This is a genomic window from Rhizobium altiplani, assembly GCF_001542405.1.
Taxonomy (GTDB): Bacteria; Pseudomonadota; Alphaproteobacteria; order Rhizobiales; family Rhizobiaceae; genus Rhizobium; species Rhizobium altiplani.
Genome location: NZ_LNCD01000138.1, coordinates 115,344 through 230,686, shown reverse-complemented (window position 1 = coordinate 230,686; position 115,343 = coordinate 115,344). Strand labels below are relative to the sequence as shown.

General features: G+C 58.8%; 103 protein-coding genes, 1 pseudogene and 1 riboswitch (2 of these 105 cut by a window edge). Of the genes and pseudogenes, 61 read left to right on the top strand and 43 right to left on the bottom strand.

Going from position 1 to position 115,343, the window contains the following annotated elements; genetic code table 11:
• Positions 1 to 573, bottom strand: the 5' end (the start) of a protein-coding gene (locus AS026_RS34370) for a mandelate racemase/muconate lactonizing enzyme family protein (RefSeq protein WP_062375231.1). Its footprint begins 642 nt before the window's first position; the window shows 573 of its 1,215 coding nt (coding positions 1-573); the start codon lies at positions 571 to 573; its stop codon lies off the left edge, out of view.
• A 471-nt stretch (positions 574 to 1,044) separates the two neighbouring features.
• Here AS026_RS34370 and AS026_RS34365 point away from each other — a divergent pair, with 471 nt between their 5' ends.
• From AS026_RS34365 to AS026_RS34330, 8 genes are all read left to right on the top strand, one after another.
• Positions 1,045 to 1,758, top strand: a complete 714-nt coding sequence (locus tag AS026_RS34365) for a ribonuclease activity regulator RraA (RefSeq protein ID WP_205634504.1) — start codon at positions 1,045 to 1,047, stop codon at positions 1,756 to 1,758.
• The gene (locus AS026_RS34360) at positions 1,755 to 2,474 is read left to right on the top strand and encodes a FadR/GntR family transcriptional regulator (RefSeq protein ID WP_062375229.1); all 720 of its coding nucleotides are present in this window, start codon (positions 1,755 to 1,757) and stop codon (positions 2,472 to 2,474) included. The genes AS026_RS34365 and AS026_RS34360 overlap by 4 nt, the downstream gene beginning before the upstream one ends.
• 118 nt (positions 2,475 to 2,592) lie before the next feature.
• Positions 2,593 to 3,546 carry a dihydrodipicolinate synthase family protein gene (locus AS026_RS34355; protein WP_062375227.1) on the top strand — a complete coding sequence of 318 codons (954 nt, stop codon included), beginning with the start codon at positions 2,593 to 2,595 and terminating at the stop codon, positions 3,544 to 3,546.
• 60 nt (positions 3,547 to 3,606) lie between these two features.
• Complete coding sequence (locus AS026_RS34350; protein WP_062375225.1) at positions 3,607 to 5,193, top strand: ABC transporter substrate-binding protein; 1,587 nt, start codon at positions 3,607 to 3,609, stop codon at positions 5,191 to 5,193.
• 6 nt (positions 5,194 to 5,199) lie between these two features.
• Positions 5,200 to 6,297: an ABC transporter permease gene (locus AS026_RS34345; protein WP_062375223.1), complete on the top strand. Its 1,098-nt coding sequence runs from the start codon at positions 5,200 to 5,202 to the stop codon at positions 6,295 to 6,297.
• Between the two features lie 5 nt (positions 6,298 to 6,302).
• Complete coding sequence (locus tag AS026_RS34340) at positions 6,303 to 7,238, top strand: ABC transporter permease (RefSeq protein WP_062375355.1); 936 nt, start codon at positions 6,303 to 6,305, stop codon at positions 7,236 to 7,238.
• Positions 7,235 to 8,092 (top strand): ABC transporter ATP-binding protein, encoded by an 858-nt coding sequence (locus AS026_RS34335; protein WP_062375221.1) that lies wholly within the window; start codon positions 7,235 to 7,237, stop codon positions 8,090 to 8,092. The genes AS026_RS34340 and AS026_RS34335 overlap by 4 nt, the downstream gene beginning before the upstream one ends.
• Positions 8,089 to 8,847, top strand: a complete 759-nt coding sequence (locus AS026_RS34330) for an ABC transporter ATP-binding protein (protein WP_062375219.1) — start codon at positions 8,089 to 8,091, stop codon at positions 8,845 to 8,847. Before AS026_RS34335 ends, AS026_RS34330 begins: the two co-directional genes overlap by 4 nt.
• Before the next feature lie 108 nt (positions 8,848 to 8,955).
• On the opposite strand, the gene AS026_RS34325 is transcribed toward AS026_RS34330, so the two are convergent.
• Positions 8,956 to 9,675 carry a GntR family transcriptional regulator gene (locus AS026_RS34325; protein WP_062375217.1) on the bottom strand — a complete coding sequence of 240 codons (720 nt, stop codon included), beginning with the start codon at positions 9,673 to 9,675 and terminating at the stop codon, positions 8,956 to 8,958.
• Between the two features lie 200 nt (positions 9,676 to 9,875).
• Here AS026_RS34325 and AS026_RS34320 point away from each other — a divergent pair, with 200 nt between their 5' ends.
• The 11 genes from AS026_RS34320 to AS026_RS34270 all read left to right on the top strand — a co-directional run bounded on the left by AS026_RS34320 (position 9,876) and on the right by AS026_RS34270 (position 20,732).
• Positions 9,876 to 10,709, top strand: a complete 834-nt coding sequence (locus AS026_RS34320) for a substrate-binding periplasmic protein (RefSeq protein ID WP_062375352.1) — start codon at positions 9,876 to 9,878, stop codon at positions 10,707 to 10,709.
• A gap of 62 nt (positions 10,710 to 10,771) precedes the next feature.
• The gene (locus AS026_RS34315) at positions 10,772 to 11,554 is read left to right on the top strand and encodes an amino acid ABC transporter ATP-binding protein (protein ID WP_062375214.1); all 783 of its coding nucleotides are present in this window, start codon (positions 10,772 to 10,774) and stop codon (positions 11,552 to 11,554) included.
• Positions 11,555 to 11,563: 9 nt separating this feature from the next.
• Complete coding sequence (locus AS026_RS34310; protein WP_062375212.1) at positions 11,564 to 12,226, top strand: amino acid ABC transporter permease; 663 nt, start codon at positions 11,564 to 11,566, stop codon at positions 12,224 to 12,226.
• Positions 12,227 to 12,236: 10 nt separating this feature from the next.
• A complete protein-coding gene (locus AS026_RS34305; protein WP_062375211.1) occupies positions 12,237 to 12,902 on the top strand; it encodes an amino acid ABC transporter permease in 666 nt (221 codons plus the stop codon).
• A gap of 26 nt (positions 12,903 to 12,928) precedes the next feature.
• Entirely contained in the window at positions 12,929 to 13,807 is an 879-nt protein-coding gene (gene dapA, locus AS026_RS34300) for a 4-hydroxy-tetrahydrodipicolinate synthase (protein WP_062375210.1), read from the top strand.
• Between the two features lie 59 nt (positions 13,808 to 13,866).
• Positions 13,867 to 15,105 carry an NAD(P)/FAD-dependent oxidoreductase gene (locus AS026_RS34295; protein ID WP_062375209.1) on the top strand — a complete coding sequence of 413 codons (1,239 nt, stop codon included), beginning with the start codon at positions 13,867 to 13,869 and terminating at the stop codon, positions 15,103 to 15,105.
• Between the two features lie 34 nt (positions 15,106 to 15,139).
• A complete protein-coding gene (locus AS026_RS34290; protein ID WP_062375208.1) occupies positions 15,140 to 16,615 on the top strand; it encodes an aldehyde dehydrogenase family protein in 1,476 nt (491 codons plus the stop codon).
• Positions 16,612 to 17,661, top strand: coding sequence for a proline racemase family protein (locus tag AS026_RS34285; protein ID WP_062375207.1), 1,050 nt, complete (start codon positions 16,612 to 16,614; stop codon positions 17,659 to 17,661). The genes AS026_RS34290 and AS026_RS34285 overlap by 4 nt, the downstream gene beginning before the upstream one ends.
• Before the next feature lie 9 nt (positions 17,662 to 17,670).
• On the top strand, positions 17,671 to 18,426 hold the full coding sequence (locus tag AS026_RS34280) for an SDR family NAD(P)-dependent oxidoreductase (RefSeq protein ID WP_062375206.1): 756 nt from the start codon (positions 17,671 to 17,673) through the stop codon (positions 18,424 to 18,426).
• 12 nt (positions 18,427 to 18,438) lie between these two features.
• Positions 18,439 to 19,194, top strand: a complete 756-nt coding sequence (locus tag AS026_RS34275) for an SDR family NAD(P)-dependent oxidoreductase (protein WP_062375204.1) — start codon at positions 18,439 to 18,441, stop codon at positions 19,192 to 19,194.
• 413 nt (positions 19,195 to 19,607) lie between these two features.
• Positions 19,608 to 20,732 carry an AraC family transcriptional regulator gene (locus AS026_RS34270; RefSeq protein ID WP_245307722.1) on the top strand — a complete coding sequence of 375 codons (1,125 nt, stop codon included), beginning with the start codon at positions 19,608 to 19,610 and terminating at the stop codon, positions 20,730 to 20,732.
• 215 nt (positions 20,733 to 20,947) lie between these two features.
• Here the strand turns inward: AS026_RS34270 and AS026_RS34265 are convergent, their stop codons facing one another.
• A complete protein-coding gene (locus AS026_RS34265; RefSeq protein ID WP_062375201.1) occupies positions 20,948 to 21,136 on the bottom strand; it encodes a hypothetical protein in 189 nt (62 codons plus the stop codon).
• A 771-nt stretch (positions 21,137 to 21,907) separates the two neighbouring features.
• Here AS026_RS34265 and AS026_RS34260 point away from each other — a divergent pair.
• Complete coding sequence (locus AS026_RS34260) at positions 21,908 to 22,228, top strand: ATPase inhibitor subunit zeta (protein ID WP_245307720.1); 321 nt, start codon at positions 21,908 to 21,910, stop codon at positions 22,226 to 22,228.
• A 269-nt stretch (positions 22,229 to 22,497) separates the two neighbouring features.
• Positions 22,498 to 22,857 carry a VOC family protein gene (locus AS026_RS34255; RefSeq protein ID WP_062375199.1) on the top strand — a complete coding sequence of 120 codons (360 nt, stop codon included), beginning with the start codon at positions 22,498 to 22,500 and terminating at the stop codon, positions 22,855 to 22,857.
• 56 nt (positions 22,858 to 22,913) lie between these two features.
• On the opposite strand, the gene eutB is transcribed toward AS026_RS34255, so the two are convergent.
• Together eutB and adhP are read right to left on the bottom strand one after the other, a co-directional pair.
• Positions 22,914 to 25,268: an ethanolamine ammonia-lyase subunit EutB gene (gene eutB, locus AS026_RS34250; protein WP_062375196.1), complete on the bottom strand. Its 2,355-nt coding sequence runs from the start codon at positions 25,266 to 25,268 to the stop codon at positions 22,914 to 22,916.
• A gap of 208 nt (positions 25,269 to 25,476) precedes the next feature.
• Entirely contained in the window at positions 25,477 to 26,502 is a 1,026-nt protein-coding gene (gene adhP, locus AS026_RS34245; RefSeq protein WP_062375193.1) for an alcohol dehydrogenase AdhP, read from the bottom strand.
• Positions 26,503 to 26,820: 318 nt separating this feature from the next.
• Between adhP and AS026_RS34240 the strand changes: the two genes are divergently transcribed.
• The 8 genes and pseudogenes from AS026_RS34240 to AS026_RS34205 all read left to right on the top strand — a co-directional run bounded on the left by AS026_RS34240 (position 26,821) and on the right by AS026_RS34205 (position 32,551).
• Complete coding sequence (locus AS026_RS34240; RefSeq protein WP_062375191.1) at positions 26,821 to 27,030, top strand: cold-shock protein; 210 nt, start codon at positions 26,821 to 26,823, stop codon at positions 27,028 to 27,030.
• Positions 27,031 to 27,487: 457 nt separating this feature from the next.
• Complete coding sequence (locus tag AS026_RS34235) at positions 27,488 to 27,937, top strand: BA14K family protein (RefSeq protein ID WP_062375189.1); 450 nt, start codon at positions 27,488 to 27,490, stop codon at positions 27,935 to 27,937.
• A 12-nt stretch (positions 27,938 to 27,949) separates the two neighbouring features.
• A pseudogene (ligD, locus tag AS026_RS34230) lies at positions 27,950 to 28,298 on the top strand (non-homologous end-joining DNA ligase LigD); the annotation flags it as partial.
• A gap of 30 nt (positions 28,299 to 28,328) precedes the next feature.
• On the top strand, positions 28,329 to 29,246 hold the full coding sequence (locus AS026_RS34225) for a hypothetical protein (RefSeq protein ID WP_062375184.1): 918 nt from the start codon (positions 28,329 to 28,331) through the stop codon (positions 29,244 to 29,246).
• Positions 29,218 to 29,754, top strand: coding sequence for a DUF4334 domain-containing protein (locus AS026_RS34220; RefSeq protein WP_062375182.1), 537 nt, complete (start codon positions 29,218 to 29,220; stop codon positions 29,752 to 29,754). The genes AS026_RS34225 and AS026_RS34220 overlap by 29 nt, the downstream gene beginning before the upstream one ends.
• Before the next feature lie 633 nt (positions 29,755 to 30,387).
• On the top strand, positions 30,388 to 30,660 hold the full coding sequence (locus AS026_RS34215; protein WP_062375180.1) for a BON domain-containing protein: 273 nt from the start codon (positions 30,388 to 30,390) through the stop codon (positions 30,658 to 30,660).
• A 549-nt stretch (positions 30,661 to 31,209) separates the two neighbouring features.
• Positions 31,210 to 31,560, top strand: coding sequence for a hypothetical protein (locus AS026_RS34210; protein ID WP_062375177.1), 351 nt, complete (start codon positions 31,210 to 31,212; stop codon positions 31,558 to 31,560).
• Between the two features lie 724 nt (positions 31,561 to 32,284).
• Positions 32,285 to 32,551 carry a GNAT family N-acetyltransferase gene (locus AS026_RS34205; protein WP_062375175.1) on the top strand — a complete coding sequence of 89 codons (267 nt, stop codon included), beginning with the start codon at positions 32,285 to 32,287 and terminating at the stop codon, positions 32,549 to 32,551.
• A gap of 485 nt (positions 32,552 to 33,036) precedes the next feature.
• On the opposite strand, the gene yghU is transcribed toward AS026_RS34205, so the two are convergent.
• A complete protein-coding gene (gene yghU / locus AS026_RS34195) occupies positions 33,037 to 33,927 on the bottom strand; it encodes a glutathione-dependent disulfide-bond oxidoreductase (protein WP_062375170.1) in 891 nt (296 codons plus the stop codon).
• 1,998 nt (positions 33,928 to 35,925) lie between these two features.
• Here yghU and AS026_RS43840 point away from each other — a divergent pair.
• Positions 35,926 to 36,972: a glycosyltransferase gene (locus tag AS026_RS43840; RefSeq protein WP_245307718.1), complete on the top strand. Its 1,047-nt coding sequence runs from the start codon at positions 35,926 to 35,928 to the stop codon at positions 36,970 to 36,972.
• A 518-nt stretch (positions 36,973 to 37,490) separates the two neighbouring features.
• Here AS026_RS43840 and AS026_RS34185 read toward each other — a convergent pair.
• On the bottom strand, positions 37,491 to 39,578 hold the full coding sequence (locus tag AS026_RS34185; RefSeq protein WP_245307717.1) for a caspase family protein: 2,088 nt from the start codon (positions 39,576 to 39,578) through the stop codon (positions 37,491 to 37,493).
• 433 nt (positions 39,579 to 40,011) lie between these two features.
• On the opposite strand from AS026_RS34185, the gene AS026_RS34180 reads away from it, so the two are divergent.
• From AS026_RS34180 to AS026_RS34170, 3 genes are read left to right on the top strand one after another with little or no spacing between them, the layout of a single operon-like run.
• A complete protein-coding gene (locus AS026_RS34180) occupies positions 40,012 to 42,318 on the top strand; it encodes a type VI secretion system Vgr family protein (protein ID WP_062375166.1) in 2,307 nt (768 codons plus the stop codon).
• Positions 42,319 to 42,329: 11 nt separating this feature from the next.
• Positions 42,330 to 42,755 carry a DUF6484 domain-containing protein gene (locus AS026_RS34175; RefSeq protein WP_062375164.1) on the top strand — a complete coding sequence of 142 codons (426 nt, stop codon included), beginning with the start codon at positions 42,330 to 42,332 and terminating at the stop codon, positions 42,753 to 42,755.
• The gene (locus AS026_RS34170; protein WP_062375162.1) at positions 42,755 to 43,102 is read left to right on the top strand and encodes a hypothetical protein; all 348 of its coding nucleotides are present in this window, start codon (positions 42,755 to 42,757) and stop codon (positions 43,100 to 43,102) included. Before AS026_RS34175 ends, AS026_RS34170 begins: the two co-directional genes overlap by 1 nt.
• Positions 43,103 to 43,129: 27 nt before the next feature.
• Here AS026_RS34170 and AS026_RS34165 read toward each other — a convergent pair whose 3' ends face one another.
• The 18 genes from AS026_RS34165 to AS026_RS34080 all read right to left on the bottom strand — a co-directional run bounded on the left by AS026_RS34165 (position 43,130) and on the right by AS026_RS34080 (position 65,122).
• Positions 43,130 to 44,062, bottom strand: coding sequence for a hypothetical protein (locus AS026_RS34165; protein ID WP_025659196.1), 933 nt, complete (start codon positions 44,060 to 44,062; stop codon positions 43,130 to 43,132).
• Positions 44,062 to 45,018, bottom strand: a complete 957-nt coding sequence (locus AS026_RS34160) for a DUF4150 domain-containing protein (RefSeq protein WP_062375159.1) — start codon at positions 45,016 to 45,018, stop codon at positions 44,062 to 44,064. Before AS026_RS34160 ends, AS026_RS34165 begins: the two co-directional genes overlap by 1 nt.
• Entirely contained in the window at positions 45,019 to 46,041 is a 1,023-nt protein-coding gene (locus AS026_RS34155; protein ID WP_062375157.1) for a 3-oxoacyl-ACP synthase, read from the bottom strand.
• On the bottom strand, positions 46,038 to 47,138 hold the full coding sequence (locus AS026_RS34150; protein WP_062375154.1) for a DUF2169 family type VI secretion system accessory protein: 1,101 nt from the start codon (positions 47,136 to 47,138) through the stop codon (positions 46,038 to 46,040). Before AS026_RS34150 ends, AS026_RS34155 begins: the two co-directional genes overlap by 4 nt.
• Entirely contained in the window at positions 47,138 to 47,683 is a 546-nt protein-coding gene (gene tagF / locus AS026_RS34145) for a type VI secretion system-associated protein TagF (RefSeq protein ID WP_062375151.1), read from the bottom strand. The genes AS026_RS34150 and tagF overlap by 1 nt, the downstream gene beginning before the upstream one ends.
• On the bottom strand, positions 47,665 to 51,192 hold the full coding sequence (gene tssM, locus AS026_RS34140; protein ID WP_062375149.1) for a type VI secretion system membrane subunit TssM: 3,528 nt from the start codon (positions 51,190 to 51,192) through the stop codon (positions 47,665 to 47,667). Before tssM ends, tagF begins: the two co-directional genes overlap by 19 nt.
• Position 51,193: 1 nt before the next feature.
• Positions 51,194 to 52,516: a type IVB secretion system protein IcmH/DotU gene (icmH, locus tag AS026_RS34135; RefSeq protein ID WP_062375147.1), complete on the bottom strand. Its 1,323-nt coding sequence runs from the start codon at positions 52,514 to 52,516 to the stop codon at positions 51,194 to 51,196.
• Between the two features lie 4 nt (positions 52,517 to 52,520).
• Positions 52,521 to 53,855, bottom strand: coding sequence for a type VI secretion system baseplate subunit TssK (gene tssK / locus AS026_RS34130; protein WP_062375144.1), 1,335 nt, complete (start codon positions 53,853 to 53,855; stop codon positions 52,521 to 52,523).
• A 16-nt stretch (positions 53,856 to 53,871) separates the two neighbouring features.
• Complete coding sequence (tssJ, locus tag AS026_RS34125; RefSeq protein ID WP_062375141.1) at positions 53,872 to 54,333, bottom strand: type VI secretion system lipoprotein TssJ; 462 nt, start codon at positions 54,331 to 54,333, stop codon at positions 53,872 to 53,874.
• Positions 54,333 to 55,595, bottom strand: coding sequence for a type VI secretion system-associated FHA domain protein TagH (gene tagH, locus AS026_RS34120; RefSeq protein ID WP_062375341.1), 1,263 nt, complete (start codon positions 55,593 to 55,595; stop codon positions 54,333 to 54,335). Before tagH ends, tssJ begins: the two co-directional genes overlap by 1 nt.
• Positions 55,592 to 56,656, bottom strand: coding sequence for a type VI secretion system baseplate subunit TssG (gene tssG / locus AS026_RS34115; protein WP_062375339.1), 1,065 nt, complete (start codon positions 56,654 to 56,656; stop codon positions 55,592 to 55,594). The genes tagH and tssG overlap by 4 nt, the downstream gene beginning before the upstream one ends.
• Positions 56,620 to 58,494 carry a type VI secretion system baseplate subunit TssF gene (gene tssF / locus AS026_RS34110; protein WP_062375139.1) on the bottom strand — a complete coding sequence of 625 codons (1,875 nt, stop codon included), beginning with the start codon at positions 58,492 to 58,494 and terminating at the stop codon, positions 56,620 to 56,622. Before tssF ends, tssG begins: the two co-directional genes overlap by 37 nt.
• A gap of 2 nt (positions 58,495 to 58,496) precedes the next feature.
• Complete coding sequence (gene tssE / locus AS026_RS34105; protein ID WP_062375137.1) at positions 58,497 to 59,258, bottom strand: type VI secretion system baseplate subunit TssE; 762 nt, start codon at positions 59,256 to 59,258, stop codon at positions 58,497 to 58,499.
• A complete protein-coding gene (locus AS026_RS34100) occupies positions 59,245 to 59,694 on the bottom strand; it encodes an Hcp family type VI secretion system effector (RefSeq protein WP_062375135.1) in 450 nt (149 codons plus the stop codon). Before AS026_RS34100 ends, tssE begins: the two co-directional genes overlap by 14 nt.
• A 28-nt stretch (positions 59,695 to 59,722) precedes the next feature.
• Complete coding sequence (tssC, locus tag AS026_RS34095) at positions 59,723 to 61,231, bottom strand: type VI secretion system contractile sheath large subunit (protein ID WP_062375133.1); 1,509 nt, start codon at positions 61,229 to 61,231, stop codon at positions 59,723 to 59,725.
• Between the two features lie 3 nt (positions 61,232 to 61,234).
• Complete coding sequence (gene tssB / locus AS026_RS34090; protein WP_018856378.1) at positions 61,235 to 61,771, bottom strand: type VI secretion system contractile sheath small subunit; 537 nt, start codon at positions 61,769 to 61,771, stop codon at positions 61,235 to 61,237.
• A complete protein-coding gene (locus AS026_RS34085; RefSeq protein WP_062375131.1) occupies positions 61,768 to 62,931 on the bottom strand; it encodes a type VI secretion system protein TssA in 1,164 nt (387 codons plus the stop codon). The genes tssB and AS026_RS34085 overlap by 4 nt, the downstream gene beginning before the upstream one ends.
• Positions 62,932 to 63,025: 94 nt before the next feature.
• Positions 63,026 to 65,122 (bottom strand): serine/threonine protein kinase, encoded by a 2,097-nt coding sequence (locus tag AS026_RS34080; RefSeq protein WP_062375129.1) that lies wholly within the window; start codon positions 65,120 to 65,122, stop codon positions 63,026 to 63,028.
• A 164-nt stretch (positions 65,123 to 65,286) separates the two neighbouring features.
• Here AS026_RS34080 and tssH point away from each other — a divergent pair, with 164 nt between their 5' ends.
• Entirely contained in the window at positions 65,287 to 68,013 is a 2,727-nt protein-coding gene (gene tssH / locus AS026_RS34075; protein ID WP_062375128.1) for a type VI secretion system ATPase TssH, read from the top strand.
• A gap of 41 nt (positions 68,014 to 68,054) precedes the next feature.
• Here tssH and AS026_RS34070 read toward each other — a convergent pair whose 3' ends face one another.
• Positions 68,055 to 68,813, bottom strand: coding sequence for an OmpA family protein (locus AS026_RS34070; protein ID WP_062375125.1), 759 nt, complete (start codon positions 68,811 to 68,813; stop codon positions 68,055 to 68,057).
• Between the two features lie 116 nt (positions 68,814 to 68,929).
• Here AS026_RS34070 and AS026_RS34065 point away from each other — a divergent pair, with 116 nt between their 5' ends.
• The 3 genes from AS026_RS34065 to AS026_RS34055 are packed head-to-tail and all read left to right on the top strand — an operon-like array spanning position 68,930 to position 73,124.
• Positions 68,930 to 69,688, top strand: a complete 759-nt coding sequence (locus tag AS026_RS34065; protein ID WP_025659179.1) for a PP2C family protein-serine/threonine phosphatase — start codon at positions 68,930 to 68,932, stop codon at positions 69,686 to 69,688.
• 35 nt (positions 69,689 to 69,723) lie between these two features.
• On the top strand, positions 69,724 to 70,593 hold the full coding sequence (locus tag AS026_RS34060) for a M15 family metallopeptidase (RefSeq protein WP_062375123.1): 870 nt from the start codon (positions 69,724 to 69,726) through the stop codon (positions 70,591 to 70,593).
• Between the two features lie 44 nt (positions 70,594 to 70,637).
• On the top strand, positions 70,638 to 73,124 hold the full coding sequence (locus tag AS026_RS34055; protein ID WP_062375336.1) for an ImcF-related family protein: 2,487 nt from the start codon (positions 70,638 to 70,640) through the stop codon (positions 73,122 to 73,124).
• A gap of 336 nt (positions 73,125 to 73,460) precedes the next feature.
• Here the strand turns inward: AS026_RS34055 and AS026_RS34050 are convergent, their stop codons facing one another.
• Positions 73,461 to 73,808 carry a DUF952 domain-containing protein gene (locus AS026_RS34050; protein ID WP_062375120.1) on the bottom strand — a complete coding sequence of 116 codons (348 nt, stop codon included), beginning with the start codon at positions 73,806 to 73,808 and terminating at the stop codon, positions 73,461 to 73,463.
• A 163-nt stretch (positions 73,809 to 73,971) separates the two neighbouring features.
• Between AS026_RS34050 and AS026_RS34045 the strand changes: the two genes are divergently transcribed.
• The 4 genes from AS026_RS34045 to AS026_RS34030 are packed head-to-tail and all read left to right on the top strand — an operon-like array spanning position 73,972 to position 76,954.
• Positions 73,972 to 74,331 carry a nuclear transport factor 2 family protein gene (locus AS026_RS34045; RefSeq protein WP_062375118.1) on the top strand — a complete coding sequence of 120 codons (360 nt, stop codon included), beginning with the start codon at positions 73,972 to 73,974 and terminating at the stop codon, positions 74,329 to 74,331.
• A gap of 48 nt (positions 74,332 to 74,379) precedes the next feature.
• Complete coding sequence (locus AS026_RS34040; protein WP_062375116.1) at positions 74,380 to 75,258, top strand: NmrA family NAD(P)-binding protein; 879 nt, start codon at positions 74,380 to 74,382, stop codon at positions 75,256 to 75,258.
• On the top strand, positions 75,255 to 76,184 hold the full coding sequence (locus AS026_RS34035; RefSeq protein WP_062375114.1) for an NAD(P)-dependent alcohol dehydrogenase: 930 nt from the start codon (positions 75,255 to 75,257) through the stop codon (positions 76,182 to 76,184). Before AS026_RS34040 ends, AS026_RS34035 begins: the two co-directional genes overlap by 4 nt.
• Before the next feature lie 47 nt (positions 76,185 to 76,231).
• Entirely contained in the window at positions 76,232 to 76,954 is a 723-nt protein-coding gene (locus AS026_RS34030) for a helix-turn-helix transcriptional regulator (RefSeq protein ID WP_062375111.1), read from the top strand.
• A gap of 497 nt (positions 76,955 to 77,451) precedes the next feature.
• Here AS026_RS34030 and AS026_RS34025 read toward each other — a convergent pair whose 3' ends face one another.
• Both AS026_RS34025 and AS026_RS34020 read right to left on the bottom strand, forming a co-directional pair.
• Positions 77,452 to 78,744, bottom strand: a complete 1,293-nt coding sequence (locus tag AS026_RS34025) for a peptidoglycan L,D-endopeptidase MepK (RefSeq protein ID WP_062375109.1) — start codon at positions 78,742 to 78,744, stop codon at positions 77,452 to 77,454.
• Between the two features lie 167 nt (positions 78,745 to 78,911).
• Complete coding sequence (locus AS026_RS34020) at positions 78,912 to 79,880, bottom strand: 3'-5' exonuclease (protein ID WP_062375107.1); 969 nt, start codon at positions 79,878 to 79,880, stop codon at positions 78,912 to 78,914.
• Between the two features lie 323 nt (positions 79,881 to 80,203).
• Between AS026_RS34020 and traI the strand changes: the two genes are divergently transcribed.
• A complete protein-coding gene (gene traI, locus AS026_RS34015) occupies positions 80,204 to 80,827 on the top strand; it encodes an acyl-homoserine-lactone synthase (RefSeq protein WP_062375104.1) in 624 nt (207 codons plus the stop codon).
• A 121-nt stretch (positions 80,828 to 80,948) separates the two neighbouring features.
• Here the strand turns inward: traI and AS026_RS34010 are convergent, their stop codons facing one another.
• Together AS026_RS34010 and AS026_RS34005 are read right to left on the bottom strand one after the other, a co-directional pair.
• Positions 80,949 to 81,665 carry an autoinducer binding domain-containing protein gene (locus tag AS026_RS34010; RefSeq protein ID WP_062375102.1) on the bottom strand — a complete coding sequence of 239 codons (717 nt, stop codon included), beginning with the start codon at positions 81,663 to 81,665 and terminating at the stop codon, positions 80,949 to 80,951.
• 219 nt (positions 81,666 to 81,884) lie between these two features.
• Positions 81,885 to 82,517, bottom strand: a complete 633-nt coding sequence (locus AS026_RS34005; RefSeq protein WP_062375100.1) for a response regulator transcription factor — start codon at positions 82,515 to 82,517, stop codon at positions 81,885 to 81,887.
• A gap of 791 nt (positions 82,518 to 83,308) precedes the next feature.
• On the opposite strand from AS026_RS34005, the gene AS026_RS34000 reads away from it, so the two are divergent.
• Together AS026_RS34000 and AS026_RS33995 are read left to right on the top strand one after the other, a co-directional pair.
• A complete protein-coding gene (locus AS026_RS34000) occupies positions 83,309 to 84,013 on the top strand; it encodes a winged helix-turn-helix transcriptional regulator (RefSeq protein ID WP_062375098.1) in 705 nt (234 codons plus the stop codon).
• Positions 83,995 to 85,368: an amidohydrolase family protein gene (locus AS026_RS33995; RefSeq protein ID WP_062375095.1), complete on the top strand. Its 1,374-nt coding sequence runs from the start codon at positions 83,995 to 83,997 to the stop codon at positions 85,366 to 85,368. The genes AS026_RS34000 and AS026_RS33995 overlap by 19 nt, the downstream gene beginning before the upstream one ends.
• A gap of 67 nt (positions 85,369 to 85,435) precedes the next feature.
• On the opposite strand, the gene AS026_RS33990 is transcribed toward AS026_RS33995, so the two are convergent.
• The 9 genes from AS026_RS33990 to AS026_RS33950 form a co-directional block, all read right to left on the bottom strand.
• Entirely contained in the window at positions 85,436 to 86,785 is a 1,350-nt protein-coding gene (locus AS026_RS33990) for an MmgE/PrpD family protein (protein ID WP_062375093.1), read from the bottom strand.
• A gap of 18 nt (positions 86,786 to 86,803) precedes the next feature.
• Positions 86,804 to 87,886 (bottom strand): ornithine cyclodeaminase, encoded by a 1,083-nt coding sequence (locus AS026_RS33985; RefSeq protein ID WP_062375091.1) that lies wholly within the window; start codon positions 87,884 to 87,886, stop codon positions 86,804 to 86,806.
• A 110-nt stretch (positions 87,887 to 87,996) separates the two neighbouring features.
• Positions 87,997 to 88,851, bottom strand: coding sequence for a carbon-nitrogen hydrolase family protein (locus AS026_RS33980; protein ID WP_082728659.1), 855 nt, complete (start codon positions 88,849 to 88,851; stop codon positions 87,997 to 87,999).
• Complete coding sequence (locus AS026_RS33975) at positions 88,848 to 89,501, bottom strand: RraA family protein (RefSeq protein WP_062375089.1); 654 nt, start codon at positions 89,499 to 89,501, stop codon at positions 88,848 to 88,850. The genes AS026_RS33980 and AS026_RS33975 overlap by 4 nt, the downstream gene beginning before the upstream one ends.
• A gap of 22 nt (positions 89,502 to 89,523) precedes the next feature.
• On the bottom strand, positions 89,524 to 90,390 hold the full coding sequence (locus AS026_RS33970) for a TauD/TfdA dioxygenase family protein (protein ID WP_062375086.1): 867 nt from the start codon (positions 90,388 to 90,390) through the stop codon (positions 89,524 to 89,526).
• 115 nt (positions 90,391 to 90,505) lie between these two features.
• Positions 90,506 to 91,585: an ABC transporter ATP-binding protein gene (locus AS026_RS33965; RefSeq protein WP_062375084.1), complete on the bottom strand. Its 1,080-nt coding sequence runs from the start codon at positions 91,583 to 91,585 to the stop codon at positions 90,506 to 90,508.
• Positions 91,582 to 92,385 (bottom strand): ABC transporter permease, encoded by an 804-nt coding sequence (locus AS026_RS33960; protein ID WP_062375082.1) that lies wholly within the window; start codon positions 92,383 to 92,385, stop codon positions 91,582 to 91,584. Before AS026_RS33960 ends, AS026_RS33965 begins: the two co-directional genes overlap by 4 nt.
• Positions 92,382 to 93,260 (bottom strand): ABC transporter permease, encoded by an 879-nt coding sequence (locus AS026_RS33955; protein WP_062375331.1) that lies wholly within the window; start codon positions 93,258 to 93,260, stop codon positions 92,382 to 92,384. The genes AS026_RS33960 and AS026_RS33955 overlap by 4 nt, the downstream gene beginning before the upstream one ends.
• A gap of 29 nt (positions 93,261 to 93,289) precedes the next feature.
• Complete coding sequence (locus AS026_RS33950; RefSeq protein WP_062375080.1) at positions 93,290 to 94,336, bottom strand: ABC transporter substrate-binding protein; 1,047 nt, start codon at positions 94,334 to 94,336, stop codon at positions 93,290 to 93,292.
• A 395-nt stretch (positions 94,337 to 94,731) separates the two neighbouring features.
• Between AS026_RS33950 and trbB the strand changes: the two genes are divergently transcribed.
• From trbB to trbI, 10 genes are read left to right on the top strand one after another with little or no spacing between them, the layout of a single operon-like run.
• Positions 94,732 to 95,715 carry a P-type conjugative transfer ATPase TrbB gene (trbB, locus tag AS026_RS33945; protein WP_062375077.1) on the top strand — a complete coding sequence of 328 codons (984 nt, stop codon included), beginning with the start codon at positions 94,732 to 94,734 and terminating at the stop codon, positions 95,713 to 95,715.
• A complete protein-coding gene (locus tag AS026_RS33940) occupies positions 95,705 to 96,088 on the top strand; it encodes a TrbC/VirB2 family protein (protein WP_062375075.1) in 384 nt (127 codons plus the stop codon). The genes trbB and AS026_RS33940 overlap by 11 nt, the downstream gene beginning before the upstream one ends.
• Positions 96,081 to 96,380, top strand: coding sequence for a conjugal transfer protein TrbD (locus AS026_RS33935; protein ID WP_018856407.1), 300 nt, complete (start codon positions 96,081 to 96,083; stop codon positions 96,378 to 96,380). The genes AS026_RS33940 and AS026_RS33935 overlap by 8 nt, the downstream gene beginning before the upstream one ends.
• Before the next feature lie 10 nt (positions 96,381 to 96,390).
• Positions 96,391 to 98,844, top strand: a complete 2,454-nt coding sequence (locus AS026_RS33930) for a conjugal transfer protein TrbE (RefSeq protein ID WP_062375073.1) — start codon at positions 96,391 to 96,393, stop codon at positions 98,842 to 98,844.
• A complete protein-coding gene (gene trbJ / locus AS026_RS33925) occupies positions 98,816 to 99,619 on the top strand; it encodes a P-type conjugative transfer protein TrbJ (protein ID WP_062375071.1) in 804 nt (267 codons plus the stop codon). Before AS026_RS33930 ends, trbJ begins: the two co-directional genes overlap by 29 nt.
• 4 nt (positions 99,620 to 99,623) lie before the next feature.
• Positions 99,624 to 100,805: a P-type conjugative transfer protein TrbL gene (gene trbL / locus AS026_RS33920; protein ID WP_062375069.1), complete on the top strand. Its 1,182-nt coding sequence runs from the start codon at positions 99,624 to 99,626 to the stop codon at positions 100,803 to 100,805.
• Positions 100,806 to 100,824: 19 nt separating this feature from the next.
• On the top strand, positions 100,825 to 101,487 hold the full coding sequence (locus AS026_RS33915; protein WP_062375066.1) for a conjugal transfer protein TrbF: 663 nt from the start codon (positions 100,825 to 100,827) through the stop codon (positions 101,485 to 101,487).
• An 18-nt stretch (positions 101,488 to 101,505) separates the two neighbouring features.
• Positions 101,506 to 102,318 (top strand): P-type conjugative transfer protein TrbG, encoded by an 813-nt coding sequence (trbG, locus tag AS026_RS33910; RefSeq protein WP_062375065.1) that lies wholly within the window; start codon positions 101,506 to 101,508, stop codon positions 102,316 to 102,318.
• A 3-nt stretch (positions 102,319 to 102,321) separates the two neighbouring features.
• The gene (gene trbH / locus AS026_RS33905) at positions 102,322 to 102,765 is read left to right on the top strand and encodes a conjugal transfer protein TrbH (RefSeq protein ID WP_062375063.1); all 444 of its coding nucleotides are present in this window, start codon (positions 102,322 to 102,324) and stop codon (positions 102,763 to 102,765) included.
• Positions 102,766 to 102,776: 11 nt separating this feature from the next.
• Positions 102,777 to 104,078, top strand: coding sequence for an IncP-type conjugal transfer protein TrbI (gene trbI, locus AS026_RS33900; protein ID WP_062375061.1), 1,302 nt, complete (start codon positions 102,777 to 102,779; stop codon positions 104,076 to 104,078).
• Between the two features lie 406 nt (positions 104,079 to 104,484).
• On the opposite strand, the gene AS026_RS33895 is transcribed toward trbI, so the two are convergent.
• Complete coding sequence (locus tag AS026_RS33895; RefSeq protein WP_062375058.1) at positions 104,485 to 105,156, bottom strand: DUF938 domain-containing protein; 672 nt, start codon at positions 105,154 to 105,156, stop codon at positions 104,485 to 104,487.
• A gap of 426 nt (positions 105,157 to 105,582) precedes the next feature.
• On the opposite strand from AS026_RS33895, the gene AS026_RS33890 reads away from it, so the two are divergent.
• From AS026_RS33890 to AS026_RS33875, 4 genes are read left to right on the top strand one after another with little or no spacing between them, the layout of a single operon-like run.
• Positions 105,583 to 106,650 carry an ABC transporter substrate-binding protein gene (locus AS026_RS33890; protein WP_062375056.1) on the top strand — a complete coding sequence of 356 codons (1,068 nt, stop codon included), beginning with the start codon at positions 105,583 to 105,585 and terminating at the stop codon, positions 106,648 to 106,650.
• Complete coding sequence (locus tag AS026_RS33885; protein ID WP_082728657.1) at positions 106,631 to 107,713, top strand: FecCD family ABC transporter permease; 1,083 nt, start codon at positions 106,631 to 106,633, stop codon at positions 107,711 to 107,713. The genes AS026_RS33890 and AS026_RS33885 overlap by 20 nt, the downstream gene beginning before the upstream one ends.
• On the top strand, positions 107,706 to 108,464 hold the full coding sequence (locus tag AS026_RS33880) for an ABC transporter ATP-binding protein (RefSeq protein WP_062375053.1): 759 nt from the start codon (positions 107,706 to 107,708) through the stop codon (positions 108,462 to 108,464). The genes AS026_RS33885 and AS026_RS33880 overlap by 8 nt, the downstream gene beginning before the upstream one ends.
• Positions 108,457 to 109,755 (top strand): hypothetical protein, encoded by a 1,299-nt coding sequence (locus AS026_RS33875; RefSeq protein WP_062375051.1) that lies wholly within the window; start codon positions 108,457 to 108,459, stop codon positions 109,753 to 109,755. The genes AS026_RS33880 and AS026_RS33875 overlap by 8 nt, the downstream gene beginning before the upstream one ends.
• A 163-nt stretch (positions 109,756 to 109,918) precedes the next feature.
• Here the strand turns inward: AS026_RS33875 and crcB are convergent, their stop codons facing one another.
• A complete protein-coding gene (crcB, locus tag AS026_RS33870) occupies positions 109,919 to 110,293 on the bottom strand; it encodes a fluoride efflux transporter CrcB (RefSeq protein ID WP_082728656.1) in 375 nt (124 codons plus the stop codon).
• A gap of 30 nt (positions 110,294 to 110,323) precedes the next feature.
• Positions 110,324 to 110,384, bottom strand: a riboswitch (Fluoride riboswitch).
• A 214-nt stretch (positions 110,385 to 110,598) separates the two neighbouring features.
• Positions 110,599 to 110,931, bottom strand: coding sequence for a sunset domain-containing protein (locus AS026_RS33865; protein ID WP_062375049.1), 333 nt, complete (start codon positions 110,929 to 110,931; stop codon positions 110,599 to 110,601).
• A gap of 458 nt (positions 110,932 to 111,389) precedes the next feature.
• Between AS026_RS33865 and AS026_RS33860 the strand changes: the two genes are divergently transcribed.
• The 3 genes in view from AS026_RS33860 to AS026_RS33850 are tightly spaced (at most 18 nt apart) and all read left to right on the top strand, a layout consistent with a single transcriptional unit that may run on beyond the window.
• Positions 111,390 to 113,156 carry a peptide ABC transporter substrate-binding protein gene (locus tag AS026_RS33860; RefSeq protein ID WP_245307714.1) on the top strand — a complete coding sequence of 589 codons (1,767 nt, stop codon included), beginning with the start codon at positions 111,390 to 111,392 and terminating at the stop codon, positions 113,154 to 113,156.
• Positions 113,157 to 113,173: 17 nt separating this feature from the next.
• Complete coding sequence (locus AS026_RS33855) at positions 113,174 to 114,901, top strand: peptide ABC transporter substrate-binding protein (RefSeq protein ID WP_245307712.1); 1,728 nt, start codon at positions 113,174 to 113,176, stop codon at positions 114,899 to 114,901.
• An 18-nt stretch (positions 114,902 to 114,919) separates the two neighbouring features.
• Positions 114,920 to 115,343, top strand: the start of a protein-coding gene (locus AS026_RS33850) for an adenylate/guanylate cyclase domain-containing protein (protein ID WP_062375041.1). 2,273 nt of this gene lie beyond the right edge of the window; the window shows 424 of its 2,697 coding nt (coding positions 1-424); its start codon is at positions 114,920 to 114,922; the stop codon falls past the right edge of the window.

Below are 115,343 nucleotides of genomic sequence, written 5' to 3'. Positions count from 1 at the left end.
AAGATCGATTGCAATGTCGATCTCGTTGCCGACTGCTTCGCGCAATGCGGCGACCTTGCGCACCGGGTCAGCAACCCCGCCGCATTTGATCGCCTTTATCCCGCGTTCCTTGACGGCAAGTGCCCGCTCGGGCGTGTTTGCATGGGAGTAGATCGGAATCCGGTCACGAACCTTGCCTCCAAGCAGCATCCAGACTGGCACACCGAGCGACTTTCCCTTGATGTCCCACAGTGCCATGTCTATGCCGGTCATGGCGCCGGCGCCAACCGTTCCCAACATGCCGTGACCCATCATGGCGACATGCATCTTCTGCCATAGCCGCTCGATATGGGCCGGGTCCTCGCCGATGAGGAGCGGCGCAAGATCGTGGATCGCGGTCTCGATGACGCGCGGCCATCCGGAGCATTCGCCGATACCTGTTATGCCTTCGTCAGTGTCGATCTTCAAAAACAGCCAGTTTCTAGTACCTGGCAGCCTGGAGGCGCCATCGCCTGATCGTTCATCAGAAGCCCATTTGGACGGATCGGGCTGGCCTGCATGCATGAGAAAGGTTCTGATTCCGGTAATCTTCATTGTAAGAAACTCCAGTGCCGCAGATGTCTGTTGGATGCAGCGAAGATGCCGCAAGCGATCCCGCTGCCGCGGATCGAGGCGCGCTGTAAGGGGATTGATTGTCTGACGCCGAACAACGGCGGACTGCAGGCCTTGTCTCCTTCGTGACCTCGACGAGCATGCAGCGCTTCGCCGTCTGATCCCTCGGCATGTCCGTCAAGGTGGCAAACTCCGGCATGCTCCCCAGGGATCGCGCGCCCGACGATGTCGCGCAGACTGATTCCGCATCACTTCCTCCCACATTGCCCAAAAGGCGGACGGCAGGACGAGCTCCGGCCCCGCGTCAACGCGCTCTCCCTGGCGCTGCTGCTGACGATATGCATGCTTTCAAATAATTACAAGAGTTGACAGATAATTACAGGTTATGTAGCGATGGTGGCGAGCAAACGCCTGCTGTCACCTCAAAACGACCGCCCAGGAAGGCATGGGGATATGAATCTGTCAGATGCTGTGCGAACAAAATTGGGAGCAGTCTCGACGGCAACGCTGACGACGGTGTTGATGAAGCGCGGCTTGAGGAATGTCTTCATCCGCGGCATTCACAAGATCAATCCGCAAGCGCCTCGCCTGGTCGGGCCTGCCTTCACGCTACGCTACATTCCCGCGCGGGAAGACATCGATCATCTCGGCGTCTTTGGTGATTTGAATCACCCGCAGCGCCGCGCCATCGAAGAATGCCCGCAAGGCGCCGTGCTTGTTATCGATAGCCGCAAGGATCATTCGGCCGCTTCTGCCGGTGGAATCCTGATTACGCGTCTCTTCAAGCGCGGTGCGGCGGGCGTTGTTACCGATGGGGGTTTCCGCGACACGCCAGACATTGCCTCCCTGCCGTTTGCAGCCTATCACGCGGCACCCTCGGCGCCGACGAACCTGGTGCGCCACCATGCTCTCGATATCAATCAGCCTATTGGCTGCGGTGATGTGCCCGTCTATCCGGGCGATCTCATGGTTGGCGACAATGAAGGCGTGGTCGTCATCCCAGCAGCGATGGCCGAAGAGGTCGCCAACGAGGCTTTCGAGCAAACCGTTTTCGAGGACTTTGTCGAGGAACGGGTGCGCGCCGGGCAGGGGATATTTGGTCTCTATCCGCCCAATGAGGGCACCGCTGCGGCATTTGCGGTCTGGAGGAAAGAAAAGGGACGATGACGAAACTTTCCGCCGCCATGGAGCCGAGCAAGGGTGCAACCCGCTTCAGCGACATCATCTACGAGAAGATCGTCGGGATGATCGCAGACGGAAACTTTCCGGTGAACGAACGGTTGCCGCCGGAATCGAAGCTTGCCGCCATGTTCGGTGCTTCGAGGCCGGTCGTGCGCGAAGCACTTGAACGATTGAGGACCGATGGCCTTGTCGTCTCACGCAAGGGTTCCGGCTCCTATGTCCGACAGCGGCCGGACTCATCGATGCTGAAGATGGTGCCGGTCGGATCTCTCGCCGACGTTCAGCGCTTCTTCGAATTTCGCGCAGGTCTCGAAGCGGAGGCAGCCGAGCTTGCCGCCCGCAACTGGCAGCCGGAGGACAGGGAGCGGATCATGGCCGCACTGCAGGCAATCGAGGAATGCTTGCGCAATGGCGAGCTTGGGGCCGATGAGGATGAGGCGCTGCATGACGCGATCGCCGTTGCCACCGGAAACCAGTTCCACATCACGGTCCGCGAGTGGTTCAGGCCCCATTTTGCTGTCGGTCATTCCGTGACGCGAAGTCTTAGTCTCAAGCGCACGCCTGCGCAGATACGCAGCGTCCAGGATGAGCACGCGGTGATCGTCGCGGCGATCCTTGCGCGGAACGAAGCTGAGGCCCACGACGCGATGAAGCGCCACATCCTGAACGCACGCGCTCGAATGTTCCAGGGGGTCGATTGATGAGCCGACCGATCGCAGTGGTTGTTTCGAGGCCGGTACCGCCATTGCTCTCGATTTTGATGGGGAGCGCCTGGCGCCTATCCGCTTCGCGAATTGATCGACAGTTAGGGGAGAGAAGATGAGCATCGCAACCATGCGCCAGGCCCTGACGGGCGTGTCTGGCGTTCCCGTGACGGCCTATGACAAAAACGGTGAAGTCGAACCCCGTTCGACTGCAATTATTTATCGCCGGGTGGCGATGGCTGGCATCCACAACATCGTCGCGGCTGGAAACACTGGCGAGTTCTATGCCTTGACCGTGGAGGAGATCCGCAGTGTACACGAGGCTGCGGTCACAGGTGTCGATGGCAAGGCGCCGGTGACGGCCGCGATCGGCAGATCACTGCGCGAGGCAGTCCGAATGGCAAGGGACGCAGCTGCGATCGGCGCATCTGCCGTCATGGCGCATCAGCCCGTCGATCCCTTTGCGGCGCCATCGGCGCAAATCGACTATTTCTGCAAGCTGGCGGATGCTTCGCCCCTGCCAATGATTGCCTATGTACGAGCCGACGGTTTTAATGTCGAAGACATGGCCCGCCTTGCCCGCCATGAAAACATCGCCGGCATCAAGTTCGCAACACCGGATCTAATGCTGCTTTCGCGGGCGATTTCAGCCTCCGATCCCGCCGGCGCCCTCTTTGTCTGCGGCCTCGCTGAAAGCTGGGCTCTGTCGTTTACCGCCGCCGGCGCACGGGGCTTTACCTCCGGACTCGTCAACGTTGCGCCAAAGCTCTCGCTTGCGGTGCACGAAGCGCTTGCCAGCGGCGACTACGACGGGGCTCGCGCCATCCTCAACAAGCTCGAGCCGTTCGAACGCATGCGCACGAAATACCGCAACGGTGCGAATGTGACGGTCGTCAAGGAGGCGGTAACCCATTCCGGTCTGAACGTCGGCCCGGTTCGCGTGCCGGGATTGCCGATGCTGGACGAGAGCGATCGTGAAGAACTGTTTCGCCTGCTTCGTGCGTGGGAGGCTGCCGGCGACATCCAGCGGCATGGGGAAGCGCCGGTCGACACGAGGGCGGCGGGCTGAGTTCGACATTCATCTGTTAAGCCAGGGCGATTTGACGCCCCAAGATTGGGAGGTCTTGAAATGCTGAGGAACCTGTTGGCAACGGCCGCAATGGCCAGCGCATTGATTGTCGCGCAACCTTCACTTGCGGCATCCCCGCCGAACATGCTGGTGATCGGTACCAATCTGACCGGCATCAGAACGCTTGATCCGGCGCAGAACAATGCGCGGACAGTCTCCGAACTGATCTCCAACCTCTACGATAATCTCGTGCAGTTGTCGCCGGACGATCTGAAAACGTTGAAGCCGATGCTCGCGACGAAATGGAGCGTGTCGGACGACGCCAAGGTCATCAGCCTGACGTTGCGCGACGACGCTGTCTTCCAAAGTGGCAATCCTGTCACGGCAGAAGATGCTGCCTGGTCGATCCAACGCGTCATCAAGATGGGTCAGGTCGGTTCGACCGATATCGCGCTATGGGGCTTTACGCCTGACAACGTCGAGAAGCTTGTACGAGCCAAGGACGAGCGCACGCTCGAGATTGAACTTCCACGACCCGTCAATACGGATCTGGTACTCTATTCCCTTGCCGGATCGTCGATCGGCATCGTCGACAAGAAAACGGTACTGTCGCACGAGGCGAACGGCGACCTTGGGGGCGCTTGGCTGTCGGCCAACTCGGCGGGAAGCGGGCCGTTTGCGCTTGCCCAATGGCGTCCAAATGATGTTGCGATCTTCAACGCGCAGAAGGCCTATTGGGGTGGTGCCCCGGCCATGGCGCGAGTTGTTGCACGTCATATTCCCGAATCCGGCAATCTCAGACTGCAGCTTGAAGCAGGTGACGTCGATGTCGGGCAATATCTGGCAAGCGGCGATCTCGATGCCTTGTCCAACAACAAGGAGATGGTGATCGACAACGTTCCGGGCCTCGGCTTCTACTACATTGCCCTCAATCAGAAGGATCCGGATCTTCAAAAGCCCAAGGTTCGCGAGGCCTTCCAACATGCGTTCGACTGGAAGGCGATTTCCGGCAATATCATGCGCTACACGGGCTTCCCTTGGCAGTCGATGATCCCGCGCGGGATGATTGGCGCTCCCGATGAAGCGGCGTCCCGCTATGACTACGATCCCGCCAAAGCCAAGCAACTGCTTGCAGAGGCAGGGTATCCCAATGGATTGAAGAAGGTCCTCAATCCGTCCGGAGCGGCAACCTTGCCGTTTGCCGAGGCGCTGCAGGCGAGTGCGCGCGTCGCCGGACTTGACCTTGATCTCGTGCCTGGCGAATTCACGCCAGCGTTCAGGGAGCGGAAATACGAAGTCCTGCTCGGAAACTCGGGAGCCCGTCTTCCCGACCCCTTCGCTGTTGCCACCCAGTACGCCTACAATCCGGACAACAGCGATGAGGCACGTCTTGGAAGTTACTATCTATGGCGGGCCGGAATGAAGGTGGATGAACTTAACACGCTCGTCGATCAGTCGATGAAGGAACGTGATAGCGGCAAACGCACGGAAATCTTCAAGAAGATGGATAGCGTCTATTCCGGAATGGATGCCCCGCTCGTCATCTTCTTCCAGCGGACGGACCCTTATGTCATGCGTTCCGCAGTCAAGGGTTACCACGGCCACACGACCTGGTCGACGCGCTGGCACGACGTAACCAAGGAGTAAGGGGTCGTGGCGAATGCCGATCTAGTATCCAAGCGAAATTCCGACACCCCTTTTAGCGAAGAAGAAGTGGCCTATGTCGCGCCGCATCCACTCGCAATCATTCTGAGACGGCTGGCAGGGCGCGTGGTGGCGATCGTGACCACGCTGCTCGGCCTGCTCTTTCTTACCTTTTCGATGGGGCGGTTGCTTCCCGCCGACCCGGTGCTTGCCATCACCGGGCCGGAGGTCAGCAAGGAGGTCTATGATCGTGTCTACAACGAGCTGGGACTAGGGCAGCCGATCCTCGTGCAATTCCTGAGCTATGTCGGAAGGGTCGCGACAGGCGACCTTGGAACATCGGCAACGACCGGACAGCCGATCCTCACCGACCTATTGGCGATCTTCCCTGCGACAATCGAGCTTGCAGTCATCGCCATGATCGTCGGAGCGCTTGTCGGTGTACCACTCGGCATCACGGCTGCCGTCAGGCGCGGCACCGTCATTGATCACGTTGCACGGATCGTTGCGCTGGCCGGTCATTCCATTCCAATCTTCTGGACCGGCCTGATGGCGCTTTTCGTCTTTTATGCAAAGCTTCAGCTTGTCGGCGCATCGGGACGCGTCGACGTATTCTATGAGGGGCTCGTCACACCTATAACCGGCTTTCTGTTGATCGACTCTGCGCTCGAGAGGCAGTGGGACGTGTTCCAGAGTGCGCTTGGTCACATCATCCTTCCCGGCGCCATCCTTGGCTACTATTCCGTGGCCTATATCAGCCGCATGTCGCGCAGCTTCATGCTCGAGCAGCTCAGTCAGGAATACATCGTGACGGCCAGGGCAAAGGGGCTTGGGCGCCGCATGGTCGTCTGGCGCCACGCCTTCAGGAACATTCGCGTGCAGCTATTGACGATCATGGCGTTGACTTTCGGGGGGCTTCTGGAAGGCGCAGTGCTGATAGAGACCGTCTTCGGATGGCCGGGACTTGGCCAGTATCTGACGCGTGGGCTTCAGATGAATGACATGAACGTCGTGATGGGAGCAGTGCTGACGATCGGCGCCGTCTTCCTGACGATCAACATCCTTTCGGATGTGCTTTACCGCATCCTTGATCCGCGAACACGGTGACGCCGATGACGATGTCCACAGAACAAGCCGACCGCATCGACGGCAGCCGCTTTCACAAATGGCTGCGCGCGCCCGAACCCCAGGGCTGGTTTCAATCGAGCGCGCAGCAATTCCATCAGGGCTGGCTGAAGTTTCGCCTTCACCCGCTCGGCCTGGCAGGATTGGCAATCATTGTCCTTTTGATCCTTGTTGCGCTCGCCGCACCACTCCTGACGGCTTATGATCCGATCGTCCAGGACATGGCCGGACGCCTTTCGCCACCATCCGCGGAGCACTGGCTCGGGACCGACAATTTCGGCCGGGATGTCTTCGCCCGTATTGTCTACGGCGCCCGCACGACGCTCTATATCATTATTCTCGTCTCCGTCATCGTTGCTCCAATGGGACTTTTAATCGGTACCTGCTCGGGCTATTTCGGCGGAATTGTCGATGAAGTTCTGATGCGCATCACCGACATCTTCCTGTCGTTTCCGGGGTTGGTGCTGGCGCTCGGGTTTGCGGCAGCACTTGGTCCGGGCATTACCAATGCCATCATCGCGATCTCGCTCACGGCCTGGCCACCGATTGCACGCCTTGCGCGCGCAGAAACGCTCAGCCTGCGAAAGGCCGACTTCATCGCCGCCGTGCGGCTCCAGGGCGCAACGCCTGCAACGATCATCACCCGTCACATCCTGCCGATGTGCATTCCCTCCGTCATTGTGCGCGTCACACTGAATATGGCGGGCATCATCATTACGGCAGCCGGCCTCGGCTTTCTTGGCCTTGGCGCGCAGCCCCCCTGGCCCGAGTGGGGCGCGATGGCGGCGACCGGCCGCGAATTCATGCTCGACAGCCCATGGGTCATTGCAGCACCCGGCATTGCAATCGCCCTCGTCAGCCTTGCCTTCAACCTCGTCGGCGACGCGCTTCGCGACGTTCTTGATCCGAGGGGTTCGCAATGAGTACGTCACTTATCGATATTCGCAATCTCGAGATCGCCTTCGGGCACGGAACAGTGAGGGCCGTGCGCGGCGTCACCTTTTCACTCGGACAGGAAAAACTCGGCATCGTTGGTGAGTCCGGATCGGGAAAGTCCACGGTTGGTCGCGCGATAATGAAACTGTTGCCACCGACCGCAATCGTCAGTGCTCAGCAGATGACCTTTCAAGGCGTGGATCTGCTCAAGGCCGACGAGCGCGCGATGATGACGATCAGAGGACGGCGGATCGGGTTGATCTTGCAGGACCCGAAATATTCGTTGAACCCGGTCATGCGGGTGGGCGAGCAGATTGCCGAAACCTATCGCTTTCACTATCCCAAGGCCACTTCGAAACAGGCCTTCGAGCAGATGCTCGCGATGCTGGATGCGGTCAAGATCCGAGATGTTGAAAAGGTGGCTCGCCTCTATCCGCACGAAATATCGGGTGGCATGGGCCAGCGCGTGATGATCGCCATGATGCTGATTGCCGAGCCCGAGGTTCTAATCGCAGACGAACCAACCTCGGCGCTTGATGTCACGGTGCGGCTTGAAATTCTGGCATTGCTGGATGAGCTCGTTGCGCGCCGTAACCTCGGTCTGATTTTCATCAGCCACGATTTGAACCTCGTTCGAAACTTCTGCGACCGTGTCCTTATCATGTATGCCGGCAGGGTCGTCGAGGTCCTCAAGGCCCGCGAACTGGAATCTGCAAAACATCCCTATACACAGGGTCTGCTTGCATCGCTGCCCTCGATCGACAACCCGCCCACCCGCTTGCAGATCCTGAAGCGTGACCCGGCCTGGTTAAATGACAACGTGCTGGAGTTGCCGCGGTGATTGAAATCAGCAACCTCACAGTCCGCTTCGCCGCCACCCTGAGGCCGGTCGTCAAAAATCTCAGCCTTGCTGTCGGAAAGGGCGCTGCGTTTGGGCTCGTTGGCGAATCTGGCTGTGGAAAATCAACGGTTCTACGCGCCATGTCCGGCCTCAATCCACAATATGAGGGGCGGATCAGACTGGACGGCGAAACGCTGGACCGCCGGCGCGACCGGCCATTTTTCCGGCGGGTCCAGATGGTGTTTCAGGATCCTTACGGATCACTCCATCCCCGCAAGACGATCCGCTCACAGATCAAGGAGCCGCTCCGCAATCAGGGGCTTGCGAGCAATTCGATTGATGTCGATGCAGTTCTCCGCTCGGTCGGGCTGGACCCGTCACTCAGCTACAGATTCCCACATCAGCTCTCTGGTGGGCAACGCCAGCGTGTTGCGATCGCCCGCGCCTTGGTTCTTGATCCGGCCGTTCTGCTTCTCGACGAGCCGACCTCTGCGCTTGATGTCTCGGTCCAGGCGGAAATTCTCAATCTTCTGGACGATCTGCGGAAAGATCGCGGCCTGACCTATCTGCTCGTCAGCCATGACCTCGCCGTCGTCTCCCACATGTGCAGCAGGGTCGCAATCATGGAAGCTGGCGAAATCGTTGAACAAGTCGAGATCGAGCGCTTGCGGCAAGGTGCGGTCGAGCACCCCTATTCGCAGCGTCTGCTGCAAGCAAGCAGGCTCTATGGTAAACAGGTTCACGCCATGACGTAGGGCTGTGCTGACCAGTTCCTGGGGCTTGCGGACTGCGAACACGTGATGCCGGCGGGTGCGTCATATTATGACCCGGTCCCCTAGCCGCTATACTTGAGATCGTCGTGATCACTCAGCAGCTTTGAGCGGCCCCAGTGCCACGTCGGTCGTGTAGTTCTCGCGCATGAAGTTGATGAAATTCTGCTGGAACTGACGGGTATGCGCATGCGCAAGCTCATCGGCAAGTTCGACGTTGCGCTCACGGATCGCCTCTAGCATCTGCCCGTGCTCATCCGTCAGGAGGTATCCTTCGTGAGTTCGTTCCAGATACTCGAAGTGTAGATGGAGCATCCTCTGGCCCTGCGAAAGCAGCCTCTCGTAGAACGATGCCAGATACTGGTTTTTCCCCGCATGGGCGATTGCCATGTGGAATTCCTTGTTGGCTTCCGACATGGCCAGGTGGTTGCCGGTCTTGACCGCCGTCGCGAATGCTTTGTCGCGTTTGGCGATCACTTTGAGGTCCTGTTCGGTGCGGAGAGCCGCAGCGAGCCTGGTATTCATGCGCTGGGCGATATCGAGAGCCTCGACATATTTTGGGAAGGTGGCGACTTCGATCGGTGACACGATCGTGCTTCGGTTCGACAGCGTCACAACCAGTTCGTCGGATCCAAGCCGGATCAATGCCTCACGAACCGGGGCACGGGACATGTTAAAGCGTTCCGCGAGTGTCGTCTCGTCGAGCAACTGGCCGGGTGGCAGGGCAAGCGAGAGGATTTCGTTGCGGAGTGTTTCGTAGACGCTTCGCGAGCCAGTTCCACGGGTCCGTTTCACTTCAATTTCGTCAGACACTCAAGTCCCTTTCGCTTGCCGAGTGCGCATTGGGCCAGAAATTCGGCTTCACAGCAATCTTAAAATTTCCTCTTGACTTTGTCGACACCCTGTTGACAGATAATGGCCAGTCGACACGTAGCCGACAGACAAAAGCAATAGAAACGGCTTCAGCCGACGAGTGGAACAACGCGCTTCGCGCACAGCAAAGAGGAATGCCGATGCTCTCGAAGATCATAACGTCCGCACTGCGGGCGATGCCCGCGCTCGCCCTGATGGGAGGCTTTTCACTCACAACAGCTCACGCCCAGAATGCCGAAGGGTATTGGCAGGGCGTGCAAAAGGCAGGCGTGCTGAAGTGCGGCGCAGCCGTTGCTCCGCCCTACATCATGCGCGATCCGGCATCGGGCGAGTATTCCGGCTTTTACGCGGATCTATGCCGCGAGTTTGCTGATGCGCTGAAGGTCAAGCCTGAGTTCGTGGATACCACGTGGGACAATATTGTTGCCGGCCTCCAAGCAGGGAAATGGGATGTATCGCTTGCGTTGAACCGGACTCCGGCGCGTGCCATGGCCGTGCAGTTCTCAATCCCGGCGATGGAGTACCAGATCTCTCTCGCCTACAACAAGAACAACCCAAAGATCCCTCAGGGCGCAGCGTCGGTGGCTGACCTCGACAAGGCCGGCGTCACGATGGCGGTCATGTCCGGCACCGCTCAGGACAAGGCGATTTCTGCGGCCATCAAGACTGCGACAATCATGCGCCTTCCGGGCAACGATGAGACCCGTCTTGCGCTCACCTCAAAGCGCGCAGACGTCCTTGTTGATGCTTCTGACACGAACCTGCTTTTGACCCAGGCCAATCCGGATTGGGCGGTTGCCCTTAATCCGAAACCCGCGCTCGCCAAGCAGGGCGTGTCCTTTGGCCTGCCGCACGATCTGTCGGCCGCCGACGTCGAAGTCGTCAACATCTTCCTGGAAGAAAAGGTAGCCACCGGTCACGTTGACGAGCTGATCAAGAAAGCCGTCGATCAGGTGCTCAGGGGTTCGAACTGATCAAGTCGGGCGTCGGCCTGCCGCCGGCGCCTTTCTCGTTTTCAGACAAACCGAGATCGGCCATGACCATGTCTTTTAGCCTTCCCCTCGTGAAAATGCAGGCGTTGCACAAGAGCTACGGCAGCGGCGCAATCCAGGTGCTCAAGGGCATCGACATCGAAATGAAGCCCGGCGACCGTGTCGTCGTAATCGGTCCCAGCGGCGGTGGTAAAAGCACGCTCCTGCGCGTCATGATGGGGCTTGAACAGATTGACAGCGGCAGCGTCAGCTTTGATGGGAAGCCGTACATCTCTTCCGACGGTCGGGCGAGGAGGACGATCATCGACACGGAGGTCCGCCGTTCGATCGGCATGGTCTTCCAGCACTATACGCTGTTTCCCCACCTCAATGTCATCCAGAATCTTATTCTCGCTCCCTGCAAAGTCCGCGGCGAACCTAAAGCGAAAGCCACGTCCCGCGCCCAGGCTCTTCTTCAACGCTTTGGTCTTGGCGCGAAGGCAAAAGCTTATCCGGCCCAGTTGTCGGGCGGGCAAAAGCAACGCGTTGCGATTGCTCGTGCACTAATGCTCGATCCCAAATTGATGCTGTTTGACGAGGTGACGTCGGCGCTTGATCCGGAGCTGGTCAGCGAAGTCGAGCAGGTCATTATGCAGCTCGCCTCGCAGGACATGCCGATGATGATCGTCACGCATGACATGTGGTTTGCCAAGAATATTGCTTCGCGCGTTATCTTCTGCGCCGGTGGTGTTGTCGTCGAAGACGGCCCGCCCGAACAGGTCTTGGGATCTCCCAAGGAGGAACGCACGAAGGAGTTCATCGACCGCGTCTTCCATATCAAGCAATAGGGGATCGTTATGAACTACACGTTCGACTTCGAGGCGGTCTCGTTTGCTCCACTTTTGCGCGGCCTGGCCGTCTCGCTGGAATTAACTGCCGCAGCAAACGTGATTGGCATTATCGCCGGTTTCGGCCTCGCGCTCTTGCTGATGAGCCCAAACCGCGTTGTACGAATGCCGTTCATGCTGTTCATCGAGTTCTTTCGCTGCACGCCGGCGATCGTTCAGATCGTCTGGATCTTTTATTGCGTGCCGATGCTGTTCGATGTCTTTCTCGACCCGATCACCATGGGCATTATAGCGCTTGGGTTGAACCTGACTGCCTTCAATGCGGAAGCCTACAGGGCATCGATACAGGCGGTGCCAAGAGAGCAGCTGGACGCCGGGATCGCACTGGGTCTCAATCCCTGGCAGCGCATTCTGTACATCGTGTTTCCAACGGCTTTTCGTGCCTCCGTCCCAGTGCTGCTCACGAATGGTATCGTGATCTTCCAGCAGAGCGCGCTTGTTGCGATCGTCGCGATCGCGGACCTCATGTACGAAGGCAAATCGCTGGCGACTGAAACCTACCGTCCGATCGAGACCTTTACGGTCGTTGCGCTCATCTATTTCGCGGTGTCGTTCCCGGTAACCCAGATCGTGGGGTTGCTTGAGCGTCGCCGCCAATTGCTTGTGAGCTAGGAGACCTGTGATGTCGCTCGACTTTTCAATTCTTGCACGGTTCGAACATGCCCTCTTGCTCGGGCTCCTGACGACGCTGAAGCTCACTGCCGTCTGCATTCTGTTGGGATGCTCGCTTGGCTTCCTGGTCGGCTTGGCCAGAACCTCACGCGGTGCGGTACTTCGGGTGATTTCGGGCATCTATGTGGAATTCTTCCGTGGCACGCCTGTGCTGATCCAGCTCTTCTGGATCTTCTTCTGCCTGCCGCTGATCCTCGGCGTCGAACTCTCTAATTTCATGTCGGGCGTCATTGCGCTGACGCTCTATATGGGCGCCATCACCAGCGAGACATTTCGGGCGAGCTTGAAGTCCATCGGACCAGAGCAATCAGATGCATGCATTGCGCTCGGTCTGCCTCGCCGGATCCAGGTCATCAGCGTGATCTTGCCGCAGGCAGTTCTGCGCGCGATCCCGACACTTTTGTCCAACTGCGTCAGTCTCTTCAAGGAAAGCGCACTGGTTTCGGCCGTGGGAATGGCTGACCTGATGTTCGTCGGCCAGAACATATCCAACAACACAGCTCGTCCTGTTGAGGTCTTGACCGTCGTCGCTTTGATCTACTTCGCCATCGCGTTTCCGCTCACGCGCGCCGTTACGCTCATCGAGAGCCGCATCCTCAAGAAGCTCGCAATCTGAAGCAATCCGATACAGGAGAATGAACAATGAAACTTTCCGGCGTCATGCCTGCACTCATCACCCCGTTTGATGCGAATGGGAAGGTTGATTTCAAGGCTTACGAAAAACACCTTACAGCCATGCGGGCCGCCGGCGTCACCGGTTGGGTTCCGATGGGATCGACGGGGGAATACTCCGCTCTGTCCAACGATGAGCGCATTGAAGTCCTGAAGTTCGTGAGGGACTTCGCGAACGACGGTGAAATCCTGATTGCGGGTACAAACGCACCCGCAACACGCGAAGTCATTGCGAATACGCTCAAGGCCAAGGAGATCGGCTACGACACGGTACTGCTGGCCACACCGTTCTACACACGCCCGACCCAGGAAGAGCTTCTCTCCCATTTCAAGACGGTGCTGCGCGAAACCGACGTCAATCTCGTCCTCTACAGCTATCCCTACAAGGACGGCGTAGAGATCGGCTTCGATATTCTCGATGCGCTCGCCGATGATCCCCGTGTGCTAGGCATCAAGGAAAGCTCTGGCTCTCTGCAACGCGCCATCGACATCCATGCCCGCTACAATGGCCGCATCGATCTGGTGTCTGGCTCTGACGATATCGCGCTCGACTTCATGTTCTGGGGTGCCGATTCCTGGATTTGCGGCCCGGCGAACTGCATGGCAAAGGCCTGCGTCGATCTTGACCGCACCTTCCGCTCCGGTGATCTGAAGGCGGCACGCGAAAAGATGATCGTTCTCTACCGCGCGATGAACATCCTTGAGAGCGGCAAGTTCGTGCAGAAGATCAAGTATGGCTGCGAATTGCAGGGTCTACCGGTCGGCAAGTGCCGCGCTCCGCTTGGCGAATTGACGGCAGGCGAGAAGGCTGAATTCAACGCGGCAATGCAGCCAATTCTGAACTGGTAGTCAATCGGGCGGCCAGGCATGCATTGCCGAGGCCGCCGTCGCAACGTCGAGGAACTGACGTGGGTCAAACTGTTGTCGTCGGGGCCGGGATCATCGGCACAGCCATCGCATACCAGCTCCAGCGTCGCGGCGAGCCCGTCGTCCTTGTCGACCGGGTCGCGCCTGGCTTGGGGGCGTCATTCGGCAATATGGCAAGTATTGCGGTCACCGAGTTCATGCCGGCGTCGCGACCGGGCGTATGGGCGCAAATGCCCGGCTGGACGCTGGCTCCGGAAGGCCCTGTTCGCGTTCGCCCCTCCTACTTGCCAAGGCTCCTGCCGTGGTTCCTGCGGTTTATCGCAGCTAGCCGCCCGTCGAAGCTGCGCGAGCTCGAGGCGGCAGGATCGGTTTTGTGCCGTCGTGTCTATGAGGATCTCGACGCACTGTTGGCGCAGACGGGTCTGCAGCACATGCTCTCGTCGGAAGGTTGCCTCAGCGTCTACACGGACGAGGCCGAGTTCAGGGCCGATCACGAGCATATTGAAATCCTGGACCGTTTCGGTTTCCGCTATGAAATCCTGGAGGGAAACGCCATTCGCGATCTGGAGCCCGCCGTGACGACCAAGATCGGAAAGGCGGTGCTTTTCCCTGACAACCGGTCAATTGCCGACCCCTACAAGCTCGTGCTTGCGCTGGCCGACAGGTTCCAGCAACTGGGTGGCGCTCTCGAAACTGGGGAAGTGGTCGGCTTCGCTCAAGATCAAACCGGAGTGAGCGACGTCCGGCTAAAAGACGGTCGCGATCTCCAGTCAAAAAGGGTAGTTCTCGCAGCAGGCGCTTTCACCGGACGCCTCTCCGCGATGCTCGGCGAACCGATCCCGCTTGAGACCGAACGCGGGTATCACACGCAGATCATGGCTCCAGGCATCTCGATCCGCCATTCGCTGATCTGGCCGGCCCGCGCCTTCATGGTGACTCCGACTGCCGGCGGCATCCGTGTCGGAGGCACGGTCGAAATGGCAGGCCTCGACGCCGCTCCTGACTATCGCCGTGCGAAGGTCTTGGTGAAGCGTGCCAAGGAAGCCTTACCGGATCTCAAAGCTGAGCGAACATCGGAATGGATGGGTCATCGGCCCGCAATGCCCGACACCGTGCCGGTCATGGGTCGCTCGGCAAAACACGCCAACGTCTGGTACGCAACCGGGCATGGGCATCTCGGGCTGACTTACGGAGCGACAACTGCCCGTCTCATGACCGACCTTATTACGGGAGCGACGCCGCCCGTCGACATGAAACCCTATCGCGTCGACCGGTTTTGAACCGCCTGCTGCGCTAACAACAAGGGAAATTGCAATGCGAAACGAATTGTACATCGATGGCAAGTGGGTGAAACCGGCCAAGGGCGGCGCCTGCGAGGTAGTGAACCCGGCGACCGAAGAAGTAATCCAAACAATCGCTACTGCAACTGCTGAAGACGTCGACATCGCCGTTAAAGCCGCACGCCGCGCCTTCGACAAGGACGGATGGCCGAAGCTGTCAGGCGCACAGCGCGCCAGGTACCTGCGCGCGATTGCCGACGGCATTCGCGCCCGGCAATCTGACATCGCCCGGTTGGAGGTCCTCGACAACGGCAAGCCGTTCCCCGAGGCAGACTGGGATGTCGCCGACGCGGCGGGCTGCTTCGATTTCTATGCGGGCCTCGCCGAACAGCTCGACAACAACCCCGAGGAACTGATTGCTCTCCCCGACGAGCGGTTCACTTCCAAAGCCGTCAAGGAACCGATCGGCGTTGCGGGCGCAATTATCCCTTGGAACTACCCGCTGCTGATGGCTGCATGGAAAGTTGCTCCGGCGCTTGCCGCCGGCTGCACAGTGGTACTGAAGCCGGCGGAACTAACCTCGCTGACCGCTCTTGAGCTCGCCGCCGTGGCGCACGAAGCAGGACTTCCCGCGGGCGTCCTCAATATTCTCACGGGCTCCGGCTCGGTCGCTGGCCAGGCGATCATCGACCATGAGGGTGTCGACAAGCTTGCCTTCACGGGATCGGGCACCGTGGGCTCGAAGATCATGGCGGCCGCGGCGCGCGATATCAAGCGCGTTAGTCTCGAGCTTGGCGGCAAGTCGCCCCTCGTTGTCTTCGAAGACGCCGATATCGACGAAGCTGTCGAATGGATCATGTTTGGTATCTTCTGGAACCAGGGACAGGTTTGCTCGGCGACATCTCGCGTTCTCGTGCAAGACACGCTCTATGAACGGCTTCTTGCTCGTCTGGTCGAAGAGACAAAGAAGATCAGGATCGGCAACGGTCTGGACGAAGGTGTCCTCCTTGGACCGCTGGTCTCCAAGCGTCAACACGAGCAGGTCGTCGCCGCGATCGAGAGCGCGCGTAGGGCCGGCGCCACGATCGCATGCGGGGGTCGGCGCCCCGAGGGTTTCGACAAAGGCTATTACCTACAGCCGACTGTGCTGACCGATGTGCCACTCGACAGCGACGCCTGGGTTGAAGAGATCTTCGGCCCGGTTGTCTGCGTCAGGCCATTCAACACGGAAGAGGAGGCGATCGAACTCGCGAACGATAGCCGCTTCGGCCTGGCGGCGGCAGTCATGTCCAAGGATCACGTGCGCACCGAACGCGTGGCGTCGGCTTTCCGAGCCGGCATCGTCTGGATCAACTGCTCGCAGCCGACCTTCACCGAGGCGCCGTGGGGCGGTTACAAGGAATCCGGCATCGGGCGTGAGTTGGGGCGCTGGGGTCTGGAAAACTATTTGGAGACCAAGCAGATCACCACATACGTGACCGACAAACCCTGGGGCTGGTACATCAAGTGAAAACCGCGCCGTTCCATTTCGAGAAGTCCATCGAACTGCTGCTCGTTCACTGCCAGGGTGAGCTCGGACATGTCCTCGTCAGCGGTGCGCCTGAAATTCCAGGCGCGACCATGCTGGAGAAGATGAATTACGTCAACGCCGTCGACGACAGCCTTCGACGTTTCGTGACCTTTGAACCGCGTGCCAACGTCGCCATGTCGGTGAACCTTCTCGTTGCGCCCACCCGGCCCGATGCGGATGCGGGTTTCATCGTTCTACAAGCCGACCGCGCTCATCCGATGTCGGGTAGCAACTGCATCTGCGTCGTGACTGCACTTCTGGAGAGCCGACGCGTTCCAATGGTCGAGCCCGAGACGACGGTTCGGCTCGATACACCGGCCGGACTGATAGTTGCTCGGGCGCGCTGCGAAGACGGGCGCTGCCTTTCCGTAAGCCTGGACAACGTTGCGAGTTTTGCCGAGCTTCTCGACTATGAGATCGAGACCCCCGCCTGGGGTCGGATCAAGATTGATGTCGCATTCGGCGGTGTTTACTACGCATTGGTCGACGTCGGCGAAGTGGAGCTCACCATCGCGCCAGAGAATGCCCGCGAACTCGCCGAGGCCGGGATCGAGTTGAAGCGGGTTCTCGCCGAACAGGTCAAGGTTTCGCATCCGATGCTGCCAGGGGTCAATGAAATCGCCTACGTCATGTTCCGCGACTGTGAACCCGATGGAGCCGTGCGAACTTGCACGACGCTTCCGCCCGGCCGCGTCGACCGCTCTCCCTGCGGTACGGGCAGTTCGGCCAACCTTGCAACACTTTACGCGCGGGGATCCGTTTCGGTCGGCGACAGCAGAATATCGCGCTCGATTATCGGTGGCGAGTTTCTTGCCGAAGCAATCGGGGAGACGGAAATTGGCGGCCGCAGGGCGGTCTTGCCGCGCGTCACGGGGCGCGGCTATGTCTACGGGCGGACGGAACTGCGGGTCGCAGACGACGATCCTTTCAGAAGCGGATTTGCACTTTCGGACACGTGGGGGCCTCAAGCTGGCCTTCTTAAATGAGGTGAGGACATGACGAAGTCACTCGATGGAAAAGCGGTGCTCGTTACTGGCGCTTCGGGCGGTATTGGGGCGGCGGTTGTTCGACAGCTTGCCGCAGAAGGCGCCCAGCCGATTATTCATTACGGTCGGGACAGGTCGGGCGCGGACGCTTTGCTGGCCGATGTCGGAACCGGCTGGATTGTGCAGGCCGACCTCTCGACGACAGAGGGTCCGTTCAAACTCTGGGAGAAATCAGTCGCGGCAGCGGGGCGTATTCATGGGCTCGTCAACAATGCCGGCGTCCGCACGGAAATCTCCATCGACGCTTCGCCAGCAGATTGGAAGGCCGCGTGGCAACACGAGTTCCAGATCAATTTCTTTGCTGCCGCCGACCTCTGCAAGGAGGCGATCCGCCACTTCCAGGAGAGCGGTGGCGGACGTATCGTCAACATTACAAGCCGCGCCGGACAACGCGGCTATGCGGCCGATGCGATGCCCTATGGGGCAACCAAGGCAGCACTCGCCAACCTGACTAAATCCATCGCGCGCAGTTTCGCAGCCGATGGTGTGACGGCCGTCGCGATTGCGCCCGGCTGGGTGCGCACCGACATGGCACAGGACTTCATCAAGACCCACGGGAAGGCGGCAGCGGTTGCCGACATCCCGATCGGCGAGATGGCCACACCAGCCGAGGTGGCGGAGCTCGTGGCCTTTGTGCTCCGATCCAGTCAGGCATCGCTTAATGGGGCAACGATTGACGTCAACGGCGGAAGCTACATCAGATAGAAGGGAATCTCCATGAAGCGTTTTCAAAACAGGGTCGCGATCGTGACCGGCGCCGGCGGAGGGATCGGATCCGCGATCGCGCGTCGCCTGGCCGCCGAAGCTGCGCTTGTGGTCGTCACGGATGTCAACGAAGAGGCCGCGCTCCAAGTGGCCGAGGTAATTCAGGCAGAAGGCGGAGCGGCCACCGTCATTGGCGCCGATATTTCTCGAAAAGTTTCGTGCTTCGAACTCGTCGAGAAGGCGTTTGCCTTGAATGGTCGGATCGATGTGCTTGTAAACAACGCTGGTATCAATCGTCGCGGGAACCTGCTGTCGCTGTCTGATGAGGACTGGGATGTCAGCTTCACAGTCAACCTCGACTCGATGTTCCACCTCTGCCGGGCCGTCCTTCCCCATATGATTGCTGCCGGGGGTGGCGCCATCGTAAATACTGCCTCGCAATGGGGACTCTACCCCGCTCCGAACCACATTGCCTATAATACCACCAAGGCCGCGGTGGCTGCCTTCACGCAGAACCTCGCGCGTGACTATGCTCCGGACAAGGTTCGCGTGAATGCGGTATGCCCCGGCGAAATCCATACGCCAATGCTGGAAGCGGGCGTGAAGCGCTCAGGACGCACCATCGCGGATCTCGATAGGCTCGTTCCCTTCGGCCGCATCGGCAGGCCTGATGAGGTCGCGGCGCTGGTTGCCTTCCTGGCTTCGGAAGAAGCAGCTTTCATGTGCGGGTCGCTCGTTGAAATTACTGGTGCGCAGGCGGTCGCGTAATCGCACTTTGCCGTTTGTTTGCGGACGAGAATGGATGCGGGCAGGCGCTTCGTGGTCGATTGGGGGCTGCGCCGGAGCCGCCGCCACTCGGTCTGCGCGTCCCTCCCAGAACGCCTCACCGTGGACGCTGCGATAACGACACGAGCGGCGGCGACATCCCGACGGTGACCACACCCCCCACCTGGTCCGCCGGGAAAACTGATGGACTGCTAGATGAACCTATCAATCCAACCCACGAGAAGCGCACGAAACCGGTACCCCTCGACTGTGGGGCAGCGTTTCAATCGTGCGATCGACATTTAACCGTTGTCGGCGGTTATATTGCGTTGAGAAGCCCTCGGCTTGTGATGAGGTGACATTAATTTGCGGGCAGCTGCCACATTTCTCAGTGCGAGAAAAAGGAAAGCCCCCGGTTGAAGTTTGCGAACAAGAACAAACAATGGCAGTATTGCAGCTTCCGGGGGACACCGCTCATGGCCGGGCAACGCGAACCTGACATTCAAAACCTGATCAATGGACCAACTTCATGGGGACTGGCCACGCGCCTGGCAGTTCGGCATCTGGAACGTGCTGGAATTGAGGTTGCGCCTTTGCTGTCGCGGTCTGGCCTTACAAGCGCAGCGATCGCAGAGCGCCGGCGAATTCATGTCACCGCGCAAATGCAGTTCCTGCAGTTGGTCGCTCATGTTTCGAAGGATACTTGGATGGGTCTTGCCTTGGCCAAGGAATGCGACTTGCGTGAAATGGGGATGCTTTACTACGTGATGGCCTCGTCACGCGATCTGAGTGATGCTTTCACGCGTCTTGGAAGATATGTCCGCCTCGGAAATGAGGCACTTGTCGTGCGGCTTAAGGAAAAGCCGGCATGCTCTGTCGAAGTCTCCTACACGGGGGTGCAGAGGCATCGCGACCAGCATAACATGGAGTTGTTGTTATTTGCCCTTTTGCGCCTCTGCCGCAAACTCGTCGGACGGGATCTTTCGCCGCACAAGGTGAGATTTGTCCATCATAGAACTGGCGACCTGACTTATATCCGGCGAGTATTTGGATGTGAGGTCGAATTCGGAGCAGAGACGGATGAAATCATGTTCAACGCCGGAACGCTGGAGCTCCCGGTCGTTGGAAACGACCCATTTCTCAACGAACTGATACTGAAGATGTGCGACGAGGCGATGGCAAACCGGATGGCCAATACCAGCCGGTTCCGAACGATCGTGGAAAACAATATTGCGCCTCTGTTGCCGCATGCCGAGGCGACTACAAAAACCGTCGCAAAACGGCTTGGTTTGAGCGAGAGGACATTTGCTCGAAAATTGGCGGCCGAGGGCCTAAACTTTAGTGAGGTCCTGGATCAAATGCGCCGTGATCTTGCGATGCGTTACCTCGAAGACGATCTTCAGGCGTCCCAGATTGCCTGGTTGTTGGGGTTTCACCATCCGAGCTCCTTCAGTCACGCTTGCCGCCGTTGGACAGGTAAGAGTCCGCTTGAATTTCGGCGCGCTCCTGTCCAAGTCCCGACAGACGAAGCAACAGCATGATGCTCTTCTTTTTATACGCAAACTCGGACCGCACCTCTCGTTCCTTTCAGGCTCATTTATCCCGGTGCCATACGAGCGACATGCCAGTCGGCCCTTGTAATGTGCCGTTCGTCGCATGACGTCGCCATCTGATCTGCTTGCGCAAGGGCCCAGCTATTCCGTTGCTTTCGCGCAGATGGCGGACAGCGTGGAGGGCGGTTGCGTCGAGTTTTGCGTCAGCTGCCGGGCTCCTGTCGCATTGCTTCGGCGCGACGCATGAAGTCTTCGGCCGTGCCGACCGAAGGGAAGTCGGCGGCGAAGCTGCGAGCCACGAGCAGAGCCTGCTCGCGACCGCTGTTGTTCCACGAGACCCACACGAAGCGCGACAGGTGCTCGAATTCTTCCCGCAGCGTTCTCGCTGACATCAGTTCCTCCTCCTGAGGCGTTTGCAGGCGGGCGCGATGGGGAGACTTCCCGGTCTCCTCGGTGTGCGCAGCAGATTGGCCGCACCTTCGACCGTCAGCCGTTCTGCACGGGGGCACTTTTGCAAGTTGCGCTTTGATTGAACTGAAGGACCCATCCGGCCGCATTACGACCGGCAATGCAACCAGATCCCAGCCCTCCGGTCGCATTGCCGTGCATTGACACTCAATTACTTCGTCTCCGCGCAAAACCAGTACCGTTTTCGACCGGTCGAAATCTTGCTGCCCGAAGACAATTACTTGCGTTACGCTGCCACGGGTTCACAATGTGCGGATTACGCACTCCTGCTCAGGCAGAAGCGCGAATGGATCAGGTTTAGACAGTCATCCGCGCCGCCGACCCAAGGAGCGGCAGTTGTGGCTACGGGCCATCGGCATACGCTACGCGACGATGGTGATCGCGAGAGTGATCAAAAACTCTGGCATAGGATGAGGTTGGCCAGGCAAAAAGGCCACGCCTGAGCACAAGCGGGGCGAGGAGAGCGTTTGGACATTAAATGAAACGGCGAATAACGAAAGGAGCCGCCATTTCAACCCATCAAACAAGCAACGCTGCCCTTTGTTCCACGCCACTCCAGCCTTCAGCTGGCGCTGCGTCCGGATAGCGTTCGCCAAGCACGTAGCGTATCATTCAGTGGGCAGTTCCATTCGTCTTCTTTGTCGGGATCGCGGACAAGGATATGATGCAGGCAGACACGCAACGGAGGGTTTTCGATGGCTAGCCTTCGGATAGATGTGATGAGAATGGTGAGGCGCAACAAGCTGGTTGGCATGTGGGCGGCGGAAAAACTGGCGCTTGCCGAAGAAAATGCCAAAGCATACTCGGATGAGCTTGCCCGAGGGGCGGTTGACGTCAAGCGCAACGATATCCTTGCCATAATTCGAAGAGACTTTGACGCGGCTGGTGTGAATCAATCGAATGAGGATATTCTGGCAGTTATGAACGTCTGTTGGCTTGAGGCTGGAAATCAAACAGAGACGTCGGATGCCGGTGACGGTGCGCTTGTGCAGATTGCGCGCAACCTGGTGAAGTAAAATCTGGCTACACTCTGCGTGCCAGAGAGGCGGCGGATAGGCGGAGCTCCCGGCGGTCTAAGGCCTCGCGTGGGATGGTATTCTGTGACCGTCCTTTGTCTCGCGCACGTTCTGATCTGGTTCACCGGGGGAAATTGGTGAAGCGATCCACAAAATGGCCGTCCGGCGCGTCAATGTCCATTGCCGCCCATTGGGGCTGGCTTCGCGCTTTTCCCAAAAGGGCCTCCGGTGCTATTCGGATATCGGTCACAACAAGCTGGAGCCTACCTATGTCCGAGAAGCGAAGGGTCGTCGCCGTTATACCTTGCAACAATCTCGTTGCGAGCGAAGACTTTTACGGCCTGCTGGGCTTCCGTCGCGATCCGGATTCTGAGGACTACGGCGATTACGTGATATTGACGGACGACGGAGGCGCCGAAATCCACCTGACGAAAGCGGCCGAGGACTGGCTCGTTCCCGGCAAGAGCCCGTTCGGCATCTACTTCTACGCAGACAATGTCGAAGAACTGGCGGCCCGGCTAAAAGGCAGGCTTCTTTATCCACCAGTCAAGCAGCCATGGGGCATGTTCGAATTCGCAGTGTCCGATCCGGACGAACACCTGGTGCGCGTGGGCCGGAGGATCGATTGATCGGGTCTGGACCTGCGGTCCTGAAAACGGGGGAGAGGAACCCGCACACCGCCTTTCTATTCCCCGTAGCGACGACTACCGTTTACATTCCGCCCGACGATTTCCCTGATGATGGTCAGTGTTTCTCTGGCGGCTTCGTTGGGCGGCAGGGCCGTGTCCGCGACATTGCTGACAAGCCTGGTGATGTCGTGATCGATATCCTTTTCGGACCATCGTTTGCCCTTGGCGACAGTAATGTAGACCGAATAGGCGTGGTGCATCGTCCCTGGTCGTTCGCCGATGATGTGAAGAATGCCTCGGAAGCTGTTGGGATTTGCCCTTTCGAAAAGTAGCTCGCCGATCCTGTATCCGGCTCTCACCCTTCCGCTGGTAACAACAATGTTCTTGTTGCTCATTGTGACGCCGGATGTGGCCAGCAGCCGACGCATCTCCTCGAGATAGGGTGCAAGATGTCCATCATCCATGATTGCCTTTGCATTCAGTCCGTCGGAAATGACGATCTGACCTTGAGGGACATCCTCTCCCCAGGCATCTCTCAGTCTTTCGACGTCCCGCATTCCTTCCGCGTTCAACATCTCGCCGCTCATGGGATGGGCTATGTAGTCATTGCGATCCCTGGACTGTGTGTGCACTGAGACGGCATCGGGAATGCCGGCGATAAACTCGGGCGTGAATTCGGTCCAGAGGGACTGCTTCGCATCCTCGTACAAGCCTTTGACCTTGGTCGAAAGCGTCTGGTTGAGATCCCATCTGTTCCTTCCATGCCCTGTGGCAATGTCGACCCCTCGCTTCTCAATCTCCCGCATCTTCTGCCGGCCTTCCGCATAGACCTGCTCACGCGATCTTTTGTCGCCCTTGGCCAGGCGATATTGGAAGTACACCCAAAGGGGATTTCCATAATTCGCCGTGTAGCGATTGTCCTTGCCCACCACGCCGAGCCGCTTGTAAAAGTCCCAAATCGCATCATTGACCCTAAAGCCGAACTTTTCGCGCAAGCGCACGTGATCCTGAAACGATGTGGTGAGGTAACTCAACATCGGGTCGTTCTTCGTTGGCAGCGCGATCAGATAAGCGGGATTGGCCGGCATGATCTGATCCTGGCACCAATCCAGGTCATCAAGGCTCACTGTCATGTGCAATGTCGTACAAATGTCCAGACCGATGGTAAGGCCATGGAGCTTGCCCATGACCAAGTCTTCGAGACAGCATCTCACGAGTTGGTCGCGGCTCTTGAAAACCTCCGGCCCGATGAAACCGGCGACATCATTGACGTGAAGCCAGGCGCCCTTGGGCTGCACCTTGGCAAGCTCCAATCCGACAGCCCTGCTGAAGCCGTATTTTCGTGACTCGAGAACCATCATGTCGACGCCGTTCGCCGCCCCATTGGTGAATTCCGAGCCCTGTCCGGTTTCAAAGTAGAGGCCATATCGCTGCCCCTTCTTCGCCCGCGCATATTTCAGGATCTTGTCAATCGTGATGTCGAAGATCTTGTTACAATCGTCAGTTCCAGCAAGGCTCTGGAACATCGTCGAGACGGTTTTGGGGAAGCTGTCGCCTACCTCGGCCTGGACATCGATGTGCGAGAGGACGCACCATGGGATCACATCCTGCAGCTTGAAGGTGTCGACAACGTCCTTGAGTGCACGTTCGACAGTGGCGACGCTGTTGACCGTACTGTCAACAGGATTGGTGCCGATGACGATGTCGCCCGTGGCATACGAAAATGCGTCGAAGACCTGCCAGATTATGTCGTCGGGATGGTCTGTCGGCGAATTGGGCTGGATGCGTGCGCCCATGTATCCCTTCGCGCCAAGCTTGGTACCAGGCATTGCGTTAAAGATCTTTCGGCTGACGGAGACGAGCTCTTCATTGCTCATCAATTTCGGCACGCAGCCGATGGTGTCGCTGGTCAGGCCATTCATGACACCTCTAATCTCGTCCTCTGGCTTTGCGAGAAGAAATTCCTTCAATTCGCCCATGGTCCAGTCCTTGACCTTTTCGTACTGGACCTGGTCGGTGGTCTGCCAGATGAGTTGTTGCAGATCATCCTGAAATAATGGCCTCGCGTAGAGGTCTGCGAGCTTGGTATTCGTCAACAGAATGCGTGCATTTCGTCGCGTCGCATCGTTGTCGGCGCCAACGCCGATTGCTTGATCTCCTTCCTTGAACTCATTGGCAGCACCGATAACCTGCTGGTATAAGGTCGGTTCAAAACCGCCCTTCATTCTTGAGATGTAGGTAAAAATATCCTCGTCTTGTTTCACCTCCTTGATGGAGAATGCATCCGGCTGGGACGCGGACTTGGCGCCATTGCTGTAACTGGCGATCGTCGCGGCGGCGGTTCCCGCCACCAGCAGAAGATCTCTTCTGGATAGTCCGTCACGCGCATCAGACAACAAGCCCTTGTTCATGGCGATACCCTTCCGTGGGTCAAAGGTCATTGGCTCTGCTATGCCTCGAACCGGCTGTCGGAGTGAAAACTTCCCGCAGCGGCACGGTTCTGAGCTGCCTAAGGTCGTTTCGCAACTGAGCGGATCCGCCCGCAAGATTACCGATCGCAATGCCGCCTTGCGAACCCTGTTGTCCAAAATCGGAACCGCCGGTTGGCTGGTACAAGCGTTACAATCTCATGACGATGCGACCGTCGATCTTTCCCGCTTCCATACGGTGGAAAATGTCATTGATGCTCTCGAGACCCTCCCAGGAGAAATGAGGTGTGACTTTTCCTTCGGCCGCGAATTGCAGCGATTCCTCCAGATCCTGGCGCGTACCGACGATCGATCCCCGAACTGTTATGCGTTTCAGGACTGTTTCGAACACAGGCAGCGATATCATCCCCGGCGGCAGGCCGACGAGTGCCATCGTCCCACGCGATCGCAGGAATCCAAAGGCCTGCTCCATGGCGGCGGGGGAGACCGCCGTAACGAGAGCCCCATGTACACCTCCATCGGTCGCCTTCCGAACCTGCTCGATGGCGTCGCCAGCCTTGCCGTTGATCGTGATGTCGGCCCCGAGCTGCTTTGCCAAGGCCAGTTTCTCTTCGAAGATGTCGGCGGCGACGACATGCATACCCATCGCCTTGGCATACTGGACGGCCATGTGACCCAAGCCTCCCACGCCCGAAATGGCAACCCATTCGCCTGGGCGCACTTCTGTCTCTTTCAGTCCCTTGTAGACCGTGACGCCAGCGCAGAGAACCGGGGCGGCGGGGCCGAACTCCAATTGGTCAGGCAGTCTGCCGACGAACTCAGGATCAGCAAGCCCATACTCGGCGAAGGTGCCATTGACGGAGTATCCGGTGTTCGACTGCGAGGCGCAAAGTGTTTCCCAACCGGTTCGGCACTGCGGGCAGTACCCGCACGCGCTGTGAAGCCAGGGCACGCCAACACGGTCGCCCTCCTTCACTCTCGTGACACCGGCACCGATCGCCGAAACATAACCAACGCCCTCGTGGCCCGGTATGAATGGTGGGCTAGGCTTCACCGGCCAATCCCCATTGGCTGCATGGAGGTCGGTATGGCACACGCCAGTCGCCTCGTATTTGACGAGTATCTGCCCCGGATGCGGAGATGGCACTGGCACATCTTCGATCACCAGGGGTGTGCGGAACTGTCGAACGACAGCGGCCTTCATCATCTGACCCATGAGTTGCCTCCCAACTGGAAACGAGACGCCGATCGATCTGAAGGTGCGTCGTGGGCCAAGGATGCGCGGGATTGCCGAGAGACCCCGCCTGGTCCACAAATGCAAAACACAGTAAGTCACGTCCCGATATCGTCGCAAAGGTAAACCTCTTCCGATCGGTCGACAACAATGAAGCGGCGAGGGGGCCTTCGGCAGTCACAGGTCGGGAAATATCCTGGCAGAGAGTAGCCTCTGGACCAGCGGATGAGGCCCATATTTCCGCTTGCGTAGGCTGCACGTCGGCTCCATGTTGATCGTATTCTTGGTCGGGAGGTTATAATGGCAACGGGCACGGTGAAATTCTTCAACGAAGACAAGGGGTTCGGTTTTATCAGCCCCGAGGGCGGCGGCAACGATGTGTTTGTGCACATCTCGGCTCTTCAGGCGTCTGGGATCCAGACCATCCGCGAGGGGCAGAAAGTCTCATTCGACACGGAACCCGATAATAGAGGAAAAGGCCCGAAGGCCGTCAATATTGAACTGCGGTGACGGATCCTCAGTCATTGGCCCGTCTACTGTATGGTGACAAGGATATATCGTCGTCAATGCCGATGCCGGCATTCTGCAGATCGATGGGTTTGTTGCTCTGGGTTGCCCCGGCTGGAAGGTGAAGACGTAGCTGACCTGATGACGGTCACGACATGGTATCTCTGAGAGGTGCGGCTCAAACAGGGCGCAACTGGGCACCCAGCATCCTGTACGGGACGAAATCTCCCATGCCAGAGGGGGAGAAGCTTAGCTCTTTTTAGGCAACGCCTGCGCTTCTCTCGCGATCGCGGGCCTCTTTGGATTACAGGGCTCTGGCCATGCTGGAATTGGGCGATCATAGTCGCAGTGAGGTAGAAGGCAGCCCTTCCGGACCGTTCACCGCCCGCTGGAAATCAAGTGCGACATCGTCCTTTCCGCGGTATAATGGTGGACTGCAAAGTTGACGGAAGGGAAGCCGATGAAAAGGCTAGCATTCGTTGCCGTGTCGCTTGCGACGGCGTTGACGAGCGTCCCGCCGGCAATGGCATTCCCCACCATCGCCGCCCCGAAGATCGATTCCCCGCAGGCGCAGCCGGTGGACTATCATGGCGGCCACGGCGGTTACTACCACGGCGGATACTATCACCATCATGGTGACGGGGGGTGGGGCTGGGCGCTCGGCGGTCTCGCGGCAGGCGCAATAGTCGGAGGATTGCTGGCGCAGCCGAACTATTATGCACCTGACTACTACGACCCGGGTTACTACGGCCCGTCTTATTATGCGCCTCGTTATTATCGCAGAGCGTATTACGGTGGCGACGCGCATACGCGCTGGTGTTATGCGCGTTATCGATCCTACAGGAGTTATGACAACACGTTCCAGCCCTATTATGGCCCACGACAGGCGTGTGTCTCGCCCTACTACTGATGGCGCGCACGGCCCTTGGCGGAAGCGAAAGGATTTGCGCATGATGTCTGCCAGCTGATGGCGCGCGATACCCCCGACCTCCATCTTATCAAGATGACCAAAAGCCTTCGGAACGGCAAAATCTTTCTTGACTATCTACGAAACGATCGCATGGCGACGGCCGTGGCGCCTCTGTCGCCGCGGGCGCGACCAGGCGGTACCATCGCTGACCTGGGCACAAGCAAAAGTCCGATCTCGGTTCACTATTCGAACGGTGCCTGTGCTGCTTGCGAAAAGCTCAGCCCGGCAGGACTATTGTGATGGTGAGCGACCGTTTGAAGAGGCAATCAAGCGTCTCGGAAAAGCAAAACGGCCAGCATGAGTTGCCAGTTGTGTCTTAGGGCCACGGCACATGGACAAAGAAGCAAAAACCACGGCCACCCGGCCTTGGCGTGTCGGTGCAACGACTGATCTGCCGCACGACCGGATAACGGTGGAGCGGTTTCGAGAAGCGTTTCCTCGTGCGCGGTGGAGCGACAGCCTGAACGCCTGGTTCGTGCCCGGTCGTACTGCGGAAAGGCGTATCAGCCGATGGTTCGCCGAAGTGGAGGCTGAGGCAGATGCATTTGCTGACGAAAAGGGCAGGGACGCGTTTGCATTCGATCCGATCGAAAGCCGATATCTCGAAGCCGCGACGGCGACGTTCCAGATCCGGACGCCCTATTCACGAAGTGTCATCAAGGAGATCCGGGAGATCCCTTATGCACGCTGGGACGTTGATCGCCGCTTATGGACTGTTCCCTACCGGTCGTTCGAGGACCTCCGCAGTCGATGGCCGGCGATCGAAGCGGCTTCCGAGCGCAGTGAGCCCGAAGCGAGGCGCGCGCGGCGGGAGGCCATCAAGGGAACGGAAGAAGAGGGCTTGTCCAAGGCGAGGACACGGGAGCGCCGGCGGAAGCGATACCCTGTTCCCGCACATGATGGCCCGCCTTTCGCGCGCGCGATCGGGACGCATGTCGGAGTCGTCTGTTTCATCGGCACTGACGGCGTGTTGGCGGACCGGCCCACGGTCAGCGCGTTCTACTTTCCCGCAACTGAAAGCGTAGAATATGTCTGGGCGTCGTGGCGCGCAGGCACACTTGAAGAACTGGTCACGACATGGCCTGCACGAACACCACCCAACAAGAGTGAGCTCGATCGGGGCTGGTGGATGCCGACGCTGGAGGAGTTGCGACCTGCGCGACGCGACGCGAGATCCAGACGGCTGGCGAAAGAGCGTAAAAGCAAGGACAGGTCATCGAATGAAAGAACGGCAAACCGCCGCCTTTGAGCAATTCCGAAGCCTGCCGCCGGTCGAGCCGATCGAAATCGTCGGATTGTGGCAGGGACGCGGCATCCCCGCCGGGCACCCGCTCGACGGCGTGCTGGAAAATCTTGGCTGGTTCGGAAAGCGGTTTAGGGCGGACATGCGTGCAGACGCATTACTGTTTGGGACGCGAGAGCGGCGCCTGATTGCCATCGATCCAGCACGGATACCGGTTTGCCTGGCACTTCGTTTCCACAAGCTCGGGCGCACGGGAGCGGCGCGGATCCTGTTCTCCTATCTGCGCCGCGGTTTTCAGGCGAGTGGTCCGGTGGCTTGCCTGAGGATCATGCGGTTTGCCGGCGCCGAGAGTGCGGCGATGGTCTATGACGAGCAGCCGATTGTCGACTATTTCCGTCGCGTCGATGAAAGAAAGATCATGGGAGTGATGACGATCAAAGGCGAAGACCAAATCTACTTCTTTGAGCTCGAACGGACGGAAGAGCTTGAAAAAGAACAGGCGCGCACCAAATAACGCCCCACTACCCGTTTCGATGGTCCTTGCCGAGCAGATTTCTGCCGCCTGCGGTCGTCCGGGTTTGGCAGGGCGCTCCCCGCAAGGGTCGAGCGCCCTGCCTGTTTTAGTCTGCATTTTCTCGGCCATGGACAGCAACATTGTCCTGGATCTCACGGCTTTAATGCATGGCGGAGATTGGCATCGACAATCGGCGAAACTTGATCTGCGCGATCAAAGTCGGCTGAGCGAAGGCTAGTCTTCCTGCTTGAGGGTCGGCCGGCCATTTAGCCTTCAGTCTATCGACGCCACTAAGCCATGGAAGCCTGCTTGCGTAGCTTTCCTAACAGTGGAAGTATTCGAGATACGACATTGAAATAAGTAACAATATTCTCTGTGATCTCTTTAACTCAGGTCATCCTTTCATTGCCGCTAAAATGAATCTCTCGACTTGGATAGACGAATGCGAACCACTCCAAGTGTGGCCCGCCACAAACGCTAGAGCATCGCCTCACTGACAACGCTCGCGTTTTCTGACTCTAAGCCTCATGGAGGTAAGCGATGGATCGTCGCCTCTCATTCAGACCTAAGTCCAACGCCCGAACTTAATGATCCTTCGACTGTTTCTTAAGGGAGCCGGAAGGAGAAAAGACGATGAAGTTCGGATCAGACAGCTTTAGCCATGAACAGCATTGCACGAGCGGTCATAGTTCGGCTGCGACTATTGCATCCGTTGAAGCGGCAATGTCCGCCGACCCCGATCTGGATAGCTCTGCCATCACGATTAAGATGCTGGGTCCTGTCATTCTGCTAGAGGGATACATCAATAACTACGCCGAGCGGGAACGCGCAACTTCAATCGCCGCGTTAATAGTCGGACCAGAAAATGTCCAGGATCGAATGCTAGGTCGCATTATTGAACACTAGGATCATCAGTGGTGGTTCTCGGTTATTTGTGATGCGCATATTTCGCAGGCCCGGAAAGTGGATGGGCGTGGGGAAGCTTCCTCTTATCGTTTCTTACGATGACGCTTTGAAAACTTGGGCGGAGCGGGTTACTGCATGGACCCGCGGCGAAGAGCCCTTTGACGCGGAACGGGTTGCCGCGCCGCATTCCCCGTCCAAAAAGGGGCGGGATGTTTACCTCTATTTCGACAACGACGTTAAAGTTCGAGCGCCATGCCGATGCGCATATGTTGGCGAAGCGTCTTGGGCTCGTGGTTGGGGCAGAAAGAAATGATGTTTCGACGGGAGCACCGAAAAGGCTTAGCGCGCTGGAGAAGCCTCGACGGGATTGGCCGCCGATAAGTAGCGCACCGTAGTCCATCCGAGGCAGGCGCAATGATTTTTCATTCTCGACCCGCTCTGGCGTGGAACAGGATTTTGGGTCAGGGGCACACATTATCACGCTCTAGCGCTTGACGTGGCCGGTGGAGTTGCCGATTCACCGTCGAACAGCACAGCAAGAGGGATCGAATGCCGCATTATCTCGTGATGCACACGTCACTTGTCGAAGCCGAAAACGAGGAGGCCGCCGCTCGGAAAGCCTTGCTGACGATCAAAGAGAGCAAGAAGATTTCCTTTTCTGTGAAGTTTGATGAGGACAGCGTGAGACGGGTCGTCGTTTCAACTGCCGATATTCCGTGCGACCTGCGGCCATTAGCGGGCGATCCTGAAAAACGAGAAGAGGAGACACCCGCCGACAGTATCGACGGAGCGCCTCCCGAGGCGTCGTTTCATGCCTTCATTGATCGAACGAAGTTCGCAATCGCATTGATACTTTTCATCTCTGGCTTGTGCCTTGGGTTGGCATACCGGGTCGCATAATGCGGTCCAGATCAGCGGGTCAGTGGAAATGGAACCCAAGCGCCAGCCTGGCGTCTGGTGACGGCCGCAGTAAGGCCGCGGCCGTAAGGGTGCGCGCATGACCCGGCTCGGTTGGCGGGCCGCCCACTGAAATTGGTTTGCATCTTGAAATGGATCTACATCCAGGCTGAAGATGTCGCCGAAAAGCCTGAAGCCATGAGGCGCCTGCGAACGTCGTGGTTTTTTAGGGATGACGGGTCGATCTCAGCCGAAGAGCATAAACACTTTGTCTCCGCTTGCATTTTAGCAGTTACTTAATCTTTATGTGTCAGATTTTCATTTGTCGCGGGTAGGTTATCGTGGCGCAACATCACATGCTAAGGGCTCGCCTCAGGTATCTCGTGGCGAGCCTCTTTGGCGTCTTAGATCATTTGTTAGCGCGCTGCGAGGTTGCCGACACGGTTTACGTCGTTCTGCTGCATCATCCCCGAAACCCTTGATCCTGTTGGCACAGGAGGTGATTGGCAGCCTCAGAGCCGAAATGATCTCCATTTCCAACTTCTTCGGTTCTTTCGATTGTTGCTGCCTGGACGAGGCTAGCGACGCTTCCGCTGGGCGTTAACGCTGGATTGTTGCTCAGTTACCCCGACGCCGACCCCTCGGTAAGTTTGATGACGACCTCGATAGGAGTGCGACGCATCGCAATCCAAAGACCGGAGATCGCTGGATCCTCGAGATCGAGGCGATGGGCGTTACGTGGTTCTGGTTCTGGGTCGAGCAGGAGTTTAGAGGATTGGGCGTTGTCACGAAGCTGATGTCCAAGGCTGTTGCGTATTTAGAAAGCCGCGGTTGCACGGGGATTGTGTTGCATTCGTCAAAAGCATATGAAGCGCTTTATCGCAGTCTTGGCTTCGAGCCGGCACATGAAATGCGAATGACATTTGGCACCGATGATCTGAATGCCGCAAACATCTCATCAGAGCGTGGAACATTGCTGCCTCATCGAGGTTGAGGAATTCGACAGCGGCCATTTTCTCGAGATGGCATCGCCCTATCTCGCAGTCAAAGCTCGTACGGTGCCGCACTGAACGGTTTGTGAAGCAGAACGTTTCTCTTTTCTCGCGCAGACAAGAGCAGGTGAAAATCTATTCATTGGCGCGCGAGCATCCGACGCTGCAACTGCTGTATGCACGATTAGACACCGGGGATGCGGCTCAGGAGCGCGGATGACACGACGACCCTCGCGAGGAGAATGGAAATGACAGAGCACGGCAACAGAAAATCCTCGAGGTCGAGCAGGCAGCAACGGCTCGATGCTTTCGAAGAAACGACGCGCTTCGCTCGCGAGAATGCGGAGGAAGAGCGCCGAAAGAGGGAAGAAAAAAGCGAGCGACTTCGAAGGGCACGGCTGGAAGCGCAGGAACAAGATCGGCAGGTTTGACGTGCGCCTGCAGCCGAAACCTTCGCAACCAACCGAGTAAGACGGTCCCTCTGCCTCTAGCCTACCTTATCCTGTGTTTGCGTTTCGAAGTCGGAGGCATCGTGTCGCTCATGGAGTTGTTCTGAAGGATCACCATTGATCCGGTTGACCATGCGGCCGCGCTTGACCGCCGGCCGGCTTGCGATCTCAGCAGTCCAGCGCTGCAGGTTCTTATAATTCTCAACATCAAGGAAGGTTGCGGAGTCGCCGTATGCCTTTCCTTGCGCGAGGTTCCCATACCAGGGCCAAATTGCGATATCCGCAATCGAGTATTCGTCGCCCGCCATGAACCGGTTGCCTTCAAGATGACGGTCCAACACGTCAAGCTGACGCTTCACCTCCATCGAAAAACGGTCAATGGCATATTTGATATGCATTGGAGCGTAGGCGTAAAAATGGCCAAAGCCGCCGCCGAGGTAGGGCGCCGAGGCCATTTGCCAGAACAGCCAATTCATCGTCTCCGTCTGTGCCTTGTGCTCCTGTGGTATCAGGGCGTCAAATTTCCTTGCCAGATAAAGAAGGATTGATCCGCTTTCGAATACCCGTGTCGGCTCAGGTGTAGATCGGTCCATCAGTGCTGGAATCTTCGAGTTTGGATTAACCTCCACAAAGCCGGAACCGAACTGGTCGCCATCGCCGATCCTAATCAGCCACGCGTCGTATTCCGCTCCGCTGCGGCCAAGCGCAAGCAGTTCCTCCAGCATGATAGTGACCTTCACGCCATTCGGAGTTGCCAGCGAGTAGAGTTGCAGGGGATGCGTTCCGACAGGCAGAAGCTTATCGTGGGTGGGGCCGGCAATGGGCCTGTTAATGTTGGCAAACTGTCCGCCGTTGCCTTTTTCCCAATGCCATACCTTTGGCAGTTCGTACCCGGGAGGGAAATTATTAGCGGAGCTATTTTCAGTCATACTAGGTCCTCTGTTGGGCAGTCATGGGCAGGCACATAGGCTTCAGTTGTTATAAAGGAACCGCGACACGAGAGTGCCGCGCCCCGGCACAGCCGTTCGCGACTGCGCTCCGGGTCGGTTTCACCGGCCCTATAGGAACGATGTTTGACGGCGTTAATCGAGAAAGCTTGTGCCCGCAAGCTCGGAGCTACTGGAATAGTTTTCTCGTCGCAAAGGATGGCGCGTGGACGTCGGTGCGAACTGCGGAGCTTGTTATTTGGCGACAGTTATTCTACTCTTCCTTGTAGGTTTTTAGCCTAAATCCCGGATTGGAGCGTCTCGCATGCTGAAGCGTGTTTCCGTCCTTTTCTCGGTCTTTTTGACGGCGTGCGTGCCGTCCTGGACGTACCCACCCTTTGCGCCAACGAATGCCCGTAACTGTCAAAGTGCGCCGCCGAGTCGAGCTGAATCTGCCGATTGGCGCCGGGCACAAAAGCTGAACACGCGTCAATCCTATCAGGCTTTCCTCGCAAAGCATCCTCGCAGTTGCTACGGCAACTTGGCGGTCGAAAAGATGAAGAAGGGGGTTCAACGGCAACCTGTTGCGGTACGGAAGTTGGACACCCAATCCGAACGGGGCTGGGGCCGCGGATCAGCCTATTAGCGCCCGTTCTGTTCTCTGCCTCACGAGACTGCGACCAGCGCGGTGGAAATATCTCGCTGCATCAGGGTATTTGAAACAGGGTTCAAGCTCATTTGAGGGTAGGGTATTCCGGGTGCAGCAAATAATCTCGGGGTTGGCTGATGCATTTTGACGTTGTTCATGCTGCCGACCCACGATTTCTTGGCGGTACGTCGAGCGCACTGAGAGCCGAGCTCAAGGCGGCGAGACAGTGGGAAGTGAGTTGTGGGCTATTGCCCATCCTCGGACAGCGCACCCGCGACTTGGGCGTCTTCGACAGTCGCACGGCCACCACAATTGAACAATCGAATACCGTCTGGCTAACAGGGTCGGAAGAGGCAACCTGCGACATTCTTCTGGCTCACCATCCTGCAGTGTTCGAACGTATGCCGAGTTCGCCGGTGCGCTTGAGACCTCGCCGCGTCGTTTGCGTGGTCCATCATCCTCTGTTCGACGGCAATCGCGTTCCGCAATATGATCTGACGGTCGTGGGACGCGTATTGGACAGGCTCTTTGGTGTGCCAGTCGCGTTCGCCCCTGTCGGGCCAAAGGTCCGGTCACAGTTCAACAGTATTGGGACGGAAAGTCCTCCGCTTCTTCGACACGATTTATATAATATGGTCGACGCCGCTGAATGGGCGTCGCCGGAGCGATCAGCTCCGGCAGGTATCGTGAATCTGGGACGCCACACGAGGGGAGACCCGGCGAAATGGCCCAGTTCTGCAGATGACCTGCGCGCTGCTTACCCCGACGCACCCAATTTCGCCATCAACGTGTTGGGCGGTGTCCCAGAGCCAATCCAGCCGTGGATCGGCTCGAACTGGCAGATCAGTCCATTCGCGCAAAACAGCGTCCCAGACTTTCTCAGACGCCTTGATTTCTATGTCTATTTTCACAGCCGGCAATGGGTGGAAGCCTTCGGAGTATGTATCGCAGAAGCAATGGCCAGCGGCTTGGTGACAGTGCTTGACCCTTCATTTGAAAGCCTGTTCGAAGATGGCGCGGTCTACTGCAATATTGCAGAAACGCGAAGCGTCATCGAGCGCCTCATTGCCTCTCCTTCGACCTATCTCCAACAATCAAATGCCGCCAAGGAGCTCGTCCGAAGGAAATTTGCGATCGATCGATATCCGCAACGCATGGCACGCCTCTATGATGATCTTGAGCTTCGCAGGGCTTCTTGGCTGGAAAACAGCCGGACTGTGGGCAGCGGTTGTTCGCCTGGCAAGACTGCCGAAAGTGTGACGCCTGAATCCGCCCCGCGACGTATAGGCAAGAAGCGCCGAGTGCTTCTTGTCGCGACAAACGGCATCGGGCTCGGTCATATCACACGACTGATGGCGATCGCAGAGCGGCTGCCCGACGATATTGATCCGATATTCTTTACTCGATCGGCAGGATCCGCGTTGGCCCATGCGCGAGGTCACGCTGTTGACTACACGCCTTCCGGTTTGGCAATCGGCGTAACGGATGAAAGTTGGAACAGGGCTTATGCGCAGGAGCTGGTGACGGCGGTCGAGGCGTTTGATCCCTCGGCGGTGGTGTTTGATGGAAACAGGCCGTTTCCAGGGTTAATTGCCGTTGCCGAATGCCGACGCGATCTCGCCTGGATCTGGATCCGGCGTGCGTTGTGGCGTCTTTCCCACAATTTCGAGCCGGGCGTCCAGGACATATTCGACATGGTGATCGAACCAGGCGAATTTGCTCATGACGAAGACCATGGTCCGACCCGTGATATGCCCGGGGCAGTTGCTGTTCCCCCTGTGCTTCTGTTGGATCCCGGTTCGGGCCTGCCCAGGAGAGCAGCTGCCGCCAAGCTTGGCGTCAACCCGGACCGGTTCACGGTTGCTGTACAACTGGGCTCGCAACGCAATTTCGACCTGGAGGATCTCCCCAGTCTCATCTTCGCCGATCTGGCCAGACGGAATGTGCAGACGGTACAGGTTCTCAATCCGTTGGCGCCACCTCCAAAGCAGGAATGGCCGAGCGTTTTGCGCACAAGCGTTTACCCATTGGCTGAGTGCGCCAGCGCGATCGATCTTCTTATCACCACCGCGGGGTACAACAGCTTCCATGAGAGCATCCTGGGAGGGATCCCCTCGATCTTCGTGCCCAACCAGGCGCCGGAAATGGACGATCAGCATCTTCGCGCCGTTTATGCCCAAACTGCGGGCCTGGGTCTTTGCTTACGGTACTCGGAGTCGGATCGTGTGGCGACAACGCTCGACCTGGCGCTATCAGATGCCTTCCGCACCGAGGTTCACCGGCGTCTGGGGCGCCTGAATTTCGTTAATGGAGCCGCCATGGCCGCGAAAGCGGTCGAGCAGCTTGTCTTCAGCATCCGCGCTGACCGTCCCTTGCATGCCGCGATTGCTCGCATGTGAGCTCATGGAAACATCGGCCCCGAGCTGATCGGCGAGAAACTCCTCGATGGACGATGAGATCGTGATTTCACTGGCGATATCCCATTTCGCAATGATCAATGACCAGCGCCTGCGCGAGTATCTGCTATAGATTTCGGGGGACAGTGATGGCAGGTGGCTGCGGGTTGGGACAAATTCCAAAGGGGCAGAACTTGCAGCGGTCAGGTCGGGACGCAGTTCTGACAGAACGATAACTGGAAATTCGCCATTGGCCCTGCAAGCTTCGACGGCAGTGTCAAGAATCTCGGCGAGATTAGCGGGCATCGCACCGAGGACGGAAATAAGGCTTCTGGGTTTGGCTTCGTCAACCGGGTCTCGCAGGACGTAGTGAAGACTGTCCCCGGCGGCGGGGTCGACAATCCTGGCGGCGCTCTTCGACCTCCCGAAACGCAAGAGCCGGCCAATTCTTTCGACAATCCAGCGCAATGCCATCCCCGCGTTCCGTGCAATTATGCCACTATGACCCTACCACCGTGCTCTCAAAGCCCATTCTGCTGAACGAAGAGTTCGACATCTTTCTCGATTTCCTCTCGTGAAGCAGCGTCCAGCTTCTCGCCCACCGAGGTCTTTGTCTGTTCCGCCTCTTCGACTTTGAAACGCGTGGCGAGTGTCGCGTTGAAATATGCCTTCCTCAAATCTGGCTTTCCGCGGGCAAAGCTGCCCGCAGCGTAACCCTTGGCGAGCTCAAGATAGGCGTCCTCGAAGCCTCGGCGTGCCGACAGTTCCAGCAGGGAAAGTGCGCGATTGGCATCGGGACGAACTTTGCCCTCGCCTTTGACGAGAATGCGCGCTGCATAGAGAGGCGCGTACTGGTTACCCATTTCCGTCGCGCGGATCATCAGATCAAAGCCCCGTTTGACATCCTTCTCGACGCCCAGGCCACCGACATAGGCGCGGCCCAGATTGGTCATGGCGTCGATCTGGCCGGCATCTGCCGCCGCGGCATAAAGCCTTGTCGCCTCGACATCATCCTTCTTCACTCCGGTGCCGCGCCGGAAGCTGTCACCGAGCGCAGTGATTGCATTCGACCAGCCGCTGGATGCCGCTAATCTGTACCACAGGATTCCCTCTTCGGGATTCTGTGGGACGCCTTGACCGCGTATGTAAGCGGTTCCTACATTCGTCCTCGCTCTAAGATTTCCGAGTGGTGCCGCCTGCATGTAGAAATCGAGAGCCCGCTTGTAGTCGACCTCGCGGCCTACGCCGGCACGGGCCATGTATCCGAGATTGACGAGTGCAGCGCTGTATTGCTGCGTGGCGGCAAGTTGGTAGAAATGTTCGGCCCAGTCATAGCGCTTGGCTATTTCGAGGACGCGGGCCAACTGGAACTGCAGGCGCGGATTGTTGGGGTCCGCCGCCAGCGCGTAGCCGCAGGAGCGCAGCCCGTCGCGGATGTTCACCAGTCCGTTCGTAACGCCCGGTACCACACGTTGAGGATCGTTGGGATCGGCTGCGTACAGGTCGCAATCTGTAACGAGAGACTTCATGCCGCTTTGTGTGTCAGGCATCTTGCGCGGCCAGATCCGAAAAGTCTCGCTCACGGCGCGCTCGCCTGCCTGCTGAAAGACAAACTCCGCCCCCGCCGCTGCATTGGCCTCATTGGAGGGTGGTGGCTCGGTTGAAATCGGGGTGGCGGCAAGTGCGCCGCTGACGAACAGACCACGCTGCTGCAACTCGGCAACCTCAAGACTGCTGCGTTTGACCGCCTCCGCTGCTAGCGTGCTGTTCGGAAACGCTTTAGCAAAACGTTCGAAATCCGTTGGGTCCGCGCTGTCTTGAATGAAATACCAGAGAACCTGATCGATTGTCAGTGCCCCGTCACCGCCCGCAACCACGGGCGCCGGTTTCTCGCTGCCTGCCGGCTTCAGGACGAATTTGGTTTCGATCGATCCCGTGATCCACGGAATCTGCGATCCGTTGGTGGCGAGACGCACGTCCCCCCGCACTGTTCTGAACGTGTCGTAGATGTCGAGGCCCGGCTGCTGAAGTGCATTGGCGAGCGCCAAAGAATAAGGGCTGTTTGCGCCTGTGCCGTCATAGGCGACTTCGCCGGCGCCGGTAGCGAAGGCAATGAGAACCTGACCGGCGCCGGCCTCCATGTTGGCGAGGCCCTGTTGCAGTCCTTTTTCGGTGGTGAGCGGGTTGTTGCGGCAAGCGTCCAGAATGATCAGTTTGACGCCGACTGGATCGTTCTTGACGATGTCTATGAGGTCATTGAGGGCGATGGCGTCATCGATAACCTCCTTGGCAGACCCCGTCCGTACATCGACGGGTAGCAGCAAGCTTCGTCCCTCGTGCTGGAGCGCGTGTCCCGCATAATAGAGAATGGCAAGATCGGCACCGATCAGGTGGCTGCGGATTGCATTCTCGAGATCGCCGACGGCGGCTTTCTTGACGTCGTAGAAGAGCAGGACATCGAAACCAAGCTCGGTGAGGGTTGCGGCGATCAGCTTGGAATCGTTTTTTGGATTCGATAAAGGCGCAAATTCGTATTCGCCGTTCCCGACCACGATAGCGGCTTTACGCTCCGCATGGGCCATCTGCGAGAACGCCGTTAAAAACAGCATCAACAGCGGGATCAAAAAAATCCATTGCGGCCGAAGGCACGAACTTCTTTGCGTCATGGCAGGTAAGCCCAGATTGTTGACTTCGTTGTCCTGATGAACGGCAAGAATACAGCGTCCATAGTAATGCAATTTTTGCGGCTTCGCCTAGGGAAAAGGATTGGGGCTGAAAGAGTGGCTTTATTGCGGGACTACGCATGTCTGACCGGATCCATGGAGGCACAAAGCGCTCCACCCAACTCCGATCCCTGCAAAAGCCTGGGTGATGATGGCCGATCGGTACCATCACGTGACCCGTAAAAACCCAATCGGCGTCAGTACTTCGTCCGGAGAGTATGAACCTCGGCAACGCCGATGCGGCTTTCGAGGTGGCGGGTCTATGTGCTAGGCTCACGATACAGGAATGCCGGCGTCACGAGACAGGGGCACTCTCCGAATGGCTGAAGAACGCAAGACAACCGTCAAGACGCCGCTTGGGCCCGCGACGCTGACATTTACGCACCTCATTGGCCATGACGAGATAAGCCGGTGTTTTGCCTTCACCGTCGGTTTCGTCAGCTCCGACGAAAACGTCGACGCGCTCAAACTGCTTGGAAAGCCAATTTCGGTTGAGGGCGAGGCCGGAGATCCCAAGCGGTGGTTCAGCGGCCTCGTTTCAGACTTCCGCCTGACGCGGATCGAGGAAGGCTTTGCTTATTACGAGGCGGAGCTGCGGCCGTGGCTCTGGCTACTCGCCAACACCACTGACTGCCGTATCTTTCAGAACATGAGTGTTGTGGAAATCGTCGAGCAGATATTCTCGAAATATAAGCCGGCGAAGTTTGAAAAGCGGCTGCAAGGGTCCTATGAGGCGAGGGAATACTGCGTGCAGTATGACGAATCCGACCTGGACTTCGTGCAGCGCCTGCTCGAGCACGAAGGCATCATGTATTTTTTCGAGTACGGCGACGGAGAGCACACACTCATTCTCGCCGACGCCATGAACAAGCTGAAGCCGGCGCCGGGCTATGCGACGGTCAAGTTCCGCGCGGAAGGCGACCCGGTGCGGCGGGACCAGGAATATATCACGCAATGGGTGGCAACCAGTTCCGTTCACCCGGGCGCCTACGCCCATACGGACTATGATTTCACCAAGCCGGGCGCCGACCTCATGGCGCAGTCGACACAGCCCTTTTCTCATGCAGAATCACAGGGAGAGCACTACCGCCATCCAGGTGCCCATTTGAATGTGGGCCGCGGCGACGCTGTGGCCTTGGTAAGACGCGAGGAAATACAGGCGGCGCATCAGCGTATCACCGCCGCCGGTACTGTGCGGGGCCTGGCTTCAGGCTGCACCTTCAAACTGGAAAACTTCCGGCGCGAGGACCAGAACACGGAGCATGTTGTCCTGCGCGCCGAATATCGCCTGTTCGACCCCGGTTACCGCCCGGCTGGTTATGCAGGGGAGGAAACCTTCCACGCAGCACTTCAGGTCGCTCCGACCTCCATCATCTACCGGCCGCAGCGTATCACGCCTCGTCCAATCATGCGGGGGCCGCAAACCGCGACGGTGGTCGGTCCTTCAGGGGAGGAAATCTTCACCGACAAGTATGCGCGGGTGAAGGTGCAGTTTCACTGGGATCGTATCGGCAAAAAGGACCAGAACAGTTCCTGCTTCGTACGGGTTTCGCAAACCTGGGGCGGAGCCGGGTGGGGCTTCATCCAGATCCCGCGTATCGGCCAGGAAGTGATCGTGGACTTCCTCGAGGGGGATCCTGACCGGCCAATTATCACCGGCAGGGTTTATAACGGCAAGGAGATGCCCCCTTACGAGCTGCCGGGAAATGCCACCCAATCGGGGTTGAAGACGAATTCGTCGCCGGGCGGCGGCGGTTGGAACGAAATGCGCTTCGAGGATAAGGCCGGATCGGAAGAGGTTTATTTCCAGGCGCAGAAGGACCACAACCTGCTGATCAAGAACGACCGCGGCAAGTTGGTCCAGCACGACCAGTCCGACCGCATCGACAACAATGCAAAGCATTCCGTCGGCGTGAACCTCGATGAGGACGTCGGCAACAACAAGACGACAAAGGTGGGCGTCGATCGCACGGTCAATATCGGTTCCAACGACACCGAGACGGTGGGCATCAATCGCTCACTTACCGTTGGCGCAGACGAGACGATCGGCATCGGCGCGAACTCCACCGAGACGATCGGCTCCAACCACACGCAAACGGTCGGCATCGTCCAGACGGTCGTCGTGGGTGCGGCGCGGATCGATACGGTCGGGGCCGCAGAGACCAGAACGGTGGGAGCCGCTCAGATGAACACCATCGGCGCGACCAGGTCGGTAAGCGTCGCTATCAGCCAAAGCCATGACATCGGAACTTCCGACAGCTGGGATGTCGGCACTGACCAGAGCATCGGCATTGGCGGTGGACAGACAAGCCAGATCGCCAAGACACGCACCGCGAAGATCGGGGAGGACGATGCTACGGAGATCAGCGGTGCCCGCGTTGTGAAAGTTGCGAAGGGCAGCGCGCTCGAGGTCGGTGAGGACGGGCTGATCAAGATCGGAAAAGATCTGCTGATTGACGCCGGTGACTCAGTCGTCATCAAGTGCGGCTCTGCGGCCATTTCAATGAAAAAGGATGGCACGATTACGATCGAAGGCAAGGATATTTCTGTCAACGCCAAAGGCAAGTTCAATGGCAAGGCTTCAAGCGAAGTCACGTGGAAAGGCAGTAAGATCACTCACAATTGAGGGGCAGTCAGATGTCCGAGACTCGGGAACGTATAGAAGGGGTGGTGATCGGAGTGTTGTTGGGATTCGATGCCGGCGTGCCGCTGGTCGTCTTTCCCGGCAACCCCCGCGACACCGCGTTGCCTGCGCGCAGCTTGGCCGACCTCACATCGGCAATGATCGGTGCTGAGGTGGCGCTGCTCTTTGAAGGCGGAGAGGCGATGCGGCCACTGATTGTCGGCCAGATCGTGGAGCCGGCGCGCAAGTCTTCGTCGCCACATGTCGTTCGCGACGGCGAGCGCGTGCGGATCACCGGCGAGGAGCGTATTGAGCTTCGTTGCGGCAAGGCCACGATCATCATGGAAAAGGACGGCCATATCACCATACGCGGCACCTATGTGACCAGCCACGCCAGCGCCGCCAACCGCATTCGTGGCGGATCGGTGAACCTCAACTGATGCCTGCCGCACCTGTTCTTCGCGAAATCGTCCGCCAGCATGCTGAGATGGCGGCATTCCTGTGGACGGTCTACGACTATCATCTGCTCCATCCGGACGAAAACCCCGAAATGGACGAAGAGCGGCTTGCGCGGCTGGTCGAGCGGCTTGAGGCACATCTCGACGGCTTGCGAGTGGCAGGAGAGGCCGGGCTGGAAATTGCCAAGGAGCGCTACGCCTCGTTTCACGAGGCCGGGGAGTTGTTTGTGGTGCGGATGCTATCTGGCTCACCGGACTTGCGGATTCGGGCACTCGATCTCGACAAGGTCAGACGCTATTTGAAAGTGACTCTGGAGACGTCCGCTTGAGCAGACACCGAACGCCGCCAGCGCTCGTCAAATGAATTCGCGAGTCATGTCGATCCTACGAACAAAAAGGTTACCGTCATAACCAAACTCGATCCCTGACCACGCCTTTCCGTTAAACGTGAAGACTTCTTTCCAGCCCACCGCAACAAGATAGTCGTCGGTCGCATGCATTGCATAGACGAAGCCCAGTGATCTGAACGGCACGAGTTTCATTCCTTTTTGGACGTAAAGGCCGTACTCGTCATCTCCCCAGTACCGATTTCCAGCGAACTCGCATATCGAGCATATCTGTGTACCCGGTCCAGCTATCTCCGTTAATTCCTCATCCGCGTACCGGGCACAGAAGCCATTTTCGCAGCCGAGATATACGCTGCCGTCACGCGCAACCTGCAACGCAGAGATGCTGTGGTTGAATCCGAGAGGAACTGGGCGCCAACGAGTGCCATCGAGGCGCAGCAATGTCCCCTGATCGCCGGCCACGTGAATGAGCTTAAGTGTCGGACCATGCATGGCACGCAGGAAAGCCGAAGTCCGTGTCTCGATCGGCACCCATTGGGTGCCCTGCGCCAGGCAAACAGTTCCTTCGTCTCCATAAAGATAGGCAGTCCTTTGGTCGAGATGCCAGAGCTTGTTCGTGAACGCCTCCGGTCCTTCGCCAGTCGCAATGGTGCCGTTGCGAATGTGATGGGTGGTTCCACCGACCTGCAACGCGATATGTTCCTTCTCGGAGAGGCTGACATGCGAGAGAATGAGATCGTCGATGTCCAGCAGTACTTCTTGGCGAATCTGGTCGTCGAGCGACATCCGCAGCAGGAACGAGCGTCCCGCTTCGTCGTTCTTGTCGCTAAGTTGCACGGATACGGAGAAGAGATTTCTCCCCAGGTGGAAGGCGTTGATCGCCTCGATGTCGATCTCGTCAAGGGGGTAGTCGTCGAGACGCGGCTCTGGATCGTCCGTCATCACCTTCCTACCGTCATTGCATTCAGTTCGGTCTGTGTCTTCTTCGGTCGGACTACGTCCTGAAGATAGTTTATCATTACGAGCCGCAAGCATTCAATCATGTCGTCGGCATCCTTCTTCGGGGCGTTCTTAATCGCTGGTTCGTTCTTCCGTACAGCATCGAGCGACTTTTCCATCGCATTCTTCAGCGATGGCTTCCTGCGTCTCTTCTTTTCCTTTCGGAAGAATGCGGCTTCTTGGTTCGTTTTCAAGTTGTGGGGTGTTCCCTTCTTGCTGCCGTCGCCGCGCTGAAACCCGCCCCCTTTCTTGTGCTTTCGGGAACGCATGCAGATGCATGGGGCGGTCTGGTTATCGTACTCCTTCCATCGCGTGAAAGACTTGTTCTGCTTGCGACTGCTCTGGAAGCACCCAACGCGAACGAAGTGTTCGGATTCGGACCCCGCAGGGCAGTCGGCCTTCGAATGCTGATGGAGCCGGATCTGATATTTGTTGAGCAGGGTTTCGCAGTCCTGGCCGCCGGCGCTCAATCCGGCCATATGGGGCCATGTAACCGTGTTGGGACCTGGGGAGGAATGATTGTTGGTGGCGAGATCGGTGAAGCGGATGACCGGCTCCCCGTCAAATTTCACATCACTCGACCAGCTGTTGAAATACTCTTTGCCAGTGTTGTTCGATGTGATGATGCCCTTCTTGGTGGCACAGCCTGCTTCGGTGCCGGACGTTCTCGACAGGTCTGACTTGTTCTTGATATTGACGGTTTGCCCGCCGATTTTGACCGTGCCCGTGCCCTTCTCTGTGTCGCTGGCAAATCCGAAGCTGGGGTAGGGGATGGGCACGCCGGGCGGTGTTGCCGGGTTCTCAGGCGGGGTGAAGCATGTGTCCGGGAAGACCGCGATAGTTCTGGCGTTCACGGCCCTACCGGAAATTTCAAGGCCGTTTGCGAAGACGTTTGACATTTAAGCTGCCCTCGCCGCCAGGATAGCAGCGCCGCAGGCGCCAGAATCGCTGGAGGCTTCGATTAAAACCGGATTGCCGGCGGCGTAGCCCTTGCGGGCGGCCGTGAAGGCCATGCCGATCATAATGGGCACAGCGGCCGCGCCGACATTGCCGAGGCTTTCTCCGGGCGACCAGATGTCCTGGAAGTCGTGCCGGCCACGCAACAGACGCAGGCTCGCCAATGCCGATTGTTTGAACCAGTATTGCTCGCCGACAAGATCAGCGATGCGGTAGCCCACCCGGCTCATTTCAATGCCGGCTTCGTGAAGTGCGGCGCGGTAGGCCGAGGTCATGCCGTCGCCCCGCAGCGGTAGATCCTCCGCATTGTAAATGAAGGCCCGCTCGCGGGTCAGACCGAGCCCGGCCAGACCAAGGGCGCTACTATGTGAACGGGTGCAAAGCACGGCTGCTGCTGCTTCCCCCGGGATAAAGCCATTTGGATTATCCGCAGTCAGCAGGCGTTCGCCGGCGAGATAATAGGAAAGGGTCTCTGCGGTCAGATAGCTGTCGACGCCAGCGATCATCACAAAGGGCGCTGCATCCGCCGCCAGTATGCGGCGGGCCTGTTCCAGGGCGACATGCCCCGACGGACGACCATAGGGTACAATTCTCGAGCGGCCATGCGGCGGACATTCCACGATCTCGGCTATGCGCTGGAGCAAACGGGCACCTTCGGGGGCGGGGCGGCCGTGCCTGTCCTCCTCGGCGAGGCAGAGGATAAGCGCAGTCTGGCCGCGGGCTTCAGGAGCGGCCTCGAAGGCCTCGCAAATGGCACCCGCGGCGAGACGGGCCATACGCGTTTCGCCAAGCCAGTTGCGCGGCAGAGGTACTGGAGCTCCGATCAGCCATTCTCTACCAGGTCCCAGAAAACGCGTTTCTTGAAAGCCGTCCAGGCGCGCTCTCATTGCCGCGCAGGCGGATTGTGCGTCAAGTCCGACGGCAGTGGCCATTCCAACCGAGACGATGTCGATCGGGGCGGTCATACCTCTTCCTCCTGCGCCGCGGGCGCACTGCTCGCGCGCACGTAGGTGCGACCCGTGGCCCGCGCCCTCAGCATCGATTGGGTCGGCGGTCCGACCCAGCACTCGCTGAAGTCGAGGATCGTTCGGTGGATGCGTTGCGACATGCGCCAGACCAGCGAGAAGCGCCTGTTCTCCGGATCGAACAAGACAGTGTCGGGCGCCAAAGCGCCCTCGAAGACTTTCTCGCGCCCCTTGAACAACGTCATCGGTAGACTGGTCGCTGGAAGCCGGAAACTCTCGCGCCCGGCCGGTGTCAGATTGACCAACACCACGTCCTCCCCGCCCTTCGGATGTTCTATCTGCTGGTCGGGCGGCGACATCTGGAAGTAGCGCTCGTCGAAATCGGGCGGAAGGAACGGGAAGATGTTGTCGATCCAGTTCTGATCATACGTGCCGCCGAATTCAATGCGGCCCGGCCACCCGCGCCCGTATGGTCCAAAGCTCATTGGCCGGTAGTCGCCAAACGGCGAGCGGATTTCCTCGCCTATCGCCTGTGTGTTTGGAAGGGGCAGACCGGGGATCAGATGCTGGTTCTTCGGTCGCGCCCATCCCCTGCCGACGGGGTTGAGCTGATAGCTCGCCGGAAGCTTGTCCTCCGGGTCGAGGCGGTCCGTACCGCCCCACGCCGTGTCGTAGGAGAAAGGTTGGCGCAGGAAGGATTGCGCACTCGTGGCAACGAAGAGCGGGCCGCGAGCACGCCACTCGCGATGGCCGAGGACATCAAAGACCTTCGACCAGTTGCCGATCTTGATCCCGACACTGACGCGGTCGACTGGACGCCCGCCGGGGGCATAGGCACATCCGTTAGCGATGACGTCGCAGCGCGGCTTGCGAAAGGCGAAGTCGGTCTCCCAAAGGGTGGCCGAAAAACCGGGTGTGCCCGTGTATGTGTCGGCCATCACCAGCGGTGTCTGCACGGATGATTTTTGCACGGGGGAACCTGGCGTCTCGGGAAAGTCGAAGGTTCCCTTGACGACGATGGCGATGTACTCGCGGCCCTCCTTGTCCATCCCCATCGTGAATTCGGTCGGGAAGCCTGTCTGGTTCCAGATCTGCATCAGCTCGTCTCCAGACTTTCGGGGAAGAGGTGGCGAAGCGCTGGTTCAGGTGCACCAGGATCAATCTCGATTGGCTCGCCAGGCTGTGTCCACAATGCCATGCCTCGGACCACATCGCCTGATATCTTGATCGCGGGATAGGGCAGGGTCGCAAGAAGGGTTGCGAGCCCATCGCCGTCCATTGCGCCGTCGCGCGCAGATCTTCCTGCGGCTTCCAGTGCATCGAACCAGCCTGCGGCGAAGACGGCGATTTCGGTCGTCAACGTCGGCGGCGCGGCCGCGATGGTCAAGGGAAACCGGCGGCCTGCGCGGTCGGAACTTGACATCACGATGCCCGTCATGGGGCCAAAGGCCTTGGATCCGAGGATAAACCGCAACACCGGATGAGAGGTCATCGAACCTTGAGAAAATCGCTGAACCAGATACCGGCTGATCCACCGATCCCACGGGCCAACGAAGACTGCAGGCAGACCGCGCGTCACGAAATCCCCCATCGCGGGCAGTTTTCCAAAGAAGCCTGGCAGGATCAAAGCCTCGTCGGGCATGAGAACCTCGCAAACATTTTCAGATCGTAGGGATTGGCCACGCTTGCGGCCCGCAGCTCGAAATCGGCGTAATGGCCCTGAGCGGCAAGCCGCAACTTGTAGAGTTCGGGTAGTTCCGTTCCGCTCAGACGACCGGCACGCAACATGCGCAGGAAAGCCCAGCTTCCGGTTTCGCTGACCATCACTTCCGGTGAGCCGTCGAGCGGTTGGAAGGCAAGGGTAATCACACCGGTCCCGTCCTTGCCTGGCCAGGTCATTGGCTGCGGGCGGGTCGGGTTGTTGAAATAGGTGAGGCTCTGGCCGTCGACGTTTAACGTCACACGGCCGACGGTCGGAGAGAGATCCTTCGGTTCGAGCGTAAAGGTCAGGATCGGTCCGGCGCCGCCAGGAAAAAGGTTGTCGCGGATCAGGCGGGCCTGCTCCAACGCTGCCAAAGACGATGAATCGAGCCGGATGTCCGCTCGCCATTTCCATGGGTGGCGGGTCACGTCAATGTAGTTGATCAGGTGATTGTTGATGAAGCTGTCAATCAGCCCGTTCGGGCCAAAGACGCGTGCAAAGTCGACGACGTTCACATCGATTGCGCTGTCAGCAATGAATGGATAGCGGTTGGCGAGCGCTGCCTGGCAGAAAGGCAACACATCAGCGCGCCAGATGGCGTTGAGTTCCGAGGTCACGGCTTTCGTCGCAATGCCGCTTGTATCGCCAGCGATGCCGGCCAGCCAGTCGTCCAGTGGATCAGGCAGGGTTATGGCCTGTTTTGCCACTGCCCCGGTGAGCTCGGCCAAGCCTCCTTGCCGCTTTATGGCATCCTGGGCGTCGGGGCTCGCCGATACTGTCTGCAGCATGTTCGAAAGCGCAGTCATCGCGGCCACGGCATCATTGAGTGCCGGAGGCTGGCCATCGACCTCGGCAATTGCGCCCTTGATGGATTTGAAGTGCTCGGCGACCGGCGCGCCCGAAAGGTCCACTTCGGCTTTGGAGCCGGCCGGCATCAACTTCACGCCCGTCTTGGCAAGCTTGCCAATCTTGCCGAGCTTGGACAGGAGCTTGGAGGTTGCCGCAGGAGGGACTTTTCCGCCCCCCTCATCTTCGGGACGGGTCAGTTCCGTCTCATGCACGACGGCGTCCAGAAGCCGTTTCATGGCAGAGTCAGCGCTGGAGAGATCCTTGAGATTTTCGCTTGCCGTCTGCAGGTCGGTCAGTGGAGCGAGCCTCACGTCGCGCAGGAAGCTGTCCCACTTGGCAATGTAATCGTCGTAGTAAAGCTTGAGGATGTCCTGCGACAGCGCGGCGACAGAAGGGGTGGCGCTTTCCGAGCAACCGCCGGCGAAAACAGAGCGGTCGAGCGCAGCCTGCGTGGCGACGTCTTCCAGCCGCGCAAGAACGACGTTGTGGAAGCCGTCATAGGTGAAGGCGCCGCTGATGCCTACCCGAAGGGTCTTGTCCGAGCGGCGAGCGAGTACCTTGAGGCCATTCGGGCCGACATGATCTGCCGGCACCCATTCCTTGAGCGCCCTGACTTCCGGGTCGGACAGCAGTGCATTATAGGCACGCACTGGAAGCGGAATTGAACAGATAGCGCGCAAGGCTTCGCTCACCAGCGCCTCATCGGGTTGGATTAGGGCCTGCTCCGCCGCCATGTTGTCGATTGCCGCAAGTTGATGATCGGCGGCCATGTCGGTGCGGAACGGTGGAACCGGTGCGAATTCGGGCAGACGTTCGGTCCACCATTGCTTGGCGAATTCGGGATCCATCGGCGATAAGCCCGTCATCATGCGATATGTCTTCAGCGCTCCGAGCAGGTATTCGGGGTCGCGGATCTGACGCCACATGGTCGCTTCGAGCAGCGCGACCATTCGTGGTTCCAATATGTTGCGCAGCGAGCGATCGTAGGCGTCGGCCTGCGCCTGTCTGATCTCGGTTGCCGCAGAAGGGCCGATCAAGGCAGCCATGCCGCCTGGCGGCTCGGTACGGGCATTCAAGACTTCGGTTGCAGCTTCGAGCGCCACATCCAGATCGAGCGGTTCGAGGGGCGCCTGACGTGCAGCAATCGGAGTGAGCGGAATCTGCAGGGCTTCGAGCTGCTCGGCCTGTGCGGCAAGCGCGGCGCTGTTTTTCCTGTAGGAGATCGTAAAGAACAGGCCGGCTACGAGAACCAACGCCGCCGCGGCCACTGCCGCACCGCGCCATATCCATATGCGCCGTTCCTCCGCCGCTGGATCAAACGTACCGAGACCTGCTTCCTTGAAGATCACTTTCGTGAGCAGGTCCTTCAGGAAGAAACTGCGTGTTTCAACCCGCGGCATTGGGGTGGCGGGCTGTGCGGGCAGGCCGAAAGAAGAAGAAAGTGCTGCTGTCAGCCGGTCGATTGCGGTGCCTTCCTGAGTGGCGGAGGTCAGATAGATACCGCGCAGCCAGGCGCTCTCTGCATAGCGGCTTTCACCGAAAATGGTCTCCACCAACATGCGAATAGGCTCGGAAAGGCTCTCGACCTGCGCCGGGAAGCGGAAGATCTCCGCGCGGGCGTTAAGGTTTTCTTCGCTTTCCAGACGGGGAATGAGGCGTCGTTCGAGCACGCCAGCCAATGCCTCGAGTTCCCGCGTGACTTCGCTGCCGTCGATGCGAGCTCCGGGTGAGAAGGTTGCTCCCCAGACCTGTTCGCGTCCCGCCGTCGACAGGCCCGCGAAGAAAGTCTCGAACCCCTTGATGAGATCGGCCTTGGTCAGCATCAGATAAACGGGCAGACGAATTTCCAGCCTCTCCTGCAGTTCGGTGAGGCGTTTTCGGATCTGGCGGCCATGTGCCCGAATGGCCGCGTCACCTTCCGCCAGCGTGTCGATTGCGAGCGCCACGATGACGCCGTTCAGGGCTCGGCGGCCCCGGTGCTTTTTCAGAAGATCGAGGAAGCCAAGCCATTCGGCTGCATCGACATCGGGCTGGCTTTCCTGTTGAACGTAGCGGCCTGCAGTGTCGATCAGCACAGCCTCTTCAGTGAAGAACCAGTCGCAGTTGCGCGTCCCACCGACCCCATGCAAATCATCCGACAGATCAATGGGAAAACTCAGTCCAGACTGCCGCAGTGCGGTTGTCTTGCCGGTTGCCGGGGGCCCGATGATGACGTACCACGGCATCTCCCGTAGAAGTTTTCGGCCGCCGACTTTCTGGCGTTTCAGCTCCGCCATCACCTCCCGGAACTTTGCGCCGACAGAGGCGACCCCTTCTTCCGCAGGGCTTGGTGGCGCTTCCGGTGGAGGGGCGATCTCGGAAACGAAAATGCGATTGGCCTTGATCGCCCGGCGTTGCGCCGCGATCCACCAGATGAGAAAGAGGACGAAGAGAAGGCCGATGACAACCAGTCGTACCGTCTCAGAAGCCAATGGCGCGCTTTCTGCGACACTGATGATTGGGCCGAAGATCCAGATGATCAGGGACAGCAGCACGAGCCCGATGAAGGTCCAGAGCCAGCGCGAGGTGAGGATTGCCCAGAAGAATCGGAAGACCGCCATCTCAGAGCCCCTTTTCGATCAGGAGCTCGATGCGGCGGTTGGCAGCCCGGCCTTCGCGACTGTCGTTTCCGGCCAGAGGCTGCGTTGCTGCACGTCCTTCCGACCTCAGGCGATCCGGCGGCAGGCCGCTGGAACGCAACAAGGCGGCAATCGTTGCAGCGCGCGCCTCTGAGAGGCGCTGATTGTTGGACAGGGGATTGGTGGCCTGGAGCGGAACATTGTCGGTGTGTCCGACGATCGTGACACTTCTGATCAGCTCGGCGTTGTCCTTGAGCACAGCCGCAATCGAAGCGACGAGGGGTTCGAAGCTTTTTGTCAATTCGGCCCGGGCAGAAGGGAAAAGCTCCGGAGTGCTCGACTGAAGCAGGAGTGTGACCCGAGAGGCGTTTTCATTGCCTTTCAAAGCCGGAAGAAGCGCAGGAGGCGCGGCGGCACGGAATTCTGGCAAAAGCGCAAGGACGACGGGTTCGACTGGCGGCGCGCCCGGCGGAGGTGTGCGTTTCTCCGGGCGATAAATTTCGGCGCGCTCCGGCGGTGGTAGCGCCCGAACGAGCGTCGCAAGCTCTTCCGCCTTGGAGCCCAACCGCGTCGACAACAGCACGTAGATCGCAGTCGCGAGTGCGACCGCCACGACAGCGAGCACCCAGATCGGAATGGCAAAGCCGGAAGGCTCGTCTTTCGCCGTAACGCCCTCCCACCTCGGCGAAAGCGGCGCACCCTCGGCATCCACGTCCCGCAAGAAGCGCGCGGCTGCAGCGCGAACGGCGTTGATGGAGCGATCGCCTGCACGCCCCGGCACCCGATATTTGCCGCGGAACCCAAGCGCCAGGCACATATACTGCAGCTCCAGCAATTCACGATCGCGGCCGGGATGGCGTTCCAGCTCCTCCAGCCTGGCGAAGAACTGCTCCCCGGCGTCCACATCGCCGCGTAGCATGACGACCAGCGGCTGGCGCGGCCATGCGCTGGATCCACCCCAGGGCGTGTTCAGTGCCAGATCGTCGAGCAGTGCGGCGACAGCCCAGGCGGCTGCGTCAGCACGGGCCAGGCTTTCGCCAGACGCCACGGCTGCATCGCGTGCCGAAACGAGTTCCTCCATCAGCCTGGTTCGCAATGCTTCCGGATTGCCGGGTGGCAATGCATTCTCGAGTTCGGGGGCAAATTCGAACAGCCTGGCGAAGGCATTGACCAATGGATTGGGATGGGATCGGGCGCGTCGAGCCAGTGTGCCGGTGGCAATGACCGGCATTGCGCCCGGGGGGACGGGGCGGATACGCGTACGACCCTGATCTTCCGATAGGCCGAATGGATCCTCACTTGCCATGGTACTACCTGTTTACCGAGTAGCAGTCGATTTGTGGTTCGTTGGGCAAAACACCGGAGACTCCAATCACAAAACCGGGCGAGCGTAGAAGCGACTCCCAGTGCTCGCTGCGTTGATCGAGTTCGAGGCAGAGGCGATCTCCGTCGTAGGGAATTTCGCGGGGCTGAGAGTGAAGAGGTTTGAGGCCGATACCGGGCAGTCGAGACTTCCACAGCGCCTCGAATTCGTCCGCAGCACCCACAGTAACCTGGTTGACGAAGATTTTGCGCAGCGCCTCGTCGGACATGTCGCATCCGACCCGCACGACAATGCGGCTGGCCGTCAGAAGTTCGGGATTGTCGATGCGGACCTTCCAGACATTGGTGGCATGTTTCAAAACAGGCAGCGCCCGCGACTTCGGCTCGACATATCGCAGGCTCAGGATCAGTGAGCGCAATGTGTCGGCGAGTGCAGCAAAAGCTGGTCCAGGCGCCATGTGCTCATAAATGGGAAGCTCACTCAGTCGCCGGGAGCCTGACCCGTAGGTCGCCATCCGGCCAGCCAGTCCGCTGAGCTCCAGAAAGAGCTCGGCGGGATGAAAAACCTCCTGAGGAAGCATATGCGCCAACCGTGCGCGCGCGCTGTTGGCAAGATCGAGCACCAGCAGATTTTCTACGCTGCGGCCGGGGCCGCCGAGCACCATCTTGCCATGGGCTTCAGCTATGCGGTCAAGCCCAGTGATGACCTCCTGCAGGAGTTGGCCATAAAACAGCACGGTACCGGTTGCGAGTGCGGGCGGCAGGAAGTTTTCGGAGATCGCCACCCTGCCATCGGAAAGGAGCCCGGTAACGTTGGTCACCGGCATTGCGGTGTAGCCGCCGGTCGCCTGCGCCGGGGAAAGGAGCAGGGCTTGCGGACGGGCGATCTCGATCTCTTCGGGATCAGCGCCGCCATGCACGGCATCGCGAACCCACTCGATCCTTCCTCTATACCTCGCACCGGTGGGATCTCGGTGGGCCGGATCGAAGCTGGCACCTCCCGGAGGTTCGAGCGGCAGGGCGAGCTGAACAGCGCCGGCGCCCATGTCGTTCGTGATTGTCAATGGGGTGGGGGCGTCCATCGTTTCGGGTATTGCGAAGGGGGTTCCATCCGGGAAAATGCCACGGGCCGACGTCACCGCTATCCGTCCGGTTTCCAACTGCGCGGCATCCAGCATCAGGGACTTGAAGCCGAAGGTCTGCAACCGTCCAGCCTGCAGCGAGCCGCGCACCAGCGCTTCTGTATAGCGGTCCTGCTGCTGGAAATGCTGCGTTCGCAGAAAGAGCCCCTCGGACCAAAGAACCTTGTTGGTATCCGTCATGCTAAACGCCCTCCATTCAGGCGAGCGCGAGCGTCATACCGCCGCGGCTGAGTACGACATTCGCCGTCACCGTCGATTCCGGCCTGATCGGAACACTCCTTCGCCACGTACGGCTGCCGGGTTCCCGGAACAGCGCGACAACCCCGAGGAAAGTGGCCTCCGGCGGGAACGCCAGCGTCTTTGAGGCGGTTGCACCGGGAGCGACCGTCAATTGCTCGGATCCGACGAGGTCTGCGCCGAGCGCACCGGCCGGATCTGACTGAAGAGCAAAAATGTCAGCGGAGTTGAATTTCCCGACATCCTTCAGCCGGAGAACGAGCAGGGTTACGGGACGCTCCCCGCCTCCGGCGGCAGCATTCATTCCGGCCTGTCCCGTCGCCCTGACAATTACGGTCGAGGATTTGGGTGGACCGCCCATGCAAGCGGAAAGCAGGCCTGTCGCGCCGGTCACAATGAGAAAACCGCGTCGGTTAAGCATCAATTGTCCTCCCTCTCTTCATAGCCATCCCGAAAGTCGCTCCCGATTTCGCCGAGGAAGCGCGTCGACGCGCTCTTGGCGATTTCGCGATAGCGGTTCTCATAGAGCTCCCAGAGTTTCGCCCGCCGTCCACCGGCAAACAGGGCATCCAACGCTGAGTGCGACTTCAGTTCGCTTTCCAGCGCCGCCGGGTCGAAGCGGTCTATCATCCTGGCAAGCGCTGCCTGGACGCCACGCCACGTTCGCACATGGTGGTGGGCGAGATCGCGGATGGAATTGCCGATGGCGGCCTGCGGAGAAAGAAAGCCTGCGTTGCGCTGAGCCAGGAAGGTTGCGATTACATCATCCACTGTGGGAAGGAATTTGAGAGGGTTGACCTCGGATGCGCCAACCACAGTCTGGGCGATTCTTGCTTCGCCCTTTTCTTCGGCTCGTTTGCGCAAGAGATGCATCAGTCCTTCCAGCATCATCCGGTATTCGCGACCGAAATTCTCCATCTGGGCAACCGGATCGGATGCGGCAAACTCCTCAGCGCCAAGTCCCAGTCCGCGCAGAAAGGCGTCGCGCAAGACGGTTTCGGGTTGTCCGGTCTCTTTCGGCGTCGGCGTCGCCTGCGGGACTGGGGAAGAACGAGGTTCGGGCGGGGGCTCGGAGACGGGCTGCGGTGGCGTGCTCGGCAAGGAAAAATCCCAGGCGGGTTTGCCCTGGTCTGACGCTGGCAGAGGATCGAGGCTGAAGGGATCGTCGAATATCGGCGTCCTCTTTGCTGTCTCGGCCCTGTCCGACGCGACAAACGCACCCGGGGCTGGTTGTTCGAACGGGTCCGGTAGTCCAACCGGCCGCGGGGTAGGAACTGTCGGCTCTTTGCGCTCGGCGAAGAAGTCGTCCCGCTCGAGCCCACCCTGTGGCAGAGGAGCCGTCTGTTCGGAAGCTCGCTCCGACGGTGTCGCTTGGAACTCAACCCGGACGACGTAATTTCCAAGTTGCAGGCGCGCTCCGTCATGCAGCGGGGCGGAATTCCCCAGTCCAAGCGGCGTGCGCGAGCCGTCAATGAAAAGCCCACCGCTGGAGGTGTCGGTCACCACATACCGGCCGCGAACGAAACCGATGGTGCAATGAGCGCGTGAGATATACATGTCGGGGTCGTCGATCCGCCAGCCAGCGTCTGCGCTGCGGCCAATGACGAGCTCGCCATCAACAAGCCGCATCTGGCGAACAGCCTGGGGTCGGGGTGAGTGTTCGAGGGTGAGGATCAGGCTCATGCCGCGGCCTCCGGCATTTTTGGCCGCCAGCCAATGATGGTGCGCATGCACAAGTCATCTGCGTCACCGCGATCTTTCGGTCGAGCAAGCCATGCGATGTGTCCGATCCGCAGGGCTCCGATCCTGGCCGCGGGAACGTCGTCCCGCTTGAGCACCAGCCTGACATCGACGTCGAGCCCGTCTCCCACCAGATCGCGAACAGCGGATTGCAAGGTTTCGCGCCGTTCACCGCCTGGCAGAAAAGCGACATAGTCGGTAAACGTCAGCGGGCCGATCGAGAGCTCTATCCTCTGCTGTCGCTGGAACGACCTCGGTCCAATCGTGGCGCTTCGTCCAAGTTGCCCATGCACGCCGCCAATCCGTGACTGAAGCTCTGGCGGTATCGACGTCCAGGAGCCGACAAATTCGCGAAGACGAACCGGCACTTTCAGCAGGTCGGCGAGAAACAGCGTAAGTCTCTCTGGTCCATCCACCTGATGGGCGAGGGCCGATGCGTGGGAGATCTTGGTGGCGTCGATTTCCGAGGGCTCACCGGGCCCCGTTCCGCACAAGCCGAGACCCGCCAGGGCTGCCGACATCGCGCGGATGCGGCCGCCGTCCTTGCGTGTGACCTGAACCGGCGGATGAGCGTCCGCCCAGGCCCGATAAAAGAGTGCGATCATGCGATGCTGAAGAATGTTCACGAAATCGACGAATGTTGTATCGGAGACCTCCCGCATGTCCGCCCTTGCGAACCACCGCTGCGAAAGTCGGTCCAGCACCCAGCGCGTCAGATGGAGGGGCATCGGGCCTTCTGGCCCCAGCAAGCCGATATTTGCCACCGTGACACGGGCCGGCGCGTTTTCCGTGGCCGGCTCGACCTTTGCGACATCCTGCACGGCAAAACCAAGCCGCACGTGCTGTCCGAGCCGGGCCGGCTCCCGGTCCGGTCGCCCGGCCTGGCCAAAGAGCTGTCCGTCGTCTTCGAGGTGTCGCAGGAGCTCGAAGAAGTCGAATGCCTCAAGGGATGGAGTAGCTTCCTTCGTCAGATCAGGAAGCGGTTGCCCGGCGCTATCGGCCATAGCACATCCTCCTGTTTCTGTATGATGCGCGTGCGGGTGCGTACGAATGCGTTGATTGCCGAATAGCGCGCAAAAAGCTTCGACAGCAGCGCTGGAAGCAACAAGGTGCTGTGCCCGGCAAGCACAGATTGATCGATGTGAAGCGTAACCTCAGTGCCGCGCGCAAAGCACATCGGCCCGGCAATTGCCAGGCGCTCGATCACAGGCCGAGCCTCGACGCGGGCGATCGCGCGAACGTGCCTGCTCAGGCTTGGATCCCCGCGCTGCGCGTAAAGTTCAAGCAGCGCATGAAGCGGATCCACGCCGCGACCTTCTTCCGCCAGGCTGAGAAAATTCAGCGAAAGTTGCGCGATGAGCCGCCAGGCGAGTTCATCGGCCCTCGAGCCTTCCACCGCTCCAGCCGGAAGCGTCGCTGGAATCGAAGGCCACGGCGGCCGCAGCGCCCCAAGGAGCTGGATGGTCTCCACCGGGTCGCCGCTTTCGAGCGAAAGGGACGGTGTGTCGTCCAAGATAGGCAGATCGCGATTGGTACAAAGCGCCCTAACCTCAATCCGCTTCAGTTGCCGGGCCGCTGTTGACTTGGCAGGGCGCGAAAGCGTTAGGAAGACATCGTCGCCCGTATAGGATGTCCGAGTTTGTCCTTGGCGCAATTCGTCCTCGCCCGGCCGCCGCGGACGGCGCTCGGCGAAATAGACCCAGCCGTTTCCACGGTTCTGGCCCAAGCTAAAGAGTGCCGGTATCTCGGCATCAGGGCCTTCGGCGTCGGCGTCTTCGACGCCGATTGTGCGATAGATTTCGAAGTCACGTGGGCGCGTGCGATCAGCGTGAAGCACTTGCCGGGTCCGGCGTGTATCGAGTTCAATGACGTTGCAGCTGCGCTCGAACAGATTGATGATTGGCGTTACGAAGAGTTCGAAATCCTTTGCCGTGATATTCGCAAGCTCCGGAACGGGACGCCGTAGCAGAAAGACCAATTCCAAGCCGCTCGCGCAGCGCCGAACGACCGGTTTCAGGCTTCTCACGCGCGCATAGTGAAATCTTTCCGGCGCCATGAAGTATTCGCGCAAAAGCCTGTAGCCTTCGAATGTTTGGCGCGTGCGCGGCATCAGTGCTTCGTCGTCGCAGATCCCGACCATCTCTGGATCCGGAAGTGCGCTCAGAATGTTATCGCGCCCTTCAGGGCGGGCGCCGACGGCCGCGCAAGCGCCAAAGAGCGTATCGAAAAGCAGGGGCGCCTTGCTCTTGTCGCCAAAATGCAGATCCAGACAGTCGAGCGACAACTCGCTGAGCTTGCCCTTGCCGGTTCGATTGACGATGACGCTCAGCGCCGCCGAACCGCTTGCCCCTTCAATTGGGCCTATCCCGGCCGCTGCAAGCGCGCTTCGATCCTGAATATAGGAAACCGAGCTTATCGCCAGCGGCCAAAGGGTTACGTCCTGGGCCGTCGTATAAATGCACCGGGTGGGCACTCCAGGACGGACGCTCGAGACCAGTCGGGTTCCCCGCTTTACCAGGTGCCCTGCAAGCATCGTCTGGACCTGTTGGCCCGGCTTCAGCAAAGCCATGGCGGTTGCGGGGGCAGGCGCGATCAGGTCCGGATAGAAATTTTCGAGCACGCTTCGTGCGAAACGCGAGCTCTCGGCATCGACCTTCTGGCGAGTGCGCGCAGCAAGATAGGCCACACCGTCCAGAAGGCGTTCGACGAAGGGGTCGGGACACGGGATCGTGTCCAGGGAGAGGTTGCGCGCGATCGAGGGGTGCATTCCCGCAAACTCGGAGGCGAGTGCCCGAATGTGGGTGAGTTCTTCCTCGTAATACTCCAGGAAGACCCGGTCCATGGTCAGGTGTCCTTCAGCTCAGTCCGCGCCGAACCGTTATCGAGGTTGAGTATTGTGCGCAGCAGCAGCCGCTCTGGTGCTGGGGAGGTAAGCAGCAGCGCGTCGATGTCGATCCTGAGACCGGCTGCCCTGTCGCCAAGACTGACGGTGACTTTCGTCGCGCTTTCCTTGAGCCGGGGTTCAAATGCAGCGAGCACGCTTCGGATCTCTTTGGCCAGTTCATCGCGGTCGAAGTCACGCGAGGAACGGCCGGAAAAAGGCGGGACGCCATAATTGATCACGCTGCGGCGCACCTCCGGGAAGTCCTCGAGCGATGGAGGGTCGTCTCCTGCCTGATCGGCCTCGAAGTCGGTCAAGAGTGGCGAGGATTCGAAGCGTTGCGCATTAAAAAGCGCCTCTATGTCGCGTCGCACTGCTTCGCGCAGCACATTGATCGAGACGACGACGCCACGGCTTTCCAGTTCCGCCTGCCGTCGCTCCAGAGAGAGCAGACGGTGGATGTTTTTCTTCTGCTCGGAACTGATATCCGTGGCAGCGTCGATCTGGTGGAGGCCTCCCGCAATCAGCGCGTTGAGACGTTCCTCGTGCATTTCGTTCTGGATCGCCTGCCGGAGTTGATGGATTTCCGAACTGAGCCCCGGCAGGTCGTTCACAAGGCGATCCCACAGTGACGGCTGGATCGCTTCGCGAGTTGCCCGCGGGTGACCTCCGGGCGGTCTTGCCTCCCGTCCCAATCCTTTTTGCCAGCTGTCACTTGCCGACATAGACATCCATTTCGACCTCGTCCTTGTCGTCATAGTTGAACGTGATGTTCTTGTAGGCGAAACCGATCCGCTCTTCGAGCACGTCTGGCTCATCGGCACTTGGCTTCATGTGGTAGTTGGTCACCGAAGCTTCCTTCAGCGTGATGACCAGGTAGTCGCTCGTTTCGCCTTCGATCGTTCTGCGCGCCGAAAACTTGACCTCGTCCAGAGGCGTGTTGTCGAAGAGAGCCTTCTTCAGATAGGGCGAGGACTTGTCGTAATGCTTGATGAAGTTGACCATTCCCAAGCTGACGCGGCCTCTGCGCGACAATGAATTGGGGTCGAAGGGAGCTATCATCTCAAACTCCACTCCGTAGACCTCGATTTCTTCCTCGTGGCCATCGCGAACGCTGGGTCCCGTGATATCAGGTACTTTGAGAAATCCGTCAATTTTCATGAATAACCTCCCATCAGCTATCTGTTGCTCATGACTTCATGGACGGCAGCTCCGAAACCAGCCGGAGCGAAGCGTTGATACCTTCCAACTGGTAGTGGGGCCGCAGATAGAACCGGGCATTGTACCAGCCGGGACGGCCCTCCACGCTGTCAACCTGAACCTCGGCAGCAGCAAGTGGACGTTTTGCGCGGGCCTTTTCGTCGGCAAAGACAGGGTTGGCGAGAACGTAGCGGTTGATCCACTCCGTCAGCCAGATCTGCATGTCGGCACGTTCCTTGAACGAGCCGATCTTGTCCCGGGCGATCGCCTTCAGGTAATGGGCGAACCGCGAAACCGGGAACAGGTAAGGCAGGTTTGCACTCAATCTCTCGTTGGCCTGAGCATCCGGGTCGACCAGCCGGCCGGCCCTCGTTTCGTCATCCTGCAGTGAATGGGCGCCTATGAAGGCGGCAATATCGGTGTTCTTGCGATGGAGGATCGGCATCAGCCCCAACTTGGCGAGCTCGGCCTCTCGCCGATCGTCAATGGCGACCTCGGTCGGGCATTTCATCGCCACCGTGCCGTCGTCGGTCGGGAAATTGTGGACAGGCAGATTGATCACTGCCCCGCCGTTCTCGACACCACGGATCTGCGTGCCCCAGCCGAACAGCTTGTGGCTGCGGTTGATGTTGACGCCCATCGGAAAGGCCGCGTTCATCCAGACATACTTATGATGATCGCCCTGGACTTCTTCCTCAAATGCAAAGCCCTTCACCGGAACGGTTTCTGCTCCGTAAGGCAGCCTTGCCAGCACGCGCGGCATCGTCAGGCCTATGTAACGGGCATCCTCACTCTCGCGGAGCGACTGCCATGAGGCATAGGCCGGCGACGAGACGATCTGTTGGAGGTCTTGCGGGTTCGGCAATTCCTGCCAGCTTTCCATGCGGAAGAGACGAGGGGCGGCGGCTGCTATGAACGGTGTATGCGCCGAGGCGCAGATGCCGGACATGTTGCGGAGCAGACCGACATCCTTCGGGTGGTTCGAGAATTCATAGGCGCCGATCAGGCAGCCGAACGGATTACCCCCAAGCATCGAGTATTCGTCGGTGTAGACTTTTTTGAATATGGGACTTTGATCCCACATCTGACCTTCGTAATCCTCAAGCGTATCAGCCAGCTGCTCCTTCGAAATGTTCATGACGCGGATCTTCAGCTTCTGATCCGTCTCGGTATTATTGACGAGGTACCACAGCCCGCGCCATGTCCCTTCCATCTGGAGCACTTCAGGCGCATGCAGAATTTCGTTGGTCTGCTCGGTCAAAAGCTTGTCGATGCCACCGATCAAGGACTTGATCGATTTGATCGCGTTCGATGAGATGACGGTCGATTCCGCGCGGCCGCGGGCAGCAAGCGCCAGGTTCCTGACCAAGGTTTGAAGTTTGTCGCTGTCATCCTTCTTGACCTTGAAGTCCTTCTCCAGAAGATCGCTGAATTCCTGAAGGTCGACTCCCTCGGCTTCCGCGACACCAGTGGTAGCGGCTTTTTCCTGTTCGGCCATGGTTCAGACCTCCGACTTGCTGCTATCGTCGAGCGCCTGGTCGGCGATCTTTGCTAGCAGGGGCTCATTGTTCAAAAGTTGCGCGATGCGTTTTTCAGCGTCGACGCGTCCATCCATGAAGCCGAGCAATTCTTCGAGTTGGCGGCGCATTCTCAAGAGTTCTGCAAGCTGCGGGACTTGTTCGGCCACACGATCGGGCGCGAAATCAGCCATGCTGGTAAAGGTCAGGTCGATTGCAAGCTCTTCGTCGCGCTCTTCACCCTCGGGTTGGGGAAGGGTGTTCTTCACGCGAGCTTTCACACGTGGACTGAGCGCTTCCATGAAGCGGCCAAACCTGTTTGCGTCCGTTTCGACAAAGGCGCGGTCCCGGACGGACTTGCTGGCCTCCGGCGTCTGGGAGGCGCCTGCGAGATCGGCCATCACGCCCATTACAAACGGCAATTCAATGGTTGTCGGGCTGCCGTAGGTTTCGACTTCGTAAGCTATCTGGACGCGAGGCGCCCGGTTTCTTTCAATCACCTTGGCCTTAGTTTCGCTCATTGATGGTCACCTTTCGTCCCAGGGACAGGTTTCTTGCTTTCCGGCACGCCGGCCAGAAGCCGGAATTCCTTCAAACCGGAGGGCGCCAGGTCCTCCATGAGTTCCAGAAAATCCATCGGCACCATGCGTTTGATCCTGCGCGCCAGATGGGGGATGGGGCTCGACGGTTCAGTACGGTCGTAAAAGGCAATGATCAGGTCGATGCACTTTGTGACATCCTCGCGCGATGCAAGCCGTGACGGAAAGACTGCCGGAGCTCCGATGTAAGTCGGAGCGGCGGCGGTGGTGGCTATTGCGGGCGCACTCTCACTGTCGAGGACTTCATCGTTTGCGGTTTCCTGCCTGGGGCTCGGCTTTACTCGTTCAAGCGTGGAAACCGCTCGCTGCAGGAACCGGCTCAAATCCGGCAATGTGACACGTACATCCTCCCCGATTTGCCGATTGAGCGATGTTTCAAGCGCCTCCATTGCGGCCGCCGCAGCCTTTGCGCTCTCGAAAAGCGCAATCGCCTCGTCGGGGGTTTGTTCTGCAAAGGCAGCGCAACCGATCCTTACACGGTTCAGCAACTGGTCATGGGCGCTGACAAGCGACGCCTTCTCTGCTTCGCTCAGTCCGGGCGCGGCCTCGCTGAGAACGGTTCGTGTGTCGATCGCCCCGCGATCCAGATCGCGCCCTGTCACAGGACCGACGCCGCGCGGCGTAAAAAAGGTCATCTTGCGAAGATCGCCGAGCAAGCCATCCTTGTCGTTCTGGAGCTGTAGAAGAGCGTTGATCCGACGTAGGGCGGCGTCGCGGAGTGGCAAGCCCTCGCGAAGTTCTGGATGCATCGTTTTCCAATGCATGTCGAAGGTTCCAGTGATCAGGTTCAGCCCGTCAGCGAGCCCGGCAAGGCCCTGTTCGTTGGCAAGCGCGCGCGTCACGATCACCAGGAGCCTCAGATCCCGTCCATGGGGGCGCAACTCTTCAGATTTTCGAAGGACTGTCGACCAGTCGACCGGGACCTCGGTCCGTGAAACGGGGTTATTGCGCTCGTCGCGGCTAATTTCTATCTGCGGTTGCACGAGGCGCTCGAGCTCGTGAAACCGTCCGTCATTCCGCAAGCTTTCACCTGACGGGTTCACACCGTCCAGCGGACTTAACCAGAGAGCAGAGTCGAACAACCGAACCCCCGTTAACCGACTAGTATTCCCTTGCAATTTGCTTTTTACCACAACTTCCCGGTCTATACTAATGCCGTGTATGTCCGGCTTCTAATTAATTGCGGGTGTCGATCAGCCGGGTGCTCATCGAGAGAATTGACACCTGCCCATTAGCTATCGCAGCGCGTAAATCTTCGGCAAACGACTTGGTGGACTCCGTCGTTGGTCGAAGCTGTGAGAAAAGTGGCTGGTCGGTCTGCATGACAATTATCAGACTTCTGCCGAACGTGGCGTCGACGGAAAAGGAGAGCTTGGAAGGATCGGCTGCACCCTCTGCGGCGGGGTAGGCAACACGGATAGTGCGCATGCCACCCGACACGGAGCCAATTTGGGCAAGGGCGTGATCGGGCCTCTTTATGTTCGGAAGAACATTGAAAAGATTGCCGGTGACGTCGGCGATAACGACCCACAGGTATCCCTTGTCGAGCGAGGCCGGCGCAATTACGTCAATGACCGGGTTGTCGCCGACCGAATAGACGCCTGCCATGTTCGGTTCGGTCCTGTCGCCGTAGCCGAGAACGATCGACATTTGACCTTGCGGTGCATCTGGCAGCAGCTCTTGAACAACGCACAGCTGGCTGTTGAGCACTGTGGCGTCGAAGCGTAGCTCGCGATCTCCGACACGAGGGGCGAGCGTCTTTTTCAAAGCTTCGACGTCATCGCCGGAGGCGACATTTCCACGGACGACCACTGTCGAGCCGAGAGGAAAGCTGCCGCTCGCCGGAGGTTGAACGAGGAGCGGACCGCAGGTTTGAAGTGGCACGAGAAGGGGTTTCAACTGGTCAGACGACAGGTCCCGCGGACCGGCCGCGATCCGCACGATACTCTGGTAACCGGTCGCCTTTGCTGCAGCGTCAAAGTGGGCGACCACTTCTTCGCGTGCAGCTTTGTCCGCCGACAGACCGGTGAGGCGAGCTGTCCGATCAGCGACTTCGAGCTTCCACTCGACGAGTGGAGCGGCGGCCTTGAACAAGGCGTCAATGTCCTGCGCCCACCGTTCGGATGGAGCACCCTGGGCAAGCGTCAGAGCGCCATTGGGCGGAGGAAGCCCGACCGTTCGGTTGAAGGCCGACAGGATTGCCTGTTGCTGCTCAGCATCCGGAGCAACACCCGCAAGCATGGGCCGGCTTTGGGCATCCACCCCGGCCGTGAGTTTGTAAGGGGTTGCGATCGGAAGCGCAGTCGGGGACAAATGCTCGAAAACCCCGAAGAACCAAAGCCCGGCGATTGCCGCCAGCGCCACCAGGGGCAGGATCGCCAGCCATGGCCGCCACCTGCGCCCCGCTTGATGACCTGTCTCCCGCCGTGCCTTGGCGAGACCAGGCTGCAGCAATCTGCCGATTTCCTTGACGACTGCGGCAGCACTCGGAGGGCGGTGGGCGGGGTCCGGCCTGGTGAGATCGTCGATCAGCGTCTTCAACGGTTCAGGAACACCCGAGGTATCAAGTCGCCGTTCCTTGTGACGGACAACCTCGCCGGGGCTTGTTCCCACGTCAGGAATCCTTCCTCGAAAGGTGGCAAGCAGCGAAGCGCCCAGGGCATAAAGGTCAGAGCGTGGCTCCGCCTGCCCATGCAACTGTTCCGGCGCCGCATATTCGTATTTGCCCGCAAATTCCTTGCCGACGATTGTACGGGCCCCTGTCTTGCTGTCCTTCGCGATGCCGAAGTCGATGATAACGGCCTCCTCCGGCCTGCCGTCGCGAAGGATGATATTGTCAGGGGAAAGGTCGCGATGAACGATCTTGCGCTCGTGCGTCGCGACAAGGCCTTCGGCCACTCTGTGGGCCACGACCAGCAGATCCCGAGGCGACGCCCCGCCGCGTTCGAGCCACTCGCTGAGAGGTGTGCCGGCGACGTAATCCATCACCAGATAGACGTGGCCGTCTGCGGTCTGGCTGCAGTCGGTGTAGCGCACAACCGCATCGTGGGAGATGTTGCGCATCTCCTCCTCACGCTTCATGAGCTCCAGATACCCGGCGTTTCCCGATAGCTCGCGTTTCAGCGCCTTTAGCGCCACCACACGGCCTGTGATCCGGTTGCTTGCCCTGTAGACCTCACCTGTGCCGCCGCGGCCGAGGATACCCTCGATCTCGTAAGTGTTGTTAAGCACCTGAGCTTTGCGAAAGATGTCGCCAGGCAGCGGATCGATCATCTGGAGCCTCCCAGCGCACCCAGTGGAAATTACGCGAGACTGTTCACCAGGAACACGTGGCCCTGAATATTTGTCAAGAATACTCTAATGTGGCACGCTGTGACCAGCGATCAAAGACGAGGCTCGGGACCTCTTTAAGATCACCTGGGCAGGAGCCGATCGACATGGAGCAGAACATGTCTTCGCAGAGCTTCAAGCGCAAGGAACTGGTCGGAAAACTTAATCCCGTTTGCCTGCGCGCGTTCAAGGCGGCGGCGGACGCGGCCAAGCTTCGCGGCAATCCCTACGTCGAACTTGTTCACTGGGTCGAACAGCTGGCTCTGGTGGATCGTGCGGATTTTCAGCTTCTCTTTGCCGATGCCGGCATCGATCTTGGCCGGCTTGCTGCCGACATGGCAAGGGCGATAGACAAGCTGCCTTATGGCGCGACCTCCATCGAAGAGTTTTCCGATCACATATTTCATGCCATCCAGGAAGCCTGGAGCCTGGCAAGCCTGCAGTTTGGATCCGAAGAAGTCCGCGGGGCTTATGTGCTCCTGGCATGCAGAAAGGTTGCGGTGCTTGACGGCCTTCTGTTGAAGATCAGCGCCGAATTCGATCGGATCGAGGCGGATTCGATACTTCCCCGGCTGGATGACCTGCTTGCCGGATCACTTGAAAATGCCGGCAAGGCCGAGATCCAAGAACAGCCCCGGAAAAAACGCCCGACAGGCGGTGACTCCGCATTGGCGAAGTATGCGACGGACCTCACCCGTCGAGCGCGCGATGGGAAAATCGACCCGGTCGTCGGCCGCGATCCCGAGGTCCGCCAGATTGTTGATATTCTCATGCGACGGCGACAAAACAACCCGATCCTGACCGGTGAAGCCGGCGTAGGCAAGACAGCTGTGGTCGAGGGTTTTGCGCTTCGCCTTGCAGCAGACGATGTCCCGCCTCCGCTGAAGGGCGTGGCGCTACACATGCTTGACATCGGATTGATGCAGGCGGGGGCAAGCGTCAAGGGTGAGTTCGAAAAGCGGCTGAAGATGGTCATCGACGAAGTACAGGCATCGGAGACGCCGATCATCCTCTTCATCGACGAAGCTCATACTTTGATCGGGGCAGGCGGGGCAGCGGGAACGGGAGATGCTGCGAACCTTCTCAAGCCAGCCTTGGCGCGCGGCGAGCTTCGCACAATCGCCGCAACGACATGGGCAGAGTACAAGCAGCATATCGAAAAAGACCCGGCGTTGACCCGCCGGTTCCAGGTGGTCAAGATTGAAGAACCTGATGAAGAAGCTGCCATCCTGATGCTGCGTGGGGTGGCCGGTGTATTGGAAAAACACCATCAGGTGCAGATCCTGGACGAAGCGATCGAGACGGCCGTCGGCCTGTCACATCGCTATATTCCTGCCCGCCAACTTCCGGACAAGGCAGTCAGCCTGCTCGATACGGCCTGCGCGCGCGTGGCGGTATCGCAGCACGCGACGCCGGCTGAAGTTGAAGACCTTCTGAGGCGCAAGCAGTCCCTTGAGATCGAGCAGGGCATTATCGGGCGTGAAGCGGCAATCGGCATTGAAGTCGCCGAGCGCCAGTCCAAAGTTGAAGCCGCTCTCGCCGGAATAGAGTCCGCGTTGCTTGCTGCAAAGGCTCGTTGGGAAAGCGAACAGTCGATGGTCGACGAGATCCTTGGTCTGCGAGCGAGCTTGCGAGGAAGAGGAGTTGCGCTCGATGCCGCGCTTGCTGAAAGGGAGGCAGGCGGGGAATTGCCGGGTGCCGCCGACGCAGAAGATGCCCGGCGGAAGGCCACCGATGCATCGGATCAACGCGCCGAGCTCGAACGGCTCAAGGCCCGGACGGCGGAGCTTGCCGGACTTCAGGGCGAGGCACCGCTGGTTCTCCTTTCCGTCGACAAGAACGCTGTTGCCTCTGTCGTAAAGGACTGGACGGGAATTCCTGTCGGTCGGATGCTGACCAGCCAGACCGAAAAGGCGCTAAAGCTTGCCGCGGTTCTGGGCGAGCGTGTCGTCGGCCAGGAGGACGCAATGGAATCGATCGCCCGGCGTGTGCAAACCAGCCGTGCGGGCCTGGCCTCTCCCGAAAAGCCGGTGGGCGTGTTCCTGCTATGCGGTCCGTCGGGCGTCGGCAAGACAGAAACGGCGCTAGCTCTCGCCGAAACCCTCTATGGCGGCGAGCAGAACCTGATCTCCATCAACATGTCGGAGTTCCAGGAGGCCCATACGGTCTCGACCCTTAAGGGCGCGCCTCCCGGCTATGTCGGCTATGGCAAGGGGGGTGTGCTGACCGAGGCCGTGCGTCGGCGGCCTTATTCCGTCATTTTGCTCGATGAAGTGGAGAAAGCGCATCCCGATGTGCACGAAATCTTCTTCCAGGTTTTCGACAAAGGAATGATGGACGACAGCGAAGGCCGGCGGATCGACTTCAGGAACAGTCTCATTCTGCTGACGTCGAATGTCGGTTCAGATGTTATCATGAAGCTTGCCGACGGCGGCAAGAGGCGGCCCCCGCCCGACGAGCTCGAACGCGCGCTACGCTCACCACTGTTGAAAGTGTTCCCGCCAGCCTTCCTCGGACGTGTGATTGTCGTTCCCTATTATCCGCTCTCGGATTCAATGATTGAGGCGATCACACAACATCATTTCGCGAAGATCGCGCGCCGGCTTCGCGCCAACCATGACGCCGAGCTGGTGATCGGAGACGGGGTCCTGGAGTTGATAAAGGCACGGTGTACCGAGGTCGAATCCGGGGGGCGCATGATAGACGCGATCCTGACCAACACACTTCTGCCGACCCTCAGCCAGGGTCTTCTGAACTGGTCCCTCGAGGGTAAACGCCTCACCAAGGCCAGGATCGGAACATCCCCGGAAGGCTTCACTTACGCATTCGAATAGGCAAAGACGTGGCTGTCGATCGCAGCTGCCGGGGAGCGCCGTCAGCTCGCCGCCTGGAATTCCACGCGCCTGTTTTCGTCGGCCTTCGGGTTTTCCTGGTTGAGAAGAAACTGCTCTCCGACACCAACCGCTTCGAGCCGCTCGCGCGCGATATGGCAATCATCCGTGAAAAAACGCGCAACTTCCTTCGCCCGCAGAACCGACAGATGCTGGTTGTAGCTCGCGCCTCCGACAGAATCCGTGTGACCGATGATACGGACGAGTTTGATGTCCATGTCCTTTACGACTTCGCAAAGCTGCCTCAGCATTGGTCTTTGCTCCGAAGCGATCGCCGCAGAATCAAATGCAAAATTCACCCGGACGTTGATCTGGTCATCAGGCGGGAGCTTCCAGTATGTCTGTGGGTCTGTCGTCGCCGCGGCCGCAGACGCTGCCGTTACCGACGATGTCGCCGTCGGCTTCGGGGCAGATGGCTGAGCTGTATTGGGGGCCGCTGGAGCAGTCTGGATGCCTTGGGACTCAACGGTTGCATGGGGAGAGGGAGCTGGAGCGGTCTTGGCGGGTTCAGTCTCGGGCGTTGCAATTGTCATCGGGACGGCTTGGGCGTTGGGCGCTGCATTGCCGTTGGTAAGAACCAGGCCGCGCGTCGCTCCGAGGCGTGCCGCCTTGAACAAGTCGATCTGTCGTTGGAATCGTTCCTTGAGCGCGGAGTCGTTCAGTTCCTGTGCACCCAAACCACCTTGTGTCACGACGCACAGAGCGAGAAACACCGTCAGCTTTGTGGTCATCAGGCGCTTCATCTCAGGCTCCTTGGCAAAAAGGTTTCGCCCCCCTTGAAAATACTATAGGATCATTGTGGCTGCAACCGATCCGGCAGTTGCGCTCACGACGGATCGATCAATGGGGTTATCCGATCATGACCCCGGATTCTCGGGACAATCCTTCGACGCGCTGGCCGTCCAGGCCGCAAGGAGCGGGACTGAGCCATACCGGGCATGTGCGCACAAACAACGAAGACGCTATTCTCATTGACCCCTCAGGCGCACTTTGGGCGGTAACTGACGGGATGGGCGGATACGGTCACGGCGATGTCGCGGCAGACCTGGTCATCGAACAGCTCGCCCTCCTTCCGCATGCTCCCATATCCGGCGCTCACCTCGTCGCTGCACTGCAATCAGCCAATGCCGCCATCCGTCGTTGGGCGGCGTCGGCCAACGTCGCGCAGATGGGCGCAACAGTGGTGGTCGCTCTCATTGATGGTGGAACAGCGACGATCGCGTGGGTGGGCGATAGCCGGGCCTACCGTTTGCGGGCAGGGGACTTGTTGCAGCTCACGCGCGATCATTCGGTCGTGCAGGAACTTGTCGATGATGGACGTTTGACGCCTGACGCTGTCTGGCAGCATCCGCAAGCGCACGTTGTTACCCGCGCGATCGGTGCCGCCGAACGGCTCGATGTCGACTCTGTCGAAGTCCCTCTCAAGCCGGGGGATTATTTGCTTCTTTGTTCCGACGGATTGACTGACTGTGTTGCCGAGCCAGAGATCATCGCACAGTTGAGCGCGCCAAACCCTGACGTCGCCTGCCAGCGACTGATAGCCGCCGCTCTCCATAACGGCGCTCCGGACAACGTCTCTGTGGTGGTCGTTCGGATTGACGGAGCTGCAGCGCCTTGAGGCCACTAGATCCGATTGCAGCCGTGGTCATTGGAATGAGCATCATTCTTGCGGCGGTCGCGTTCGCGTTGGTTGGAGACTTGCTGCGAAATACCGAGCTCGATCCGAATGTGGGAAGGATTGATCGGGCAACGCAACAGCTTGCCAAACAGGATGCGGAAATCCAGGACCTGCGCGCTGAATTGAACTCATTTAAGCGAAGGGTGACCGATCTAGAAGGAAAGGTGAAGGAACTGGCAGAGGCGCCTCGTCCCGAACCCGTCCCGCCCAGCTCTGCGGTTTCGCCGCCGCCCGGCGAACCTGTGAGCCCGCAGTCGTTTTCGATCGATCAGTTCGGTGGCATTGCGCCGCCGGAAGAAACCGAAAATATGACGGAGCCCATGCAGTTGGCGAAGAAGCGCTTCAACGAGCGTGTCATTCGCCCGACCCCGGCAGTGTTACGCGAGGTCCTTGGCGAACCACGAAGTGTCTATTCCACTAGCTGCCAGCCGGTCACCAACCCAAAATTACTGAGAACCCTGGAAAGCCGGGACATAGGGCATTTCCGCCTGACGATGATCAGGCCTGCGCTCGATTCCTTGGGGCAGATCATGGAGCGTCTGCGAAAGGAAGAGCCAGACATCTACGCCGCGATCGGAACGGCCGGTGCGCTTTGCGCGCGTTATGTGCGCGGCTCCACGAAATCCGTCTCCTCGCACGCCTGGGGCGCGGCCGTCGACCTGACACTCAAGAAGAACCTCGACCGGATGGGCGATGACAACACGCAGTTCGGACTTGTTGTGCTTGCGGAGTTTTTCAACGATGCCGGCTGGTATTGGGGTGCCGGCTATAGTCGCGAAGATTCCATGCACTTTGAAGTCGGCGAGGCACTGCTGCGCAAATGGGCTGCGGAGGGCAAGCTGTGAGCGACCATGGCCAACCGCCGGGTCGGGATGTCACGGGTGGGGACATGCTTCCCGCATTGGCCGAGCCGCTGCTGAGCCTCGCCAAGCGCGCCGAAAGCGAGAAGCGGCCCGATCCGCAGGAGCTGGCAGCGACTGCCCGCCTCCTTGTGGCCGAGTTCGAGAAAGAGGGACGCCGCAGGAACGTTCCTCCTGACTGGCTCCTGGATGCGCGCGACGCGCTCGTCGCGCTGCTTGACGTGCGGGCTCGCAGCAATCCGGCGCTGCCGGCCAAGCGATGGGAACGTGCTCTTGCGGCCGCCCTTCCAATTGGCCACATGATTGGCGCCGATGGGCTCGCCGAACGCGCTGCCCAGGCCGCGAAAGGAGGTTTGGCGCGGCGCGATCTGGCCCGCTTTCTCGGGCATTGCAATGAGGCAGTGCAAGCCGCGCAGTCGAAGGCGGAGCAGCATAGAACGCGCGCAGACCGTGGACTCGTCTTGCTTGCGATTGTCCTTTTTTTCGCGATGCTCGTCGGCTGGGCTGGATGGGCGGAATGGCGGTTTCGCGAGCGGTTGTTGGCGCAATTGCCAGCCGTTGGAAGCGTTGTAGAAGCTGGCAAGGACGCCACACCGGCTGCGCGGGCGGCCCAACTCGATGCGTTCCTGGCGGCAGTCCGGCTTGTCGAGCAGGACGCGGGCCAGTCTCCGCTTGGCCTGATTCATCATATTGAGATGCTCGACCCGGCAGCGGCTGCACGTCGTCGCTATGGCGAGGCGGCCGAAGACCTTGTTGCCGAGCCACTCGCCGAGGCGCTCGGTGTTGCGCTTGCCACCGAAGGCGAGGCCAACGCACTCTACGATTCCTTACGCGCCTGGTCGATCCTGAAGGGCACTTCTGACTGGCAGCCTCGGTTTCTTGCTGGTTGGGTTGCCGACCGAGCCGAGGCCTTTCCCGAACTTGCCTTGCTGGCCGAGCATGTCGCCGCCATGTCCGGGCCACAGCCGAGACTTCCATCTCCGGATCCCGAAACGGTCGCCCAGGCACGGCAGTTCGCTGCTGAAGGTTCGGCAAGCGAGCGCGCATTGCTCGAACTGACCCGTTCGGAAAAGGCCGCAGCACTTCCTCCCTGGTCTCTTTCCCAGGCAGTGCCAGGTCTCGAGACGATCCTGATCCACCGGTCAGGCGTACCGATCGGGCGCGGTATCGCCGGCCTCTATACGGAGGCTGGATGGAGCTACGCGCGGTCCGACGGTGCAGGCGAGGCGATCCGCAGGGCAAGGTCCGAGGCCGCTACTCTTATTGCCTCCAATGGCACGACGACCGAAGAGGCGGTGATGGATCTGCTTCAAAAGCGTACGCTTGACGTATGGACGGAGTATCTGGGTGAGCTACGCGTCAGGCCGTTCACCGACCAGCCAACGGCGGTCGTGATCAGCGGTGCGCTAAGCGCACGCAACTCGCCGCTCTCGGCACTTATCCGTGAGGCCTGGCGCCAGTCGGGCGGGACGGATCGTGGCCGAAGCCACGCCAATCAGCTTCGGATCGCGGCGGCGTTGGGGCCGGCGATCCAGTTCGTCGAGCAGGGGCGGATGTCGGAAATCTCGCAGCTTTTCGTATCGTTGAACGTCGCTCTTGCTGTTCTCGATGCAGATGCACAGATCGGCAAGAAATCCCTCATGGACGCACAGGAGCGTGCAAACTCCATCGTTGCCTTGCAGCAAGCACCTCTTCTGGTCGTGCAAATCGTCGAGGACGTGATTTCCCAGACGGCTGCCCCGAGGGCCGCCGAACCAGCTTTGGATCAGGCGCCGGACGTTGCAACGGATCAAGTTGCAAAGGAGGTGCCGCAGCCCCCGTCCCAGTCCCAGCCCCAGTCCCAGTCCCAGTCACCTTGGGGTTCCCAGGTTTCAGCCGCCTGCCGGGCCGCCGTGAATGGCCATTATCCGTTCTTCGATGGGCCTGACGCGGACATGGCGGAGGTCGCACGGATCTTCGCGCCGGAGGGCACGATAGAAAAGTATTTTCGGGCGCAACTGGCACATTTGATGGACACGTCGACGACACCCTGGCGTTGGAGACCGGAGGCGCGGCTTTCCGGCTATACACCGGAAAGCGCAGCATTCTTGCAGCGGGCAGTGGCCCTTGGGCAGGCTTTGTTCCAACAGGGAACACCGCCCAATGTCCCGATCGTGCTGGAGGCGCTCGCCCAACGAGGAGCTGCGACTGTCTCAATCGGCGGCGCTCATGCTCCGGTCGTCACGTCGGGGGAGGCAGTGACCTTGAAATGGCCAGGAGCGTCACCAGCGCGCGGATTTGAGATATCCTTCGATAACGGCATTGCAGTCGACAAGAAGGGTGAAGCCGGACCATGGGGCCTCCTGCGGTTCCTGGACGGATCACGGTTGCGGCCTCGCGACGCCGGCCGGCGGTTCCTGATCGATGTGCGCGCCAAGGGCGCGCGCGCCTATCTGCAGATGTCCTTCGCCGGGCCTGCCAATCCGGTGTCGGCGCGCTCGCTGATGCGCGGTCTGACCTGTCCGCTGACATTGTGAATTTCACTATCATATCTTTCGCACGCGGGCGAAAGCCGCGACGGCAAGCACGCTGTCTGTCAGGACACGCGAAGGTACCGATGCCAAGATCATGTTCAAGGACGGATGCGTCTATGTCGGTGCTGCATGTGCGGACCCACGGCGTCGTGCCGCTACCACTGCGATTTGGAAGACTGTCACTCCGACCGCGATCTTCGCATGACGGGGTCGGAACAAGAGCAGTTTAAAATCGTACGCTAAGGTCGAACGGACGCAACGCGCGACTTCCCGATAGCGTTGATTAGCCGCCACAATCAACCGCTTGGGCCTGCCGGGAGATGGCTGTCTGAGCAGTATTTAGATGCAGAATGGCGCTGGAAGAACATGTTTCCCATCTGCCCCAAGGGAAATAGGATAAACGTTTTTCACGGATGAGATCGGCAGGCTTCCATAAAGATGCGGGAATAGATTGTCATCTTCAGATTTCTCCCAAACGATTGAGTCGCCGAGGGAATCTGAGTCAATTTCGACTAGAACCAGACCGGCCTGGGATTTGAAGAATTTTTCCAGTGTGCTCTCTACTTGATCTGAGTCGGAGAGATGAATGAATGGATCGTTTAGATCGATACCGAATCCTTTGAATTCGCTCTGGCCTTCAGTCTCCTTCCAGGCAAGCTCGGGAACAATCTTATAAACAAGCTTCATATTAGCCTCATCATCTAATCCGTTCATCTTCAGATATCAGAGCCAGTGACCGCCTGGAACATGGCTTTTGCTGCCGATTTGGTCAATCTCGCATCCTGCTGACAAAATCTGTCACTGCCATGCGCTATAGGTTGATCATTCCAACCAGCAAAGGATGATCACGATGAGCAACACCACCATCAGCCCCGCGCTTCAAGTCGCAATGGCCTACTACGACGCCTGGCGGAATCGCGACCACGCAACCGCGATGAAGTTCGTCGCAGACAACGTGGTCAACGAGTCTCCATTCGGGACGGTCGAAGGCGGCGCGGCGTTGCACGAGGGTGAATCGGGCTTAACGCACATCCTCAAAGGCGCGACGCTGATCGCAGCATTCGGCGACGAAAAAACGGCGCTACTGATGTATTACACCCACACGCAACCTGTCCCCAGCGTCCTCTCATCGAAGCATTTCACCGTCGAGGACGGCAAGATCACCGCCCTCAAGGCCGTCTTCGACAAAAGCGTGTTCGGCGCGCAGTGACAACGATCCGGCCGCGCTGACCGCAGCCCCAAAAAGAAAGTATCTTCCATGATTACCATTACTGCTGCGACGGGCCGCTACGGGCGGCTTGTCGTTGGCGCTCTGCTGCGCCGTGGCGTGCCGGCCAACGAGATCGTCGCCGCCGTTCGCAACCCCGAGAATGCGGCCGACCTGGCCGCCAAGGGCGTCCAAGTCCGCGAGGCAGACTACGATCGGCCCGAGACGCTGGCGAGCGCCTTCGCCGGCGCCCACAAGATCCTGCTGATTCCGTCAGCCGATTTCGGCCTTCGCCATCCCCAGATGGTGCGGGCGGTCGTGGAGGCGATCGACGCGGGCGTAGGACTCGTCGCTTATGCGAGCTTCGTCAACACCGACGCCAGCACGATCCGGCTGGGAGAGGCGCATAAGCAGATCGAGGCCTTCATCCGCGAGTCCGGCGCGCCGTTCGTGATGCTGCGCAACGGTCCTTATATCGAAGTCTTCGCTGGCGATCTTGGCGGCATGGACTATGCCATCAACTCGGGCACGCTGATTGGCTCGGCAGGTGCCGGCAGATTCTCCGGCGCGAGCCGTGATGATCTTGCCGAAGCGGCGGCCATGGTGTTGACCAGCGCTGACGATCAGACCGGGAAGATCTATGAACTGGGCGGAACACCCTGGACGAAGGCCGACCTTGTCGCGGCCATCTCACAGCTAACCGGCAAGCCGCTTCTTTACCAGGATATGCCGATCGACGCCTACACACAGATGCTCGTTGCCAGCGGCATGCCTCAGTTCATGGCGGAGATTATCGCGGACGCCGGCTTCTCGGCGACACGCGGCGACTGGTACACCGAGAGCGAGGACCTGCCTCGTCTTCTGGGCCGGCCAAGCACGCCGCTCATCGATGTCGTCGCCGCCACTCTCAAGCGGAACGGCCTGCTATGAAGCGCATCCAGTATCATAAATATGGTGGCCCGGAAGTGATGAAGCTCGAGGATTTCGGGCTTCGCGCGCCAGGCAAGGGCGAGGTGGATGTGAAGGTCAGTTTCGCCGCCATCAACCCGATCGACTGGAAGGTCCGCAACGGTCACCTGAAGATGGTGACCGGCAAGAAATTCCCCCGCGGTCTAGGCAGCGATTTCTCAGGCACCGTGATTTCCGTTGGGCCTGGCGTTACCCGCTTCAAGGTGGGCGATGCCGTCTTCGGGTCAGCGCAGATCAAGGACAGCGGCGCCCTTGGCGAGGCCGTGATCGCGCCAGAATCATTTCTCGCCAAAAAGCCGGCGGAGGTGTCCTTCGAGGAAGCCGCCTGCCTTGGCACCCCAGGGATAACTGCGTGGAACGGTCTCATAGACAAGGCGAACCTGCAATCGGGCGCTGAGGTCTTCATAAACGGCTGCACCGGCGCGGTCGGTGAGTCCGCCGTCCAGATTGCACGGATGCTTGGGGCGAAGGTCTCAGGAAGCTGCAGTGCTCAGCAGAGGCAACGCGCGGAGCAGATGGGAGTGACCCGCATCTTCGACTATCGAACGACCGATTTCTCGAAGGTCAAGGAGCGCTTCGACGTCGTTTACGACACCGCCGGTATGATGACTGTCGCAACCGGTCTCGGCCTTCTCCGCAAGGGCGGCGTGTTCCTCGACATCAATCCGACGCCAGGCAAGTTCATCCGTGCGCTGGTCAACGGGCGGCTCAAGCCGATCATCTGCACCGCGCGGGCGGACATCCTCGACGGCCTCGCAAAGGCGGCAGGCGAAGGGCGGCTGCGGCTTCCGATTGCCGTGACCGTACCGCTTCGTGACGCGATCCCGCAGGTCATCGCCCTCGAACAGGGTCGCAAACACAACGGCAAGGTCGTGGTAGCGATGTAGTGAACAGGCTACTGCCAAAATATGGCATTGGCTGGTAGATTGGTCCGATGTCCAAGAGCAACCGGCTATTCGATCTTCTGCAAGTCTTGCGTCGGCGCAACGGTCCCGTGCCCGGCACTGATCTAGCGCGCGAAGCCGGTGTTTCGCTGCGGACCATATACCGAGACATCGCCACCTTGCAGGCGATGGGCGCGGACATCGAGGGCGAGCCGGGTTTCGGTTACATCCTGAAGCCCGGCTTTCTGCTGCCGCCTCTCATGTTCACGCAGGAGGAGTTGCACGCGCTGACTTTAGGCGCGCAATGGGTAAGCCGCCAGACCGACGACGGTCTGGCACTTGCCGCCCAGAACGCCATCGGCAAGATCGGCTCGGTGCTTCCTTCCGAACTGCGGCCTCTGTTGACCGACAACGCCTTCCACGTTGGCCGCGCGAGACCACAGTCAGCGGCAGTCGATCTTGGTCTGCTGCGCCAGGCCATGCGCGAGCAGTTCAAGCTCTATGTCGCCTACCGCGATCCAACGGGCGCGCAGACTCAACGTATCATCTGGCCAATCATGCTCGGCTTCATCGAGGCCAATCGCTTCGTCGCTGGATGGTGCGAACTGCGCAAGGACTTCCGGACATTCCGCGTCGATCGGATCGAGCGCCTCGAGTTGATCGAGGAGCGTTATCCCGGCCGTCGCCGCGATCTCGCGAAACGATGGCGAACCCAAGTGGACGAGGAACGGGCGAGATCGGCGGCCAGCGTCGAGATGCCCAAGAAATCGTAGGCCTCCCAGTAAGACGAACGCAGCGGCCGGCGGGTCACTACCCCTACGACCATTTCGCCAAGAACTGCCTCGCCGCCGCCGTGGTCTTCTGACTCTAAGCGAGGACCCAAGCGTATCTGAGGAGCAGTTCCTCTTCCGACCCGAAGCCGGCAGACCATCATGCGGGTTTGCGAGAGTTCATGATCCGTTCGACCTCAACGTACGATTTTAAACTGCTCTTGTTCCGACCCCATGACGCTTGCCTGGCGCTGGAAATACAGGCTGGTCAATCCTGGCGAAATTGCCGAGGCATTGCCGGCCGCCTGGCCAATCGACGATGGTGGAGATTACATCGTCGCCGTCAGGGCATGTCTGACATCAACGGAAATGCGTCCGCCTGCGATGCGCGCTCAGTCCTCATCCAGACGGGCGACGGAATCGGGATCTATGATGACCGTCGTTCGCTAGAGCTGCCGAAAATGCTTGGCAGCCAGACGTTTGGGACCATCACTTTCAAACTAAGGTGAAGTCGCAAGAGAGGCGTTGTATGGACCTCGATCCCAGTCGAGAATGATCAGGCGTCGATGACCATACGGTGCAGAAAGGCCCGGCGCCCTGTCCGGCAAATGCAGAGCCCAACTTAAAAGCCGCCTTTCCGAAACGCTCCGAATACCAGCTTGAAGTTCGGACGATCCGGACATCGGCAACGAGGCAGCGGACCGTGCCGACAGCGTGAAGCCAGACGTCGGAGCTTCCCTGAGCATAGGGAGGAACTTTCGTGTATTTTGCTTTGAGTCCGAGGCACCGATAGATGCCGTCTGAGTTGGATCAATCGCTGCACCCACCGCCTCTTCCGGAGGCCGGAAATTCGGGATCGGAACGGCATACAAGGAAAGATCCGCGATTGGCGCCTGGCCGTTCGCCCGGGCAGTGACGGAATTTTGGCCTGCCTGGTGGGCAAGGGCCGTCTCGGCGCGGCTGGATGGGATTGGCACGAGTGCGACCTCGATGGGGCCGGCCGAAGGGCTCGGCTGGCCGGTTTCGACAGCATCTTCCTCATCGGCTGTTGCAGCATTCTCGATCGAGCCCGATTGAATGCGCTTGTTGTGGTTGGCGACGGCCTGGGCGTAGCCCGGAAGGGGTCTGCCGTCAGCCGGGACATGCATGGTGCGGCCATTCGGGAATATGCTTGCGAGTTCCTGCCGCGACATCCGCGGCCACGCCCTTACTCGGCCGACGTCAAGGTGCACGAAGGGGGACCCGGAACGGGGATAGTATCCAACACCGCCGATCTGCAACTGCATGGCAAGCGCCCGCAATGTCTGCAGTTTCACACCAGGGATGTAGAAGTCCATCGCTTTGCCAAGCATATGCTGGCTTGTCTTTGCAACGCCGGAGCTTCGAGAACGCGAGCGCAGCATCTTGTTCGTCGTCGGAGATCTGTAAGCTGATACCACGTGGATATAGTCACGCGCACCGCTGCGATGATAAACCTCCCAGACGAGATCGAGCAGACGCGGATCCATCCGCGTGGGTTCGTTTTTCCGCCAGTCACGCAAAAAGCGATTGATCTGCGCGAGCCCTCTCGGATCAAATCTTCCGTCGCGTTTGAACGTAATCGTGGTTCGCTCTCCGGTGTGCGTAAAAAAGAGCTTCAAGGCACGATCCTCTGCCTCGGCGCTCATTCCTGATAGGAGAACGGCGAGTGTTGCGATCGCCGCTTGCCGAGCGCGTCCGGCGATCGACCATAGCGTTCTGACGACAGCGCCGACGATGCGCGGCGTCAACCGCCTTTCCGGATCATCAGACATGGCCAACCTCAACCCTTTGGCCCGGCAGGCGTGCAGACGGTTTGCAAAGCCAGGCATGCGAGAGGCAATTATGGTCAACAAAGTCCTAACAACCTGTTGACGCATCCTAGGGGATGAGCATTTTGCTGCATGCCTGGCGGCTAGAGGAAGTGACCAGGCGTAGAAGCTTACGCCTTATACCTTTCCAGCGCAGTCATGTGCTGGACCGGCGGGTCGGCATCGTCCCAACGGTATATTTCAGTTCGCAGGAAGTGAAGTTCGTCTGCCAGAAGATCCTCGTCGACTTCGATCCACCAGGACTTCGGACGACCGTCGCTCCCGTCAGACCAACGATATCCCCGTGCTTTGAGGTGATCCTTCATGTCGAAAGGACTGTGTTCAGCAAACAGACGAGCGCGCGATCGCTCGGAGGCCCTGAGGAGTTCGGCGAAGGGCTTCTCAGCTTCCGCTTTCTGATGGTCGAGGACTTCCAGCAGCGCGAAACAATCGTCAACGGCGCGATGGCCAACGTGGAAATAGCCTGCCTGACCGACAAGGTAGCCGAGCTTTGTGCCCTCGAAACCGCGCGCGCTCCAGTCGATCTCAGAGACCGAACACGCCCAGGCCTTGTCCTTGAAGTCCGGAGAAAACCTCTCACAGAAAGGGCGGTCAAAGCCGGCATTATGGGCAATGATGAGATCTGCCGGTTCGATAATCCGCCGCAACGACGCCATATCGATCTGTTGCCCCGCCACCATCTCGTCGGTGATCCCCGTCAGTTGGGTAATGCCCGGGGGAATCGCGGTTTGTGGCTGCTGCAGTCCAGAATAGACATCAACGATGTCCCCGATTTGGCCTTCGTCATCGAACGTGAAGCTTACCGCACCGATCTCGATGATCTCGTTCTTGCGGTGATCAAGGCCGGTCGTCTCGGTGTCGATGAGAACGCCCAAGCGTCCAAATTCCGGTCGGCGAAGGGTAGGAGCGGAACGGGCAGCAAGCCTGCGTAACACGCGGTAGTCCCCGGTTGCCTCCAGGCATTCAACCATTTCCTCTGCACTCCAACCGATCGACTTTCGATCGGTTCGGCGAATACGCTCGCTTTGCAGTTCGCTGACCGCCAGCGTCGAAGCAAACATATCGAGTTGTTTGGTCATTCAGTCCTTCGTTCAGCTCAGCCGCATTTTAGAACGTGGCGGTCGTCCCACATTACATCAATGCAAAGCCAGGTGTTTCTCGGTGACGGGCAGTATCCCCACTTTTCTGCATGGAACGGGGTCAGGGGGCACCGGGGCCTATCCAATGGGATCGCGCCTGCGACTTCCCGTGCTCATCGTATACAACCAGCTCGGTCCGTCCTTGAGCGAAATTCTCCCGTCTCGGCGCAGGCGTTTGTCTCGACCCGCAAATCTGCGAGTTCAAATCTTTGTCACCTCCGTTCACGCTGATTGCGTAACCCAACTTGCGGAGGATTTTGATCATGCATGCAGTCGCACTCAGTCAACCCCGAACATCCCGTGACCTAGGTCTCCTTGAACAAATGTATCGGCTGCGCGCCCGTGTCTTTGCGCAACGGTTAGGCTGGGTCGCGTGTAAGGGCGAGCGCGAGTGCGACGAATTCGACGCGCTTGAACCGACCTACATTCTGGCAATCGATGAGCAAAGCAATGTCGTTGGCTGCGCGCGCCTTCTTCCTGCCTGTGGCCCAACGATGCTGCAAACGCTATTTTCATGCTTGCTTGGGGGTGGTGACACGTTCCACCCTCATGCGTCCATGATCGAAAGCTCGCGCTTCTGTGTCGACATCGACCATTGTCACGGAATAGAGGGGCGTCCGCTGCATCTGGCGACCCGGACCATGTTTGCGGCGATTGCGGAATGGTCCTTTCTCAACGGCTACAACGAGATCGTCACAGTAACCGATGTCCGGCTCGAGCGACTTCTCAATCGCTCCGGTTGGCCGATGAGACGTCTGGGAGAACCCCGCCTCATCAACGAAACGCTTAGTGTTGCGGGTGTTCTCGCCGCCGACCAGGCAACCGTCGAGCGGATCTGTCCCGCCGACTACCATTCTGAATTCGTCGAAAGGGTGAAGGTGGCGTAAGGCAGACATTGGATCGGCGACCGGAGCATCCGCACTCGAGGGATGTGTTCATCTCGCCATCAAGAGACCGCCAAAGGACCGTTCGGCCACTGTGGCCGAACAGGTTCTTCGATAGGAACTGTCAGATCAAACCCAGTTGCAGCGCCAGGGAAAGTGCCTGTTTCAGGTTCTTTACGTTGAGTTTCGCGCGGATGTTGTCGAGATCCCAGCGAACGGTGTGGTAGTTCAAGCCAAGGATCTCGGCGATGTCCTGCATCGACTTCCCCGCGGCTATCCATCCCAAGCACAGCGCCTCGCGGTCGGACAAACCGGGCTGGCGCTGGGTTGTCGGACAATTCGTCGAGACGAGACGCGAATGCAGAAAAGTTGCCGAGGTTGCGGCGACGGCGCATTCGGTTTCGCAGAATTCTCTTGGACGCAAATTTTGAGAGGTAGCCAGGGTCAGCATTGCAACCTGCCCGAAGCAGACGCGTATCGGCACAGTCACCCCTGCGCGAATGCCGAACTGCGACGCCGCGTCCCAGAAACCGCGCTCGTCTTTCGTCGCCCGTCGTCGTTGCTCATCGACGCACCACTGAAAAGCCCGCATCATTCGTTTGCCCATAGTGACGACGGGATCCAGCGCCATGTATGAGCGGCCGAAATACATCGCCTGCCAGTCCTGCGGATAGTTCGATACGGCAAAGCTCCTGGCGCTTACTGCGTCGAGATTGAGATATGCGAAGCGCTCGAAACCATACTTGGTGGTGATCCTCGCAACGGCGGCGCGAAGCGAATCCTCCGTGGACGTTGTCGCGGTTGAATCGATCATGTCGTGAAAAAGAGTACGCATATTCATAGCCGATAAGCTCCCCCAGGATGCGCAAAGCTCCATGTGGACGCTGATGTCGACGACCACCCTTGCGCAATTCAATGAACCCCGTCGTCGCCTGGGCGACGCCAACCCAGCTTTCAGCCCGTCCATGACGATCAGGCGTGCATACGATTAGTTGCATGGTTCTCGCGCATCAATTGGAACGGTGTCCGGAAACAAAACTTAATAGTTCGCGGACATGGCCTAGCCCGCCATCACGTCGGCTGTGAAAACATATCCTCCAAGTCTCACTGTCTTGAGCAGGCGAGGGTTCGGCGGATCGTGTTCTATTTTTTGACGCAGACGGCTGATGTGGACGTCGATGCTGCGCGTCACGGGTCCTGCAACACCGGCATGCGTCGATGTCAGCAACTCTTCGCGTCGCATCAGCCTTCCCGGGTTCCGGCACAGTGCCAGCAAAAGGTCGAATTCTGCAGAGGTGAGATCAACGATCTGGCAGTCCGGACCCCAAAGCTGGCGTTCAAGTACACTGAGACGAAAGCCGGCGAAAGTGAATGCTAACGGTTGCCGATGTGTGGGAATGCGGGCGTACGCGGAACGTCTCAGAAGGTTGTTGATCCTGGCGACAAATTCAGGGATCGAGACGGGAGGTGACATGCAATCATCGGCCCCGGCTTCTAGCGCCAATACGATCAGATCCGCCTTGAAGGGCTCCACGATAAGGAAGATCGGGATGGCGCTGCTGGTCCTGATTTGCCGACAGAAGTCGATTGCTTCGTTTGGCGATGAAACGGCATCGACGATCACCGCGTCATATTGCGATCGATAGAGATGCCTTCGCAGTTGAAGGATGGAGTGTACCACCGACACAGCCATCGCCTCCCTTTCGATTGCAGCAAAGATTGGATGAGCATCCGTGCCGCCGTTTTCCGCAAAGATGATCTTCGCTTGAATGAGTTCTCTCCGCCTGCCCTTATGGATTGAATGCCATGTCGGAAGCGTATGACAGGTCCGACGATAATCCCTCTAAGGTTGCGGTCAATATTTGCTCTTGCCAACTCGCATAATTGCTAATCCCGCCCTCTAAGGCTTTTCGATTAATCTTTAAAGGCGATTGGCAACCTTTGCGTGTTACTTATGTCGGGAAGACTAAACTCAAGATGATCGGCACTATCACTCGATGGGCTCATTCGTTGACGGCCGTGCCTTTGGCGGCGCCGTCCAGCTGCTGCTGAGCCTTGCGTCCTTTACAGGAGAGGTTGCGACAGGTCAGGCAGGGTAGGGGTTTTGCTGCCACATGGTGATCATTGCAGTGCTCCTCATCCTCCAGTCTGCTTTCTTCCGACGGCAAGTTCGACATTTCCAAAGAGGTACACATCTGGTTCTCCGGAGGGACGAGGTGAGAACAAAATTATGCAGCCGTTCCTTTGCAGCCTCCAATTTCACGACAAATCAATTCATTGGCCATTCATATCAATGGAAAACCAGCACTTGGGGATGCCAAGGCGTAATGTCCGACAGGTGCTGTCTGCTCCGTCCCGTTCTTCCATGTCGTGTGAACATCGAAGAAATATTTCTTAATCGAGTGCTGGACATCAATGTTTGAAGCGCACCTTCTCTCGTGAGATTGTAGGGGCGCCAAAACGCAACAACAGCGACAGTATGCCATGAGACCGACGATTGTTATCGGCTCAGGGGACGGCGATCTGTGCTTCATTGCCCGCCACCTCCTAGAGCATTCCGGCTTTGCGACGAGCCTGCAGTCAGAAGCCAATGACATCGTTATCGCTGCGCGCCAAGACAGCGTCTGTGCGCTTCTGATTGACGGCCGGGTCAGGGACGCAGTCTCGGCCTGTGCGCAGATTTGCGATCTTCGAGCAGGCAGCGCGATCATCATTGTCGCCCTGGTCGACCCGGGGGCGCATGGCCAGGGTCTCGCCTTCCTCAACGCGGGCGCCGATGAAGTCTTTACCCGACCGGTTCCGCCCAGTCATCTGCTTCGGGCATTGATGATGCAAGGCACGACACAGCGCCTGAGATATGGCGACATCGAGATGGACATGGCGGCGCGGCGCGTGTGGCGTGCCGATTGCCCCGTCTACCTCCCACGGATCGAGTTTGCCATCCTGCGCTACTTCCTTCTTCAGCCCGACAGGATTTCCGACCGCAGGGAGATCATCAGGCAGTGCTGGCCAAGTGGAATATACGTCGATTGCAAGACGGTGAACGTCCACATCGGGCGACTGCGCAGGTGTCTGAGGATTGGGGGAGCCCCTGACCCCATTCGTACGGTGCGCGGCATCGGCTATGGCATCGGCTCCGTCAATCCGTCCTTGCCCGAAAGGAGAGCGCGATGGCGTGCGAAACCTTGATCCTCAATGGCCGCGTTGTCACGGGAGATGGATCAACAGTTCACACCCGCGGTTGCGTCCGTGTTCGCGGCAGAACGATTGTGCAGGTCGCGGAGGGTCAGCTTGCGGCCGCCGCGGGATCGCTTGTCATCGACGCCGACGGCTACACGATCATTCCCGGCATTATCAACGCGCATGCGCATGGGTGCGTGCACGGCCCCTCGATGCCGAGCGGGTCCAAGCCCTTCCGGTCGAGCGACGTCGATTACTTTCGCAACCGACACCTGCTTTCCGGCACCTCTACTCTCCTGAATGTCTGCGGCCTCGCACTTGCCGATGAAATCGACAATGGTACGCGAAACAACCATCCTCTCGACATACATATCACGAGCGCGCATACGCCGAGCAACCTTCGCGCCGCACTTGCAATTGACGGCGCCGGTCTCAGCGACCGTCATCATGCAGCGACCATCTCGACGATGATCAGTGCCGGGGTGCGAGCGCTTGGCGAAGCCGGCGGTGGTCAAACGCTTGGGGGAGGGGCCCAGGACTATCGCTTCATACCGGACGCGATATTTGCATTATCGGGCATCAGGCTCTCCCCAAAGTGGGCGCGAAGTCTCAAAGAAGCAGTCCTCGGACGCACCCTCGACGGTAAGGACGCAGCCCCAACTGAACTGATCGAAGCACTTCTCGCCGAATGCGGTCTGTTATCGATCATGTCCACCCAGAAACTTGTGGAGCTGATAACGAAAACCGTCATGCCCCCTGTCGCGCTCTCCTTGAGAGGACTCGAGGAGATTGCCGCAGCCAGTGCGCACTATGGCCTGCCAGGCATATTCCACCACGCGCTCCCAACAGCACGAACATTACTGAACCTGGCAGTGCGATATCCATCAGCCCGCATTGTGGCGGCTCACGCCAACCATCCCTCGTTTCGTCCGGATGAATGTGTTGCCTCCGCACGCGAACTCAAGAAGCGTGGCGTCGTCATCGACGTTTCAACACTCGACTGCATTACAACCCGTTGGCGTAACGACGCGACCAACATCGACCTCCTGGTCCGCGAGGGGCTTGTCGATACCTTGTCTACCGATTTTGCCGGCGGCGATTGGGACAGCATCCTTGCAGCGATCAACCGCATGGTGCAACGAGAGCAGACGACGTTGCCTGGCGCGATAGCGCTTGCAACCGGAAACGTTGCTCGGATTTTCCCCGAGTTTGCGGGAGACAGGGGCATTCTTGCGCCTGGAAAGCGTGCCGATGTTGCGATTGTCGAAAGCCACAATCTTGCTCGCGTGCGGCACCTGATGATCAATGGCCGCTTCGCCGTTTGGAACGGTGCGAGAAGCGACAAAATCCTCAAACACCCATGAAACGTCCGGTTCCAGCGACGCAGTGTGCCCACACGACGCGCGCACATTGCGATGAACCCTGTCAGTCCTAGCGCAAGTCCAAATACTGTGGCATTTCCGCAAATAGCGGTCCTGCCTCACCCTGCGCCAGTGCCAGCACACCGTCGACAATGGCTTGTCGCTTCCCCGGCGTAATCCTGGCGGCTGTCAATCGACAGAACTTCTCCTCTATGCCGTGCCACAGCAGCGGCAAACCGGGATCTCCGAGTGGGCCACCCAAGTCGGAAGCAAACTTACCATTTTTTGTTTGAACAGTGACACGTGCCAGGGTTTCGGACGGAAAGAGGCGGTCGCTCTGATGATGAACCACGAGCTGAACCTTCTTTGCAACAGCAACGAGATCCGGGCGTGCAAGGCATTTGGTCGTTATCGGCAACAATCCGGAGGAGCCGTCAACAAGGGCAATCGCGAGACAGTAGGGAAGACTATACTGGACATCGACGAGGTTCTCCGGCGACGTGCGATTTGCAAGCCGGAGCGCCCAGCCGAACGTCTCGACATCGATCGAGATGAGGGTCTCTGACGTCAGACCATAGCGTTCAACAAGCTCAAGAAGCCGATCGAGAGCCGGATGTATGTAGCGGCAGCACGCATAGGGTTTGAAGTAAGTGCCGAGGATCTCCCAACGGTGACCGAGTTCTCCGAGTAGCAGCCGCGGGTCGTAGTAGTCAGGGTGATCAAACAGATCTGAAGGACCCGTAAAACCGCGACGCGCAAGCTCGAGAGCCATAAGCCCCGTGGCACTACTCCACGGGATGCCTTCCTTGACATCGTTGCCGGTCATCTTCGAGTAACCCGAGCTACCATTTGCCTGCTGGTTCGGGGCGAGCACGCCGGCAATTGCAAGCGCCTGAGCGGTCACCGCTGGTGAAGCCTTGAGCAAGACCGCCGCGGTTGCGGCGGATGCGATGGCAGCCCAGCGTCCCGACTGCCGCGTGGAAATAGTTTGCGGGTTCTGTGCCGCTGCCGTCCTCACTCCAATGTCGTAGCCTGCGACAATTGCAGCGATGATGTCGTCGCCGTCAAGCCGTTGCGTCGAGCCGATGGTAAGGGCAGTCGTTACCACTGAGGCTCCGGGATGGCCTCGTGCTGCCCGGTGACCGTCGTCGATATCAAGGGCGCAGGCCGCTGCTGCATTGCAGAAAAGGGCGCCGACAGCGGCCAATTCCTGTCCCGAAAACCATATCGGCGTCTCGCCCTTGCCAAAGAGGGTTGCTGCGGATCGGCGCGCTGCCGTTGCACTGTCGGAGGAATGACCGACGATGGCAGCACCGATAAGATCAAGAACACACTTGATTGCCATGTTGCGCGTCTCGGCGAGGGGAGGTCGAGCGGCGACAGTCGAGATATGTTCGGCGAGTATTTCGGAAAGGTACAATGAACCGCCTCCCTTTGATCAAGTCCGGGTTGCCAGCATGTGATCGTTGTACGCACGGTATTTTTTGTAGGTCGCCTGTGCGACATAAAGATCGAGCATCGGGAGGCCAACGCAGGTGACGCAGGTCGGTCCTTCCTGCTCGACGTGCAAATCACCGGAGCTCGAAAGCTCTGCTACTCCGATCAACGGGCCGACTTGCTCGAGGGAAAGGCCGCGCCTGGAGAAATGCAGCGCAATACTTTGCGAATTTCGGCGAGAGACGGTCGCTACGTCATCGCAGACGACAAGACCCGATCGAAGTGCTCGCTGGAGGTATGTCTCTGGGACCTCATCTCCACCGAGATGCAGCGATATGGCGCGTCGATGAAGGGCGCAATCATCAAACAGAGGTGTTCTGGCATTCGTGGCCGTGATCACAAACCGGCAGAACGGTAGGCGTGTGGTGTCGCTTGCAGGGATGACTGGGATCGTCGTGCAACCCGCGATATCTGCCATCAGTGCCTCAAGGCCCTCCCTGCTACGCCCACGCACCACGATCTCTTCGATCCTGTCTGCGAAACGGAAATCAAGGCACTCAATCACGCTGCGGGCGATTGGGCCCGACCCGAACAAGAAGACTGATAGCTTGTCCCTTGGATTCGTGAACATGTCCAGAACCGTCGTTGCATATGTGCCCGTGCGCCGGGCGGACATTGCGGTTCCTTCCATCACAGTCACGAGGCGCAGGGTTCGCTTCTCCAGCAGCAGTACGGTCGAGGTCGATCGCGGAAAGCCGAGATTGCGGTTGAACGCGTTGGCACCGATGATCTTGACGCCGCCGAATTGATCATTGACGCTGTAGAGGCACGACAATTTCCATCCCAACCGCTCGTTCTTAAACTGGGACTTGAATGGAGCGACGCTTTCGACCTCCCAGAAGGCTTCCTCTGGCAGCGACAGCACGGACTTGCCACCAAACGACTTTCCTGACCGGATGTCCCGCCAAGCCGCATCTGTTGCGTCAAGAAGCTCCTGCGTGGTCAGGTCGGCGCCTGCGCCGCGGATCTCTTCACAATTGAGAAATTTCACATCGCGACTAGCTTGAATGTTCTGTTCCTGCATGGACGGTTTCTCCTTCTCGCCAATCGGAAGAACCTAGCGATCCGGAGGAAACGGCAGGATGAAGCTTGGATAAATTTCTGGGGAAGCAAAGCGCTTGCGAAACGCCGGCGCTACATGCGTTCCGGCTTGATGTGGAGGTGTTTGCCATCAAGGAGCACCCGATGCTCTGACATCGGAATCAGGCGCCGTACTTCGACAAGGCGATGCGGATCGATTTCGACCTGGAGAACTGCCGGAAAGTGGCCGGCTTTGCCAATCACCGTTCCCCAGGGGTCGCAAACAAGAGAGCGGCCTAACGTTTCCCGACGCGGGCCGCCGGGAGTGGGGTAACTGCCACATTGACCACATGCGACGAAGTAAGCCTGATACTCAATCGCCCGCGCCCTGCATAGGACCTCAAAGTGCGCGCGTCCGGTTTGGCGGTTGAACGCAGCAGGGAGAATGAAGATATCGACCATCTCGCTGGCCAGCCGATCGAACAGGCGCGAGAAACGAAGATCGTAGCAGATCACGCATGCGATCCTGTATCCATTCAACTCGTAGATAAGAAGATCATCGCCTGGTGTCACAACCGACGATTCCGCGTATGTCATCCCGTTCGGCGCCGTTATGTCGAACATATGAATCTTCCGATAGCGGCCGACCTCCTCGCCGCGAGCATTAAACACGATCGTCGTGTTGTACACGGGCCCGTCGTTGCGCTGCCGTTCCAGCAAGCTGCCGGCATGTATCCAGACTGAATTGTCCTTCGCAAAACGCTCGATGAAACCGTAGGCCTCGCCGCCTGGGACGCGATCGGCGGCGCGCCGTTTGTCATCTGCGGTTCCTCCCATCCAATCGAAGTGCTCAGGTAAAACAATCAGGTCGGGAGTTCCGCGCATCGCTTCGTTCATCAGCCGTTCGGCCTGAACCAGATTCTGGCGGCGGTCCGGTTGCGAGTTCATTTGAATCAACGCGATTTTCACGATCCGGTCTCCGGCTGGAATTCAAAAATCGATCTGCCTGCCGCCAGATGCGTTCGCACGGCGACCGATCTTTGCTGGCGTTGCCTTGCTGCTTCAGCAATTTGGCGCATCCGGTTGGCATCGGCGACGAACACTCCGGAACGGTCGGCAAGAACTGCCTGGCCAGGCAACACGGCGGTACGTCCACAGGCGACGGGAACATTCAAGGAACCACCGATGCTGAATTGACGATTGGTGGTCTTGGAGGACACACCCCGGCACCAGACCGGCAATCCAACTTCCACGATCTCCTCGACATCAGTACATGGACCGTCCACGACGATGCCAACGGCGCCCTTCGCCATGGCCGCCATTGCCACCCCGCCTCCCACGCAGGCGATGTCATCACCGTCGACACGAGAGATCACAAGCATATCGCCGTGCATGAGCTGGTCGATCGCCCTGTAGATGATAGAACCGTCGCGGCCGGGGGCCGCGACGGTTACGGCAACTCCGGCCGCATGAGCCGGGAACAGCGGAAGGACCTGACTTCCCACAAATCCCACATGCTCCACGTGGCCGATCGTCGCCGTCTCTACCGATGACAATAGTTCGATCAGGTCAGGATTCAGGGGTGGATGGCGATCCATCAATTGATAGAACATTGTCACGGATAGCTCTTCGTTTTGGGGATCAGACTGGGCGTTCGCCTGAGGTCGTCGTACGGTGCATGACCCGGATGAAGGCCGGATCAAATGAATCGCGACGATGCATCGTGCATCGATTGTCCCACATCATGATGTCTCCTTCGTCCCACTGCTGCACAAAGACTTGCTTGGTGCTGGTCGTGTGATCCCACAGCTCGGCCAACAGCGCACCGCTCTCGTCGCGGCTCATTCCGACGATCCATGCGCCGTCAATTGTTCCGCCGAGATAAAGTGCCTTGCGACCCGTCTCGCCATGAGTGCGAACAAGTGGGTGCACGACGCCGCTCCACTCGCGATAGTCCTGGCTCTTCGGGGTCGATTTTCCCAGCCGCAGCTTGCCCGTTTTGTCATAGACGTTCTGGAAGAAGATCTGCCGTCCATCGACGGCTGCTTTCAGTGTCGCCGGCAGTGTTTCGTAGGCAAGATAGGTCGACAGGAAGTAGGTATCACCGCCTGAGGGAGGGACTTGAACTGCACGCAAAATCGCCCCAGCCGGAGGCTTCTCGTAGAACCATGTGTCCGTATGCCAGGTGGCCTCACTGTTTCCCATGGCTCCACTGGGCTTGCCGTCGGTCATTGCGTTGCTGATGACAAGAATTTCCCTATGCGTTGGATGTCCTCCTTCCTGCAACTGCTTCGGGTGGATGACAAACTCGCCGAAATGCCGGGAGAATGCCACCTGCTGCGCGTCTGTGATGCGGGTCTGCTTGAACCGTATCACCCCATACTGCAGCCAGTACCCTCGGATCGCCTCGATGTCGCGGCTGTCGTATCGGTCGAAATCAAAACCCTCGATATCAGCACACACGTTGCTGGAATGCTGAATGGCCTTAAGCCGCTCCTTTGTAAGCATTTTCATCTCCTATAGTGACCTTCTCGATTAGGTCACGGTGATCCTAGAGCGGGCCCCTGGGAGATCTCCAATATGAACCCCGAGGCATTGATGCGGCTGCTTTATCGATCGCTGCTCAATCGGCCAGGAGTTTCAATGCACAGGCAGGAATGCCGAGCTTCAGCTGTTGCCCAGGGGCCGGCAATGCGTCCGACCCTGCGGAAGGAACCAAAACGCTGACGTGAATTTCGGGCGCGAGTTCAATGCTCATCTCGAGCGATGCCCCAAGATTTATCACTCTTCGCAACATACCTCTAAGCACGTTGAAATCCTCCGGAACCGGAGCGTCGTCGACAAGCGGTTGGATGTCTTGGGGTCGAATGACACAATAGCGGGCATCTCCCTTTCCGCGCGTCGCGCGAAGTCTTATGTCGCACCTGTCGATTGCAGCATCCCATGCGGCTCCAGTCGACGTTACCTCCCTCAATGTCAGAATATTGGACTTCCCGATGAAGTCGGCGACAAAGGTCGATTGTGGATCGCCATAGATGGAACCGGGATCCCCTTGCTGCGCGACGGCCCCTTTCCACATGACGACGATGCGATCGGACATTGCCATCGCTTCTTCCTGGTCATGGGTGACATAGATGAAGGTCATGCCCAGTTCCTGCTGCATCTCTTTCAGTTCCGCACGCATTGCTTCGCGCAGTTTCAGATCAAGATTCGATAGAGGCTCGTCGAGCAAAAGAACCGAGGGTCGTGGCGCAAGCGCCCGCGCCAGGGCGACGCGTTGCTGTTGTCCGCCCGACAGCGCTCTGGGATAGCGGTCTGCCAGTGTGTCGAGATGAACCCTGCGAAGTGAAGACTGAACGATTGATCCAATTTCGCTCTTTGGCGTGCCCTTCATACGCAGACCGAACGCAACATTTTCGGCGACGGTCATGTGTGGAAAAAGCGCATAGTTCTGAAAAACGAGGCCAATGTTTCGGCGTTCGGGAGGAACATCAACCTGGCTGCGGCCGCGAATGCGGATGTCGCCGCCCGACGGCGCGCTAAACCCGGCGATCATGTTGAGGGTTGTGGTCTTCCCGCACCCGGAAGGTCCGAGAATACTGACGAATTCTCCCTTCGGAAACTTAAGATCAATGTTTGTGACGACCGATATCGGACCGAAAGATTTGCTGACGGAGATCAGCTCCACGTCGATTGCACTCATTTGCTACCACCATGCAGTTGGGCGGAAAAACCGCCGAGTTTTTCGAAGCTGAAAATCACGATCAGAATGAAGGCCATGGATGCGACGTTGACCGCAGCCATGACGGGGTCGAGGCTGTATTCGAGATAGTTTATGACGGTGATCGGCAGCGTGGTTTCTCCCGGTCGCACCAGAAACACCGAGAGCGGAATATTGTTGAATGAGATAATGAATGCGAATGTCACCCCTGACAGAACACCCGGCTTGATCGCAGGCAGGAGGATGAACCTGATCCGCTGCCATTGATTTGCCCCGAGAATCTGGCCCGCTCGGAAGAGGTTGCAGTCAAAGTTTGCAATCGACGTGGCAACCATGCGAACCACAAAGGGAAGCGCAAGCACGCAGTGACCGGCAATGAGAGCCGGCGTTCCGAGCAACGGCTGTAGTCCGATCACGGACAAAAACAGAACCACTGCCACACCCTTTACGATCTGCGGCACGGAAAGCGGCGAAAGGAGTGCGGCCATGACGACCTCGCTTCCTGCGAACTTCTCGTAAACGACGACATAGGCAGCAACGGTTCCAATCGCGCCACTTACGGCAGAAACGACAATGGCAATTTTGACGCTTAGCCAAAACGGTCCAAGCCACCGCTCCGACGCAAGATCGAAGTACCATTTGACCGTCCACTCCCACGGCCGAAATGTCACGTCGCCGGTTGGACTGAGAGACGCTGCAAAGACCACCACTATTGGCAGCGCGATGAAGGCGATTACCAGTGCGAGAGCACACCAAAACAGCGCGGATATCACTCTGTTCATTTCATACCTCCTGCGACGCTCTGATGCTTTTGGCGACAACCCGCCTCGAAACGAACCCCGGCGTATGAGACTGCGAGCATGAGGATCAGCAGCGCATTCGCCATGACGGCTGCGAAGGACCAATCGATATAGAAGAGGACCTGCTCGGAAATCATGGTCGCCAGGACCTTGAAGCTGGCTCCGCCGAGCAGCGCCGGCGTCGCATAGGCGCTAGCAGCCATTGTAAAGGAAAGAAGGAATGAGCTTATGAGACCCGGAACCGACAGAGGAAGCAGGATGTGCCAGACAACGGCATGACGCGGCGCTCCCAATATCTGGGCTGCACGTTCGAGGTTGTCGTCTATGCCTTGGATACTTGTCGTCAAGGACAGGATTGCGAAAGGCAACACGACATGGGTCAGACCGATGACCACCGCAAACAAGTTCTTCGACAAGGGAAGCGGTGACGAAATCAGCCCCGCGTGAAGTAGGACATCGTTGATGAAACCCCTGTCTTCCAGGATGATGAGCCAGCCATAGGTTCGCAGAACGACACCGGCAAGCTCGGGCGCGAGGGCGATGGCAAACACGATTGAACGCCGCCACCCTCTCGAACGCGCCAGATAGTAGGCAACTGGATAGGCGAGCAAGGTTGCCGAAATCGCAACCAGACTCGACATGAGAGTTGTCCTCCAAAAGCCGAGGAGTGACAGGCCGTCGGTAAAAAAACGCGAATAGCTAAGAAGGCTCATTCCCTGCGATGATGGATTGTGAAAGCTCATTCCGATCATCATTCCCATCGGCAGAGCGAAGAAAAATACCAGCAGACAGGTCGCTGGTGACAATCCCAGAAACCTGATCCAACCCCTGGCAAACACTCGCCGTTTGCCAGGCATCTCCAAGGCAATAATAGTCATAGGACCCCTCAATTTGCGTGCGCGACAACGTCGCGTTCCCACTGTTCCGCCCATTTGGGCAGGCGTTCTGCGACGGTAGTCAGGTTCGGCAAATGAAGGGAATTCAAGTCTGCATCTGAGGTGATCTGGCGTGCTTTTACCGCGGCCGGAACATCGATGTCGGTGCGGGCGCTTCCCACCTTGTAACCACCCACCCACGCTTCCTGACTGGTCTTCTCCAGGAAGAAGTCAATGAACTTTCTCGCAGCATCCTTATGCTCGGCGCCGATTGGAATGTTCAGCGTGGCGACAAGCGGGATGGTGCCCTCCTTTGGCTTGATGTAATCCACAGACAAGCCGCTATCGACAAGCAATTGCGCCCGGCCGCTCCAGAAAGGCATCGCCCAGACCGTTCCATCCTTTATGTAGCTCTCGAGAATTGCGGAACTCTGTTCGAAGCCGATCGATTGCTTGGCGATTGCGGCCACCGCCCTGAACCCAGGTGCGAGATTGTCGACGAGGTCGCCGCCATTCATCAGTGAGAACATTTCGACAAGGTAGATGGCCATGGTGTTTTGAAATGTCGGCAGCACGACCCGACCCTTGAGGTCGCTTGAGGCAAGTGCTGACCAAGATACCGGCGGCGTTGCCAACTTGTCCGTGCGATAAAGCAACGACATGTACTGGACCTCGTGCACAGCACCGCAGGGACCGGCCGTTTCCGTCAGTCGTCGCGAGAGTTTCGCAAGGTTCGGGATGCTATTTGCGTCAAGCTTTTCCAGAACGCCGTCCTTACAGCCCTGCAGCGATTGAGAGGCGGTCATGACGACCACGTCAAAGCCGGGCCGGCCCATGGTCGCCTTGATCTTCGCATAATCCTGCGAGGCTGAGCCGACGGGATCATAGATGACATCTATCCCAGTTCGCTGCTCGAATGGCTCGATGATGGCCTTGCGGATGATGGCTTCGTAAGGTCCTCCATAGCTATTGACGACAAGCGTTTCCGCGCGCAGCGGCGTGGCAATAGCTGCGACCGCGAAGGCCGACACAGTGAAAATTCGCCTTGTTCTTCCCATGACATGATCTCGCTTCTTGGCGTTGTTCCCATGGGAATGGTCTTCAGCAGACCGCCAGTGGTCCAATATCGGATTTCAACGATTCATGTGCTGCGCAGATGAATTGGCCTGCCATAGGACCCCGAACGGGTCGAGCGCTTCTGCCGTCATTAGTTTCTGAAATGGATCGGAACCAATCGTTTAATGCCTGCGCCCGGCCCGGCTCCTCGCCAGCGTCGCGCTCCGACGTCGGCCAAGTTCCGCCCACGGACCGCGGGTTAACGAAACGTCGCCGACGAGAAATCACTAACAAGTTTGCGAGTGGATATCGGATCGCAAGTGGGCAATTTTCACCTCCAACCGCACTTTCCCGGTGCGAACCAGCAGAACGAAATTGCACTCCAACCGAAGGTCGCATGGTGACAATGCAACATCCTGCTCAAGTTCGTTTGATCAGCAAATTGCGTCATGCCCTGGGCGACCGCCTGTGTGCCGCAATTGATGACCCGAGTGTCGTTGAAATCGTCTTGAACCCTGATGGCAAGGTCTTTGTCGAACGGTTAGGCCAGGGGTTCTCACCGCACGGCCAAGTGGCCTCAGCGGCAGCAGAAATCGTCATTGGTACGGTCGCACACGCGCTGCAGTGCGCTGTCGACACCGACCACCCCATCATCTCGGGTGAGCTCCCGATTGGCGGCCACCGCTTTGAGGGGTTGCTGCCTCCGGTAGTCGCAAAGCCGACATTCACGATACGCCGAAGGGCGTCTTCACTCATCCCGTTGGACGAGTATGTCAGCTCGGGTACCATGACAGAAGCGCAGGCCGCGACCATCCGAAATGCGGTCAGCTCGCGTTTGAATATCATCATTTCGGGCGGAACTGGTTCGGGAAAGACGACACTTGCGAACGCTGTCATCGACGAGATCGTCAAGTGCGCTCCTGAGGATCGCCTCGTTGTGCTCGAAGACACCGCCGAGATCCAGTGCGTAGCCGACAATGCGGTTCTGCTGCACACCAGCGACGCTGTTGACATGGCCCGGCTGTTGAAGAGCACGATGCGCCTGCGCCCCGACCGTATCGTTGTTGGTGAAGTCAGAGACGGTGCTGCACTCACATTGCTGAAGGCATGGAACACCGGTCATCCTGGGGGGGTGGCCACGATCCACTCCAATACCGCAGTCTCGGCGCTACGCCGTCTGGAGCAGCTTACCGCTGAGGCAAGCATGCAGCCAATGGAGGCGGTCATCGGGGAGGCAGTCGATCTGATTGTCTCTATTGAACGCACTCCGCGGGGCCGACGTGTGCGCGACATCATTCGGGTCAGACGTTTCGTCAATGGCCAATACGAAATCCAATCCGACCAACCAACCGAAGAGCAGGAGCGTCGCCGTGCCACATAGGAAAATTCCGCTTGCTATCGCTTTTTTCAGCGCAACACTCCTTTTCGTGACAGTGATGCCCGCGCTCGCCAGTTCCGGCGGCGAGCTTCCCTGGGAGGGCCCGCTCGAACGGATCCAGCAATCGATCACGGGCCCCGTCGCCGGTTACATTGCGCTGGCTGCCGTCGCGATCGCCGGGGGGATGCTGATTTTCGGCGGCGAACTCAACGATTTTGCGCGACGTCTGGTGTACGTGGTCCTTGTGGCCGGTATCCTCCTTGGCGCTACGCGGATTGTCGGTCTGTTCGGTGCAACAGGCGCATCGATCGGATGGATCGATGATCAACGCTCCTCATCGACGGTGTTGGATCGAGAGGAGAAAGCAAATGGCTGAATCCCTGTCCGGCTTGCGACGAAACCGCATCCATCGTGCATTGTCTCGCCCAAATCTTCTGATGGGCGCTGACCGCGAACTGGTGCTGATTACTGGCTTGGCAGCAGCCATTCTCATCTTCGTGGTGTTGACTGTGTACTCTGCAGTGTTCGGCGTCGCGGTGTGGATTGTCGTCATCGGCCTGCTACGCATGTTGGCGAAGTCGGATCCGCTCATGCGTCAGGTCTATATCAGGCACATTTCATACAAGCCTTTCTACAAACCAACCACCGCGCCGTGGCGCAAATACTGAGGAGGTGGGCATGGTTGCTTTGAGCGCATTCAGGATCACGGGTCCCTCTTTTGCAGATCTTGTTCCCTATGCAGGCCTTGTCGACAACGGCGTGCTACTCCTCAAGGACGGGAGCCTTATGGCTGGCTGGTACTTTGCCGGACCTGATTCAGAGAGTGCGACCGATCTGGAGCGCAATGAGCTTTCGCGACAGATCAACGCCGTTCTGTCGCGACTTGGCAGTGGATGGATGATCCAGGTCGAAGCGATCCGTGTTCCGACCGTCGACTACCCCTGCGAGGACCGCTGCCATTTTCCCGACGCGGTCACGCGAGCAATCGATGCCGAGCGCCGCGCTCATTTCGTACGAGAACAGGGGCATTTTGAAAGCAAGCACGCAGTGATCCTGACCCATCGGCCACTTGAGGCTAAGAAGTCCGCGCTCAGCAGGTACATCTATTCTGACGAAGAAAGCCGCAAGAGGTCTTACGCGGATACAGTGCTCGCCATTTTCAAGAATGCAGTGCGAGAGATCGAACAGTATCTTGCCAATACGCTCTCTATCCGACGCATGGAAACACGTGAGACAAGCGACCGGGGTGGGACGACGGTTGCCCGATACGACGAACTTCTGCAATTCATCCGCTTCTGCATCACGGGTGACAATTATCCCGTCCGCTTGCCGGATGTGCCCATGTATCTTGACTGGCTTGTAACGGCACAGCTTGAACATGGGCTGACGCCGAAGGTTGAGAACCGATTTCTCGGTGTGGTTGCGATCGACGGGTTGCCCGCCGAAAGCTGGCCGGGGATCTTGAACGCTCTCGATCTGATGCCGCTGACCTACAGGTGGTCATCGCGCTTCATTGTCCTGGACGCGGAAGAAGCCCGCCAGAAACTCGAGCGCACCCGGAAGAAATGGCAGCAAAAGGTACGACCCTTTTTCGATCAGCTGTTTCAGACGCAAAGCCGCTCCATAGATCAGGACGCTATGGCCATGGTGGCCGAAACGGAGGACGCGATCGCACAAGCCTCATCCCGGCTTGTCGCCTACGGATACTACACGCCGGTTGTCATCCTCTTCGACGGGAACATCGAGGCGTTGCAAGAAAAAGCCGAGGCAATCCGCCGGCTGGTGCAGGCAGAGGGTTTTGGAGCGAGGATCGAAACGCTGAATGCAACGGACGCCTATCTCGGCAGCCTACCCGGCAACTGGTACTGCAACATCCGTGAACCGCTTATCAACACCAGTAATCTCGCAGATCTCATTCCCCTTAACTCCGTGTGGTCTGGCAACCCGACGGCACCGTGCCCGTTCTACGCACAAAACTCTCCACCGTTGATGCAAGTCGCCAGCGGCTCGACGCCCTTTCGACTGAACCTTCATGTCGACGATGTCGGTCACACGCTGATCTTCGGTCCAACAGGCTCAGGCAAGTCGACGCTACTCGCACTCATTGCTGCTCAGTTCCGGCGATACGAGGGAGCACAGGTCTTTGCCTTTGATAAAGGTCGTTCTCTGCTTCCACTGACTTTTGCCTGTGGTGGCGATCATTACGAGATCGGCGATAGCGAAATGCAAAAGCCGGCGCGTGCGTTCTGCCCTCTATCTGATCTCGGTACGGACGGTGATAGGGCCTGGGCGATCGAATGGATCGAGATGCTCGTCGCACTTCAGGGGGTTACCGTCACCCCGGATCTTCGCAACGCGATTTCCCGTCAGATTGGGCTCATGGCGACTGCTCCCGGCCGATCGCTTTCGGATTTCGTGTCTGGTGTTCAGGTCCGTGAAATCAAGGATGCTCTTCATCCCTACACGGTCGACGGACCAATGGGTCAATTGCTCGATGCCGAAGAGGACGGGCTGGCAATTGGTGGATTCCAGTGCTTCGAGATCGAACCTCTGATGAGCCGCGGCGAGCGCAATCTTGTCCCTGTTCTCAGCTACCTTTTTCGACGAATCGAGAAGTGTCTCGATGGCTCGCCAAGTCTGATCCTCCTTGACGAGGCGTGGCTGATGCTTGGCCATCCCGTTTTCCGGGACAAGATTCGCGAATGGCTGAAGGTTCTCCGGAAAGCGAATTGCGCTGTCGTTCTCGCCACGCAATCCATTTCTGATGCCGAGCGCTCTGGAATCATCGACGTTCTGAAGGAATCCTGTCCGACAAAGATCTGCCTTCCGAACGGTGCCGCCCGTGAACCTGGCACGCGCGAGTTCTATGAGAGAATTGGATTCAACGAACGCCAGATCGAGATCGTCGCGAGCGCGATCCCGAAGCGGGAATATTACGTCGCATCACCGGAAGGGCGACGTCTGTTCGACATGTCGCTCGGTCCAATTGCTCTTAGTTTCGTTGGGGTCTCAGGCAAGGAAGACCTCAAGCGCATCCGCGTATTGAAGTCCAATCATGGTGAGGACTGGCCAGTCCGATGGCTTGAATCGAGAGGAGTCCACGATGCCGCATCGCTATTCAATATCGCATAAGAGGCTTGTCGGACTAATCGCCTGCACGCTCATCTTGGGTTCGGCCGCAACCGCTTCTGCAGGTTCGGTCACTGGCGCGGCTACCGAATGGACACAGCTCGCCAACAACGCCCAGCTCGTCGATCTTCTGAAAAGCTCGGGCCTTCAGGTCGACAATCAACTGAGGCAGATCAGCCAGTTGGCAGAGCAAATTCAAAACCAACTGAATATCTACAAGAACATGCTGCAAAACACCGCATCGCTTCCCGATCACATCTGGGGGCGGGTGGAAGACGACCTCAACCAGCTCCGCGGCATCGTTGACCAGGGGCAGGGCATCGCCTTTTCGATGGGCAGCGCGGACGATGTGCTGAAGCAGCGGTTCAAGAGTTATGCCGAGCTTCAGGGCGCCCTTTTGAAGGGCGAGGATCTTTCTTCAACATACCAGACCTGGTCCGACACCAACCGGGACACCATTGCCGGCACATTAAAGGCGGCCAGTTTGACCGCCGACCAGTTCGACGGCGAAGAGAGCACGATGCGCTCGCTCCGCAGCATGTCGGAGACGGCGGACGGGCAAATGAAAGCCCTGCAGATCGGCCACGAGATTGCCGCGCAACAAGTCGCCCAGATGCAGAAACTGCGCGGCCTCGTTTCGCAACAGATGACAATGGTGGGAACCTGGCTTCAATCAGAACAGACCAAGAATGACCTGGCGCAGAAGTTGCATGAGGAATTCTTCCATTCAATCGCTCCGCCTACATCCGGTGGCGAGAAGATGAAGGTGGAATGGTGATCCCATGAACCAGGCGCTTGCCCAAATCAGAACCGCTGCAGCACTCGCGGCCTTCACAATCTTGCTGGTGCATCCCGCGCTTGCCCAAGAGGGGGCTGCCCTGACTTCACTTCAGATTCAAATCACCTCCGCTGCCAAGGGATGGGAAACGAAGGTCATGGACGCCGCTCGCTCGCTCTTCTGGATCTTGGCGACTATTGAGATCGGAATTGCCTCCATATCGCTCGCGCTACAAGCGGCTTCACTGGACGCCTGGTTCGCTGAACTCGTTCGGCGGATCATGTTCGTCGGCTTCTTTGCCTTCGTCCTCGCCCAAGGACCAACATTTGCAAAAGCCGTCGTCGACAGCCTCTTTCAGATTGGAGCCGGGGGTGAGGCGGCCTCGCCCGCAGACGTGTTCAATACCGGACTCACCGTCGCGACCAAGATGGCGGAAAAAGTTCGCTTCGGGCCGTTCCACGAGACCGCGCTTGCGATCTCAGCGGCTTTTGCGATGGTGGTGAGCGTCATTGCTTTCTCTTTGGTCGCTGCGATCTTTGTGTCCGTGATGGTCGAGATGTACCTCGGCTTGCTCGCAGGCATGATCATGCTCGGTCTTGGAGGGTCATCCTTCACCAAAGACTTCGCCATACGATATCTCGTATACGCGTTCTCTGTCGGGATGAAACTCATGGCACTTGTCATGATCTCGCGCATCGGGTCCGAGGTCCTGATCGGACTGGCCGATGACCCGGACTTTGGCAATCACTTCCAAACTGCGCTCGCGATCGCCGGCATAGCTGTCGTTGTCTTCATTATCGCAATGTACGTGCCGAACATCATACAGGGTGTCGTGCAGGGAGCCTCGGTTACGGGCGGTATGGAGGTCATTCGACACGGCGGTCAGGCCGGTTCAGTCGCCTTGGCCGGCTTCTTTCTGGGTACGGGCGCTATCATCGCAGGATTTGCTGCTGCAAAGGAAGCTCGCGCCGCCGGGTCCTCGCTTGCCGGGGCTGCCGCGCGCGGCATCGGTGCTGGCATCAGCTCCGCCGGCAAAGCAGTCGCATCGGCAGCGAAGGAAAAGGCGATCGGCTCGCCCGGTGCCTATGCCGGCTCGATCCTCGGCCTTGCCAATGCCAAACTCGATGCCGGCTTGAGCGGTCGCGCTGGCTTTAAGCCACCTCCCGAACGCAGCGATAAACCGTGATCCTTAGGAGAGAAATCGAATGGCAGCAAACCGGCCTTCCGAAAACCCGTACCTTGTCGCCAGGCAGGAATGGTCCGAGCGCTACGGCTCTTACGTCAAGGCCGCTGCTGCATGGCGGACCGTCGGGATCCTCGCTCTCGCAATGGCAGTGACGGGCTTTGGGTATGCTTTGTACCTCAGCACTCAGGTCAAGCTGGTCCCTTACATCGTCGAGGTGGATAAACTTGGCACCTCGGTCACGTCAGGTTTCCCGGAGCAGATCGAATATGCCGACGCACGCGTGGTCAGGGCGGCACTTGGCAATTTTGTAACCAGCTTCCGGTCGATTACGCCGGATGCCGTGGTGCAGAAGCAATATATCGATCGCACCTATGCCCTTCTACGAACTTCCGACCCCTCGACGCAGAAGGTAAATGCTTGGTTTCGCGGCAATTCGCCGTTCGAGAAGGCCAAGACATCGACGGTTGCCATCGAGGTGAACAACATCGTGGCACTCTCGCAGCAAACCTATCAGATCGACTGGACGGAGTACGAGAGGGACCGCAAGGGCAAAGAAACCGGCACGCGCCGTTTTCGCGGGATCGCAACGGTTGCACTGACCGCGCCACAGGATGAGGCAATCATCCGCGTTAACCCGATCGGCCTTTACGTTCGGGATTTCGACTGGACGGCACAGCTTTAAGGGCAGGGGAGTTTCCGAATGTACAAAACAGAACTGATGGCAGCCTTCGGCTGCATGGTCGGACTCGTCTTCGCAGGCGCTTCGCTTGCGCAAGGCATGACGCCAAATGAGGTCAAGGCGACGGACGTCTCGAGGAAGTGGCGAGGAACGCCGGCCCTTGTTGCAACGGGTCCGGACGGGAAGGTCATGTTTCTCTTTGGCGAAACCCAGCCCTCGATCGTCTGTTCTCCACTGCAGGTTTGCGACATCGAGCTTCAGGGGGGCGAAATCGTACGCGACGTCCTCGTCGGCGATACTGTCCGATGGAACGTCGAGCCTGCGACATCAGGTGCAACCAGTGGGCAGGCGATCCATCTTGTCGTGAAGCCGTCGGAGCCTGGCCTGTTCACATCGATGGTCGTCACGACGTCCCGCCGGACCTATCATATCCAGCTCAAATCGCACCCAAGCCAGTATATGGCGCGCGTCGGTTTCGAGTATCCGGAAGACGTATCGACCAAGCTGGCCGACGTCAATGCACGACTGCAAACTGGAAGCAACTTTGGCGCAGCCCCTGAGAGACTGAGTTTTTCCTATTCGCTCAGCGGTTCGGCGGCGTGGAAACCAAAGCGCGTTTATTCCGACGGGGCCAAGACCTACATCCAATTTCCAAAGTCGATCGCGGGTCAAGACGCCCCTGTACTCTTTGTCGTTTCCGGTGGGCAGAACCGGATCGTCAATTATCGCATGAAGAACGACATCATGGTCGTCGATTACGCGCTCGACGAAGCAATCCTTGTATCGGGCGTCGGTTGGCACCAGCAGAGAATTACTATTCGGCGCGGAGGCTGATCAATGCACAAATTGGCCCCCTGCTTGCTTATCACGTGCAGCCTCTTTTCTGGATGCCAGGCGGCTGGCGGACCGATTGACACCTATTCGGCACCGGGAGCCGCCGTCGGGCCAGTCGCCGCAAGTGCCATCGCAGGCGATATGGCAAGCCAGTTTGCCGAGCAGATCGACAGACCGGTGAGGACACCCATCAAGATGGATGCGGACGGCTCGGACTATGCAACCGCGCTTGAGGCAGCACTGAGGGGATGGGGTTTTGTCGTCATCACGGACGGGAGAGTCGGCAAGAACCACAAGCCAATCCAACTCACCTACTCGATCGATAGCCTCAATGGCGAGGTCCTTGCTCGCGTGATGACACCGTCGATCGCGCTTGGCCGCGCTTATGCGACGACAACCGCGGGCGCCACGCCCGCAAGCCCGCTCTCCATCATGCAACGACAGTAAGAGAGACAACAATGGTCCAGTCGCTTCAGCTTGGCGCCACGAGCAATGCGGTCGATCAACAAGGTATGCGCCGCCTCAATCGCCTGCCGATCGTCATTGCCATTGTCATCACCGTGCTGTTCCTCGGTGTCGTGGTGGTCGGACTTTCCTGGCGTGGGACAACGTTCAATGGTGGGAATGATTTCGACACCACGTCGAACACGCCGGCAACGAATTTCGCAGACCAGCTGAAGAAAGGTATTTCCGACGGCATCATCGGCGAGCCGGAAAGGCAGGAAATATTCCAGCCAACGCCGCGGGCAATCGAGAAGGAGCCCGTCAAGCAGCCGGTTGCCGAACATGAACCGATTGACCGACAAGAGCGGCGACTTAGACTTGAATCTGAGGAGGAGTGGAGGACGCGGCTAAAGCGCGAACAGGACGAACAGTTCTTGCGCGAGGCACAAAGGCAGCGCATGGCACGCCTTCAGGCACGCGTGACCGCCTATGACTCTCCGTTGAAAGTGGATATTTCCGATGCTGAGCAGACTTCCACAGGCACCAAAACCGGTGATCCACAGAACCTTAACGACGGCACAAGTGGCGCATCCGATCTTTATGCGGCGGCGATGAAGCCGGGCTTGATCAGCCAGAATTTTGATCCGAGCGGTCAGGTCTCGAAGGAGGCTTTTTTCAATCAGGACATCAAGGACCTTGGTTACCTCTCAAAGCAGGTCGTGCCGCAGTTCTCGCCATATGAGCTGAAGCGCGGTTCTGTGATACCGGCAACTCTCATCACTGGTCTCAATTCCGACCTACCCGGGAGGGCAATTGCTCAGGTCAGCGCAAATGTCTACGACAGCGCAACCGGTTACCGCCTTCTCATCCCGCAAGGCGCCAAGCTGTTCGGACGCTACGATTCCAAGGTCTCGTTCGGCCAGCAACGCGTCCTCGTTGTGTGGACCGACATCAGTTTTCCGAATGGGTCAACGCTGCAGCTCGGCGGCATGGCGGGCACCGACGCGGAAGGATACGGCGGGTTCAAAGACAAAACCGATCGTCACCTCTGGCCTACCTTTGGGTCGGCGGTTCTTATCGCTCTGCTAGGGACCGGGATCGATATGGCGATACCCGAGAGTTCAATGCTTGCGACACAGGACACGGCCTCCGATGCTGTGCGACGAAACTTTGCGGAAACCTTCGGTCGGGTGGCCGAGCAAACCATTTCCAAGAATCTGAACGTTCAGCCGACAGTTCGGATCAGGCCTGGCTACAAATTCAATGTTCTGGTCGATCAGGACATTATCTTTCCCTCGCAGTATGTTGAAAACTAATAGCCTTTGTCTCGGCAACCGACGTTTTTTGAGTGTGGAGAATGGAGACGTGCGGCGACGTTTTGGGCAGTTGGACACTCACTGATAATATTAAGCATCGTGCAGCGGCGAGTGTATCCGACGTTGATTTCTAGCTGCAGTACCTCGAGCATGGCAGCAAATCCCGGAACCCGTTACCGCTTCAGTGGTGGCGTTGAAAAAACTCTGCGATTGCCGCTTGGAGGATGCAGCCTCCTGTGAGCCTGTGGACAACCGCTATCGGAGGTGGGCTCAAGGGATGAACGCAACACACCATTCTTGCTAACGAGGAGCGTGGACATGACGCGTCCTCCCATTTCTTGTCACAGGGGCAGCATCGTTGGCACCTTTGCGGTCCGGCCATCTCCGGGTCTGTGACGATTGTCGTTCAGGCACTGCCGGTGGAGAAAACCAGCAACATATTGTTGGTAGGCATCTCGATCGTCTCGCGGAGATTAAGTCCCGCGGCCTCACCCACGTGTTCAAGATCAGCGATATCACGCACACCCCAGGATGGGTTTCGCTCCTTTAGCGCCGCGTCGAAAGCAGCATTCGAGGGGGCGTTGTGTGCGCCGTCGCGCATGAATGGGCCGTAGAGGACAAGAAGCCCACCAGCGCGAAGCAAGCGGCCAGCTCCTGCGAACAATCCTAAGCTTGCCGCCCATGGCGCGATATGGATCATATTGATCGACAGGATGGCGTCAAAATGCTCCGTTTGTTCGACGCCCCATTGTCCTGAGCAAACATCAATATCCCGCGGTGCCAGCACATTCTCCAGCCCTGCGAATTTGATCCAGCTGGACGTGCTGGCGCGGGCGTCGGCATCCGGATCGCTCGGCTGCCAGGTGAGATTGGGCATTGCGTCCGCAAAACACACAGCGTGCTCGCCGGTCCCGCAACCAATCTCCAGCACGGCGCCATGTGTTGGAAGGACACGTTTTAGGACCGCGAGGATCGGCGCCGAATTTCGCGCAACGGAAGGCGAAAACATCCGCTGGTCGGCGCTTACGTCGCGCTGTTCCAGCGCAACAGGCGCACGGCCCTCCTTCTCTGTGGGCATGGGTCTTGAATCCCCTTTGAGCGATGTCTCCCATTTTATAGCTGAAATGATGGGACTGAAACCAGAGATTTCGAACTTCCGAAGGGAAGCGTCGGCGCGTGCGTTCGGCCGAGGGCGACCGAACGTCCACTTCGCGTCAAATCACGCGCCCACCAGACTCGAGGAATGCTTTCGCATGAGCGACTCCCGCCATGCGGGGCCAACGCTGACAACGCTGCTCCGCCGCGCCAATGCGATCGGCGTGTCACTATCCGCCAGCCGAAGCTCCCCACCTGGATAGCCATTGGTTGAAAACGAGCGTCTCCAGACCTTCGGCTGGATGGAGGAACTATTTTCGAACCCCGCGCGCAGTAGACATGCAGACTAAACTTGACTACGACACTCATCAATTGTGCAACAAATTGGGTTTGATTCCAGGAGACGATCATGTCCAGCCGCCTTCGTACGTTATCCGCATTCACCATGTCCTTGGCACTTTTTGCACCGGCGACGCTGCATGCCGAAAGCTCGTTTACCGATCACCGAGGGAAAACGATTACGTTTGAAAAGCCACCGGAGCGCGTTGTCGCCATCGTCCGGTCCGCGCCGATAATCTATCGCGCCGTCGACGAAAAGGCAGGCAACATCGCCGGGATGAACAAGGATTCGCTGGACCGCTATTTCACGAAGGGCATCTACGCCGAGATGCTGCCGGAAATGGCGAAGATCAATTCCAGCGCGGCGCAGGACGGATTCGTACCCAATGTCGAGGCGATCCTCGCGCAGAAGCCGGACGCGGTAATCCAGTGGACCCACGACGAAAAGATTATCGAGCCACTGGAGCGCGTCGGTCTCACCGTGGTGGGCTGGCAGTGCTGCACGGAGCAAGACCGCCTCGACTACATCACGCTAACCGGCTACATGACCGGCCGTAACGACCGCGCCCAGGCGATCCTGAAGACGCAGGCGGATACGTTGAAGGCACTCGACGGCAAGGTAGGCAAGCTCGACAAGTCCAAGCTTCCCAGTGTACTTCATATCGACAAGGTGGCCGACCAGATCCAGGTCATCGCCAACGGTTCGCAAGACCTTTCGCTCAGCGGCGTAACCAACCCGGCGGCGGACAATACGGGCGAATGGTGGCGTACCGTCGATTTCGAACAACTGCTCGTCTGGAACCCCGACATCATCGTGATTCCGGCCTATGCCAGCGACCTCAACCCCAAGGATTTCTTCGACAACCCGGTGTTGGCCAGCCTGAAGGCGGTCAAGGAAAAGCGGGTCTATAAGCAACCCGTATTCGCTCGCACGCCCGATGCGCCCGAAATCTTCCTGACGTCGGAATGGCTCGCTGCGATTGCCCATGGCATCGATTTCGCGCCCGAATTCAAGAAGCAGATCGCCGACACCTATAAGCTGATCTACGGCGCCGACTTGTCCGCCGACCAGGTGAAGGCGATTCTCGAATCCGAAAGCAACGCTCCGGCGACGAAATATGTCGAGATCTTCGGTTAAGGCGTTGGCGGCCGGCAGCGCATCCGGCTGGGCGGGGCGGAAACTGGCTTCGATTTCCGTCCTTCCCGTCATGATCTGCCTTCTCATTCTTGCGGTTCTCTATTCCGTGACGATTGGGCGTTACGATCTTTCCGTCACTGACGTCACCTATATCCTGATGGACAACGTCCACCCGTTGACCATTCCCTATTGGGATCCGGTGCAGGAGGTCGTCGTCGAGCAGGTGCGCTTGCCGCGTATCCTGGCGGCGGTGATTGTCGGTTTCGGCTTGTCGGTTTCGGGCGCGGCGCTGCAAGGCCTGTTCCGCAATCCACTGGTCGATCCAGGCATCATCGGTGTGACGTCTGGCGCGGGTTTCGGCGGAACGCTGGCAATTCTCTTCGGATTGCAGGGATACTTCCTGCTGACGATGGCATTCCTCTTCGGCATCGGCGGCGTTTTCCTCGTCAAGCTCTTATCGACGGTGCGGGGGCGGACCAGCATGCTGACGCTGGTCCTGGCGGGCGTGGTGATATCGGCTTTCTTTTCGGCGGCGATTTCCATTGCAAAACTGCTGGCCGATCCCTTTCAGAAGCTGCCTGCCATTACCTACTGGCTAATGGGAAGCATCGCCTCCACCAACTATCTGGATGTTTTGCTGGTCGCCGCTGCCGTGGTACCGTCCTCCGTTGCCATCTATCTCCTGCGTTTCCAGATCAACATCCTTTCACTTGGCGAGGAAAAGGCACGGGCGCTCGGCACGAAGGTCGTGCTGGTGCAGTGGATCATCCTCATCGCCTCGGCGCTGATTTCGGCGGGCGTGGTCGCGACCTCCGGTATCATCGGCTGGGTCGGGCTCGTCATTCCGCACGTCGCTCGCGTGCTCGTCGGCGCCGACCACCAGCGGCTGCTACCTGTCGCAGGCGTTCTCGGCGCGATCTACCTGCTGATGGTCGACAACCTCGCCCGCACCATGACCACGGCTGAGATTCCGCTCGGCATCATCACCGCGCTAATCGGCGTTCCCGTTTTCGCGGTAATCCTGCGCCAACTGCATGCTAAGGGGGGCTGGTCCAGTGATTGAAGCACGCAATCTCACCGTCGAACGTGGCGGCCGGATCATCCTGAGGGACTACAGTCTGAGCCTGGAGCGCGGGCGGATACTGTCGGTGCTCGGTGCCAACGGTGTCGGCAAGACTACCCTCATCAACACGCTGATCGGCGTTCTGAAGCCCAAATCCGGGCGACTTTCGATCGGTGGGCAGGTGGGCTTCGTGCCGCAACTCTTCGACGTGCCGTTCGCCTATTCCGCGCTCGACATCGCCCTGATGGGAAGGGCGCGTCATCTCGGCCTGTTCGGCGCGCCGGGCAAACGGGACTACGAGATCGTCAGGCATTACTTCCAGATGCTTGGGATCGAAGATTTCGAGTCGCGGGCATTCAATTCTTTGAGCGGTGGCCAGAGGCAGTTGGTCATGATCGCCCAGGCACTAACCTCGGAATGCGATCTGCTGGTGCTCGACGAACCCTGCGCGGCGCTCGACTACAAGAACCAGGACAAGGTCCTCGGCCTGCTTGAACACCTTCGGGACACGCACGGGATGACAATTGTCTTTTCCACCCATATGCCGCAGCACGCCGTGGAGATCGCCAGCGACGTGCTGTTGATGACGAGCGGCAGTAAATATGTCTGCGGGCAGACCGAAGAAGCGCTCACCGCCGCAAACCTGACGGTACTCTATGACCTGCCCATCGCGCGCGCGGATTTCGGCGGGCTCGCCAAGCATACCTACGCGCCGGTGTTCCGCCATGACGGAGTTCGTTTCGATGTCTGAAGTGATCGAACCCCCGAAACGGATTGCCTATATTCACTGGGGCAATAGCTGGCAGCTCAGAAGCTTTCAGGATTTCCGTCACTACATCGACGACTGCATTTACATCCACGATCTACCGAAGGTGAACCTCTCCTCCTACGCGGCAGTAATCATGCCGGATGCGATGGACTCGGCCGCGCCGCTTCCGCATGCCTGGCAATTGAATGCCTACCTGCAGGGTGGCGGTTTTTTGGTCGTCTGCCTTCAGGGTCATGCCGACTGGCTCGATATTCCCGGCTTGACATGGACGCCCGGCAACTGTCGCGACTGGCTGTGGTGGACAAAGGGCGAAAAGCTCGAGGTCAAGCTGTCGGTGCCACGTCATCCGATTACCGAAAGCTTGCCGCTGTCGCATATGAGTTGGCATTGGGGCGGCTCCTACAACGTTCCGGAAGGTGCGCGTTCCATCATGGAGATCGACGACGGGCGCGGCAGCCTGTTTCTCGACTTTCCGTCGCTGCCGGGCGGCGGGCGGCTGCTGCTCGCGACTCTGGACCCCCATTCGCACAATGGCCAGCGCTTCATGCCGGCGACCACGCGCTTCCTGCGCTCCTTCTATCCTTGGCTCAACCGCGAGCTCGGCATCGAGCGTTCGGCCAGAAACCGCTTCACCTATCTGCAATGCTCGCATGTTCCCTCCGAGTGGCATCCGGAATGGATCGCGGAAAGCCTTGGGATTGCCGGTTTCGAGCCCCGGTTCGCCCCACAGTATCAACTCGGACTCGACCTGCTTGAGAAGACGGATACGCTCTACATTCCGAGCAGCCATGACGAATTCTTCCTGAAAAGCCGGGCCGATGATCTCCTCGCCTTCCTGGCGCGGGGCGGAAACCTCATCATATGCGCGGAGCCGTGTCAGCCGTGGCTACCCTTCATGGCGCCGTTCCACGCCGTACCGTCGCGTCCCTTCGCGAACATCAAGGTTCGCGTGCGCGAGGACCGGTTCGGCATATTCGCCGACCTCGGAGAAGACTTCGACGGCTGGGCGGGCATTTTCGGGCAGTATGCGCGCGGATGGACCGATCCGCCGCCCGGTGCGATCTGGCTCACCGATGTCGGTACTGAAAACGACCCGAAACCGGCGGATTGGATCTGGCAGTATCCGACCGAGACCGGCCGTGGAGGCTACGTCTTCATGCACAACGGCGACAACTTGACCCGATATCCGGATCATGGACCCGCCAAGGAGCGGCTGGTTGCCAACATCGCCGTCGCTCTCAGGAAGCTTTCAATGGGGGAAACGCTGTTCTAGATATCGGTCCTCTATCTGACGCTTCTCAGCGGTGTCCGACGCAAATCTGCCGTTCACTTCCAACGTCCGCTTAGGGCCAGCTCCACGCGCCAACACACGACGGATGCTTGACCGCTTTCGTTTTCCAGGCTCCAGAAGCGGCTGACGGCCCCAAAGCCGACCTTCATAGATGTCGCCGGATGACCATCATGGTCAGGATCAGAGCCATAAGCGATACGATGACACTTGCGACGACATACGCTGCAGCAGCCAAATGCTGGCCGCGCTCCCACAGCACAGCTGCATCAAGTGAGAATGTCGAGAACGTGGTGAAGCCACCAATGACTCCTGTGGTCAAAAACAACTTGGTGTCCTGCGACGTTAGGTTGGTCGTTGTGAAAACACCTACGACAATGCCCATGAGGGCAGAGCCCAGAACATTTATGCCGAGCGTTCCGTACGGAAAATTCGTCCCGAAGACACGAATTGAAAGCATGCCCACTGAGTAGCGAAGCATGCCGCCGAGCCCTGATCCGATAAACACGATGAAATATCCCACGCACGCCTCCTGCTCGCCCGAATGGGGCGTTGATCAGCAGGCGTCATCAGCAACAGCGCGGTTATAGGGAGACACCATTCCCGTATCGGCTTCTATGCCAGCAACGTGCTTCCAGATCAACATGGTCTACACGTGGCGCAAAGCCGTCACGACTGGAACGATGGTTTAACAGTGACAGCGCTGACGTTCATTTCTATAGGATCGATGGCTCCGCTTGCGAGTGAGAGAAACGCACCATTGGCGCGAAGACGCGGGGGTCGAGGTCAATTTCCAAGTAGCAACGAACGGTTTTTCACTCAGCGGGATTAGTATCCGGCCTTTCGCCAACCAGCTTCACGCGCTTCTTGCTCGGAACAGAACCAGCGCTCGCCATATTGCGGCGATATCTTTGTGGCCTCGTAATAGTGCTGGCCCGGCACGTGATAGATGCGGTCGCCAGATTCGATGCTGACGTTGCCCTTGATGTTGCAGGCCGTGCCTCGTTGCACGATCACTCCGTTGTCGATGATCATCGGCTGCGTCGGTGCAGCAAACGAACGCTGGATCGGAGCGGTCACAAATTTGGGCAACACGGCGTAGCCGCCGGTTCCCAGGAATGCCGCTGCCGAACTCAAAGCTACCACCATTGGAAACTTCATGTCTCACTCCTAAATTCTTCCAGAGTTTAACACGCTAGGGTTTATCTGTTCGTATGTCGGATTGCTAAAATGCGCGGTATTGGCGACGTGGTGTCTGGCGCGACCTGGGCATGGCGGTTGGAACGCCGGAACTCACGTCACGCATTGACCGCTCTCAGGCCCGTTGCAGACACTGCTCCCGGGGCCGCGCGTTTCGCAGAAGTCTTTGCCTGCCTCAGTTAGGATAAGGCGAAGCCTCTGTCAGCCTGGCAATCCTGTTCGTCGAGCAATGTCGAAAAGCGTCTAATTTCGACAAGCTTTAGGCTTTCTCGCTCTACCACCCTGGGTATTGCCAACTGTTCATGATGAGATCAACATGGCGTCTGCCGAGACGCATGGAAGGAATTTGATGGACTTCTAGGATACTGACGCGCAGCGGGTCCTGCCGCCGTCGGGCAATACCATCGTGGGGGAGTGCGATGCGGAGAGAAGCTCGGTGCCGGTTGCAACGCGGAGCGTTCCTGGAGACAGCGCGCTTCGTTCTGCCGACTATTCTCTTCCTGTCGATCTTGATTGTCCCACAACACGCCATGTCGGCCGACAAGACGTTGAAATTGCTGTTATGGCAGGCTCCAAGCACGCTCAATCCTCACTTGGCTCCGGGCATCAAGGACCAGACAGCCAGCCGGATCGTCTATGAGCCTCTTGCCAGCTTCGACCGCGAGGGACATCTCGTTCCCTTCCTTGCTGCGGACATTCCGACGCTCGAGAATGGCGGCGTGAGCGCCGACGGTCGTTCCGTCGTCTGGAAGCTCAAGCACGGTATCAAATGGTCCGACGGCCAGCCCTTCACGGCCAAGGATGTGCTGTTCACCTACAACTATATCACAAACCCGGATGTCGGCTCGGCGAGTGTCGGCTCTTACAAGGCAATCGACAAGGTCGATGCGGTCGACGACGACACCGTGCGGATCACGTTCAAGGACGTCAATCCGGCGTGGGCGCTGCCGTTTGTCGGCGTGCAGGGTATGATCCTGCCCGAGCATGTGTTTGCCCCCTACAACAACAAGGATGCGGTCACGGCACCGGTGAATCTGGCCCCCATAGGCACAGGCCCGTACCGGCTGAAGGCGTTTCAGACTGAGGATGTGCTTGTCATAGGTGAGGATGTCGTCAACACGGTGAAGGCCATCTTCGAGCGCAATCCGTATTATCGCAACGCGGATGAGCTGACCTTCGATGCGGTGACGCTCCAGGGCGGCGGCGACGCTTCGGTCGCGGCCAAGGCGGTGCTGAAGGAAGGCGTGGTCGACTATGCCTGGAACCTCCAGGTCGACGATGTCGTGCTAAAGGAGCTCGAAACGGACGGTGTCGGCAAGGCGACGGTCTCCTGGGGCTCCTATGTCGAGCGCATCATGCTGAACTTCACCGACCCCAACCGAGAAACCGCCGACGGGGAACGGTCGAGCCTGCAATATCCGCATCCCACATTGTCCGACAGCAATGTACGCGCTGCACTCGCACTTGCTATCGACCGACAGAAGATCGCGGCGCTCTATGGCCGCACGGGCCGTGCGACCAGCAACATTTTAGTCGCCCCGGAAATCTTCAATTCGCCGAATAGCGAATGGGCGTTCGATCCCGACAAAGCCAAGTCGATCCTCGAGTCGGCAGGGTGGAAAGACAGCGACGGCGACGGCGTGCGCGACAAGAACGGCGTGCCGCTGCGTTTCCTGTTTCAGACAACCGTCAATTCCGTTCGCCAGCAGACCCAGGAGATCGTCAAGGCAGACCTGGAGGCGATCGGGGTCAAGGTCGAAAACAAGATGATCGACTCCAGCATCTTTCTGGGCTCCGGGCCTGACAGCACCAACTCCCGGCGGCATTTCTACGCCGACATGGAAGAATATGCCTACGGCAACAAGAGCCCCGATCCCGGCAGCTATATGATCGGTTGGACCTGCGGCGAAGCGGCGCAAAAGGCCAATAACTGGTCCGGGTCAAACTGGGCCCGCTACTGCAACAAGGATTATGACACGCTCTATCGGGCGTCGGCCGTCGAGGTCGATCCGGCCAAGCGCCGGCAGATCTTCGTGAAGATGGACGATCTGCTCGTTTCGGATTTCGCGGCAATTCCTCTGGTTCACTGGGCCGATGTCAGCGGAATAAGCAACTCCCTTGAAGGCTTCGACCCGACACCTTGGGATTCCGAAACCTGGAACATCGCCGGTTGGCATCACAAATGACGGAGGCACGTGCAAACATGGGTAGAGCGCAACGCTTTTTCGTTCTGGTGATAGCCCTGCTGTTTGCGGTTGTCTCACACCCTGCCCATTCGGCTGATCGCACACTGAGACTCTTCTTCTGGCAGGCGCCCAGCATCCTCAACCCGCATCTCGCCCCCGGCGTGAAGGATCAGACTGCCAGCCGCGTTGTCTATGAACCGCTGGCGAGTTTCGACGCCGAGGGACATCTGGTTCCGTTTCTAGCTGAGGAAATTCCCTCCTTGACGAACGGCCAGGTCGCGGGCGACGGGCGGTCGGTCACCTGGAAGCTGAAGCCGAACGTCAAATGGTCGGACGGCGTCCCCTTCACCGCCAAGGACGTTGTGTTCACCTATGCCTACATCACCAATCCGGATGTGGGCTCCTCGAGTATCGGAACCTACAAGTCGGTCGACAAGGTCGAAGCACTCGACGACCTGACCGTCAAGGTAACGTTCAAGGATGTCGATCCCGCCTGGGCGCTCCCCTTCGTCGGTATACAGGGAACAATCCTGCCAGAGCATATATTTGCTCCCTACAACAACAAGGCCGCGGTTAACGCACCTCCCAACCTGGCCCCCGTCGGGACCGGGCCGTATCGCCTTAAGGAGTTCCGTACGGAGGACGTCCTGCTGATCGGCGACGACGTCGTCAACACCGTCAAGATCATCTACGAGCCCAATCCTGAATACCGGGACCGGGCGCGTTTGGGATTTGACGAAGTGACCTTGCAGGGTGGCGGCGACGCGAAGACGGCCGCCAAGGCCGTGCTCGGCACGGGCGTCGTCGACTACGCGTGGAACCTGCAGATCGGCGATGCCGAATTGCAGGAGCTTGAGGCGAAGCAGATAGGCAAGGTGGCGCTCTACTTTAGCTCCTACGTCGAGCGCCTCATGCTGAATTTCACCGACCCGAACCGTGAGACATCGGATGGCGAGCGCGCGAGCCTGCAGTTTCCCAACCCGATCCTTGCCGATGCCAAGGTGAGGCTCGCCTTGGCGAAAGCTGTCGACCGCAACAAGATCGCCGCGCTTTACGGGAGGACTGGACGGCCAACGGCAAACCTCCTGGTCGCCCCCGTTCTCTATAATTCTCCCAACACCACCTGGGAATTCGATCCCGACAAGGCTCGCGCGCTCTTGGACGAGGCAGGCTGGCGCGACACGAACGGCGACGGCATCCGCGACAGGAACGGCGTTCCCTTGACCCTTCTTTTCCAGACCTCGGTCAACCCGGTCCGGCAGAAGACCCAGGCGATCATCGGCGCCGATCTGGCGGCGATCGGCATCAGGGTCGAGGACAAGCAGATCGATTCGAGTGTCTTCTTCTCGCCTTCACCGGATATCCTTAATACCAGCCAGCATTTTTACGCGGATCTTGAGGAATTCGCGACTGGCAACAAGAGCCCCGATCCGGGAAGCTATATGGTCAAGTGGACCTGCGCGCAGGCCGCTCAGAAAAGCAACAACTGGTCGGGGCTGAACGAGTCCCGCTATTGCAGCGACAAGTACGATGCGCTGTTCCACGCATCGGAAACGGAGATCGATCCGGAAAAGCGGATTGGCCTGTTCGTGGCGATGAACGACCTGCTGATTGCTCACTCCGCGGTCATTCCCATTGTCGAGTGGGCAAACGTCCCCGGCCTTCGCAACGATATCGTCGGATTCAATCCCACGCCATGGGATTCCGAGACATGGAACATCGCGGACTGGCGGCGCAAGCCATGAGGGGCCGAAGCTGAAGGCATGGAGCACGAGGAGCCTGTGGTCGCAAGAAATCGCCCATTCTATGTCGCCCCACTGTATGCGCTCGTCCGCGCAGCTTCACCGGTTCTCAGAAACCTGAACATCGGCGGCAAGCTCACGGTCGGATTTGGCATTCTGGCGGCGCTGACGCTGCTCGTTGTCGGCTTGAACTATCTGGGCAGCCTCGATGCAGTCAGAAGCATCAACAGAACGACCAACCTGAGTGCCCCGAGCGCGGTCGCCTCGGCGCGGGCGCAAGCCGACTTGCTACGGATGCTGAGCGCCGTTCGCGGCTATCTTGCGCTCGGCGAGGAGAGCTACCGCGACGATTACGCTTCGGCGAAAACCGCATTTCTCGGGGACATGCAGTCGCTTGAACGTCTGCTCCAGGAGAGAACAGCTCCGCGGCCCGACCCGGCCGCAG

Bases quoted from the DNA above. Each gene is read 5' to 3' on its own strand.
- AS026_RS34365 (WP_205634504.1), top strand. From the start codon at position 1,045: ATGAATCTGTCAGATGCTGTGCGAACAAAATTGGGAGCAGTCTCGACG.
- AS026_RS34360 (WP_062375229.1), top strand. From the start codon at position 1,755: ATGACGAAACTTTCCGCCGCCATGGAGCCGAGCAAGGGTGCAACCCGC.
- AS026_RS34355 (WP_062375227.1), top strand. From the start codon at position 2,593: ATGAGCATCGCAACCATGCGCCAGGCCCTGACGGGCGTGTCTGGCGTT.
- AS026_RS34350 (WP_062375225.1), top strand. From the start codon at position 3,607: ATGCTGAGGAACCTGTTGGCAACGGCCGCAATGGCCAGCGCATTGATT.
- AS026_RS34340 (WP_062375355.1), top strand. From the start codon at position 6,303: ATGACGATGTCCACAGAACAAGCCGACCGCATCGACGGCAGCCGCTTT.
- AS026_RS34335 (WP_062375221.1), top strand. From the start codon at position 7,235: ATGAGTACGTCACTTATCGATATTCGCAATCTCGAGATCGCCTTCGGG.
- AS026_RS34320 (WP_062375352.1), top strand. From the start codon at position 9,876: ATGCTCTCGAAGATCATAACGTCCGCACTGCGGGCGATGCCCGCGCTC.
- AS026_RS34315 (WP_062375214.1), top strand. From the start codon at position 10,772: ATGACCATGTCTTTTAGCCTTCCCCTCGTGAAAATGCAGGCGTTGCAC.
- AS026_RS34310 (WP_062375212.1), top strand. From the start codon at position 11,564: ATGAACTACACGTTCGACTTCGAGGCGGTCTCGTTTGCTCCACTTTTG.
- AS026_RS34305 (WP_062375211.1), top strand. From the start codon at position 12,237: ATGTCGCTCGACTTTTCAATTCTTGCACGGTTCGAACATGCCCTCTTG.
- dapA (WP_062375210.1), top strand. From the start codon at position 12,929: ATGAAACTTTCCGGCGTCATGCCTGCACTCATCACCCCGTTTGATGCG.
- AS026_RS34290 (WP_062375208.1), top strand. From the start codon at position 15,140: ATGCGAAACGAATTGTACATCGATGGCAAGTGGGTGAAACCGGCCAAG.
- AS026_RS34280 (WP_062375206.1), top strand. From the start codon at position 17,671: ATGACGAAGTCACTCGATGGAAAAGCGGTGCTCGTTACTGGCGCTTCG.
- AS026_RS34275 (WP_062375204.1), top strand. From the start codon at position 18,439: ATGAAGCGTTTTCAAAACAGGGTCGCGATCGTGACCGGCGCCGGCGGA.
- AS026_RS34265 (WP_062375201.1), bottom strand. From the start codon at position 21,136: ATGTCAGCGAGAACGCTGCGGGAAGAATTCGAGCACCTGTCGCGCTTC.
- AS026_RS34260 (WP_245307720.1), top strand. From the start codon at position 21,908: ATGGCTAGCCTTCGGATAGATGTGATGAGAATGGTGAGGCGCAACAAG.
- AS026_RS34255 (WP_062375199.1), top strand. From the start codon at position 22,498: ATGTCCGAGAAGCGAAGGGTCGTCGCCGTTATACCTTGCAACAATCTC.
- eutB (WP_062375196.1), bottom strand. From the start codon at position 25,268: ATGAACAAGGGCTTGTTGTCTGATGCGCGTGACGGACTATCCAGAAGA.
- adhP (WP_062375193.1), bottom strand. From the start codon at position 26,502: ATGGGTCAGATGATGAAGGCCGCTGTCGTTCGACAGTTCCGCACACCC.
- AS026_RS34240 (WP_062375191.1), top strand. From the start codon at position 26,821: ATGGCAACGGGCACGGTGAAATTCTTCAACGAAGACAAGGGGTTCGGT.
- AS026_RS34235 (WP_062375189.1), top strand. From the start codon at position 27,488: ATGAAAAGGCTAGCATTCGTTGCCGTGTCGCTTGCGACGGCGTTGACG.
- AS026_RS34225 (WP_062375184.1), top strand. From the start codon at position 28,329: ATGGACAAAGAAGCAAAAACCACGGCCACCCGGCCTTGGCGTGTCGGT.
- AS026_RS34220 (WP_062375182.1), top strand. From the start codon at position 29,218: ATGAAAGAACGGCAAACCGCCGCCTTTGAGCAATTCCGAAGCCTGCCG.
- AS026_RS34215 (WP_062375180.1), top strand. From the start codon at position 30,388: ATGAAGTTCGGATCAGACAGCTTTAGCCATGAACAGCATTGCACGAGC.
- AS026_RS34210 (WP_062375177.1), top strand. From the start codon at position 31,210: ATGCCGCATTATCTCGTGATGCACACGTCACTTGTCGAAGCCGAAAAC.
- AS026_RS34205 (WP_062375175.1), top strand. From the start codon at position 32,285: ATGGGCGTTACGTGGTTCTGGTTCTGGGTCGAGCAGGAGTTTAGAGGA.
- yghU (WP_062375170.1), bottom strand. From the start codon at position 33,927: ATGACTGAAAATAGCTCCGCTAATAATTTCCCTCCCGGGTACGAACTG.
- AS026_RS43840 (WP_245307718.1), top strand. From the start codon at position 35,926: ATGGCGATCGCAGAGCGGCTGCCCGACGATATTGATCCGATATTCTTT.
- AS026_RS34185 (WP_245307717.1), bottom strand. From the start codon at position 39,578: ATGCTGTTTTTAACGGCGTTCTCGCAGATGGCCCATGCGGAGCGTAAA.
- AS026_RS34180 (WP_062375166.1), top strand. From the start codon at position 40,012: ATGGCTGAAGAACGCAAGACAACCGTCAAGACGCCGCTTGGGCCCGCG.
- AS026_RS34175 (WP_062375164.1), top strand. From the start codon at position 42,330: ATGTCCGAGACTCGGGAACGTATAGAAGGGGTGGTGATCGGAGTGTTG.
- AS026_RS34170 (WP_062375162.1), top strand. From the start codon at position 42,755: ATGCCTGCCGCACCTGTTCTTCGCGAAATCGTCCGCCAGCATGCTGAG.
- AS026_RS34165 (WP_025659196.1), bottom strand. From the start codon at position 44,062: ATGACGGACGATCCAGAGCCGCGTCTCGACGACTACCCCCTTGACGAG.
- AS026_RS34160 (WP_062375159.1), bottom strand. From the start codon at position 45,018: ATGTCAAACGTCTTCGCAAACGGCCTTGAAATTTCCGGTAGGGCCGTG.
- AS026_RS34155 (WP_062375157.1), bottom strand. From the start codon at position 46,041: ATGACCGCCCCGATCGACATCGTCTCGGTTGGAATGGCCACTGCCGTC.
- AS026_RS34150 (WP_062375154.1), bottom strand. From the start codon at position 47,138: ATGCAGATCTGGAACCAGACAGGCTTCCCGACCGAATTCACGATGGGG.
- tagF (WP_062375151.1), bottom strand. From the start codon at position 47,683: ATGCCCGACGAGGCTTTGATCCTGCCAGGCTTCTTTGGAAAACTGCCC.
- tssM (WP_062375149.1), bottom strand. From the start codon at position 51,192: ATGGCGGTCTTCCGATTCTTCTGGGCAATCCTCACCTCGCGCTGGCTC.
- icmH (WP_062375147.1), bottom strand. From the start codon at position 52,516: ATGGCAAGTGAGGATCCATTCGGCCTATCGGAAGATCAGGGTCGTACG.
- tssK (WP_062375144.1), bottom strand. From the start codon at position 53,855: ATGACGGATACCAACAAGGTTCTTTGGTCCGAGGGGCTCTTTCTGCGA.
- tssJ (WP_062375141.1), bottom strand. From the start codon at position 54,333: ATGCTTAACCGACGCGGTTTTCTCATTGTGACCGGCGCGACAGGCCTG.
- tagH (WP_062375341.1), bottom strand. From the start codon at position 55,595: ATGAGCCTGATCCTCACCCTCGAACACTCACCCCGACCCCAGGCTGTT.
- tssG (WP_062375339.1), bottom strand. From the start codon at position 56,656: ATGGCCGATAGCGCCGGGCAACCGCTTCCTGATCTGACGAAGGAAGCT.
- tssF (WP_062375139.1), bottom strand. From the start codon at position 58,494: ATGGACCGGGTCTTCCTGGAGTATTACGAGGAAGAACTCACCCACATT.
- tssE (WP_062375137.1), bottom strand. From the start codon at position 59,258: ATGTCGGCAAGTGACAGCTGGCAAAAAGGATTGGGACGGGAGGCAAGA.
- AS026_RS34100 (WP_062375135.1), bottom strand. From the start codon at position 59,694: ATGAAAATTGACGGATTTCTCAAAGTACCTGATATCACGGGACCCAGC.
- tssC (WP_062375133.1), bottom strand. From the start codon at position 61,231: ATGGCCGAACAGGAAAAAGCCGCTACCACTGGTGTCGCGGAAGCCGAG.
- tssB (WP_018856378.1), bottom strand. From the start codon at position 61,771: ATGAGCGAAACTAAGGCCAAGGTGATTGAAAGAAACCGGGCGCCTCGC.
- AS026_RS34080 (WP_062375129.1), bottom strand. From the start codon at position 65,122: ATGATCGATCCGCTGCCTGGCGACATCTTTCGCAAAGCTCAGGTGCTT.
- tssH (WP_062375128.1), top strand. From the start codon at position 65,287: ATGGAGCAGAACATGTCTTCGCAGAGCTTCAAGCGCAAGGAACTGGTC.
- AS026_RS34070 (WP_062375125.1), bottom strand. From the start codon at position 68,813: ATGAAGCGCCTGATGACCACAAAGCTGACGGTGTTTCTCGCTCTGTGC.
- AS026_RS34065 (WP_025659179.1), top strand. From the start codon at position 68,930: ATGACCCCGGATTCTCGGGACAATCCTTCGACGCGCTGGCCGTCCAGG.
- AS026_RS34060 (WP_062375123.1), top strand. From the start codon at position 69,724: ATGAGCATCATTCTTGCGGCGGTCGCGTTCGCGTTGGTTGGAGACTTG.
- AS026_RS34055 (WP_062375336.1), top strand. From the start codon at position 70,638: ATGCTTCCCGCATTGGCCGAGCCGCTGCTGAGCCTCGCCAAGCGCGCC.
- AS026_RS34050 (WP_062375120.1), bottom strand. From the start codon at position 73,808: ATGAAGCTTGTTTATAAGATTGTTCCCGAGCTTGCCTGGAAGGAGACT.
- AS026_RS34045 (WP_062375118.1), top strand. From the start codon at position 73,972: ATGAGCAACACCACCATCAGCCCCGCGCTTCAAGTCGCAATGGCCTAC.
- AS026_RS34040 (WP_062375116.1), top strand. From the start codon at position 74,380: ATGATTACCATTACTGCTGCGACGGGCCGCTACGGGCGGCTTGTCGTT.
- AS026_RS34035 (WP_062375114.1), top strand. From the start codon at position 75,255: ATGAAGCGCATCCAGTATCATAAATATGGTGGCCCGGAAGTGATGAAG.
- AS026_RS34030 (WP_062375111.1), top strand. From the start codon at position 76,232: ATGTCCAAGAGCAACCGGCTATTCGATCTTCTGCAAGTCTTGCGTCGG.
- AS026_RS34025 (WP_062375109.1), bottom strand. From the start codon at position 78,744: ATGTCTGATGATCCGGAAAGGCGGTTGACGCCGCGCATCGTCGGCGCT.
- AS026_RS34020 (WP_062375107.1), bottom strand. From the start codon at position 79,880: ATGACCAAACAACTCGATATGTTTGCTTCGACGCTGGCGGTCAGCGAA.
- traI (WP_062375104.1), top strand. From the start codon at position 80,204: ATGCATGCAGTCGCACTCAGTCAACCCCGAACATCCCGTGACCTAGGT.
- AS026_RS34010 (WP_062375102.1), bottom strand. From the start codon at position 81,665: ATGAATATGCGTACTCTTTTTCACGACATGATCGATTCAACCGCGACA.
- AS026_RS34005 (WP_062375100.1), bottom strand. From the start codon at position 82,517: ATGGCTGTGTCGGTGGTACACTCCATCCTTCAACTGCGAAGGCATCTC.
- AS026_RS34000 (WP_062375098.1), top strand. From the start codon at position 83,309: ATGAGACCGACGATTGTTATCGGCTCAGGGGACGGCGATCTGTGCTTC.
- AS026_RS33995 (WP_062375095.1), top strand. From the start codon at position 83,995: ATGGCGTGCGAAACCTTGATCCTCAATGGCCGCGTTGTCACGGGAGAT.
- AS026_RS33985 (WP_062375091.1), bottom strand. From the start codon at position 87,886: ATGCAGGAACAGAACATTCAAGCTAGTCGCGATGTGAAATTTCTCAAT.
- AS026_RS33970 (WP_062375086.1), bottom strand. From the start codon at position 90,390: ATGCTTACAAAGGAGCGGCTTAAGGCCATTCAGCATTCCAGCAACGTG.
- AS026_RS33965 (WP_062375084.1), bottom strand. From the start codon at position 91,585: ATGAGTGCAATCGACGTGGAGCTGATCTCCGTCAGCAAATCTTTCGGT.
- AS026_RS33960 (WP_062375082.1), bottom strand. From the start codon at position 92,385: ATGAACAGAGTGATATCCGCGCTGTTTTGGTGTGCTCTCGCACTGGTA.
- AS026_RS33955 (WP_062375331.1), bottom strand. From the start codon at position 93,260: ATGCCTGGCAAACGGCGAGTGTTTGCCAGGGGTTGGATCAGGTTTCTG.
- AS026_RS33950 (WP_062375080.1), bottom strand. From the start codon at position 94,336: ATGGGAAGAACAAGGCGAATTTTCACTGTGTCGGCCTTCGCGGTCGCA.
- trbB (WP_062375077.1), top strand. From the start codon at position 94,732: ATGGTGACAATGCAACATCCTGCTCAAGTTCGTTTGATCAGCAAATTG.
- AS026_RS33935 (WP_018856407.1), top strand. From the start codon at position 96,081: ATGGCTGAATCCCTGTCCGGCTTGCGACGAAACCGCATCCATCGTGCA.
- AS026_RS33930 (WP_062375073.1), top strand. From the start codon at position 96,391: ATGGTTGCTTTGAGCGCATTCAGGATCACGGGTCCCTCTTTTGCAGAT.
- trbJ (WP_062375071.1), top strand. From the start codon at position 98,816: ATGCCGCATCGCTATTCAATATCGCATAAGAGGCTTGTCGGACTAATC.
- trbL (WP_062375069.1), top strand. From the start codon at position 99,624: ATGAACCAGGCGCTTGCCCAAATCAGAACCGCTGCAGCACTCGCGGCC.
- AS026_RS33915 (WP_062375066.1), top strand. From the start codon at position 100,825: ATGGCAGCAAACCGGCCTTCCGAAAACCCGTACCTTGTCGCCAGGCAG.
- trbG (WP_062375065.1), top strand. From the start codon at position 101,506: ATGTACAAAACAGAACTGATGGCAGCCTTCGGCTGCATGGTCGGACTC.
- trbH (WP_062375063.1), top strand. From the start codon at position 102,322: ATGCACAAATTGGCCCCCTGCTTGCTTATCACGTGCAGCCTCTTTTCT.
- trbI (WP_062375061.1), top strand. From the start codon at position 102,777: ATGGTCCAGTCGCTTCAGCTTGGCGCCACGAGCAATGCGGTCGATCAA.
- AS026_RS33895 (WP_062375058.1), bottom strand. From the start codon at position 105,156: ATGCCCACAGAGAAGGAGGGCCGTGCGCCTGTTGCGCTGGAACAGCGC.
- AS026_RS33890 (WP_062375056.1), top strand. From the start codon at position 105,583: ATGTCCAGCCGCCTTCGTACGTTATCCGCATTCACCATGTCCTTGGCA.
- AS026_RS33885 (WP_082728657.1), top strand. From the start codon at position 106,631: ATGTCGAGATCTTCGGTTAAGGCGTTGGCGGCCGGCAGCGCATCCGGC.
- AS026_RS33875 (WP_062375051.1), top strand. From the start codon at position 108,457: ATGTCTGAAGTGATCGAACCCCCGAAACGGATTGCCTATATTCACTGG.
- AS026_RS33865 (WP_062375049.1), bottom strand. From the start codon at position 110,931: ATGAAGTTTCCAATGGTGGTAGCTTTGAGTTCGGCAGCGGCATTCCTG.
- AS026_RS33860 (WP_245307714.1), top strand. From the start codon at position 111,390: ATGCGGAGAGAAGCTCGGTGCCGGTTGCAACGCGGAGCGTTCCTGGAG.
- AS026_RS33855 (WP_245307712.1), top strand. From the start codon at position 113,174: ATGGGTAGAGCGCAACGCTTTTTCGTTCTGGTGATAGCCCTGCTGTTT.